Raw genomic sequence first — 115343 nt, forward strand, 5'->3', positions numbered from 1 at the left:
GGTCTTGATTCTGAAAAAAAAGCCACACAATTAATTCAGGATAAAAAGCCAGTATCTTTCTTAGTTTTAGGAACAGATATTGGCACAGAGGGTGGCTTTGGCACGAATCGTAGTCGCGTAGGATTAACTGACTCTATGATGGTTGTAACTGTTAATCCAAAAAATGAAACAACTACTTTAATTTCTATTCCACGAGATATCATGACTTCCATTTCTGGGTTTGAAAGTAGTTTCCCTCAGAAATTAAATGCTGCCTATGCGTTTAAGGCAGCTTCTGATAATAATGTTTCGTTGGGGGACGGTGTAAGCACAACAATAGATACCATACAAAAAATGTTTAACTTTCCAATCAATTATTTCGCTATGGTCAATATGAGTGGACTTGGCGATGTTGTCGAACAACTTGGTGGCGTACAAGTCAAGTCACCCTTAACGTTCACCTTTAGCCAAGAAACTGCCCACGAAAGTGGCAAAGATCTGTATCAATTTACTGAGGGTTCTAGTACATTCAAATACGCTGCTGATGGTGAAACCTTTAAAAGCTATAGTAAAATGAATGGACAAGCAGCCTTAGCGTTTTCTCGAATGCGATATCAAGATCCAAAAGGTGATTATGGTCGAACTGAACGACAACGCTTATTATTGCAACAAATTATTAGTAAAGTTAAGAAAAATCCAGCTCAAGTAGTTAATTTAAAATTCATAAATTCGACGACTAAAAACATTGCTTCTAATCTAAAATCGGAAGATATGTTGAAATTAGGTACTAATTACATTAGTGCCTCAAAGCATATTGTTTCATATACTGTTCAAGGACAAGGTGAGACATTTGAAGGTATCTCATACCAACGTGTTACCACTGCACAGCGACAAGCAATAACAAATAAAGTTAGAAGCAGTTTGAACTTAGAAGCAGCTACAACTGGAAATGAATTTGGTAGTAATATTACAGAAAACAATTTAGCTCAAGTAGGTACCGCAGATCAATTGTATCCAGAAAACAATACTGACGAAAATATGCAGTTGCGTGAAGAGTAAATATAAAATTAGAAAAAGACATGTTAGGTAACATGTCTTTTTTTTATAAATATAATTAAAAAGCAGCCTTGGGAGAGACTGATTTTCTGGGAGAGAAGAGAATATTATCTTATAGGGAGAAAGAAAATATATTCTTATATAAATAGTGGAGTATACCTCTGTTAAGGTATGTACTCATAATACCGCTAAAATGTTAAATGAATATAAAAATTAGGAAGAAATTGTTTTCCATTGAGCCACGAAATAAATTAAAGACAGGTATTGATTTATGTTGATTATAAGTGGTAACATCATTGTTATAATGTTAGTTAGCTAACTAACATTTAATGATAAAGAAGGACTATTTGTAATGACATCTATAGGTAAATTATTCAAAATTGGGCAACGTAATCTTGTAAGAGATCTTGATACATTGGCCGTAACTCACGGGGTGACTGGTGCGCAATTGTCGGCAATTGACTTTATCGCTGACAATAAGTACGTCACACAAAAAGATATTGAACAAGAATTTCATATAAAAGCTTCATCTGTAGCAACTATGATAGACCGAATGGTAGAGAAAAAAATGGTTGCAAGAGTACCAAATGAAAAAGACAAAAGAGTTAATGAAATACACCTCACGGCGTCAGGAGCAAAAATTAATAAAATCGCTAAACAAATTATTAGCTCTCATGATGAAAATATTTTACGGCCTTTTTCAGCAGGTGAACGGAAAACTATAATTAAATTTTTAAAATATGTTGCAGAAGATAACAGCAATCACTCACTAGAAGGAGAAAAAAATGGAAAATAAAGTTTCAACTAAAAATGCAATGGCTATTATAGCAGTAGCGTTGGTTTCTTTTTCTGGCATTATGGCAGAAACGGCTATGAACGTTACATTTCCTGTTTTAACAAGGTATTTTAGCACATCGCTCAATTCGATACAGTGGGTAACGACCGCATACTTACTCTCTGTAACAATTATGATCACAACAAGTGCCTATCTGAATAAAAGGTATAATACCCGTTATTTATGGTTAGCCAGCCTTATTTTCTTTGCTACAGGAACTTTAGTGGGCGGGTTGGCCAGTAATTTACCAGTATTGTTAATTGGCCGTGTGTTAGAGGGTTTAGCAGCGGGTATATCAATGCCCCTAATGTTTAACTTGATCGTTCAACTAGTACCAAGATCGAAGATAGGCGTATGGATGGGTATCGGTTCTATGGTTGTCAGTTTAGCCCCTTCATTTGGTCCTACATACGGTGGTGCTTTGATTGATACTCTTGGTTGGCGATCAATATTTTTCATTCTTTTAATTGTGCCGATTATATCGTTGTTGTTGGGGTGGAGAACTATCGATAACAGTAAAGAAACACAAGCCAATGTTTCTTTTGACGTCCTTGCTTTCGGCTTATTATCTGTGTCATTAATTACGGCTTTGATATTAATTAATCAATTAGAAAATGGGACTGTCAATATATTACTTCTAGGGGTCACCATTGTTAGTTTAACAGGATTTGTAATTAGATCACTAACTTCAAAACAAACTTTTTTGAACATCAGATTACTCAGTAACAGTAAATTTCTATTCCTGCTAATTCCCGTTGTTTTATATATGTTTGCAAATTTGGGTATTAACCTTCTGCTGCCAAATTATTCGCAAAAAATCTTAAATACGTCAAGCTTTTGGGCAGGATTCTCTTTATTGCCTGGAACGTTACTAGGTGGGATCTTAAATCCTTATTTTGGCCATTTATATGATAAGCATGGAGATAAAACGCCACTTTTGGTAGGAAATACGATCTTTGGGATTAGTCTATTGGTCATGGCCTACTTCACTAAAAATCTTGGAATCATAGCGTTCATAATCATGTATATGATTTTCACATTTGGGCGTAATATGGCTTTTAGCATTGGAATGACAGCATCTATTGATGAATTGAGTAGAGATAAAAAGACGGATGCCACTGCTATTTTACAATCAGCGCAAATGTTTATGGGTGCATTAGGCACTACTGTTGCAGCTTTATATGGCGCACAAAAATCAGGCCTAGCTGTTGGGTTCCAACATTTCCTATGGTTGCTTTTCTTTATTTCACTTGTTATTTTCATTATGTTCTTTGCTCGACAAAAAACAGGGAACAAATGAAATCTCTATATTAGACAGTAAAAAAATAGCATGATACAATTGTATTATGAATTAATGTGTTTTCATATTTAACAACCTTGCGGGAGTAGCGGCGCATGTGCGTGGGAAACTGACTTACTAGATTATTTACAGTCTAGCGGCCAACCTTAAACAGCAAGACGCAAAGAATATTTTCTCTTAAAGGAGTGTATCAAAATATGAGCACAAAGTCGAAAGAGGTAGATGACGACGTTCCGTTATCGTCCTCAGCAAAGTTTCACCATCAGGAATGGTCTAAGATAGTTAATGATTTACATGCAGATTATCCTAGCGGACTATCAGACGAACAAGTAAATAATCGCTTACAAAAAAACGGCTATAATGAGGTTAATCCAAAAGTTATCCCGAAGTGGTTGATTTTTTTGCGGCAATTTAATAATGTTATTGTCTATATTTTAGTGGTAGCTGCGCTGTTAACGCTTTTTATGCAACATTATGCAGATTCAGTTGTTATTGCATTAGTTGTATTAATTAACGCGTTAATTGGCTATTTACAAGAAGTGAATGCCAGTAATGCGCTAGATAAAATAAAAAATATGTTGTCTGTTGAAGCCACTGTTATTCGAGATGGTGAACGATTTGATGTTCCAGCTCGAGAATTAGTACCTGGTGATTTAGTCTACCTAGAGGCCGGGGATAATGTCCCTGCTGATTTACGAATTATAGATGCTGATAACTTACGTATTCAAGAGTCGTCTCTAACAGGAGAAGCTGATTCTGTCCTCAAAAATGAAGCTATTTTATCCGAGCGTGTGCCCCTAGCCGAGCGTAGTAACATGGCTTATGCATCAACAGCTGTGACTAACGGTAGTGCCACCGGAATCGTGGTAAACACTGGTGTTCATTCACAGATTGGCCAAATTTCTCAAAGTGTTGCCGATGTTTCAGATAAAAAATCACCACTAACACGAGAATTAGATAGTTTAGGCCATGGTATTTCTTGGTTAATTATCGTTGTGGCTATAGTCATGTTTGCCTTGGGTTGGTTTTTCAAAATATATGACATATCCACCTTGATTATGGCTATTATTGCAATGATTGTCGGTGCAATGCCGGAAGGATTACCAGCAGCTACGTCAATTATATTAGCAACCGGTGTTCAAAAGTTAACCAAAAAGAACGCAATTGTGAAAACATTACCTGCTGCTGAAACCCTAGGTGCAATAGACATTATTGCGTCTGACAAAACAGGGACATTAACAAAAAATGAAATGACCATTCAAGATATTATCGTTGGTGAAAATCATTATACAGTCACTGGGACTGGATATGCACCCGATGGTGGCATTTTTATAGGGAATAAGCTTGTCGATGCAACACAAGACAAAAACCTTGAAATGTTTTTAACAATGGGACATCAAGCAAATGATACTTTTTTGACCGAAGAAGCAGGTATCTGGACCATCAACGGCGAACCGACTGATGCTGCCTTTCTGTCGGCCTATTACAAGGCCTTTGGACAAAAAGTACCTAAATTAAAAGAGTTGGATCGTATTCCGTTTGATTCTGACTACCGATATATGGCACGTTTAGTTGAAAATAAGCATCAACAACGATTTGTCGCCATAAAGGGTGCGCCAGACAGATTATTCACACTAGCCCGGAAAGATTCAAATTTTGACTACGAGTATTGGAAAAAGGTGTCAGCAAAGTTTGCCAAATCTGGAAAACGTGTAATTGCTGTTGGATATGTTGATGTGGATTCAGATACATCAGAAGTCCTTCACGAAACACTTGCAGCTGAAGGCGTGACATTCTTAGGATTAGCCGCTATTATTGATCCACCACGACCCGAGGTTGTTGATGCTATTAGCGACATGCGCGAGGCTGGTATTCGCGTCAAAATGATTACCGGCGATAGTCCAGATACGGCCAAAGCAATCGCTCAACAACTTGGTTTGGCCGACCAAATTGAAGCTGTTACTGGATCAGAAGTTGAAGCAATGACGGATAATCAGTTGGCTAAGGTTGTTACAAATTATGATGTCTTCGCACGAACTACACCACAAGATAAGTTACGTATTATATCTGCCTATCAAGCAAATGGATTAGTAACTGCCATGACTGGTGATGGTGTTAATGATGCGCCAGCATTAAAAAAAGCTGATATTGGTGTAGCAATGGGGATTAAAGGTACTGATGTTGCGAAAGATTCGGCGGATATGGTATTAGCTAACGATGATTTTTCAACAATTAAAGTGGCTATCGAGCAAGGCCGACGTTTATACGATAATATTAGAAAAACAATCTTATATTTGTTACCTACTAGTTTTGCTGAGGGGTTGATTGTTGTCTTTAGTATATTATTGCGCCAGCCAATGCCTTTAACTGCAACGCAATTATTATGGATTAACTTGGTTTCTGCTTTGACGTTGCAATTAGCGTTTATATTTGAGCCAGCTGAACCAGGATTGATGAAACGCCCACCGCGTAAAACAACGGCCAAATTGATGAGTCGATACGATGTTTTCCAAATGGTTTATGTCAGTGTCATTATTGCAGCAGTGGCTCTTGTTGTTTTTGAACATTTAGATGATATCACAGGTTTTGCGGTAGCCAGTACAATGGCTGTTAACATACTTATTTTTGGTAAAATTTTCTATATGTTTAATATCAGAACAGCGGCTCCAGCGCTAAGTAAGACATTCTGGACAAACCCAATGGCATTCGTGGCTATCGGTGCTATGATTATTTTACAGTTACTATTTACGTATGTACCATTTATGCAAGGTGTATTCTCTACAGCTGCGTTATCGCTTTCTGATTGGTCTTTCATCATCTTAACAGGATTGATTGTTCTAATCGTAACAGAATTAGATAAGTATCGTCGTATGATTGTAAAACGATAGTATATAAATAAAGTTATTATTAAAAAAATGGCAATCACAACTTAACTGACCTGTGATTGTTATTTTTTTGTGATGAAAACCTTATAAAAAAATCACATTGAAGGAATGACTCTTTCTGAAAAAACTTTTTAACTTAATTTAACCTGATATCGATATAATCAAGCTAGTAACTAAACTATAAAAGGCAGGATCAAGCTATGGTTAAAAATTCAACTACTGAGTATACTTTTATAAAAGCGCAAATTGATCTGGTTATTCATAATATTGTTAGTAATAAATACAATGAGGAACTGACATACTACGATGTTTTATGGCTCCCTGATTATTTAACCAACCCAGACAGCAAAGAGCTATGGCAATCATTTCAAGATAATTTAGAAAAAATTTCTTTTATAGCTATGAATATTGGTTTGCCGAACCCCAATGCCGATGTCGATTTGGTAATCGTTAAAATGAGTAGTGGTGAAATAAATCCAAATGCGATAAAATATTTTGAAGTAGGTAAGCGAAAAGATTATTTAGCGATGCAATACCCGCATATAATGGACAAAGACAACGACACTTTATTTAATGCTTGGGATGAGGCTAACAACTCGTATAATTCAAAGGAAACATCCGCAACCGTTTGAATTTTAAGTGACTATCTGATCGGAAATACCAGATTCAAATAAAAAAACAACTATCACTGCATAGTTGTTTTTATTTACCAGCTATTTCAATTTCTATTCGAAAAAACTATTGACTTGAAGTCCACTCCAAGGGTTACACTTAATGTATTCACTAGTAAAAAAGGAGATTATCATGGATTACAAGACATTAGCTAGTGGCATTGAGATGCCCTTACTGGGATTTGGTGTTTTTCAAGTTCAAGAAAAAGGGGCTGCCAAACAAGCAGTACTCGATGCCATCAAAACAGGTTATCGATTAATTGATACAGCGGCCAGTTATGGTAATGAGCGAGAAGTTGGCGAAGCGATTTTGGAAGCAATCAATCAAGGCATAGTAAAACGTGAGGAATTATTCGTCACATCAAAGATGTGGGTTCAAGATGTTTCTGCACAGCAGGCAACTGCCGCCATCCAATCTTCATTACAACGTTTAAATTTAGATTACTTAGATTTATACTTGATACACCAACCTTATAATGACGTATTTGGTGCGTGGCGAGCAATGGAATCTGCGTATCGATCCGGCCAGTTAAAAGCTATCGGGGTCTCAAATTTTGATATTGCACAGTTAACTAACTTAGCAGAGTTTTCAGATATAAAACCAATGCTAAACCAAATCGAGGTAAACCCATTTCAGCAAAATAAGAAGGACATTACGTACTTTAGTCAATACGGTGTTCAGGTCGAAGCTTGGGCACCATTTGCAGAAGGTAAAAATGATCTGTTTTCAAATATTCTACTGCGGAAAATTGCTGACAAGCATCATAAATCGATTGCACAAATTGTACTTCGTTGGCTAACACAACGAAATATCATAGTAGTTGCTAAATCTGTTAAGCCGGAAAGAATGGCGCAAAATCTTGACATTTTTGATTTTAAATTAACGCACCAAGAATTAGCAGAAATTGAAACATTAGATACGAATAGTAGCCAGTTTTTTAATCATGCAGATCCGGACATGATTAAATGGATGGCTAACCGTGAAATTAGTTATGATGTTACATTTAACTAACTGAGCTGGAGGTGTTGCTAATGAATATCAAAAAAGTTGCTGAAATAACTAAACTATCAGCAGATACAATTCGGTATTATTGGTCCGGTACCTAGACAAGAAAATGGTATTAGAAATTTTAATGATCGTAGTTTAAATCAGTTAAAATTTGTAAAAATCATGAGAAACGCTGGTATGAGTATTGAGGCATTGAAGCAGTACATCGATTTAATATATGAAGACAATGATGCTACAATACCTGCCCGCAAAGCCATGTTAGTAGAAGCAGCTAATGAGATGACCGAAAAAATTAATAATTTAGTGACTGCTCGTAGTTATCTCACTAATAAGATAGATAACTATTACGGCCATATGCGTACAGTTGAAAACAAACTGTTTCAAGATAAATGATGTTTACTATATATTAGCCAGAATGCGAGATAAAAGGACTTGAAATTCCTGTTTTAATTAAGATATTTTAACACGTGAATATTGAAAAATATATGTAATAATTTGTTGCTTTACATACCGACCAGGCAGTATATACTAAAGATATCAATTATTCAAGGAGTACAAAAAATGTCTGTTGAAAACGTTCGTCAATTTTTCAAAAAATATCATTTAGAGAACCGAATCGTAGAACACGAGAACATTGGTGATACGGTTGAACACGCTGCCGAGTTGTTGAAGTGTGAGATAAAACAAATTGCCAAATCCATGACCTTCATCGTGGCAGAAAATCCAATTTTGATTGTTCTTGCAGGTGACAAAAAAGTAGATAATAGAAAATTCAAATCAACGTACAATTCACGACCAAAAATGATTCCTTTTGATCAGGTTGCGGACAGAATTGGACACATCCCTGGTGCGGTAACACCATTTGCAATCAAATCAGACGTAAAAGTATACTTAGACGTATCTCTAAAGAGATTTGAAACTGTTTTTGCTGCAGGCGGTAGTACAAATAGTACAATCGAATTATCAATAGATGAGCTTGAAAACTATGCTCATCCCCTAGACTGGGTAGATGTAGGGAAAGACTAGTGAATGCACTTGCTAAACAAACCGTTTAGCGACTGCGAACGGGAGGCAATCAATACGAATGACAGTAAATGATTGGATAACCTTTATATTAGCTAGTACCGTTATTATAATTTCCCCAGGTCCTTCTGTAATATATGTAACAACAAACAGTATGACTAATGAGATTAAAACAATGATGCCATTGATTATAGGACTCACTGCAGGATATTTTTGTGGTATGGGCATCTCTTTAATATTTATAAGTAGCTTACTCAAAATTTCATCCTACTCATTGGTCGTGTTAAAAATAATTGGTTCTGGCTATTTAACGTACTTAGCCATCCAAATGTGGACTCGTAAGCAGATTAATCAAGATAGCAGAAAACCAACATTCATACGAGGTGTGCTCATTGCTATCAGTAATCCTAAGGCACTATTATTTTATACAACTTTTTTCCCGCAATTTGGTCATACTCAAGTTGATATGGTATATCTAGCACTATGTTATGGCATATTAAGTTTTATAGTGGATTTTTCGAATATGTTAATTTCTCATTTTGTTAGCAGAGGGATTAGCATGAACTCTTTAATGTGGATTAATCGATCCGGAGCATTATTGCTATGGCTTACTACTTTAAAGATCTGGCTGTGAATAACCAGAAGTTAGTTCCAACTGTTTTTTTTAGCACATTTAACCAATAACGTTTTTGGCTTCTCCTGATAAATATGCATTTAAATTATCTACGGTTATGCGTAATAATCTTTCACGAGTCTCTAATGGTGCCCAAGCGATGTGAGGTGTAATAAAGCAATTTTTAGCTTTTAATAAAGGATTGTCTTTTTCAATTGGCTCTTTTTGGACAACATCTGTAGCTAAGGCATAAACTTTTTCATTATTTAGTGCCTCGGCTATGTCATTTTCACTAATAAGTTTTCCACGGGCTGTATTGATTAAAATCACACCATCTTTCATTTTTGAGATAGTAGTCTTGTTAATTAAATTAATCGTTTCTGGTGTTTGAACAACATGAAGACTAATAATATCCGCTTTTTGGAAAAGCTCATCTAAAGAAACTTGGTTGACCCATTTTTGGGTTGCAACACTAGGTCGATGATTATAAAAAATAACTTTCATTGAAAAAGCATTGGCTAATTCTGCCACTTTTTGAGCAATTCGACCATAACCAATGAGCCCTAATGTTTTACCTTTCAATTCAAATAGCGGTTTATCCCAAAATGTAAAATCATCGACACTAGACCATTTCCCATCATGGACCAATTGGTTATGTAATCCAACCTGACCAGTTATTTCTAGTAATAATGAAAAGGTAAATTGCGCGACAGCATCCGTAGCATAAGTAGGCACATTCGTCACAATAATGTTGTGGTTGTTTGCACTATCAATATCGACAACGTCATAACCTGTTCCCATAATGCCAATATATTTTAACTGTGAAGCACGACTGATTACACTATCATCTAGTGGGGTCTTATGTGTTATCACAACTTCCGCATCATCGATTCTCTGCAAAATTTCAGTGTCATTATCTACTGATGTACGGCTATAAAACTCAAAGTCGCCCAAATTTTTTAACGTTTCCCAATTTAAATCTTGATTGAGATTATAACCATCTAAAAGTACAATTTTCATAACTTATATCTCCGTTTCTTTGAGCCATTTGAATAAATCTTTTACTACAAGGATCTGAAAAGTAATTTAGTCATATTTTATCACTTATGACCTATTAACCATGATTTTTAAACTTTAAGACTAAGAATAGGGGATTGTCGCAAGAATTATTTCGTGAATATCAACACCGCGGGGTTTTGAGTCCTTAACCGTGCTCAATTAAAATAAAGTGGTAAAATGAAACAAATGAACGCTAATTGTTTGTTATCATATGATTTCAGACGGAGTTCCGACGCGGATGCTTATCATATAGGAGGAAACTAAATGTCAAGGAATGAAGAAAAAATTTGGCTTGTAACGGGTGGATCAACTGGATTTGGACGTAAATTAATTGAAGAATTAATTGCAAAAAAGATTCCAGTCGTAGCTACCGCAAGAAATTTATCAGCATTTAATGATTTAGAAACGAATGAGGATGATTTGCTACTTAAAGTACAATTGGATGTCACAAACCAAGAACAAGTCAACAATGCTGTCCAGTCAACGCTCAATAAGTTTGGAAAAATTGATGTTCTGGTTAATAACGCTGGCTACGGATACTCAGGTTCGATCGAAGAATCAGATGAAACTGCAGTCCGCCAAATGTTTGAAGCAAATTTTTGGGGAGCTAGTGCGATGATTCGTGCAGTGTTACCAGCTATGAGAAAAAACAGATCAGGATTAATTATCAATGTCACATCAATAGGTGGTTTACTAGCGTTACCCACCTATGGTTATTACAATGCAACCAAGCACGCCTTAGAGGGATTAGGTAAGGCACTATCATTAGAAGTTGAACCTTTTGGTATTAAGGTAACAAATGTCGAGCCTGGTCCCTTTAGAACTGATTGGGCAGGCAGATCACAATTTTCTGCCAAACATTCAATTAACGATTATGAAAATACGCCAGCAAGAACATCTGAGGAAGCTTCACATGCCAGATCAGGCGAACAAACTGGCTCTCCTGAACTAGCTGCAAAGGCATTTATTAAAATCGCTGCCTCTGACAATCCGCCTTTGCATTTTATTGCCGGTCAAAATGCTTTTAAACGTGAACAAGAAGAAATTTCTAATATTCAACATGATATGCAAAAATGGCAAGAGGATTCAACCCATCTGGACTATGGCGACGAGACATATTGGCAATAGATGGGAAGAGAGTTAACAGACCGTTATTTTTGAAGAAGTTGGGGGTTATTTTGAAATTGTTCGAAAAAATTTTACGTTTGAATCCGATAAATGGATAAACAAAGAAGTTTATCGCTATAACTTACATGAAAATAATTTATAACAACTGTTTAGATTCAAAATCATAAGAGTTACTTAAATGGCCTATCCTGATTATCAGGATTTTTTATTTTACGAACAATTACATTTTTGTTGTTACAATGAATACTTTCTCCCATTCGATGGCCTCTTAGCGTCTGAAATGGTGCTATAATTACACTTAATATTATTTTTATGACATAATCATGGGTTAGAAAGCGTAAAACCGCAATTAATAAACTACTATTGACTGCTTACGGGTTCTCAACAGATAAAATCAAACGTGCTGCACTAGGATTGCTTAATATAGAACATTCTAGTAAAACATGTATTATATCTACTTCTAGACCAGAAGAAAAAGAGAAGCATCCACAAATGCAACAAATCAGAAATGATTTATTAGAATTTAGACTAGATCAGGTTGATTTTCTTGATGTGGAGTTTGAAAGTGCAAAGAAACTATATGGCTATGACTTGATATTTTTGAATGGTGGTTATCCATTTTATCTACTACATTTCTTGAAAAAAAGTGGTGCTGACCACATTTTAAAAGACATTAGTAGGACTGGGGTTCCAATTTTTGGGCTAAGTGCTGGATCGATTGTAATGGGACCTTCCATCGAATATTTGCAATATCTTTATCCAGAGGACAACCAATTTAATGATACAGATTTAACAGGTTTGAACTTAACAAGTACTACAATTTTCCCGCACTTCAAAGAAATGTTAACGCGTGATGCTGATATTGATAAAAAACTAACTTCGTATGAAAATACAACTGGAGTTAAAATCATGAGGCTTAATAATGATCAAGCCTTATCGTGTCATTGCAAAGATAAAGTTCTGATTGATTAAATACCGAATTGGAAACCCTATATATCAAATAACGATTTAATCTCAAAATCCTAACTTTTCGCGTTATACTCAACTTCTTTTAAAGAATAGTGGAACAGGGGTTGTGCTGAAAAAATTACAGATACGCTCAATACAGAACTCGAATCATTAATTGACAATTCACTATCATCCATTTAAACTTTACTTATAAATAATAAGTTGAGGAAAAGAATTTGTTCAATAAAAAATTAAGATCGTATTCTTTTCGTCTTTGTTTGTCTATTGTTGGCACCATTATCATTGCCTTTGGGATTATTTTATTCCGTTTGGCGAACACGGGCATTGATCCAGCAACAGCAGCAGATGTTGGTATATCAGATACCTTCCATTGGAATTTAGGGAACTATCAGCTTGCATTTAATGCGCTATTGTTCCTTGGCATTTTGTTTTTCGATCAAACACAGTTTGGCATCGGAACATTAATCAATATGTCGTTACCAGGATACATTATCGCTTATTTTACACCGAAGTTTGAACCTATAGTTGGGCGTTGGTTTGGAAGCTTTTCTTATCTTGAAAACATATTTTTATTTGTCATTGGTATGTTTTTATTTTCATTAGGAATTGGCATATATACAAGTGTAAATCTTGGTGTTTCCCCGTACGATGCGGTTGCGCCATTGTTCAACAAAAAGAAATGGGCCAGTTATCGTCTGACAAGGTCTGTTCAAGATTTGTTCTTTTTTGTAGTTGCCATTATATTTGGTGGGCCACTGGGTATTGGAACTTTTTTGATTGCCACGTTAACTGGCTATATTGTACAATACTGGCGTCAGCTATTTAAAAAAATAAAACACCACATGCAAAAAACGCACAGCTTTTAGTTGTGCGTTTCGTCATTCAAAAATTAAATACAATTTATCCTCTTGCCAAACAGAACGTTTGTTCGTATAATGAATTATACAGCTTTTGTTTTGGAGACAGCATATGGTAAACAAGCAGAAAATTGAATACAACTACACGCAAGAGGAACGACGTGTGATATTTATGATTGATTCTAAAAGCTTTTATGCCAGTGTTGAGTGTGTGGAACGTAACTACAATCCATTGAAAGCCTTACTTGTTGTGATGTCAGAACAAGAAAATACCAACGGCGGTTTAGTCTTGGCATCTTCACCAATGGCCAAGAAAATACTGGGTATCACTAACGTTACCCGACAACGTGATATTCCTGTTTGTCCGGACTTAGTGATTGCTCATCCGAGAATGAACCTTTATATTCAAGAAAATCTACGTATTAATAACATCTATCGACAATACACTGATGATGCGCACTTATTGCCATATTCTATTGATGAATCTATCCTTGATATGACACATTCTTGGCAGTTATTTGGCAAAACACCAGCAGAAGTTGCTTTCAAAATACAACAACAAGTTCGGGACGAAACAGGCATCTATTTAACTGTTGGTATTGGTGATTCACCAGTCTTAGCTAAATTGGCGCTTGATATTGAAGCTAAACACGCAAAAAATTTAACTGGCATTTGGCATTATGAAGATGTACCAAATAAATTGTGGCCAATCACACAACTAACTGATGTTTGGAGTATTGGTTCACGAACTGCGCGTAAGCTAAATTTGATGGGTATTCACTCAATGTATGACTTATCTCACCAAGATCCATATCTATTTCGTTCGAAACTGGGATTAATGGGTGAACAATTGTTAGCTTTGTCTTGGGGTATTGACCGATCTGATCTGACTGAAACAATCAGGCCCAAAAATAAATCATATAGTAATTCTCAAGTTTTACCACGTGATTACGGCCAACAAGCTGAGATTGAAATCGTGATTCGAGAAATGGCGGATCAAGTTGCCACAAGAATTCGTGCCCACCAAAAGCAAACTTGCTTAGTTAGCTTGTTTATTGGTTATTCTTTTTCTGAAAGTGAGAAACAAGAATCACATGGCTTTAGAAAACAATATCGTATTAGTCCCACTAACGATACCAATGCATTAATGGCTGTTATGATCAACCTCTTCAGAAAGCACTGGCGAGGCGAGATTATTAGACACATCGGGATTGATTACGGTGGACTAGTTGATGATACTGGAGTACAGCTTAATCTTTTTGAACAACCTGAACACATCCTTAAAACAAACAAAATTGATCAAGTTGTCGACGAAATTCGTCAACGTTTTGGTACTACAGCTTTGATGCGGGCTATGTCTAAAGAAGTCGGTGGAACAGCCATTAACCGAGCTAGTTTAGTTGGCGGACACAACGGAGGTAACAGTTATGACTGACAATGATGATTTCACTACGATAATCAATCGCTACTTCCAAAACGATTACCGAGAACGAGGAAAAATTAAATGGAACGGCTACTTTCTGTCCGACCACACTTCTTCTTTAACCAAAGAGGGCATTCAACGAAATGCAATAACTAAGAAATTACCCGCAATATCACTAAATGATGCGCAAGATATTTTACGACACGCTTCTGCTAATTATCATGCCGTAACCGTTCAACAAAATATTAAAGATAACGAAGGAAATCTGATCCCTAATGTGACTGGTTTAATAAATGGTTTTTCCGAATTAGGTGTCTATATTGACCACCAATTCATAGCCTTTGAAGACATTAGAACAGTGGTAAGAAAAAATGAATCCAATTGAAAATATTATCACAGAGATTAATTCTTTATTCACTAAACAACCTAATACTATTTATGAAGTACGATTGGTTAATCAGCGATATGCTAAAAAAGTTAATGTGTTCTTTGAATATTATCGGATTGGACATGCGACTCATTCACAGCAGATTGCTCGTTTAAATGATGAATATCGATCTCAAATACCAGAGTTAGCGACAATGATTCATCAGGCTACTGGCCTGACGGTTAACACCAACTAATTTATTCGTGAATTAATTATCATCTAAAGTTGTTTTTAGATTCAGTATGCTCTATACTATTCGTCTTATAAACACTTCAGCCTCGGTAGATAGGGTGATTACAATAATTAATTGAATAATGTTTGCTCCTTCAAATCCGAGTATTACTGTTAGCTACTTCACTAATTTGATATTCTATCCTAGTTGATATACAATTTAGTTATCATAATGAAAGCGCTTACAACGTTTTTGTTTTTAGGAGGCCAGGTTAGAATGTCAGATAAAAAAATATCAGCTGGGTTAGCAGCTTTGAAGGTCATGGAAGGATGGGGTGTTCATACTATATATGGTATTCCTTCCGGAACATTAAGCGGGTTGATGGATGCTATGGGACATCCTGAAAATAATATTAAGTTTTTGCAAGTTAAACATGAAGAAGTTGCTGCAATGGCCGCCGTGATGCAATGGAAATTCGGTGGAAAATTAGGCGTCGCTGTTGGATCAGGTGGTCCAGGGGCTACTCATTTGATTAATGGCTTATATGATGCAGCTATGGATAATACGCCTGTATTAGCAATTTTGGGGTCAAAGCCAGTTCGTGAATTAAACATGGATTCCTTCCAAGAATTAAATCAAAATCCAATGTATGAAAGTATCGCTGTTTACAATCGTCGCGTAGCTACTGCCGAACAATTGCCTCATTTGGTTGATGATGCAATCCGTACGGCGATTGCCAAGCGTGGTGTGGCTGTTCTTGAAATACCTGCAGATTTTGGATTTTCACAAATTGATGCCAATTCGATTTATTCAACACCACTGTATTCATCAGGCCCAAAGTATAAAGAATACAAATCAGCACCTGTCGATAATGCTGATATTGATGCTGCTGTTGAACTATTAAACCAAGCAAAACAACCAGTTATTTATGCTGGTGTGGGTACCATGGGTCATGGCTCAGCTGTACAAGCATTATCTCGCAAAATAAAGGCGCCCATTATCACGACCGGTAAAAACTTTGAAACTTTTGACTGGGACTTTGAGGCCTTTGCTGGTTCAAATTTCCGAGTAGGGTGGAAGCCAGCCAACGAAGCTGTTCTCGAAGCTGACACTGTCTTATTTGTTGGAACAAACTTCCCATTTTCAGAAGTTGAAGGGACATTCCGTAACGTTGACAAGTTTATCCAAATTGATAACAATCCTGCAATGCTAGGTAAACGCCATCAAAATGATGTTGCCATCCTCGGTGATGCTGGTGAAGCAATTGATGAAATACTTGCCAAGGTTTCCTCGGTTTCAGAATCACCTTGGTGGCAGGCTAACATTAAAAATATACAGAACTGGCGCGATTATATGACCAAACTTGAAAAAAAGACCGAGGGCGACCTACAAGCTTACCAAGTTTATAATGCAATTAATGAGCATGCAGCAGATAACGCTATTTTCTCAATTGATGTTGGTAACGTAACACAGCTATCAGTTCGTCATTTGCACATGACACCTAAAAATATGTGGCGCACGTCACCATTGTTTGCGTCAATGGGTATTGGTCTACCGGGAGGTATTGGTGCCAAGAACACTTATCCAGATCGTCAAGTTTGGAATTTGATAGGTGATGGTGCCTTTTCAATGACGTATCCAGATGTTGTGACAAATGTTCGCTACAACTTACCAGTCATCAATGTTGTCTTTACCAATACGGAATATGGCTTCATCAAAAATAAGTACGAAGATACTAACACCTACAACTTCGGCGTTGACTTTACAGATGTTGATTATGCCAAAATAGCCGAAGCCCAAGGGGCGATTGGATTGACAGTAAGTCGCATTGAAGATATTGATCGCGTCGTTCAGGAAGCGCTTAGCTATTATGGTAAAGGCCGTGTCGTGGTGATTGATGCAAAAATCACTAAGGATCGTCCAATCCCTGTTGAAACATTGAAGTTAGATAAAAGTTTGTATAGTGCAGAAACTGTTAATGCTTATAAAGAAAAATACGAAGCGCAGGAACTCGTCCCATTCCGTGAGTATTTGGAATCAGAGGGACTAACTTCAAAATATATTAAAGACAGTAATGACAATAAGTACAGTTTCTAACAAGATACTTTTTGATGTTTAAATGCATTTTGTTTATACCTTGCCACCACCAATCCAATCTATAATGCTAACTAGTATGTATCATTTGACAAAATTTATAGACGATACTATAACATAGTTGTAGACATAAAAAATTTGATGGAGGTGTAAATATGTCAAACAATTTAATGCAACGTTTTAGTTCTGATGATATTTTTGATTTTATGAATCAGGCTATGCATCCTTGGTCCGATCAACGTTTACTACCAAAGTCGATCAAGACTGATGTGATTGAGAAAGATGATCGTTTCACCGTTACTGCAGAATTAGCTGGGGTAAACAAAGACGACATCAACATTGATTACAAGAATGACCAACTTTTGATTAGTGCTAAACGTGATGAATTCAAGGATCACACTGATCATGACGGTAATATTTTGCAGAGTGAACGGACCTACGGATCTGTGTCCCGTGCTTACTATTTGCCAGGGGTGGACTCAAGCAAGATTACAGCAAAATTCGCAAATGGCGAATTGCGCGTTGAATTGCCTAAGCAAGCAACTGAACAATCAAGTACTAATATTAAGATTGACTGATCTATAACTCGGTGTTTCTATTAATTCGTCCTTTGTATTAGCCGTTGAGGCATTAATTGATACAAGTAAAAAAGCTCGTCCGGATGGATGAGCTTTTTTTGTATTGGGCATATTACATTTTTATGTTGGGCATCCACTTATATCAAAGACTTCATGACTTATTAGATGCTTTCTAAAGCTTCAAATATAGGTGTATCACCATCACTCATTTTTATAACTTGATCTATTGTTGAATTGTGATTCAAAATGTCCGCTAATGTTGCGCCAACATTTTGAATTGAATTCTTCGTTAGCGCCTTATCATTCAAGCTAATTTTATTGGTTCCTGGTATGTCTACGAGTGCAGTTGCTTGTAAAATCGTATAATTAAGTTTCGTTTGTTTCACAAGATAATTATCCGCAAAAAATTTAGCGATATTATAATTCATCAAATCAGCCATTGCTGGATTATGCCATTTATTAGGTTCAAGTGAATATGCTGAGCTCAGCATGATATATCTAGAAACACCATTCGATTCAGCTATATTCATTGACTTGACTGCACCAAAAGCATCTGTTTGTAACAAGTCTTTATTGCGCGATCCGGCTACAAAATAAATTGCGTCAATGTCTTCAACTTTTTGAGATAAGGTTTCAATATCATCATGTAAATCAAAATTGATCGCAGTGATATTTTTGTGTTTCATTGTCCTTTCGGGGTTTCGTGATCCAGCTATAATTTCGTGATGTTGATTAATCAGGTGCTTGATTAACTCTTGACCAACACGACCATTAGCACCAATAACAAATATTTTCATTTTTTATTTCCTCAAATTAGGCTCATTTTTGAACATACCTTACTATATGTGAGTTTAACATAATTTATATTTTTGTGTTGCTAAGCACTTTCATTTAGAAAATGAATAACTGGCTTAAGAATTAAATACGATGTTCACTTTTGAAAGAACGATAAAAAGATTTTGTGAATGATTTTTGAGGACGAGACAATTGTATAATCCTTTGACTTTCCCCTCCAGATAGATGATGATTTTTTCCCTTACATATAAATGGTCACCACTTACATTTACACACTGACCTGTCGTCAAGTATTTTTACCTCTTGTCGTAATTCTTATCTCAACAGTTATATTTTTCAGTATGATATTGAGTGTTGAAAGATATTTCTAATGTAGAAATTTTGTTGATCCGGTTTGTTTGTTGTGTAAATTGTCATTTCATACTAACCAAAATTTATGTAAAGAAGGGAAGTATCATCATGGCTGATATACTAAAATTTATTTTCGAAATCATTAACAACACACCGTTCTGGGTATGGGTTGTTTTAATTATACTAATTAAACGAGGTACGTCATTAATAAATGACAGTCCTGCTTCTATTGGAAGATCAATCATAATGCCTTTTATTTTCGTTATTTGGGGTTTAAATACAGTAGTAAACAAATTTTCTTCTCCAAATACATTGCTGAGTTTTTACTTAGTAGCATTGATTTTAGGATTTTTGTTCAGTTACTTACTTTATATGCGACGATCTTTTTATGTTGAAGATGGCCAATTAATTCAGGAGGGTAGTACCTTACCTTTAGTTATTATGCTAACCAATTTTCTAGTAAAATATATTCTAAACGTTATTCTCGCTATCCATCCAGTACTTTACACTCAGATGAATTTCAACATTTTTTATGGTATTGTTTCTGGGTTCACAGTTGGATTATTCTTTGGCGGCATTTATAAAACGCTTATGGCAAAGAAACAATTTTTGAAGTCATAGTGAAAGGGGCTATTCCAGTCCCCAAGATCATGCTTCATTACACCATCGTAACCGTAAAACATAAACAAAGGTTCATGTAACTAATTACGCGTGTCTTTTGACAGAGGTTGCAAAATAAGATATACTCGGTTAATAATTGAATAGTAAATAACTAGGGGCGCCAATTGGCTGAGAAGAACCCTTTGAACCTGAGATGGATAATGCCAGCGGAGGAAAGTGAATTGTGTGATGCAACAGTAACTGGTTAGCAATACATATTTAAAGCAATTTTTGAGCACTTTTGTCCGCTGGCAAAAGTGCTTTTTTTGTGGAGGTAAAGCATGGATTTAACAAAAGTTACTCAACAAATTGCGTCGCAGCAAGATGATTTATTAGAATTGGTAAAGCAGTTGGTTGCTTTTGAGACCCCAGCGCCACCAGCGCGTAACACACGTGAGGCTCAAAATTTTGTTGCTGACTACTTACGGCCTTTAGGATTTGATATTGATCAATGGGCATTATATGACAACGATGACATTGTGGTTGGAACCAAAAACGGTGATTCGACATATCAGAGCTTGATTATTAATGGACATATTGATGTTGCCTCGTTAAACCCTGATGAGCAATGCTCTGCTACTAAGCAATGTAAAAAAGCGCGACAAAGGCGGCATCACAGACAAAACTAAAATTGCATCTAGCCCTGAGGAAATAAAATTGACCCCCAAGCCGTGGTTCGACAATGTCAACCCAAATATAACAAAGAAGCACATAGGTGATCAGATGCCAGTGCGGGGTGGCTCGTTTAATAAAATTAGTCGTTTGTGGCGGCAGGACATCCGTGCTGAGACAAATGCAGAACGTCAATTCTTAAGAAATCAAAAAAAAGTTGAACAAGAAAAGGCTAACGAAGAATACGAGTCAGAAATATCCAGAAGATTGTAAGGAGAAAAATTTTCTTGTCAAATGGTTTTTTAGCATCTGTGAAAATTACAGATAAAAGCATTATAATAGTTTACCCTCGATAAATAATGTAATGACAATATCTCGCACCCTTTTAAAAATTTTTCATTTTAGATTAATTAATAACAAAATTAAAATAAATAAATAATTTATTCCATATATTAATTAGCTTTTTTATAAGACATTAAAAGTCCGTAGCGATTATTTGAGTACAATTTCGTATTTCAAAAAAATATAAAAAAGGTCAATCTATGTTAGATTATCTAACAGGAAATGTGAATACTATAATAATTTGTGATAAATTCTAATCATATCATAAGGAGGGTTGTATTCGATGAAACTAGAAGATATTAATTACATTGTGAAAATTTTAAATGAAAATAACTTGACCCATATTTCTTTTAGGAATGGTGACTCTAAAATTAGTGTTTCAAAAAATATTCTTAGCAATTTTCAAAGCGGTGTGAATGCTGAGTCAGAGACAGAAAAACAAGTACCTACTAGTGAGTATATTACATCGCCTACGGTCGGAACTTTCTATGTTTCATCTGACCCAGAGTCAACACCGTTTATTTCTGTTGGACAAAAAGTAACAAAGTCAACAGTTGTAGGTATTGTTGAAGCTATGAAAATGATGACTGATGTTTTAGCAAACAAGGATGGTTTAATAGCTGAAATTTTAGTTTCAGACGGTGAATCAATTGAATACGGTCAAAAGTTGTTTAGGTTATCGTAATGGGTGAAAAATTTGTAGACAATTTCAAAGTTTTAATTGCAAATCGAGGAGAAATAGCTGTTAGAATAATTCGTGCTGTCAAAATGTTAGGATTTCAAACCGTTGCGGTATATTCGTCAGCAGACAAAGACTCATTACATGTAGCAATGGCGGATGAATCAGTACAAATCGGTCCGTCTAATGTTGCAGATAGTTATTTGAATCAAAAAGCAATTTTAGCAGCGGCTGAGATCACACATGCAGATGCGATTCATCCAGGATATGGTTTTTTGTCAGAGAATCCTAATTTTGCCAAGCAGGTTGAAGAAATGGGAATCGTCTTTATTGGTCCAACTAGTGAAGTTATCGCACAAATGGGTGATAAAGAAAAAGCCAGGCAATTTATGTCAGAGGCTGGAGTTCCTATTGTTTCAGGTAGTGATAGTTTTTTTGAAGATGTTGATATTGGTTTTAAACAGGCAAAAAAAATTGGATATCCAGTTATGCTAAAGTCAGTAGCTGGTGGTGGCGGAAAAGGTATGCGTCTAGTATCAAATCAAGACAGTTTTAAATCGCTTTTTGAGGTAGCCCAGAGTGAAATCATGGCGTCAGTTGGTGATCCACGGATGTATCTTGAGAAATTTGTTTCTAAACCGCGTCATATTGAAGTACAAATCCTAGGTGACGGTTTAGGCAATGCCATAGTTTTGGGGGAACGAGACTGTACGATTCAAAGTCACCATCAAAAAGTAATCGAAGAAGCTCCTAGTCATTTACTGGATGAAACGACACGAAAAAAAATGTTAGCAGTTTCTCTAAATGCTGTAAAAAGAATGGCTTATCGAAGTGCAGGCACTTTTGAATTTTTATATCAGGGTCCTGGAAAATTTTATTTCATGGAAATGAATACAAGAATTCAAGTTGAGCATGCTATTTCTGAAGAAGTTTCAGGAATCGATATTGTATCAGCTCAAATTCAATTAGCAAGTGGTCGAAATATAAATGACATTTCAATTGGCTCAAAAAACAATTATGCTATTGAGGCACGCGTGTCCGCTCTATCCGCAGGCACAATTACTGGATTACATTTGCCCACCGGATTAGGAATTAGAATTGAAACGGCTGTGTATCAAGGATATAAAGTACCTCCATATTATGACGCGATGATTGTAAAAATTATTGCAACTGGCATGACTCGGCATGAGACATTAAAAAGATTGCAGATAGCGATAGAAGAGACAGTTATATTAGGTGTGGACACAAATTTAGATTTGTTGATGAGAATTATTATTCACCCCGACTACATGTCAGATAAGAATAAAACAGACATTGACTGGTTGGATTTTCAAATGAAAGAATAGGAAATTTTTAAAATGACACCAACAGAATTTAGAAAAAAAGTGAGAAATAACGAATTTCAAAAGCCAACTGCTGGGATGTGCCCAGGATATGCTCAAACAAATTTAATTGTTCTTCCTTGAGAAGATGCATACGACTTTCTATTATTTGCTCAGCGTAATCCTAAACCTATTCCCATCCTGGAAGTCACAGAAGTAGGAAGCAGAGAGTTGCAAACATTAGGGAATGACATTGATGTTGCTACAGATTTTCCAAAATATCGTATTTATCGAAATGGCAAAATGGTTGACGAATATTTGTCCGTTGTAGACTTTTGGCGTGAAGATTTGGTTAGTTTTTTGATAGGATGTAGTTTTTCCTTTGAGGATTTACTAGTCGATGCAGGCATCGAAATTCGTCACATTACTGAAAAAGCAAATGTGCCAATGTTCAATACAAATATTCCCTTAAAGCAAGCGGGTAAATTTTCGGGGAATATGGTTGTAAGCATGAGGCCTATAAAAAGTAGTCAAATAGCTACAGCGGTTAATGTAACGAATCGGTTACCAGGCGTTCATGGTGCTCCAATTCAGATTGGAAATCCAGCAGAAATTGGTATATATGATCTTGCCCATCCAGATTATGGTGACGCGGTTACCATTAATGAAAATGAAATACCTGTGTTTTGGGCATGTGGTGTAACGCCACAAGCAGCAGTAATGGCTTCGAAACCAAAATTTGCCATTACACATTCACCAGGACACATGTTGATTACTAATATATCAAATAAGGACCTTAGCGTGTGAATAAAATGATAAAAGTGGATTTTAACTCAGATTTAGGAGAAAGTTTTGGAAATTATAAAATTGGCCTAGACAGTGAAATTTTACATCAAGTTACTTCTGCAAATGTTGCTTGTGGATTTCACGCTGGTGATGCGTCAATTATGGCTCAGACTGTTCAACTAGCACTTGACAAAGGTGTTGCAATTGGAGCTCATCCAGGCTTTCCAGATTTACAGGGTTTTGGTCGACGTAAAATTGAGATGAATACATCAGACATCACGGATATAGTGGCTTACCAAGTTGGCGCTCTGTCTGCTTTCACCCCTGATCACAAATTGCATCACGTTAAAGCTCATGGTGCTTTATACAATATGGCAGCGAAAGATCGACTAATAGCTGATGCTGTAATAACTGGAATTAAGTTAGTTGATCCGCAAACAATTGTATATGGATTGGCCAACAGTGAATTAATTAAAGCAGCACAAAATGCCAATATGAAGTTCGCTCAAGAAGTATTTGCTGATAGAAATTACCAATCTGATGGGTCTCTTGTTCCACGGTCACAGCCAAACGCCGTTATTTCAAATCCAGCGGAAGCTGCTCAGCGAGCCCTTGAAATGGTGGAAAAAAAATCCGTCGTGTCTGTTACCGGGGAGGTTGTGCCTCTAGCGGTGGATTCTATTTGTGTTCATGGTGACAACCACTCTGCTGTGGACTTGGCCATAGAGATTAAAAAACTGCTTCTTGAGAATCAAGTTACAGTGACCAATAAAATCTGTTAAGAGGATAAAAATATGGATCAAAACAAAATAAAAAGCAACTCAGAGTTGTCAATTAATAAAAGAAGCGCACGTTCTGTTGCGATGGGAGCAGCATTTGTCATGGCAATGGCTGCTGTTGGCCCAGGATTTTTAACACAAACAGCGACCTTTACAAGTCAATTAGGACCGAGCTTTGGGTTCGCAATTTTAATAACAATTTTGATTGACATTGTTGTGCAAATGAATATTTGGAGAATTATTACTGTATCTGGAAAACATGCGCAACAAATTGCTAATGATATTTTCCCTGGATTAGGCTACTTTTTAACTTTTTTAATTGTGGTCGGTGGTTTCTTTTTTAATATTGGAAATGTTGCTGGAGCAGGACTTGGTTTAAATGTTTTGTTTGGTATATCAGCCGAAAACGGAGCTGTCATTGCTGCCGTTTTGGCAATAATTGTATTTGTTGTCAGAAATGCATTGCTAGTAATGGATCGCACAGTACAAGTGCTAGCTGTCGTAAAAATTGCAGTTTTAATTTATATTTTGTCTGTTACTACTGTCCCTGTTAGTTCAGCAATCAAACATACCTTTTTACCAAGTAATATAGATTTTTATTCGATAGTAACTATTGTTGGTGGTACAGTAGGGGGCTACATTTCTTTCGCAGGTGGTCACCGTTTGTTAGAGGGTGGAGTGCATGGACAAAAAGGATTGAAATACGTAAATGAGGGCGCGCTTTCAGGAATTGGAATTGCATCAGTAATTCGTGTCATGTTATTTTTAGCCGGGCTGGCAGTCGTAATGGCTGGTCATAAGTTAGATCCCTTGAATCCAGCAGCTGATATTTTTAAAATTGCAGCTGGAAACTTTGGTTATAAGTTCTTTGGTTTACTGTTGTTCGCTGCTGGCATGACTTCCATTCTCGGATCGACATTCACATCAGTGTCATTTATGAATTATTCACACTCTCCTGAGGGTGCCGTAAAATTTCAAAAGTACCGTCCATACCTTGTCATTGGTTTCATTGCTGTTTCAACCTTAGTATTTTACATTGTAGGTAAGCCCGCTCAAATTTTAGTTGTAGTTGGTGCGATTAATGGGCTAATTTTACCTATTGCTTTGGCCATTTTATTGATTGGGGCATATAAAAACAAAATTATGGGTACTGATTATAAGCATCCCATACTACTAAGCATTTTTGGCTGGATTGTGGTCCTATTCATGGCATTTGCTGGCATCGAAACGCTCATTCATACATTATAAAAGGGGTCTAAATGAATTCAAAAGTTATTTTTTCTGGTGACACAAGTATTAACGTTGTATTTGAAAATGTTGTTTCAGAAAAAATTAGCAATCAAGTACTATCGATAGCTAAATTAGTAGAGAGGCAACATATAAATGGGTTGGTGGATATTATACCCGCTTATCGAGAAGTTACATTTGTTTTTGATCCACTTGTTCTAGATATTGCATCATTTAAGCATTTTTTAGAAAAGCAATTAAACAAAATGGATGGTGAAATAGTTGATAAAAACGGAAGACACTATGATATACCTGTACTTTATAATGATGAAGTGGGATTAGATTTGCTAGAGGTTGCTAAATATCATGGGTTATCTCTAGAAGAAGTAATTCATCTTCATACGGCACAAGCATATAGAATTTATATGTTAGGATTTTTACCCGGTTTTGCATATCTTGGTGGCTTAGATGCAAAGCTTCATACACCTCGTAAAAATACACCAAGACTAAGAATTCCTGCTGGTTCTATTGCTATTGGTGGGGAACAAACAGGATATTATCCTGTTGACTCTCCGGGCGGTTGGCAGATTATTGGTCAAACACCATTAGTTATGTTTGATTCGAATCGACCTGAAATAAAACTTCATGCTGGAGACAGGATGAAGTTTTATGCAATAGATAAGCTTGAATTCCAAAAATTGAAAGGTACGCATTTTGATGATTTTGTTTCTAAGGAGAAAACGCTATGAATACTATAAAAATCATAACACCTGGAATGCTAGCGACGGTTCAAGATGATGGTAGAATAGGTCACCAGGGTGAAGGGTTTTTGAATTCTGGCGTTATGGACATTTTTTCTTATCAGATTGGTAACGCACTTGTGGGTAATAAATCGACAGATAAACCTGCTAGTATTGAGTTTGGCGTAACTGGGGGTAAGGTAAAATTTTCGAGTAGCACTATTGTAGCTATAACTGGTGCACGTGTAAATGCAAAGCTAAATGATGCTAGGGTGAGTCAGGATATTCCAATTTTAGTCAATGAAAATGACGTATTGGACTTTACGCAAATTATAGAAGGACGATTTGTATATTTGAGTGTTGCTGGTGGTATTCAGGTGCCAAAAGTTATGGGATCGCATGCGACTACTTTGGCCGTTAATTTGGGTGGTTTTAATGGAAAAAGATTAAAAAGTGGTGATGTATTGAATATTTTAGACGCGTCTCAGGCTTTTAATTACAATACTGTGAAGCTATTACCAAAAATGCCATTAAACCTAATTAGTTTAATTAAGACAAAGAAAATTCGAATTGTGCCCGGTCCTGAATATGACTGGTTTTCGGAGGATGAATGGCAAAAACTATTAAATAAACCATTTCACTTAGGCAAGCATATTGACCGTATGGGATACCGCATAGAAGGGCCAATGATTATTTTTAAACCAGAAAATTTATTGTCAGAAGCCAATATGAATGGCGCAATTCAAATATCTCGCGACGGGCAACCAATTGTTTTATTAGCGGATCGCGCTACTCATGGAGGATATCCTGTCATTGCTAAGGTTATCATTAGTGATTTAGGTACACTTGCGCAATGGCCACAACATAAACCAATACATTTTGAAAAGGTGTCATTAAATGATGCTTGGTTGGCTTCAGCGGAGAGAGCTGAGGTAGTACAAGGTATCTATAAATCGAAGCCATGGGAAATTTTATTACATACTCGAACCATGGCGAATAAAATCAAACGTTTTTTTTAGAAAGGACACGAAAGAATGTTAGCAAAACGAGTCGACAGTTTAGAAGCGTCTCCAACGTTGGCAATGGGAAAAAAAGCTAAGGACATGATTGCTGATGGCATTGATGTCGTTAATTTAAGTCAAGGTGAGCCAGATTTTAATACACCTGACAATATTGGCAGAGCGGCACGGATTGCTATCAAAGATCACCTGACTGATTCCTATACAGCTACAAATGGATTAGTTGAACTCAAAAATGCTGTGGTCGCTGCAGCAAAAAGAGATTACAATGTTTCCTTATTAACCGATCAAGTTGTGATTACGACTGGCGCAAAACTTGCCCTGTATGCATTGATGCAAATATTAGTTGATCCCGGAGACCTAGTTATAACTTCTGCCCCTTTTTGGGTTAGCTATTCAGAACAGGTCAAATTAGCCGGGGGATCTTTTAAAGCTATTGTTTCTTCTGATCCACAATTCAAGTTAACAATAGATGTTCTTAACAAATTAGAAGAAAAGCCTAAAGTAGTTATACTAAATACACCCAACAACCCAAGTGGCGCTGTTTACTCAAAGAATGAATTAGAATCAATTATTTCGTGGACAAAGACTAATGACGTATATCTAATTCTAGATGAAATTTATGGCAAATTAGTTTATGGCGACACAGTATTTCATTCTGGATTGTCACTAGAATCTCTTGTAAACAGTAAAATGATTATTATTAATGGCGTTTCTAAAGCATATGCGATGACTGGATGGCGTATTGGTTGGGCAATTGCTGATGTTTCTATAACGCATGCAATGACTAAAATATTAGGACACTTGACCTCAAATCCAACTGTAGTAGCACAGTATGCAGCAATTGAAGCATTGAACGGGCAACAAAAAAGTGTCGAAACAATGAGAAAATCGTTTGAAAGTAGACTAAATTTTTTGTATCGGGATTTGTCTGAAATTGATAATATCAGCATACCTTTTAAACCATCTGGATCATTTTATATTTTTTTCAAAATTGATAGTAAATTTATGAAAAAGAATAATTTTAAAAATACCAACGAAATCTCAATGGCACTGCTATCTGAGGAAAAACTAGCTATTCCTTCGGGTGAGGGATTTGGAATGCCCGGTTACCTTCGATTAAGTTATGCCAAATCAGAAGCCGAATTAATTGAAGCGGTTAAACGATTAAAACACTTTTTTAGCTAAAGATAAATTATTAAAACCATCAAGGTTTATAAATTGAGTGGAAGAAAAAATGAAAAAAGTTTTAGTGGCTTCACAAGTAGATGAAATAGCCAAAACCTTTTTAATACAACAAGGACTTCAAGTGCTTGAAAATAATCAAGAAACTGATAATTGTTTTGATGAGAATCCTGAGGTTGAAGCAGTATTATTAATGCCAATTAAATTTGATGATAATACAATGAATAAAATGCCAAATTTGAAAATTATAGCGAGGCATGGAGTTGGTTATGATAATGTCAGTCTTAGTGCTGCAACTCAGCGTGGAATCGTTGTCACAAACACACCTGGTGCAAATGCTAGCTCAGTGGCCGAGACTGCTTTGATGTTTTTATTAATGTCCGGACGTCAATTTGCCTCAAAACTAATCAATTCTAATACCAAAAGTTTAGCTCTTTCAACAGGTAATAGTTTTGGATACGAACTATCTCACAAAATTGTTGGCATTATTGGGTATGGGAACATTGGGCGGAAAATTGCTCGTCTTTTAAGCGGTTTCAATGTAAAAATTCTCGTAAATGCGAGACATAAATACGTAATAGGCAATGGTGAAATGGCTTCATTAGTTGAAATATACGAAAAAGCAGATTATATTGTTTTAGCATTACCTGCAACACATGAAACAACACACATGATTAACTCTGCTACGCTAAAACTAATGAAAAAAATGCCGTCTTGATCAATGTCGGGCGTGGTCAGCTTATTGATGAAGATGCATTATATAGTGCGTTAATAAATAATCAAATTTTTGGAGCAGGCTTGGACGTTACTGAAAATGAGCCTGTGAGTGCACAAAATCCATTGTACAGTCTGCCTAATGTATTTCTTACCCCACATGTTGCAGGACAATCGCGAGAAGCAAAAGAAAACGTTGCCCTCGAAGCAGCTAAAAAAATTACACGGGTATTAAATGGAAGTCAACCAAAACATCAAGTAAATAATTAGTCCTAGTTTAGATGCAAAAAACATATTATAAAATTAAAACGAAATACTTAATTAAAAAATCTGCAGTACCTGTGAAAAAGAATCGTTCATGTTTTTAGTTCAAGAGTGAAAAGTAAGGATTCAACTTTTTGTATAATTTTCAAGGACATTGAAGTCGAATGAAAATCAAATTATCAACTCAACAATTCATGATCAAAATCCTGATTATTTATTTTTATTTGAAACTAAAACAGTAAAATTCAGATACTCTACTCCATATTAAGTATAATACCAATATTTCACTAACTATAATTTAAGTTCTATATTGTCAGAAAATCGTTTCTCTTGGGAATTGATTACAAATCATGAAAAGCTGTTAACTAAAAAACGTCTAGCAAAAAATGTTAGACGTTTTAAATTAACCATAATTAAGTAATATATGATTACTCAAAATTAACTTTCACACTTGTTTCTTTGTCAGTCGACTTGAACAATGTGGTGTAATAATCCTGCTCTTATGCTAGATTTACGGACAGATTTTCTTCTGCCCTGTAAACTAATAGCATAGGAGCATTTTTTAATATGATTCGATACAAAAAAGAATTTAAGCAGTCTCTTGTTGAGATGCACAATCAAGGCCGTTCATATACTGATCTATCCGCTGAATACGGACCTTCGGTCGACTCAATCCGTAACTAGGTCAAGTTGTACGCGGTCCACGAAGTGGACGGCGAAAAATGGACGCAAGCTGATGTAAACGCATTACAAAAGGAAAACAACAAACTTCGCGAAGAACTTGAGATTTTAAAACGAGCCGCGGTGTTACTTTCGAAGTACAACTAACGCAAAATCGCGAGTTAGGACTGGAAATCATTGACCGTTCGCTCGCAATGGGACACCGCATAACAAGCGTTTTATCAGCTTTGAATATAGCTCGAAGCACTATTATCAATGGAAAAATTGGCATCCCAGCCAACAAGAGACGCGTCGCAACGCTCTAAAAACGGCAATCAAAGCCGTCTACAACACCAATCGTGGGATCTATGGCTACCGACGCATCGCCGTATTTTTACGGTTCATTTTGAACACTGAAGTTGGTGATCGTTTGGTTTGGGGGCTCATGAATGAGATGAGCCTTAAATCTCGCATGGTCAGGAAGTCATATAAGAAGCCGACGACGACCACTGACACACCACAAAAGCCCAATCTCATGAAGAATTTGGATGATTTGAGTGGCGTTCTAACGACTGACATCACGTACATCCAGCTGATGAATAGAAACTGGGTTTACCTGGCGACGGTCTATGACCCAGAAAAACGCCGTGTTGTCTCATATGGACTGAGTTCAGAGATGACCAAAGAATTCGCAACATCTGTTGTCGTGAAAGCTCTAAGAGCCAACGGTAAACCAAAGATGATTCACAGCGACATGGGAAGCCAGTACACTTCAAGTCTGTTCGAAGGAACGTTGCAAAACGCTGGGATAGATCAGTCGCGTAAGGGGCATCCTTACGACAACGCACGTATCGAGAGCTTTCATTCGCTCATCAAGCGTGAGCTGATTTATCACGAAGAATACAGAACCATTGATGATGTCAGGTCATCTGTCGAATGGTATGTGAACTGGTACAACAACGAACGTATTAATTCACGCACTGAATGGCTTCAAGCCGCCTAGACCAATGTTTGGTTTCCTTAATCTCGGTTATCGGCACTAGCCGGTACGACGCCGTTTATAAGCCGTCACTTGTGAATTTCAAAAATTCGCCTTGTGAAGGCTTATTTGTTGCACGATACAACTTGTGAAATCCGGCCGGTTCACAATCTATACCACCCGTTTTCTCTCACCGGCAGGGCTAAGCCCTGTTCCACCTACAAAAACACCCAGAACTCACGCCGTTTTAAGCTGAAATCCGGGTTTTGAAAAATTTTCGGAGTCCGGCACCTCTCGGTGCCGAAAAAATCTGTCCATAATCTTGACATCAGCGCCCAAGCTCATTTACCCACACATCCAAAATTTCCAACGATAGCTTTTAATCGTTCTGAATATGCACGACTTGGTGGTAAGGATTTCTATTCAGTTGATGTGTTGCCACGTAGTTTGGGCAGTGAAGCGGTTCGATTATTGTTTAACGATCAGCGCTCTGTCCTGGAGCAAACTAAGGCAACAAGCGTGATTGTGCCGTACCGTTTACCTGAATTTTGTGATGAGACGTGGTGAATTAAAATAATATTGCACGAAAGGCGCATGTCTCAAAAATGACACTTAGCCATGTAATTAATCATCCAGATCAAGTATCACCTGAACTGATGGTGCGAGTACAACATGCAATAAAAAAAAGACCGTTGACTATCTGCCAAATCAAGTCGTACGGTCATTAGCCAACCAACGCCATTATGTCATTCGTTTCTTACTTTTAGAAGATGTTACAACAGTTGAACCGAATTATTGATTCGATTAGCTATAATTTACAACAAAAAGGTTAGACACTGAAAATTAGCTTAGATATTACGGCAGAGACACAATCTATTGACGTGAATAATCGAGCAGGCATTGAATAAACGACTGAATATATGTGCCGGCAGGGATATCGTGATATTTATTATATTGTTTTATCGTTAGATTAGTATTGAACTTAATGCACAATTTCTAATTGCCGACTACGATTATCCGTGCGAGCGATTAGGTTGCACTTGTTGTGCTAAGTGCGGTTCAGCCGAAATTAGACACCCATAAGGCAAGCGTTTGCCTTAATTATTGAAAAAATTGTTGCACAAATTATTTCTTAAATTGAATCAAAAAACGATAGAATTAGGAAATACCAGCATTTCAGCAGCTATAGCTGTTCGATAAACAATAAATTTGCATAATGTTATCGTTAACATTGTGCAAACGCTTCCATTAATTATCCAAATGTTCTATGCTATAAAATATAAACGGTTACATATATTGGTGTTCAGAACATGTTCCTGATTTCTAAAAAAACAGTTTCATCACGAATTGTTCATATAAATGGTGCATGATTAGAGCAAATCAGTTATGTTTCAAAAAAATTTTGGAGGAAGTAATTATGGTAGATAAGAAAAAAGGGCAGGGTTTGCCAAACCTGCCGCTAAGCACCATTTGGATGCTGAGTTTTGGATTTTTGGGCGTGCAGATGGCATTTTCATTGCAGAGTTCCCAAATGGGACGTATTTTTCAGACCTTGGGTGCTGATCCCACTAAGTTAGGATTTTTCTTCATCCTACCACCATTGGCAGGGTTGTTTGTTCAACCACTAGTTGGTTATTTTTCAGATCGCACTTGGACAAAACGCTTTGGTCGTCGAATGCCTTACCTATTGGTTGGCGCTCTTGTGTCAGTTATTGTGATGTTCTTGTTGCCTAATTCAGGTAGTTTTGGTTTTTCAACTACTGCTGGTTTGTGGTTTGGAGCAATCACAATTTTGTTCATGGATTTGAGTTCTAATGTTGCAATGCAACCCTTCAAGATGGTTGTGGGTGACATGGTTAATGAAGACCAAAAGTCATACGCATACTCAATTCAAAGTTTCTTATCTAATACAGGATCTGTGTTGGCAACCATTTTCCCATTCTTGCTGACAGCGATTGGTGTTGCTAACACAGCGCCTAAAGGTCAAGTGCCAGCATCTGTAATTATTTCATTCTATGTTGGTGCGTTAGTCTTAGTTGTCTTTTCACTGATTGCAGTCTTTAACGTGAAAGAATACGATGATGCCACTTATGAGCTATATCATGGCTATGCTTTGAATACACCAAATGATGGTGAAGGTGGCTTCTTGACTTTGTTAAAGCGCGCGCCAAAAACATTTTGGATGGTTACTTTGACTCAGTTCTTCTGCTGGATGGCATTCCAATATTTGTGGACCTACGGTACTGGTGCTGTGGCAGACAATATTTTCCATGCAACTGATCCAACAACGGCTGGTTACCAAAATGGTGGAAACTGGTTTGGTATCATGTCAGCGGTTTATGCTATTGCAGCCGTTGTGTGGTCGTTAGTATTATCAAAGATTCCAGCAAACAAAAACAAAACAGGTTATGCTTTGTCACTATTTTTGGGGGCAATTGGGTTCACATCAGTGTTCTTTATTCATTCACAGTATTTGTTGATTGGCTCATTTATTTTAATCGGTATTTCATGGGCAGGTATGATGGCATACCCATTCATTATGGTAACCAACGCATTACCCGGTGATCACATGGGGACTTATCTAGGATTGTTTAACGGTTCAATTTGCTTGCCACAAATTGTAGCCTCAGTTGCTAGTTTTGCACTATTCCCAGCACTTGGTTCACATTTCCCATCAATGATCTTAGTATCCGGAATCTTAATGTTAATTGGTGCTGTTAGTGTTGGGTTTATCAATGAAATTCACAGTAATCCAGTAGATGCACAATAATGGCTAACGCTTCGGCGTTAATATGTGCGATCGATCGTCGTAGATATTAGCGCTGAAGCTAAGCATTAGAAAAATTGAAGAGGTAGAAAGTCTTATGAAACGAATTTTTGAAGTTGATCCTTGGACAGTTACATCACATGATTTGAATCCCAAAGATAAACGTCTCCAAGAATCTATGACGAGTTTGGGCAACGAATACATGGGCATGCGTGGCATGTTCGAAGAAGTCTATTCCGGTGACACACATCAAGGAATTTACGTTGGTGGTGTTTGGTTCCCAGATAAAACACGTGTCGGTTGGTGGAAAAATGGTTATCCACTTTACTTTGGAAAAGCTATCAATGCGCTAAACTATGTCAAGGCAGACATTTACGTTGATGGCAATCAAGTTGATTTAGCTAAGAATGATGTGACTGATTTTGAAGTATCATTGGATATGAAAAATGGTGTTTTGAATCGAACATTTACTGTGTTTGGCGTGACGTTTAAAATCACGCGCTTAGTTTCAGCAGCATTGAATGAACTGGCAGATATTCACTATGAGTTGTCATCTGCTGATGGTCAAGCGCACAAAATTCGTTTTGATGCTAGTATTGATGCTGACGTTGTCAATGAAGATTCAAATTATGATGAAAAGTTTTGGCAAGTTTTGGACGCAGGTAATGACACTAATTCATCATTTATCGCTACGCAAACAATTGAAAATCCGTTTGGTGTGCCACAATTTACAGTTGTTGCCCGTCAGAGCTTTGTTGGCGGTGAAAAGCATGGTGTGAACCGCTCTGAAAAAGAAGTGACTGATAACTTTGACATTGAAGTACCAGCTAAAGGTTCAGTTAGTTTTGAAAAGCGCGTGATTGTGACAACTTCGCGTGATTATGATAGCCTAGCTCAAGTGATTAAAGCAGGTGAAACACTAACTGCGGATCTTGCCGCACAAACATACGACGACATATACACAGCACATGCACAAGAATGGGCTAATCGTTGGGAAAAAGCTGATGTTCAAATTGAAGGAGATGATGCGGCGCAGCAAGGTATTCGCTTCAACCTATTCCAGTTATTCTCAACTTACTATGGTAATGATCCACGCTTGAATATCGGACCAAAAGGTTTCACTGGCGAGAAGTACGGTGGTGCCACGTATTGGGACACCGAAGCATTTGCCATTCCTGTTTACCTTGGTGTTGCTGATCCGTCTGTGACCCGTTCATTGCTACAATATCGTTTTGATCAGTTGGATGGTGCATTCCACAATGCCAAAGAACAAGGCTTAAAAGGTGCTTTGTACCCAATGGTGACCTTTGATGGTATTGAGTCACACAACGAGTGGGAAATTACTTTTGAAGAAATTCACCGTAATTCGACAATTGCTTATGCGATTTATAATTATACCAACATCACGGGAGATCACTCATGGCTTGACGGTGATGGCGCACAAGTTTTGTATAATATCGCCCGCTTCTGGGCAGATCGTGTCCACTATTCTGCCCGAAACGATAAGTACATGATTCATGGTGTCACGGGTCCCAACGAGTACGAAAACAATGTTAATAACAATTTCTATACAAATTGGATGGCTAAGTGGGTTTTGCAATACTCACTTGAACACTACGATGAAATTAATGCTGATGAAAAAGCTAAGTTGGCTTTGACAGATGAAGAATTAGCAAAGTGGCAAGAAATTGTTGATAAAATGTATTTGCCAGAGGCTGATGTTGAAACCAAGACAGGTAAAAAGCATATCTTTGTTCAACACGATACATTCTTGGATAAAGATTTGACTCCAATCGCTGATATGCCACAAGATATTCGTCCAATTAACCAAAACTGGTCATGGGATCGCATTTTGCGCTCACCATATATTAAGCAATCTGATACATTACATGCCATGTTCTATTTCCCAGACGCGTTTACAGAAGAAGAAAAGCGTAACAACTTTGAATTCTATGAACCATTGACAGTGCATGAGTCATCATTGTCGCCATCTGTTCACTCAATTTTGGCTGCTGACTTACAAATGGAAGATAAAGCAGTTGAAATGTACGAACGTGCGGCCCGTTTGGACTTAGATAATTATAATAATGATACGTCAGATGGTTTGCATATAACCGCTATGACAGGTTCATGGTTAGCGATTGTGCAAGGATTTGCCGGCATGCGTGTGCGTGATGGTAAACTCCACTTGAAGCCATTCTTGCCAAAGAATTGGACAAAATATGCTTTCCGTTTGGTATTCCGAGGTCATGTTTTGGAAGTGTCAGTTGATGGTCAAGGTGCACATGTTGACTTGATTTCAGGTGAACCATTAGTTATTGACCTATTAGGACAAGATGTCGAATTGACAAAGTAATAAGCCTGATGATGAGCGAGAAATCGCTCATTTGCTGTATAGCAGGAAAGGATATCATGAAAGTAGTAGAGAAGGATTTTGGACAATTACCTGACGGAAAAATCGTGACGGCGTTTACCCTAGAAAATATTAAACACACACAGATTACTGCGATTTCGTACGGAGCAACTTGGCAGTCATTTTCCGTTGAACATGATGGTGTCAAACAAGAATTATTAGTACAATTTAATGATTTAGCCACGTATTTAGATAATCCATTCCATTTTGGAAACACAATTGGTCGCGTTGGTGGCCGATTATCAAAAACTGACTATGATATTAATGGGGCACATTTTACATTAACACCAAATGATCATGACAATGTTTTACATTCTGGCATCAATGGCTTTGATGCGGTTAATTGGCACGGTGAAGCAAGAAATTTGGGTACAGCAGCGGAAATTAATTTCACACGTACTTTTGATGATGAATTCGCCGGACAATTAGCTGCCCAAGTAACCTATCGATTGGACGATGAGGATCGTCTAGATATTATATTTAGTGGCGTTTCAACTGAAAATACATTATTCAACCCAATGACGCACGTCTACTTTAATTTAGTTGGTAAGGATCAAGATATCAGTCAGCATAAATTACAAATTGCGTCACATCAACATCTTGAAGTTGATAATCACGCGATTCCAACCGGTAACGTGCTTGATAATCAAAATACAAAATTTGATTTTGCGCATTTGCACGCCTTGGGACAAGAGCATTATGATGATGCTTGGGTATTAGATCCAAGCCGTCAAGGGGAAGGTGTAGGACTAACTTCACCCGATGAAAGTTTGACCTTGACAGTGGATTCAGATCGCAATGGTGTTGTTGTATTCACTGCCAATCCTGACGATAGCAGTGACATTAAAACAGCGCTTGCTATTGAGATGCAGACTTTACCTGATGCGGTTAATCATGAAGGTTTTGGTGATATTGTTTTGCCAGCAAACGAAACAAAAACTTATACCGTAACTTACCAAATTAAAAAAAATGAGGATAAATAAAAATGACTAAATTTTCAGATATTAAAGGTTTTGCCTTTGATTTAGATGGGGTTATTGCTGATACGGCGCGTTTCCATGGCGAAGCTTGGCATCAAACAGCTGATGAGGTTGGCACAACTTGGACACCAGAATTGGCTGAAGGTTTGAAGGGCATCAGTCGCATGGCTTCCTTGCAAATGATTTTGGATGCTGGGGATCATGCCGATGATTTTTCTCAAGCAGATAAAGAAGCATTAGCAGAAAAGAAAAATCATCATTACCAACAACTCATTTCAACATTGACTGAAGATGATATTTTACCTGGCATGAAAGATCTCATTCAATCAGCTAAGGCAGCCGGCTATACAATGTCGGTGGCATCAGCTTCTAAAAACGCACCAATGATTCTAGATCATTTGGGATTGACCAAGTATTTTGTTGGCATTGTTGATCCCGCCACTTTGACAAAGGGAAAACCTGATCCTGAAATCTTCGTTCGTGCTGCGGAAGTCTTACATTTAAATCCAGAAAATGTTATTGGATTGGAAGATTCAGCTGCTGGTATTGTCTCAATCAATGGCGCAGGTGAGACATCACTAGCCATTGGTAACGCAGATGTTTTGTCAGGAGCGGACTTGAATTTTGAGTCTACTTCAGAAGTGACCTTAGCAAATATTGAAGCTAAAATGCAATAGATAACTAAAAAGAGTGTCAGTACATAAAAACACTGACACTCTTTTGTTGTTTTAATTAACATTTGCCACCGTATTGCCCTGCTTGAGTGTGATATCGGTAAAAGTTACGGTATGCGGTGTTGTATGTGATCAACGAGAGCCGTAATAGCTAATTCATCCATCTGTGTAAATTTTTACTGCACAGGTGCTAAAATAGGACGTGCTAATTGGGTTAATTCTGTCCAATCGATGATCACAATTGATAGATTCTCAGAGACAGAAATGCCAACACCTTTTGCACCATTTAGTAATCGAATACTGCTGAGCCAATTGCAGTCGTGAAAGGTTGGGGATTCCCATATATTTTGGAAGCATACAAAACATGAACTGAAGTCCAAGCAGCCATTGCATGGTATATCAATTTTTAAAACCAAAATTCCATCTCAAATGACGTTGACAAGTTGGGAACACATAACTAATTGGTAGAAATGCAAGATGGTAAAAGCTAATCAGTTAGCCAATGCTTTACTGGATGACGTGTTCAAAAGCGATTTGAAAGAAGAATTTATTAGTTTCAAATTATTAGCACAGGAATTTGATGCCTTTAATACCGATGATTAGGGCGTCATGAATAAAAGTCAGCGAAAATGTTCTGACAACAAAGAGGATGAGTTCCGCAAGCGTTTAGCTAATCAGCTTTACAAACATTTGGAACAAATTGAAGATACTTCTTTAAGAGATATTGATAAAAATCTAGTTGAATTGCGAAGGCAATTTAATAAGCAAAATCAACAAAGTAAAGTAAATCAGTCTAAACAAGCGCCTAGCCCCAAGGAAAAAAATTTTGACACATATTCATCAAATAGTAATATGTTGACAAAATCAAAAGATTGATGGCGCAATGCCAATACTTGGGAAAGTTGAACAAGAAAAGGATCAAGTAGATGATGATCACCAAAAATACAGACAATTGTAAATACTCAATGAAATATCAGTATTTCGATAAAAATTATTGATATTTCGGTGTGAATAGAGACAAAAATAAAAGTATGCTTAGGTAGTCAAATAATGGCTGATGTAGAAGAAATTGTTAAATATATGAAAACAGGTGGATTAATCATTCTGGTGGATGATGAAGATAGAGAAAATGAAGGTGATTTAGTTGGCATTGGAGCAAAAATGAGTCCAGAAAATGTAAATTTTATGGTTACACATGCTAGAGGATTACTATGCACTCCTGTTGGAGAGAGTATTACACGCCGTTTAGGTCTTACTCAGATGGTGGCAAATAATACAGAGAGCAATGGAACAAGGTTCACTTTTTCGGTTGATGCTGAGACAGTACATGGCGTTACAACAGGAGTGTCAGCGTTTGATCGTTCAGCAACTATCAGAGTTTTGGCAGATCCATCAAGCACAGAGAAAGATTTTGTTCACTCTGGACATACATTCCCTCTCAAAGCACTTGATGGTGGGTTTGCAGTTCGGAATGGTCATACTGAGGCTGCAGTAGATCTGGCTAAATTAGCAAATGAGGAGCCAGTAGGCGCTATTTGTGAGATTCTAAATGAAGATGGAACAATGGCACGACTACCTCAGTTGCTTACTATGTCCAAAAGGTTTAACTTACCACTACTAAGTATCAAAGAGTTAACCAACTATATGGAAAAAATATAGATGTAGGAGTGTACGTAAATGAGTTTAACAAATACGATTCTTACACAGTTAACAACAAAAACTGTAAGTTTTTTTGTTGGCAACGTAAAAGGTTTAGAGAATCTAAAGTTTAATGGGCCGCGTATAATCATCGCTAATCATAGTAGTTACATGGATCATTTTGTGATTTTATATCTTCTAAAAAAACAAAATCCAAATCAAGCTATTTATTTTTTAACCAAGAAAGAGGCTTTTGAAAAACCATTTTCAAGATGGTGGCATTTATCTTTAAATAGTATATCTGTTGACAGGAGGAAAAACGCCATGTCTTCTATGATGGTTCTAAAAGATAAGCTGATCACTGAAAAGGCAGTCGTTGTCATTTATCCTGAGGGAACTAGAACCCCAACTGGGAATATGTATTTTGGAAAAAATGGCGCAGAAAGTTTATCCTACGTCACGGGAGTTAAAATGATACCAATTGGTATGCATGAAAATTTTGATGTTTTACCTAAGTTTTCAATATTTCCGAATTTTAAAAAGATTAGTGTAGCCGTTGGAAATTCAATCCAAATACCAAAAACCTCCAGAAAATGCTTAGAAGTCAATAAATTGGATTATTTTTATTCAGTTAATTAGGCGACATTTGAAATGCGATTCCGATTATAAAAATTAATATACGACAGCTTTCGGGAATTAACCGGATAAATTTAAATTATGGCAGATTGATAAATATGAAATATTGAATAAGTCATCAAATTTTACAGAAATTCAGTACTATTTTGGCACTTTACAGTCAAAACACTTAAACAGTTAACTTCATTTATAGATATTTGTATTAAAAAGTGATATATACCAATTTAAGTTAACATAAGACTGACTATACAAAGTAACGCAGGGACAGGCTTTCAAGGGCCTGTTTTTTGTTTGTGAAATTGCAAAATTCACAAACTAATTTAAGTACGCATTTTTCTATTTCACAAGCACACATTTTTGACATACTTCACAAGCGACTATGTTTTAGACCAATTGCTGATATTGGAAGCCAAACTAACAATCAAAAAATCATCTACCTGGCTGTCCTTGGGACAGTGTTCGTACGGAAACGTTCCATTCAATTCAATTTAAAATCGTGAAGAGATTTATTTGAAGGCGTACAAAACATAGCCTGACACAAGCAAAAAGTGTTCTCCAATGAAAAAATAAATTTAGCAATCCTAAATTTGCCAATTAAATTATAATTAGGAATTGATAACAACTTAGTTTATAATTATAAAAAAAGCGGGAGTAATTTTGGGAAATATGAAATCACAACGGTAAATGAACTTCTTAAATAAGAGGTGCAGGAAATACCTAAAGGGTAACTGTTTGTCATCGCTTTGATTTGCTCTTATACTAAAAAATAGGATATTTTTATTCAGTCAGTAAAATGAAAGTATAGAAGTATTTTTTATGTCAATTCGTTATTCACAGGATTTTAAAGATTCACTGGTTAATCTTCACAAAAAAACGTTCACTTAAATCAATAGCCGAGGAATTTAGACGTTCAAAGTACTCTATTGCTATTTGTGTCAAACAAGCGACCCTTGTCATGATTAAGGGTCAGTCAAAGACGTTGAAGGATGTCAAAACAATTAGAGAAACGACTTGTTATTTTGGCAAGAAGAAAATTAGATTTTAAAACGAGCGGCCATCTTACTAGACAAAGAATAATCCTTGATGTGAGATAAAAAACAATAAGACAGTATTGGTAGAGGATTCATGAACAAAATGATTCAGGTGAGCTAGAGGGGATATAAAAATGATGATGATTTTACAAAAGTATAGAGTTTTAGTGCGTATTATTGTCTTTATTATTAATATATTAATTTTAGTGATGGCGCTCGTATCTTTTCTGTGGGTCGAAATTAAATTAGATAGCACCTTAACCGATTTAGATATATCATACTTGATTAGCGGATTGACTTTGTTGTTTATTAGTATGAGTTTCAATATTAATTTATATTATCTAACTAAAGAAAAAAGATTTATTTTCGATTGGTTTTTAATATCTTTTGTAATTATTGTTGTTCCGATGCTGTATGTGCTTTTATTTTTGATTATTTAAGGCATTTTGTTTTGACAATGAAATTATTACAGCTAAAAGTTATGTATTTTTAATATGAATAATATGGGAGCCTAATAAGTGAAAAAGATAAATAAAAAGCAAAAATTAATTTTAATTAATAATCAACTAGGAATTAGAGTTATAATGCGCATTATTAATGGGCCGTTACTGTTTTCTATTTCCTTGTATTTAGTTGGAAATGCATTGGCTGTTATTTCATTATCATCATTGTACAAGATAAATCTACCTTTGTTTGCTGGTATTTTGGTTATATTTTTAATGATTGCAGGAATACCGTACATTTTACAATACATTACTAAAAGTGCCATATGGATTCATGATTGGTCAGCAACTTTTATGTATTTTTTTCAGATTCCTAGTATTATCTTTATCATTGTGTTTCAGTTTTCACCTACAGTCATTGGTGAAAGTCTGTTGCAATACTACTTTGGCAAATAACTTCTAATTCTGTATCAAAATTAGAAGTTTTTTGCTTTTGGGGTCTACTTTTTTATAGTTAAAATGGAGTTTCTTAGCAAATACATTGCTAGATTATATTTTTGACAATTACACCGAAAATCATTTTAGTACTTCAAAATTTGATGCATATATTTTCGTTTAATATATTGTAATCATGTAACATTGGGTTATAATTACTGAATAAAAATAGTCCAATTTATTGACTTCTGAACAATATTAGATGGCCTTAATTAACGAATTTGTTTTCAGTATCTATCATGTATATAAATAATTAATTCTTGGAATCTACCATTAACATAATTTCAGAAGAAAAAAGTCAAATATCTTGAAATACTGAACTTTAATTTTATGAGCTAAATAAAAATAGTGCATTTTTCTAGTATAAGAGCACACATCTGTCCGTATTTTAAGTACGCTTACTTGGCACTGTTCTGGTTGACGCCGTTCGCGAGCATGTCAGAATTATGTAAGTGAATATTTGGAAAGAATAGTAAGTAGCATCCTTTCTTCTGAGGTCAGTAGATGATTTTTTCTAAACGCTATGCTACCAACAAATTTAGGTTGATGATCATCCTTTATTGATAATGTAATTATGTCTGGCATTGTTGGTTTAACGATATCAGCTAACAAAGCAATACCAAGATTTTCCGAAATCATATTCATTAAAAAATTAATATCGGACGTTTTCATAAAAAATTTTGGTCTGATATTACCTGTACTAGCAAAATAGGCCATAGCTCGATTATGAATAAAACTAGAATCGAGACCAACAAAGTGTTCGGATTTTAAATCAGAAAAAGATAAACTCTCCTTCTGAGAAAGTGGGTTTTTACTAGAGACGTATATTTTAAAATTGGCTTGAACGAAAGGTTCCTGCAATAACTCATTAGTAACGTCACTATCCAATGAGCCTAATAATGCAATGTCAACATCGCCATCTATTAGTGATTTTTTTAATACATTAGATCCAGCTTCAAAAATGTGCATATTTTGGATATTAAATTGCTTATCAAATTCTTTACTAGCCACTGCAATTTTAGCAAAATAGGCACTCTTTAGCATTGGTGGCAAACCAATTGTTGTACTATGTGACTTTAAGTGATTCAGTTCATGCATGGCAGTTTCTATTTCCGTCGTAATCGAATGGGTGTGTCTATATAATTGTTCACCTGCTGGGGTGAATTTTAGTTCATTTTGTGAGTTTCCTCTTATAACTAACTTACTTTGGAAGTGAGATTCTAAGCGCTTTAAAGCAGTGCTAATAGATGGCTGGCTAACATTAAATGTTTGGGCGACTTTGGTAAAACTTTTTTTTGTATATAATTCATTAAAGTATTTGAAATCTTCTGTTTTCATTAGAAACCCCTTTATATCAATGACAATCATGATGTATATAAAATAAATTTATAGTAAATAGCTAGTTTGACTATAAAACAATTGACCATGTATAGTCAAATATGTTGTTAATTAAAATACAAAATTTTTTGGAGGAAATAACATGACTACAACAGGGTATAGCATTTTGCGTAATCCATTTTTAAATAAGGGAACGGCATTTTCTGCAGCTGAGCGTGAGCAATTGGGCTTAACTGGCACATTACCAAGTCAAGTACAAATGATTGAAGAACAAGCAGAACAAGCTTACAAACAATTTCAGGCGAAAAGTCCTTTACTTGAAAAAAGAACATTTCTTATGAATTTGTTTAATGAAAACGTGACATTGTTCTATCACTTGATGGATCAACATGTTTCAGAATTTATGCCAATTGTTTATGATCCTATTGTTGCAGAGTCTATTGAACAATATAATGAAATTTACACTAATCCTCAAAATGCAGCATTTTTGTCAATCGATCATCCAGAAAATATTGAGAGCTCATTGAAGAGTGTCGCTGATGGCAGAGATATAAAGCTAGTTGTTGTGACTGATGCTGAAGGTATATTAGGCATGGGCGATTGGGGTGTCAATGGTGTTGATATTGCCGTTGGTAAATTGATGGTTTACACAGCAGCAGCTGGAATAGACCCGGCAACAGTATTACCAGTAAGCATTGATGCAGGTACGAATAACAAAATATTATTAGAAAATCCTTTGTATTTAGGGAACAAACATGAACGTATTGCTGGTGAAAAGTATCTTGAATTCATAGATAAGTTTGTAACTGCTGAACAAAAATTGTTCCCAGCATCATTATTGCATTGGGAAGATTTTGGACGTTCAAATGCACAAGTAATTTTGGATAAATATAAAGACAGCATTGCCACATTTAACGATGATATTCAAGGAACCGGAATGATTGTTTTGGCAGGAATATTCGGAGCTCTAAATATATCGAAAGAAAAACTAGTTGATCAAAGATTCCTAACGTTCGGTGCCGGTACAGCTGGTATGGGTATTGTTAATCAGATTTTTTCAGAATTAAAACAAGCTGGGTTATCCGATGCAGAGGCTCGCAGCCATTTCTATCTTGTGGATAAGCAAGGATTATTATTTGATGATACTGAAGATTTAACTGAAGCGCAAAAGGCGTTCACACGTTCAAGAAAGGAACTTGTTAACTCTGAACAATTAGACAATTTGGAAGCAGTGGTCAATGAGATACGTCCAACAGTTTTGATTGGTACTTCAACACAGCCAGGTACATTTACGGAAGCAATTGTAAAATCGATGGCACAAAATACAGAACGCCCAATTATTTTTCCTTTGTCAAATCCAACAAAATTAGCTGAAGCAACTGCAGAAAACTTAATTAAATGGACTGATGGAAAAGCTTTGATAGCAACTGGTATTCCTGCAGCGAATGTTACCTACAAAGGAGTGACATATAAAATAGGACAGGGCAATAACGCGTTGATTTATCCTGGTTTAGGCTTTGGTCTTGTTGCCTCAACTGCTAAGCTGTTAACACAAGAAACAATCTCAGCTGCTATTCATGCATTGGGTGGTCTAGTGGATGCTGATGAACCAGGAGCAGCAGTACTGCCACCAGTTTCAAATCTTACTGAGTTTTCACAAAAGATTGCTGAAATTACAGCACAAAGTGTTCTAAAGCAGGGACTTAATCGTGAAAAAATTGCCGATCCAAAGCAAGCCGTACAAGATGCTAAATGGTCTGCGGAGTACTAATTAGGACTTAAATAATATGACAAAAATAAAAATCAGTGGTGTCAGCTTGCCGTTGTATATTTTGATGCTGGTCATACTTGGTGTCACAATTTCACTCAACAAGCTGCCACTTAATATGCTTGGTTTAACCTTGTTATTGGTTCTACTTGGTCATCTATTCTACTACATTGGCAATATTTTACCAGTTTTCAAATCATATCTTGGTGGTGGATCCGTTTTCACCATTTTCGCTTCAGCTGCTCTAGCAACAAGTGGCATCATACCTTCAAACGTTGTGAATGCTACTAAGACATTTTTAAATAACCAAGGATTACTAGACTTTTATATCGCCGCCTTAATCGTTGGTGCGATTCTAGGAATGAATCGTAACTTATTGCTTAAAGCGGCTGTCAGATTTATCCCAGTATCATTAGCAGCCATGGTTATAGGATTCTTTGCTGTTGGTCTCGTTGGTATGTTACTGGGACTTGGATTCGGGCATTCCGTAATGTTTGTTTCTATGCCAATGATGGCAGGTGGTATAGGTGCTGGAGCGGTGCCACTTTCGCACATTTATGCTCAAGGTTTAGGTGTCAGTTCCGCCTCAATGTTTTCTCAACTAATACCTGCCGTTACCTTAGGGAATGTTCTTGCCGTTATTGGTGCAGCATTAATTGCAAAAGTTGGAGCAAACACAAAACACGATGGCCATGGTGTTTTATTACCAATCAATGAGGACGAGAAAAGTAAACCAATAAAGAATCTAGACGTTACTCGTATCGGAGTTGGCATGATGCTAGCATTTTCGTTCTTCTTGGTTGGCACAATTTTAAATAGTTTTGTTCCAAAAATTCACGCCTATGCTTTTATTATTATCTTAGTTATTATCGCTAAGGCATTTAATTTGATTCCGGATCAGCTTGAAGAGTCAGTAGTCATGTTTAACAAAATTATAATGGGTAACTTGACACACGCAGTATTGGCTGGCATAGGTTTGGCGTTAATTGACTTGAATGTATTGGAACAATCATTGACTTGGAAATTTGTTCTTCTCACGCTTACGAGTGTCGTTGTAATGGGTGTTGCGAGTGCCGTGATTGGAAAGCTATTTGGGCTTTATCCTGTTGAGTCTGCGATTGCTGCAGGAATGGCGGACAATAGTATGGGCGGCACAGGTAATGTGGCGGTATTATCCGCTTCAAATCGAATGGATATGATTGCTTTCGCTCAAATGGGAAATCGAATGGGGGGCGCAATCGTTCTAATTTTGGGAGGAGTATTAATTCATTTTTTGCACTGAAATACCATAATTAAAAATCATATATAAAATAGCCTCTTCAGCAAGAGGCTATACTCTGAATCGTAATGAAAATTACGATTTTTTTATATATTTAATGTTGTGTTCGAAGGATTAAATCAACATTTAGATATCTAAGAACAAAAAAAATTGGTAGCTTCTTTAAAGAGTTAGACGACACTATTGGACTTCGTTATTTTATGTTAGATTTGCTCAAAGAACAGAAAAAGGTTTCAAAGCGGTTAAAAATAAGGTTGCCAAAAAAACTTTCACAAAGTCTTTGGAAGCCTTATTTTAATACCTGTTTTTTAAAATTTCACAAGTGTTTGAGTTTTAGACCAATTGCTATTTTAGGGTGTGTTATATTAGTTAAAGCAATCAAGTTAAGACGGTGGCTATCCTGAATGGAGGTGGCGCTTATGGTGTAAACACTATAAACACACATTCTAGGAAAGGAGAGGCCTTGTGTCCATATCGGACGCGCTACTGGTCATGTTTGCCTTTGGTGGATTCATCATAAGCTTCTGACTTTTGTAGTTTTGTTAATCGAAAAAATTAGCAAAAAAAAATAACCGTCTTATCTTTGGCTGATAACGGTTATTTTTCAAGTAACTAAGATTTAGTCACCGTCGAAACGGGATTGCTAGGAGTCGTAGTTAGCGCTACGGCTCTTTTCTATGTCTTCATTATAGCATAGCTTTTGATTTTGTCACAAATTTAATGTTTTGTTCGCTTGCTTAATCGAACATTTGTTCGTACAATGGATTATACACATTTGTTTTTGGAGGTTGCTGATGGAAAACGTAATCACAACTGAATATGATTATAGCAAAGAAAAGCGTGGCGTGTTCTTTTTAATTGATTCAAAAAGTTTCTACGCCAGTGTTGAGAATGTTGAGCGGGGCTTTAATCCATTAAAGGGCGATTTAGTCGTGATGTCTGAACAAGCGAACACGAATGGTGGTCTAGTCCTAGCGGCGTCGCCTGCTCTTATACTAAAAAAATGGACTATTTTTATTCAGTCCGTAAAATGAAAGTATAGGAGTATTTTTATGTCAATTCGTTATTCACAAGATTTTAAAGATTCACTGGTTAAACTTCACCAAGAAGGACGTTCACTTAAATCATTGGCAGAGGAATTTGGACCTTCAAAAGATTCTATTGCTATTTGGGTCAAGCAAGCTACCCCAGTCATGATTCAGGGTCGGTCAAAGACGTTAAAGGATGTCAAGCAATTAGAAAAGCGTCTCGCTATTTTGGAGGAAGAAAACGAAATTTTATCACGCATAGCCTGACAGGCATTGAGCGGCCATCTTACTAGCCAAAAAATAGTCCGTAATGTGGGATTGCCGCTAGTTAACCAATTTTTAGCACAAGGCTACGCGCTTGTGCGTATTTTAAGTGCACTTAAAATCAAACCTAGTACCTATTACAACTGGCGCCATTGGCAACCCAGTCGACAAGAAAAGCGTAGAGAATCCCTGAAACCTTATATTTTAGACGTTTGGAAAACCTTTAAATTTTATGGTTATCGTCGTATTGCTGCTTATAGTCAACAAACCGACGGTCCGAAAGTATCTGAGTATATGACACTCAAATTGATGCGTGAATTAGGGATTAAATCCCGCATGCAAAAACGTTATCGCAAACCCAAAACTGTTGTGACGGTTGATCAAAAACCCAATCTGATTAGACACTTGCATGATTTGAGCGGTGTTTGGCAAACAGATATCACTTATATTCAGTTGACTAATCACAGATGGGTCTATTTAGCGACCGTTTTGGATCCTGAGAAGAGAAAAGTATTGGGCTATAAAATTGGCGATACAATGACAGCCGAGCTAGCCACAAGTGCCTTACAGATGGCGTTAGATAAGCATCGAAAGCCATTAATTATTCATTCAGATATGGGGTCACAATACACGAGTGCTGAGTTTAATATTAAATGCCAAAATTATGGCTTGAAACATTCATATTCACTCAAAGGCCATCCGTACGATAATGGCCGTATGGAAGCGTTTCATTCAATATTGAAGCGTGAAGAGGTGTATCTGAAGGCATACCAAACATTAACTGAAGTCCAAGCAGCCATTGGTTGGTATATCAATTTTTATAATCGCAATCGTATCTCAAATGTTGCCTAAGTAACTGAATAAAAATAGTCCAATTTATTGACTTCTGAGCAATAGGTACTAGGTTTGATTTTAAGTGCACTTAAAATACGCACAAGCGCGTAGCCTTGTGCTAAAAATTGGTTAACGAGCGGCAATCCCACATTACGGACTATTTTTTGGCTAGTAAGATGGCCGCTCAATGCCTGTCAGGCTATGTGTGATAAAATTTCGTTTTCTTCCTCCAAAATAGCGAGGCGCTTCTCTAGTTGCTTGACGTCTTTTAAAGTCTTTGACTGACCCTTGATCATGATTGGGGTAGCTTGTTTAAGCCAAATAGCAATAGAATCTTTCGACGGACCAAATTCTTCTGCTAATGATTTAAGTGAACGGCCTTCTTGGTGAAGTTTAACCAATGAATCTTTGAAATCTTGTGAATAACGAATTGACATAAAAATACTCCTATACTTTCATTTTACGGACTGAATAAAAATAGTCCATTTTTTTAGTATAAGAGCAAAAAAAATGCGAAGTTGTTTTGGTAACAAGTTAATTTACATTAAATAAATTAATAATAGAAAAATGATGCAATATTTTTTGTATTGTGCAATAATACTGGTTGAGTTAAAAATAAACAGTATTGGAAGTTATAAAAATGTTAAAAGAAAATCAGTCAAAGTGGTCTTCGGCTGGTGCACTAATTGCAATAGGCATAGTATTTGGTGATATTGGAACTTCGCCATTATATACAATGAATTCTATCTTGAATAGTGCAAAAAGCGCCCATAATCTTGACACTTTTGTTATTGGTTCTGTTTCATTAGTATTTTGGACTTTAATGTTAATTACTACTATTAAGTACGTTATCATAGCTTTGCAAGCTGACAACCATGGTGAGGGTGGTATCTTTGCTCTATACAGCAGAGTTAAAAAACCTAATAAAAAATGGCTATTATTACCAGCTTTAATTGGTGGGGCAGCTTTGTTAGCCGACGGAACATTGACTCCAGCAGTTACAGTTACTACAGCTATAGAGGGCTTAAAGGGGCAAGGGATAGGCGAATTTATTTTTCCAAATAATCAAACCATAGTTTTGTTTGTAGTGACTGTGATTTTATTAATTGTTTTTACATTCCAAAAAGCTGGTACAAAAAAAATCGGAAAAATTTTTGGACCCGTCATGCTTACTTGGTTCTTGTTTATTGGTTTTTTTGGTCTAGTTAACATCTTTAGTGATCTATCAATCCTTAAAGCTCTGTCACCAACATATGCCATTGCTGTTCTATTTAGTCCTGAGAACAAGACTGGAATTTTTATTTTAGGAAGCGTTTTTTTAGCTACTACTGGTGCTGAAGCGCTATATTCTGACATGGGTCATGTTGGTAAGCATAACATTTATGTTAGTTGGATTTTTGTCTACACCATGCTAATCCTGAATTATATGGGACAGGGTGCCTGGATTATGTCTCATGCTAATCAAGAAAATCTGTTGATGCAATCGTCTAATCCATTTTTCGAGATTTTACCAAGTGGGTGGCGGATTTTTGGAGTGGTAATGGCCGCTTTAGCAGCAATCATTGCTTCTCAAGCTCTCATTTCTGGGGCATACACTTTAGTCAGTGAAGCCATTAATTTAAAGGTCATTCCTCGTTTGCGTACTTTTTACCCTAGTGAAGCAAGAGGGCAAATGTACATTGGTACTGTGAACTGGCTACTATGCATTATAGGTTTGATTATTGTATGGGCATTCCAAACTTCTCATAACATGGAAGCTGCTTATGGACTTTCAATCACAATAACAATGCTGATGACAACGTTGTTACTGTATCAATTTATTAAGCAAGAAATGAAAAATAAAATTTTGGCTTTCTTTTTTGTGGTCATCTTTGGAATGATTGAAACCGTATTTTTGATAGCAAGTCTTGGTAAATTTTTACATGGTGGTTATGCAACATTGATTATAATGGTTGCTATTTTAAGCGTTATGATGATTTGGTTTTATGGTAATAAACGTCGTGAGGCCATATCTCAACAAAATGATTATCTTTCTTTAAAAGATTACAGAAAACAACTTATTAATTTGTCGAAAGATAATGAAGAGCCAATCTTTGCTTCGAATTTAGTTTATATTGTAAATATTCATCAAAACTACATGCTAAAAAGAAACATCATATACTCTATTCTAGGCTCAAAACCTAAAAGAGCTGAAACATACTGGTTTGTTACTATACGCTCATCAAACGATCCGTATGAAAAAAGCTATTCAGTCGATATGTTGGGTACTAACAATATCGTACATGTTACGTTAAACATTGGATTTAAAGTTGAACCACAAGTCAACATGTACATGAAGCAAATTGCCAATAATCTTGTTAAACAAAATATTATAAAACCACAGTTTCCTAAATATACGCTTAATAAGCGAGGAACTGTTGGAGAATTTAAGTATATTATGGCGAATCAAAATTATGAAGATTTACTTAATCTACCAGACATTCATACTTGGGACCGCTTTATTATATCTGGTAGATTATGGCTGCAATCACATACTGTTAAACCAAGTAGTTTTTATGGGCTAGAAGTGAGTGATGTACTGGAAGAAACAGTGCCATTATTTATTAAAGATTCAAACAAAAGTAAAATTAAACTTATTCAAAATGAGGTTAAAAATGTCATCAAGCCTGAATAAAATTAAAATCAAATTTTATTAATTTGAGTTAGTGGCTGGGCTGACAGGATTGCTGTTCAGTAAATTTAATAGAAAGGTTAAAAGGCTGATTAAATAATCAGTCTTTTTTAGTTGTTACAATGACACAAAAAATGATTTATTTTAGCTTTATGTTTGGGGTTTGGCTCGTCTATATTGGGTCTATGCTCCCTATATTTTTACTCTTTATGAGTTTGGGTCAATCACTACATGTCGCTATGATAGTTGCCAGTGTTTTGACTTTTTTATTTATTATCGTTCAACGAACCTTTAGAGGTTTACATTTAATCAATCAAGTACAAAAGAATATTTGAGAGAAAGGGTAGGCTACTAAATTAGTAGCCTTTTTTATTTAAAAATTATGCAAAATTCAAAAACGTATAAATTATACAAATCTGGTAAGCTCTGGGTTGTTGGGGCGGTTGCAGTAGCTGGTGTTGCTGTGAGTGCTAACACTACACAAGTCAGTGCCGATACGGTTTCAAATGCTGATGCACAAGCTGTTAAAACTACTGATGCCACGCAAAATGACAAGCAAGCTCAATTAACTGCTTCATCAACTGATACAGCTACGGACAAAGCGACAACTGATGATCCCACTAAATCTGCGACCGTTTCTTCAACTGCTGAAAAAAGCACAGTGCCAACAACTGCTGGTACAAGTGTCACGCAAGACCAAGCATCTGATGCAGTTGATAAGGCACAAGATACAGTAAAAGATGATGCTAAAACTGCATCTAATGCTGGTGTTGATGTCACAACTGGTAAAACAACTGATGTCACAATCAGTGATGACGACGCTTCATCAAAAACAGATGAGGTTTTATCTGATTTGAATAAGCAAGACCAAGCTGTTAAAGATGCCACGGCAAAACAACAAGCAAACGATCAGGCTTATCAAACGGCAACTACTGAAAAAACTGATGCCACTAAGCAAGGTCAAGCAGATTTGGACAATGCCACATCAGACCTTGATAAACAAGTTGATACTACTGAAAAAGCTGGTATTAAGGTAAACGTTGAAGTCGCACAATCTTCACCTGAATATAAGGACTTGTCTGGATTAGAGGGTCAAGATTTGTTAGACGCAATGGCCTTAAAGTATAAACTTATAAGCATAAGGTGTGAAACAGGAGTTGAAATACTTCTGTAACATTCCTTGTGCTTATTCTTTTTGTCAAATACAAATAATTAATAAGAAAGTATTAACATTGAAAATAAGCACAAAAAACACAACTAGATTTACTAGCTGTGTTTCAGTACATTGAAAACTAAATATACTCTTGATTGATAAAATAATGCCTTCGACAACGTTATTAATGAGAATCAAAATTTAAAGTTATTTTCAATAACCTAATTTTATATGATTATCAACGATCAATCAAGCGCAGGTACAGAGAGAAAAGTCTGGTACTGTGTTGAAGAAAATCATAAGACCGATGAGATGAGCACTTATAGTGGCATATAAGTTGCGCCTAAGGCTTATGTCGTGGAATATCATAGGTGAGTGAAAAACTAAAAAATAAAAAGTGAGTTAATTAATAAAAAGAATGATATGAAACGTGCTATTTATTTGAATGTCTCTATTATTACAAAACATATTGTTCTACAATATTCATAAAGTATATTATGGGGAAAATAGATGACAATACGTGACATATTAGAGAAAATTCTAAATAACTATTTACAAGAAAAAGACAAGTCTTTCAAAAATAACGAATTTGCTAGACTTTTGAGAAGTGGATTAAAAGAGGCAGTAAGTGATGATTTTCTAGCTGGAAATATCAGAACAAAGGGATCAGCAGGGAAAGGGAATTGGGCTACAGTTCCATGGATTGGTTTATTTGATGCAGCTATATCTACTTCTGCAACAAAAGGATTTGATATTGTTTACTTGTTTTCACCAGATATGAGTAGTGTTTATTTATCACTGAATCAAGGGTGGACCTTCTTTAATGATACGTACGGTAGAAATGAAAAAAACAACATTAGCAAAGTTTCAAGATATTGGCAAAGTACACTAGCTAATAGAACAGATCGTATGACAACTGAACCTATTGATCTAACTAGTTCTTTACAAAATAAAAATAACTTAGTATCAGGTTATGAATTAGGAAATATTTTTAGTATCAAATATGATAGTGATAATTTACCCGATAACGATCAACTATTAATTGACTTAAAAGATATGTTGTTTTGTTTAAATGAAATTAAAGCTGATTTAATTAATGAAAAAAATCTTCAGCAAAATATTGACTATATACTATCATTAGATTTGAACTTGAATCCATTGTTGAATAACAATAACATTAAAAAAATAGCTAAAAAAATACCAAAAATCGAGCTGACAGAAACTGACTCAAAAGTAAAAGAACCAGATAAAAAAGGCCGTACAATTGATTACGATGCACTCCAGAAACAGAACTCAATGATTGGATTTTTGGGCGAGGAAATTGTTTTGAAGTACGAAAAGAATATATTAAGTAATGTTCCTGATTTATCCCAAAGAATTGAACACGTTTCCCAAACTAAAGGAGACGGCTTAGGGTATGATATTCTTTCTTTTGATAGCCAAGGAAATGAAATTTTTATTGAAGTAAAGACCACTACTCAAGGCAAAAACACACCATTTTATATGACTAGCAACGAAGTGAATTTTGCAAACAAGCATCCTGATAATTATTTCCTATATAGAGTATATAATTTCGGTAATTTAGTAGAAATGAATAATATTGAATTCTTTAAAATAGCTGGCAGCCAAATGAAGAATATTGATTTGCAACCAGTAAGCTTTATGGCAAGTGCCAATTATATTGGTAGTTAATTTACGCAATATTGATATAACAAAATACATTTAATGTTAGATGAGGAAAAAATGTTCAATCCTGATGTTCCAATTAAATCATCCAATGATGATCTACTCGACAGAAAACAATTTGCTAAGCAGCTAGCTCGATCAATTTTAGATTATAAGCAGAGTGATAGTTTTAACATTGGCCTGTACGGCAAATGGGGATCTGGTAAAACTTCTGTGTTAAACATGACAGTGGAATACTTATTAGATTTAAGTAAAAATGATGTAAACAAACCGGAAATTATTAGGTTCAATCCTTGGATGTTTACGGACGAAAGCCAATTAATTAATCAATTTTTCAAGCAACTTTCAAGCAATTTTATAGGAAAAAAAGATAAAAAGAAATTAGGAGATCAATTACAAATATTAGGTGATGTTTTGGGATTAACAACGTTTGTCCCAGGAGTAGGGATTCTAGGTACAGCTGCCTCTAAATTACTAAATATTTTCGGAAAAACATTATCAAATAGTGCGCTAAATAAAAATATACAGAAAATTAAAGATGATTTAGTTTCTGAAATTAAAAAAAACAATATAAAATTTATTATTTTAATTGATGATATTGATCGGTTGTCAACTATCGATATCCAAAGTGTTTTTAAATTAGTCCAGTCTATTGCCGATTTTCCTAATACCATTTACTTATTAGCTTTTGATTATGATATTGTAACTCGTGCTCTTGAAGAAGTTCAAAAAGATAATGGAGAAAGTTATTTAGAAAAAATAATACAAACACCTTTTAATCTACCTGTAATTAGTGAAGTAAAAATAACGCAAATTTTTATTAGTGAATTGAATAAGATATTTAAAAACATACCAGAAGATAAGTTTGATACTAATGCTTGGGCAGAACTTCTACATGGGAGCATAAGTTATTATCTTCAATCATTAAGAGATTTAGCGAGATTAAATAACACTATCGGATCTGGTGCAAACAGTGTGAGAGATGACCATCTAACCAGCTATTGATCAGTGACTAATCGATCAGGCCGACCATTGGTCGTCAAGAGACGCTTCAAAAAGTGATAGGATGCGGTATAATCGCGGTGTTTTCGTAGCTCAAAATCCATGGTCAAACCGTTACTGTCAATAGCGCGATACAAATAGGCCCAACGGCCTTTAACTCGAATATAGGTCTCATCGATTCGCCAACTTTTAGCGTGAGCTGTTTGATGCCGACGCCATAGAGCCTTAAAGATGGGGCCATAGTGATGAACCCAACGCATGACCGTGGTGTGATGAACAGTGATACCCCGATCCCGAAGCAATTCAACGATGTCACGATAGCTGAGACTGAATCTGAAATAGTAGCCAACGGCTACTAAGATGATGTCCTTTTGAAAGTGGCGTCCCTTAAAGTGATTCATGCGCGCAATCCCTCGTTTCTTGGCACCCAGTATACTAAAATCAAGTCAGCGAGGAAAATTTGCACCAGAACCGAAATAAGCTATATGTAGAATTTGTTGCGATATCGTAACAGTAGTTATGAAGAAATTAATTCAACTAAATAAGCCGACCGTCAAGTATACGATCGGCTTATTTATGTCCAAAATGACTGAGAGGAAATGAGTTCGATTTTATAGCTTCGTCATCACCGCCGTTAGCGTAGTCGTTGCGGTGGTCATCGCGGGATCGTCCACGGGGTGGTAGGTGATGGTGAGGTTGGGAAATTCTTCGATAATGGGAATCAGCGTTTGCCATTGGGGTAGGTCTGGTTGGTCGGCTTCGGGAACGTCCCAGTTGTTTTGCTGCCAGCTTAAATAACGTTGTTCGCTAATAACCGCCGCCACTTGTTCAGTTGTGGTGTGAATATGAACGGGTAAATCATGACGTTTCAACGTGGCGAGTGCGGTGGTCAGAGCACTCAAGGCCAGTGAAGTTTCGGTATGTCCGTAGCCACCGTCGTTTAGCGCTTTTTGATGGTCAGCATATCTCAGAATGACGACCCAGGCAGCGGGGGTTGTTGCGGTGATGTTGGTCGATTGGTGGTTGGTACTTGCAAGGTAAAGATGAATCGTAGCCATTGTTGGGGCCTCCTTAGTGGTAATGATAATCCATTGAGTGGTTCATCTAATAGCTTTGTAAAAACTAGCCAGCTTCATTTTAAATTAATGAATAATTTTAATGTGAAACTACAATAGTTACAAAATTTAGTGAATTGCCGGTGCGTATTACTATGATTTTTGGCGGATTATGCTACGATTAAATACATGGATAATTAAGAAGTTATTAAGCAATAAAGGTGAGCACTGGAGGTTAGCATGCAGACATTAATACAGACGTTTATAGATCGACGCGGGGATTTGCTGACTGCGCTATGGCAACACTTGGGGATTTCATTAGCATCATTAGTCATCGCAATGGTAATTGCGATTCCGTTGGCTATTTGGGTCGTTCGACGACCACGGTGTGCCGAGGGATTATTACAGCTCACGAGTGTCTTACAGACGATTCCGTCTTTGGCACTGTTAGGGTTATTGATTCCGTTAGTTGGGATTGGAACGGTGCCAGCAGTAATTGCGCTGGTGATCTATGCTTTACTGCCAATTTTTCAAAATACTTATTTGGGTATCTCAGAAATTGACGCCTCAATTGAAGAGACCGCCGATGCCTTTGGGATGTCACGAATGCGTAAGTTGTTTAAAGTTGAACTACCCATTGCCCTACCACAGATCATTTCTGGGATTCGGACCGCGCTCGTCTTAATTATTGGGACGGCTACTTTGGCCGCTTTGATTGGTGCTGGGGGTCTCGGGACCTTTATCATGCTCGGTATTGACCGTAATGATACCTCGTTATTATTGATTGGGGCTATCTCATCAGCATTGTTAGCAATTCTGCTGAGTGCGCTCGTTCGGTGGTTTCAAACGGCTAAACCACGCCACGCCTTAATTGTCTTTGTCGGTATTTTAGCTTTACTAGGTGGTGGCGGGGCTTATAGTGTTTATGCCAATCGAGTTGAAACAATTACGATTGCAGGTAAACTCGGTTCTGAACCAGAAATCTTGATTAATATGTATAAGCAGCTGATTGAAGCTGAAGATGAGCATGTTCATGTGACGCTCAAGCCTAACTTTGGCAAGACCACGTTCTTATTCAGCGCGTTAAAGAATAATCAGGTTGATATTTATCCTGAATTTACTGGCTCGGTGCTGGAGACCTTAGGTAAGGGGAATAACCCAGCTGGTCAAACAGCTAACCAGACCTATCAGCTCGCCAAACAGCGCCTCGCTAAACAGGAACAAATGACTTACTTGAAGCCGATGCAGTATAACAATACGTACGCATTGGCAGTGACTAAGAAATTTCAACAAGAACATCATTTGAAGACAATCAGCGACTTAACGCAAGTTGAATCGATTCTGAAACCCGGAATGACCCTAGAGTTTATTGATCGTAATGATGGCTTAAAAGGAATCAAGAAGACTTATGGGTTAGACGTGACTGCAAAGTCGATGGAGCCGGCGCTACGCTATGAAGCTATCAGTAAGGGGAAAATCAACTTGGTAGATGCCTATGCGACGGATAGTGAATTACGGCAGTATCACTTGGCCTTATTGAAGGATAACAAGCACTTCTTCCCAACGTATCAAGGGGCACCGTTGATGAAGACGAGCTTTGCCAACAAACATCCTAAGGTCGTTAAAGCGTTGAATAAGTTAGCAGGAAAGATTTCAGAAACTGATATGCAAGAAATGAACTATGAAGTCAATGTTAAGAAGCAGTCCGCTTCGACGGTTGCACATCGCTATCTTGTGAAGCACGGTTTATTGAAGGAGGGACGTTAAATGACAACGGCAATTGAATTTCAACACGTCCAGAAAGACTTTAATGGGCAGACCGTGATTCCCGACCTTAATTTAACGATTGACCAGGGTGAGCTATTTATTTTGGTAGGGACTTCTGGGAGTGGCAAAACGACGTCACTTAAAATGATCAACTGCTTAGAGCCATTGACGGCTGGTAAAATCCTAGTTAATGGTACTGATACAACCACGATACCAGTCCGAAGTCTACGGTGGCAAATGGGGTATGTCTTACAGCAAATTGCCTTGTTCCCAACGATGACGGTGGCGCAAAATATCGCCGTGATTCCAGAAATGAAAGGGACAGCTAAGAAGGAAATTAATCAAACGATTGATGAGCTATTGGCGGAAGTTGGCCTCGATCCAAAGGAATACCGTGACCGGATGCCGTCAGAATTATCCGGTGGTGAGCAGCAACGCATCGGTATCTTACGGGCGATTGCGGCGCAACCAGATATTGTTTTGATGGATGAACCATTTAGTGCGTTAGACCCCATCTCGCGGCAACAATTGCAAGACTTGGTCTTACGGCTACACGCCCGCTATCACAACACGATCGTCTTCGTGACGCATGATATGAATGAGGCGTTGAAGTTGGGTGACCGGATCGGTGTCATGCAACACGGTCAGTTAATACAAGTCGATACGCCGGCTGCTCTGGCTCAGCATCCAGTGAACGACTTTGTGCGGAACTTCTTTGGCGCGAGCCGAGCTAAAAATGTCTATGATGTCTACGTTGGGCGTGTAGGGCTTATTCAGGGTTATCTCACAGAAAAACCCAGTGTTGCGAGTGGTCGGATTCAATCGTTAGACGTTCAAGCCACGTTACGCACCGCCTTTACGGCATTGACAGATCACGATTATGTGGCGGTCACGGAAGAAAATCGGGTTGTTGGCTATTTGGATAGCCAACGAATCGTGGCTTACTTGAGTCAACATGAAGAAGTATCTTAATCGTCAATTAAGGATGAATCAGTTACACTAGGTTGTGATAATTGATGGTCGCTAATGAATTTAAGGAGGAATTTCGAATGGCGGAACAGTACGATGTTGTTGTGATTGGTGGTGGACCAGCCGGCAATGCCATGGCTAGCGGATTAAAGGCTCAGGGCAAGACAGTGTTGATCGTTGAAGCGGATCTGTGGGGCGGCACTTGTCCTAACCGCGGTTGTGACCCTAAGAAAATCCTATTAAGCGCCGTCGAAGCGCGACAAGCAGCGCAACATTTACAAGGGCAGGGCCTGATTGGTGCGCCCAAAATTGATTGGCCAGCACTGATGGCGCTTAAACGAGGCTATACGGATGGCATCAACGATGGGACGTTGAACGGACTAAAGGGGCAAGATATTGCGACGTTACATGGTCAAGCGCACTTTCAATCCGACAATCAGTTAGCGGTCGGGGATCGAGTAGTCAGTGCGACTGATTACGTGATTGCCACTGGTCAGCGTCCGGCGATTCTACCGATTACCGGGCACGAATACTTTAAGACGAGCACTGACTTCTTAGATTTGGACCAGATGCCTAAACGCGTGACATTCGTAGGTGGTGGCTACGTAGGCTTTGAATTGGCGACGATTGCGAATGCCGCTGGCGCTGATGTGCACGTGATTCATCATAATGACCGCCCGTTAAAAGCTTTTGATGCAGATTTGGTTAAGGATTTGATGGCCGCAATGACGGCTGATGGAATCACGTTTGACTTGAATACGGATGTCCAAGCAATTACTAAAACGGCGACCGGTCTACAATTGACAGCTGATAATTTCGAGCTGACAACGGATCTGGTCATCAGCTCAGCGGGACGGATTCCGAACGCGGACCAGTTAGGTCTAGCCAACGTGGGCGTTACCTTTGATCGGCATGGGATTCAAGTCAACGATCATTTGCAGACGGCCAACCCGCACATTTATGCCATTGGGGATGTCAGCGATACACCGGTACCGAAGTTAACGCCAGTTGCAGGTTTTGAAGCGCGTTATCTGGTCGGTGAGTTGACGCATCCCGGCGCAGCCATAAAGTATCCCGTTGTGCCAACGCAGGTTTTTGCAGCGCCCAAGTTAGCGCAAGTCGGGATCAGCGCGGCCGCGGCGACTGAGCATCCAGATGAGTATCGTGTCAATACACTTGATATGACGAAGTGGTTCACTTATTACCGCTTTGGCGCACAACAAGCCCAAGCTAAAGTAGTGGTTGCTAAAGCGAGTGGGCAGGTTGTGGGTGCTACCCTTCTAAGTGATGTTGCCGACGAGATGATTAACTACTTCACGTTGTTAATTGAAAAACACGTGACTTTACCAGATTTACAACGGTTGGTATTGGCTTACCCAACGCCGGCTAGTGACTTACAATATTTGTATTAATGTGTGGTTGAATTAAATCAACGTCCTCGCAAAGTGTTAAACTATGAAACCCCATATGAAGTATTTTTTGACAAACCGTTGCACTTAGTTTGACAATTCGCCGGAAGTAAAAAGCCTTTGACAAATTAGCAATGCCAGATGATCTGGACGACAGTGTTAGAGAGCAAGCTATTGAAAAATTAAAAAATTCAAATAGTGAAATTTCAGCAACGGAGGAGTTGAATGATAACTATCACATTGGCCCATATTATTTGATGGTAAATGTCTTTGGGAAAAATACATCAATAAGTTGATAAGGGAAATTTTCTATCATCTAAAAAATAAGTCAGGTATCGATGCGCAGCAATTATTTTCAAAAAGCAACAATTTTTCCAAAATTGGACGAATTTATCCTGATTTTATTAGTAAAAATAGTAACAAAAGAATAATAGCAGACGCTAAATATAAACCCATTAAGAACATTGCAAATAAAGACTATTTACAAGTTTTGGCATATATGTTTCGATTTAATGCCAAAATGGGGTTTTACATTTATCCAGCAAACAACAACGAATCAGAATCAGATCCTGAATCCAAAATGTATTTGAACGAAGGAACCACTTTTGAAAATAATGTGAAGCATCAAGAAGATATTATTATCACAAAATTGGGTTTGATAATACCGGACAATAAGGGTTTAACATATTATGAGTTTTCTCAAGAAATGAAATTGAACGAAACCCAACTTGTAAAATCGATAATTAATGATCAAGATGTTGGCTACTAATTACTTTTATTCTGATCTAAAGTAAAGTATAGATATCCTACTACGCACTTGGTAAAATATCAGTATTTCACTAACTACAGATCGCATACTTTTTGGTACGTGAACATTAGATTATTTGTTACTTTGGGGGTTGACCGGAGTCTGTAGAATAATAAGCATAAGGTTTGATATGGGAGCTGAAATGCTTCTGTAACATACCTTGTGCTTATATTTTTGTCAAAAAGGCTTATTTTATTAAGAAAACCTAAAAAATGCAAAAAAGCACAAAAAAAGACCAGCCAGTGGCTAGTCGATTATGTACTTTGAAAACTAGATATAAAAATTGATTACTATAAAAATAATGTCCCCACGACCTTATTAAAAAAATCAAATTTGCTTAACTAATCTTCAATAAGATAATTGTAAAGTATTTTGTGAATTATAGCAATCATGGTTGGCTATGTATTAGCTAACTCGGAGCCTCTAAAAGAGTGAAGAGAGAACAGTCTAGTATGGTTACGACAATCAACGTAATTTGTTACTCCGTTAGAAAAAATCACAGTACCGATGCGATGTGTAATATTTATTAGCGGATTTATTACACCAAAGGCTCTGTGTCAATGTAAAACAAGACCTGTGAAAATTAATAAATTTATTCAGAGAATTAATTATTATATTTTGTTTAACATTGTGCTTGATTAAATAGCAGTAAATAGTGTCCCCAAATATGTTGAAGTATCATAATAATTAATTCATTAATACTTTTCAATTCATATCTACAAGAGTATAATCTTTGTAAAATAATGGTGGTCCTATAAGTATGCAACGTGAAGAACAATTAATTATTATTGGAAATGGCTTTGATTTAAATAACGGTCTAAACAGTTCATTTAAAGATTTTTTTGAATGGGTAAATACTGGTTTAGATGAAACATCGCAACGTGTTTGGAATTCTAATTTTTGGAATGAAGTATTTCAAGTAGTTAAGCTATCTGATCCAACTTGGTTCGATGTAGAAAAGCAAATTGGTGGAGTTATCAAATATTTGCAGCAAGAATTTGCAAGAGAAGAATATTTAAAACCTACTTTTAAAGATGACTTTGGCCATGTCAAATCAGGACTTTTTCGTCACATAATAGAAAAATCGGAGAAAATTTATTTTTCAGCTGAATATGATACAAATCTAACACTTAATCAAAGTATTCTTCACTTGATTGCTACAAATGCTAACTTTATAGGTGATGTTAGAAGGCTGCCTACATCGGTTGATGAAATTATGAAATCTCTGTTTTCTCAACTAACTTATCTTGAAAAATTACTTAATATGTATTTATTACAAGAAATTGATAAAAATCCAGAGTACTCAAAAATAACTCAGCAAAAGATTTTTACTCTATCCAAATTAGCAATTGATAAATCTGATTATAGGGTTAAAGTTTTATCTTTTAACTATACTCCTATTAAATTTGATCCTGATACACATACTTTACCAATTATTGTAAAAAATGTTCATGGTGAATTAACACCTGCTGTTAGGGGCGACTCTAATATTATATTGGGTATTGATCAATCTTTGTTGTTTAGTGATGGAAATGTACAGTTTTCAATCGTTGAGTTCACTAAAACGTATAGAACTTTATTCCTTCAAAAACATGTTACTGTTACTGAAAGTTCGTTCATAAACAAGCACATTAAAGTTGTCAAGTTTTACGGCCACTCGCTTGGTTCTGCTGATTATTCTTACTTTCAGTCAATTTTTGATGAATTGGATATTTATAATCGAGAAGTCTACTTGTTTTTTTATTATTCTAATTATGATGAAGTTGACAGAGGACCCGAACAATATGAAAGAGTTTATCAACTTATGTCTGACTATGGTATGTCTATGCAGAATGTTTCTCAAGGTAAAAATCTTCTGCATAAAATGCAGTTAGAAAACAGAATTTCAATAACGCCATTAACGTAGATAAGTGAAATAAATTAATTACCGGAAAAATTCAAATTGCAAGGAATATTAAGTGAAAACGACGACGTTTTTGCTTTTTTATTTGGAATTAAGAAAAAATAGGATTTCACATCATGGTTAATAAGTTTGGTAAGTTTATCACTACAAGTAAAAGTACCGGAAAGCTCACATTTGCTGAGTGTAATTTAGTTGGTGCTAATGCAGTTATTGCCAAAAAAGAATGTACTTTGTGTGAATTTTTTGATTTAAATACTGAAACATAACCAGATTAGCAAAGTCAAAATGACCCTTATGTGTTCGGAATACGGAAGCGATGTGCACATACTTTAGATTATACGTTGCACAAAAATTAAAGCACGTCTGTGTCAATTGGATGCGCTAAGCCTAAAATTAAAATTCAGTGATATACTTTATATTGTTAATGGTTTTTATTTAATTCAAGTGATTCAAGAATAATATAAAAATCAAACATATAATATAATCGTGAATACTTTCAATCAACTTAATTATCTAGTAGGGTGACTAATATGAAGTTATTAAAACACAATGTTTTTTTGTTAATAAATCTTTTCAGACAATACTGGAAAGATACTGTAGTTATCTTTCTAGGCTTATTATTTTCAGCATCTGCAATCATATCTTTTTGTTTAATACTAGGTGTTAATATTCCAATAGTTCATACACCTCAAATTTCTTCATTGAAAGATAAAATAACTGTCTCTTTGTCATTTACAACAGCATTATTTGCAATTACTTCTTTTGCGATTAACTCTAACAATACCTTCAAAAAAAATAAACTTGATGCAGACTTCATGCGTTCTAAATACTTCAATTTAAAATTTGAAAAGTTTGTTAATGATAATGAATTTAAGAAACAGTATGATTATCTAGTCTACGTTGTTCAAGATATGACAAGTATGTATGATGAAAAGCATGAAACGAAAGTCCCCATTTTAGGAATGCATGAACGAATTGAGAGTAAAGACGAAGAATACTTTTCTTTTCTGAATGAAAGAATATCATTCACAGATATTGAAAAATACGAAAAGACTCATGCTGGAAAACTTTTACATATTAAAAACAATATTAGTAAAGTTTTTAATCAAGTTCATCAAGATAGTTTGTTATTTGAAGCGCTGATCAAAAGTTATAATCTGAAAATGGATACCAAATCTCAAGAATTACTTTATACAAGTAAATACAAAAGTGAAATATTTATGGATTCTTATGCGAAAGATGATGATTATGCAACAATTAATTATCAAATTATTCTTGAGATGTGGCAAGTGTTGCTGATTATCCAAAAATTTGGAGAATTGGCCTATGAAATAGTTCAATCAACGGCCATGTTAATTCAATATTCTAGAAATTTTTCAATTGACTCAATTGAATTAGATGATGTAAATTACATTTTCAAACAAATTGAAAGAAATAAGGAAATAATGAACTTTATGCTGAGATCAGATAATCAAAAGCTGTCAAAATTAAATTAGTATGATAATATTTAATTTATTAGTGCCAATATTTTAGAGTATTTATGCTCTGTTTTATAACAAGACAAAATGATTAATTGAGAAATGAGAAACCGTCATGGGTGAGAGTCAATTCAATAAAAATTTTTTTGAAGATGAAATTGATACCAATCAATCAGCAAAAAATTTCACTAAACTATTAGAAGGAAACCAAACGATCTTCCTTAATGGAGAATGGGGCACGGGAAAGTCAACATTTCTAAAAAATGTAGAAAAGCATTCTATTAAATTTCAAAAAAAAGCGTTCGTTTATATGGATTTATGGAGAACTGATAACAGCCAGTCTTTAATAACATTTGCATTTAGAAAACTTATTCCGTCTTACTACTGGCTTACTCGCTTATTCATTGTTTTCAGTATTGTTATATCAATTTTGATGACCGGTGTTATAAAAATACCTTTTAATTTTATGGTATTTAATGATTTGTGGAACTTTATATTTAATCTTTTTTCTTATTTTAACATTGTTCCAATTCTTAATTTCATATCTATAGCGGTAACATATTTGTTTCTTCCTATAAATTTTTTAGGCATTCTTCTAGTTCTTTTCGTGTCAGTAAGTCAGTTATTAAAAATTAATTACTTTGGTTTTGATGCATTATTTTTCGGGAAAAAAGTGCCAAAAAATAAGGTGTTAGTGATAGATGATTTTGACCGGCTCCCTGAGCCAAAACAGAAAGACGCATATAAACTTTTAAGCCTACTGAATGGCAAATTGCCTATAATTTTTGTAGGAAGTTACGATAGAATAACAAAAGATCCGGAAAATGAAATTTTTTTAAGCAAAATTATCGATAGACGTGTTGAGTTACCAATTGTCACATGGCCAAGTGAAATATGGGCTACTGTTTTCCATTTTGTTAATACAAAATTTGGTATTATTCTTTCAGAGGAATTTAAAGAAATATTCATTAAGGAGCAAAAGAACCTCAGAGACCGTGCACATTTTCTTGATTATATGCACCAAGAACTATTTGTTCGAAATAAATTGAATCATGTTCAAATTGAGGAGCAATTAGCTATCATTTATTCGTACTTGTTTCATTCTCGAGTTTATAATAGATTGTTGATAAACAAAGACCATATTTCAGTAATAATGACGGAATTGCAAGGATCAAAGGACCCTTTTGAAGTAATGTTGTCTTCGCTTCTAACTAAAAATAATAACCAATATCCTGTTGGGTTTATAAGAAATCCAAGTATTTATTATTTGTTTGAAATCCCCACAAACTTAACTACATCAGAAATCGAATTGCAACTTGAGGATCCTAATAAATTAAATCAACTGTTGATGTCAAAGTCCAATTCTGATTTTTATAATTATATTATTTCCTATTTTCACAACTTGAATAAGATTAGTCAAAGCAAACTTTTCGACACCGCTTTAAATTTGTTTAATAATCAGAATAATAGTGACGTAATAAAATACCTTGTGTCTGAGAAAAATCAAGAAATTCTTCCATATAACAAACCAATTAGTGTTGGTAATGGCAGTTTTGCATATTCTGTTCCAGATGAATTGGTCAATAAGTCTGACACAGAAATATGGTTAATTCGTTACGAAAACGGGAGAAAAATACTGGAAAGTGCCAACTTCGATATTTCTCAACAATTAAAATTTTTTGTTACATTTAGCTTGTCTGGCTTTAAGCGCCTTAGTATTTACTATAAAGATGTTTCCTCCATAGTTCAATCTTCTATAGTGAATGACTATGTCTCACCAGAATTCATTTTGTTGGAATATATCTCGCAGCTTGACCAATGGTATTTGTTTTCACAATGGGAAGACGCAATTTGGCAGTATATTGATAAATTACCTGATAATTCATTATTAAAGTTTTTAGAGATGCAAGATGTTATTAAAAATACCGGGAATTTAAGTTCAAAAAATTATGAATTAATGAAATCATCACTCGATTTTGATACTGACTTATGGAGGGACAATACTCTAGTAATCGAAAAGATTAAGAATAAATTAGAAAGGTTAGCAAATGAAGATTATAACTTTACAGAAATCAATAACAGATAAAAAACAATAGAAAATCATTACAAGCAAAGATAGAAAGTTATTTCTAACTTTGCTTTTTATTTATAAAATAGGAGAATTTACATTATGGTTAATAAGTTTGGTAGTTTATCACTACAAGGAAAAAGTATCGGAAAGCTCACATTTGCTGGGCGCAATTTAGTTGGTGCAAATGCTGATGTGGCAGTGGCAATGTTGAATGTGAATAATACATTGAATACTGAAAATGTCACACCACAGGCTGGTTTTGATTTTAGTATGGCTTTTGGCACACCACTAAAACTGATCGATGCAAAAATTATTGCTGGTACTGCTCGCAGTAACCAAAGAAATGGCGCTCGTGTTGCCACTAAGACAGGTACTTTGTTACCTATGTCTGATGCTAAAACAGACACTTTGCCAGAAGAAGAATACGATGCCGTATTCGTATCAGGTAAAGACAAGACACCACATGGACGTGTGCGAAGTGCTGATGCGTTTGATAGTCATGATTTAGTTTTGTTTAGGGTTACACCTAATTATAAAACCGACAATCGTGGCGAAGTTGCTCGTGATGATTATGATGAGCCAATTATTTCAAATTATCAGTTCAACTTTATTCAACAAAGCAAATCAGGCGATGTTGGCAATGATGATAACATTGTCCGTATTTTGGTTGACCCAGCAGAAAGTGAACGCTTGCAAGCTGGTTTGAAGCCGGGGGACAAGTTAGTGCCACAAGGTTTGAAGTTTGCATTTGCTGGTAATGATGCCACTGATTGGACGGTGTATGCTGACACGTTAGTTGCACTTGATGAAAAGGCAACCGAAAAGCCAGCATCAAATCAAAACAAGGCAACTACTACTCAAGCCGACAAAGCAAAAGGTTAATAGCTTAATAATATAGTAGAAAGGTTAAAGGCTGATTAAACAATCGGTCTTTTTTAGTTGTTACAATGGCACAGAAAATGATTTATTTTAGCTTTATGTTTGGGGTTTGGCTCGTCCATGTTGGGTCTGTGTTCCCTATATTTTTACTCTTTATGAGTTTGGGTCAATCACTACATGTCGCTATGATAGTTGCCAGTGTTTTGACTTTTTTATTTATTATCGTTCAAAGAACCTTTAGAGGTTTACATTTAATCAATCAATTACAAAAGAATATTTGAGAGAAAGGGTAGGTTACTAGATTAGTAGCCTTTTTTATTTAAACATTATGCAAAATTCAAAAAAGTATAAATTATACAAATCTGGTAAGCTCTGGGCGGTTGGGGCGGTTGCAGTAGCTGGTGTTGCTGTGAGTGCTAACACTACACAAGTTAGTGCTGATACTGTACCAACCACAACTGATGCTAGTACAGCACAATCAGTACAAGCAACAACTAAGGCGTTGCCACAAGTTAAGGCAGTTGTACTAAGTGCATCAGCTGATGTTGTGAGTGATGCCAGTTCAACCGTAGATGACGGTACGACCGTTGACAATGGTGGCACATCAAACAATGACGGTACCACAGTAGATAATGGTGGCAGTTCTTCATCATCTGATAATGGCGGTTCCGGTTCATTAAGTGACAACAACGGTGGCGGTTCTTCGTCTGACAATGGCGGTTCTGGTTCATCAAGTGACAACAACGGTAGTGGTTATTCGTCTGACAATGGCGGTTCTGGTTCATCAAGTGACAATAACGGTAGCGGTTCTTCATCAACAGATGACGGGACAACCGTAGATAATGGTGGTAGTTCTTCATCATCTGGTAATGGCGGTTCAAACTCATCAAGTGATAACGGTAGTAGTTCTTCATCTGATAATGGTGGTTCAGGTTCTTCATCAAACAACAATGGTTCATCACCAAATGGTGGCGGTACGGATAGTTCAAAGACTGGTGGCAATGGGTCATCAAGCGATAATAACACTGTTCCACTAACACCAACAACGCCTGATACAAACAATCAAGGCGATGTCAACCATGATAAGCCAGTTGAAGTAACACCTGATAATTCAGGAAACGTTGTTGATTTACCAACACAAGTCGCAAGTGTACCTAGTGTTGCTCGTGCAGTTGAAGCCTATAATCAAGAACTAATAGCTAACGACAAAGATGCGACAAAAGCACCAGTTGTTGAAGCAAAGCAAAAACTTGATGATGCCGTAGCTAAAGCATTGCCATCAACACATGCCACAGAAAAGTCATCTATGGGTGGCAGTGGTATCTTAGCATTGGCAACGTCTGGTTTAGTTGCTTTAGGTGGTTTGATTTACAAGCGTAAGCATCTGTAATAATGTGATGTAAAAATAGCGAAAGGGGGTGTGAAATGCGTGGTCTCCCGAAACTCAAAGTGAATTTTGAGTATGAAAAGAAACAAAAAGATAAAGCGGTAAAAATTCCAAAAGCACATGTTTATAATTTGAGTAAAGTACGTAAAATTGTTGTTGGTCTGTTGATTATCTTAGTGCTTTATTTTGCCTATGTTTTAGTCTTAGCCAATAGTGTTGCGATTAAAAACCGTGAATTAAGGCATAACATTACTTATCTTACAACTAGACTGGATAAAGCCAGTGCTGGGACAACCAGTTATAACCCAATTGTGGGACAATACTTGGCAAACTTTGTGACAAGCTTATTATACGTTTGATAAGACAAAAAGTGATGCTTGGTTAGATAAGGTTACGCCTTATTTTGCTAAGAATGTCACGTTATCATCATCGACTAATACCGAAGATATGAAGCTGTTACAAGCTAAATTGAACGGTATTTTTACTGTGGATAGTATCAAAACGGCACAATATAATCTCACAATTGATAATGAAGGTAAGCAGAACGCTATGATCGTTAATGTACCTTATACACAAGATAATGATAAATTGACTGTGATTGGTTTACCTTATGTGGCTAATGAGATTGATAGTGTTGGTCAAGTGGGTAAAGCTAGATTTGATAAGACTGGTAAAACAATCAATGACGAAGCGATCACGGCAAAGGTTCAAAAGTTTACCAAGCAATTCGTACAAAAATATGTTTCTAGTTCAACTAAGGATATGTCATTATTCATGAATAACCCTGTGGGCTTAGATAATGCAGTAGATTTGGTTAACCTTGATGAGAGTGATATTAAAGTCACTGGTTCAGCAGATAAGCCAATTGTCACTACTAAAATCACAGTTAAAGTACATGGTTCAGATATTACGCAAGTGCAGACAATTTACTTAGAACTTAAAAAACAAAATTCTACGTATTTTGTCACAAAGTTTTTACAGGCTTAGAAAGGAGGTATCAGATTGGACTTTTATAATTCAATTAAATCTTTATTGTTAGTTGGTACGGTTGTTATTGCTGGTGGACGTGCGTTAATGCATTATGGCAAAAATGAATCTAAAGATATGTGGGTGTCAATTTTTATTGGTGCATTAGTTTATTTCTTCGTCAATGGACCGCAAGATAGTTTACAGGCGTTTAGTGGTATTTTGAATGCTTTGTTAAATTGGGTCAAGGGTATTGGTGGTTAAGATGTTTAATTATCGACGAGTTTATATCAATTCAGCTAAGTTTAGTAAAATTGGTAAGGGTATGCGTTTGCCAATAATGGTTGATACCAGATTTCTGTATCTGTTTTCAATCACGTTAATCATCACGGCTTTCATTAGCTATGTCTTAGGTTGGTTTCACATGCAGTATCTTAGTTTAGGGTTTGGGTTAATCATAGTCAGTGAAGTAGCTGTTTACTATTTAGACCGTCAACTTAAAAGAGATAATCTACCATTTGAAACAACGATCAGATATTTAGTGACTTATGTTTGGCAGTTTTGGTTTCGGAAAAATCAATTGTATCAGGGAAAGCGTGTTAATAGTAATTCAAAGCAGTACATGATACTGTAAGTAAAAAATTTTAAAGAGCATGGTCAAACATGCTTTTATTAAGGCATCGTCAACCAAACGATAGGGCAAGTTGGGGCAGTACCAGCAGATGCGTAAGAAATTCAAAAAGACAATGAGAAAGGTGGTGTGTTAAAATGGACTTAACAAAACGAGATGTGAGAGAAATTGCAATGTCAAAAAAGCCAAATAAAGAAAAATTACTTGACAAAGTAAACGATGAAAAACCTGTTAAGTCCAAAATACTAACATTACCAATTCTTATTATCGGTTTTTTAGTTGTTGTTTTTGGAGCATACATGCTTTATGCAATGACACATATGCACGTTACAAGCAAAACAGAAACATCGACTGTTAAAACATCAAGTAATTCAGAAAAAGCATCATCAAGTAACAAAAAATATGTTGCTGGTAAAGATTACAAAATCACTTATAATAACACAGATTTAATTGATAAGTCTACGATAACTAAAGCATTAGATGCTAATGGCTTGAATGATATTAACGATTTGATGGATACTTCCGAAGACGGTGGCGATATGGCAAAGGTTGAAGTCTACTACAACAAAGATAAAAATTTGTTGGTTGAGCGTTTGTTTAAGAACGGGTATAAAGATAATCAACCAACACAAACAGTTGGGTATGATTTACAAAAGCACGCTATGAATTTGGATAAAACATTTGGAAATGATTATCTCAATCAACCACTCGTTTATACATGGGAAAAACTAACTAAATAAGTGATACAACAAACATTTACAAAAATTGTAAGTGTTTTTTTATTGCACTAAGAAAGGGAAATGATGAAAAAGTCAATTATATTATTACTTGTGATTGGTGCAATGCTTAGTTCACTGTTTGTCAGTAGCTTTGTGATTGCGCCACAACCTGTTTATGCCTTAACCGTTGATACACCAGCTTTAAGAAAAGCAAAACGTGAGTCGGATAAAGAAGCATTGGCAAAGGATAAGGCAAACGGCAAGTCAGTTTATGAAGGGACAACGCAACCTAGCTACGATGAAAAGAAAATCAAGGACAAATTAGGTAGAAACGATATTGATTGGATAAATAAAAATATTTCAAAAAATTTCACAGTTTATTATCAATCAGGCTCATTGACTGATTTAGGGTTAAGTTCAGCGCATCTTGTAGCGAGTTTGTTTATGTCACTTAATCTCTATATCATCTATCCATTGTTTGATACAGCTTTATCAAAAATGTTTGATTTAACTAACATCACGCAAGGGATCAATGATATTTTTTCAAACGTCCAACAATTTACCAAACAAACATGGGCTGGCGAAGTCTTTAAACAATTATTGTATACTGCTTTTGGTTTAGGGCTTGTTTGGGTCTTTATTCAAAGTGTTAAAAGTGGTGCTGGTTTGAAAGCTATTTTATCAGTTTTGTTAGTGGCTATTATTGGTAGTGCTTGGATAAGCGCTGGTGGTACAGTTTTGACGAAAGTTAATGAGTTCACGTCTACCGCACAAACGGCTATGTTTGCTGAAACTGCAAGTACCGGCGACACTTATTCCAATACAGATGATTTCCAAAGTAAAATTCGTGGTGTGTTTTTTGATAAAGCGGTAATTCGTCCCTATACATTAGCGAACTTTGGAACAACCAATTTAGATGCGAGCGAAAAAGACGGCTCTTATCGTTTAATCGGTGGTAAAGCTGATAGTGATGTGATTGATGCCTTAGCCAAATCAAATGATTATCTTTCTAAGGACGGTGGCGAAGAATGGTATCAAGCATCTGTCGGTCTTATGGCGCCAATTATGTCACTAGCTTATGGTATACCATTGCTGATGATTGGGGTATTTAATTTGATATTGCAGTTAGGGGCTATTTTGCTTTATTACTTGTCACCATTCACAGTTTTACTTTCTCTGCTACCACGATTTTCAAACAGTGCTTTAAAAACTGGTTTAAGTGCGTTAGGTTTGTTATTCGCAAAAATCGGACTACTATTTGGCATCATGTTTGTCTCATGGGTTGGTACAGTAACTGATACGATTGTACCAGTTACAGGCAGTGCGAGTGCATTGCTTAATTCAATTGTGTATATCGTTTTAATGGTTTTGCTTTGGAAAAATAAATCATTCCTAGTGCAAACAGTAACTGGTTCATCAATGGCAAATCAGGCTTTGAATAAAATTCAACTCACACAGGCAGGACAACGTGCAATGTCAGCTGGTAGTGAAATGGTCAACTCAACTAAACATGGCTTAGAAAATGTCAAAGGCTTTAGTGGTCGTCATGCTAAAGACAAATCAGAAGACAAGTCAAAAGGTAAAGATGATGAAGATTATGATGAAAACCGTGATAGACGTGGCAATGCACCTGATGAGCAAGAAATGCGTGAATTAGAAGAACAGCGCAGACAAGAACGTGCAGAACGTTTGGCTGATGAAGCAGAACGTCAACGTCAAAAAGATACTGATGAACAAGTTCTTAACTATGTTCCTGATAACTCTGCTGATGAAGATTATACGGATAGAAGTGGTTATGGCGATGATGATGATTTGCCAACTTATAAACGCACACCTTATCTTATTCGTGACAGAGCCACAGAAGATAATCATGGAAACGGTTCTAATGAGCCTGACAGATCGTTTAACCTTGGTCGAGTATTAGATGATGAAAGTAGTGAAAAACTAGCTGAAAAGAGACGTGAAGCACGTTCACAAGTTTTGAAACCTAGTGCTAAACCAGCTACACCAAAATCAATGTCAGTAGATGACGATAAATTGCAACATCGCAACTTTGATGAAGCGGTTCATCATCAAGAACAAATTACACAAGATGAGGAAAAAGAATTAGATAAGGAGCTGTGATGCAAAAACAATTAGTGTCTCATTTCAAACATAAAATTTTGCTTTTCTTAGCGCCTTATTTAGCTTTCTTCTTAGTGCTGTTACTTATCGTAATGGCACTTTTTTATCAGAATAATAACAATGACTGTCAAAGTACAGATACCACAGTAACTGTCACAACCAGTGCCGATAAAGAGGTGGTTGCCAAATCAATTCATGATAATTTGAAGAAAATATCTGGTGTGACCGAAGCTGGTATTGCCGGGTATTTAGGGAACACTGAAAATGAAAGTGGTTTTAACGCTAGTATCGTGCAATCAAATGCGACATTCAATGAAAGTACCGCTATGAATGCTAGTATCAGTGGTTATGCTTTGGGTCTTAATCAATGGGACAATTCAAGACGTGTTGAGTTGCTAAACTATGCGAAATCACAAGATAAAAAATGGTCTGATGCAGGTTTGCAGTTAGATTTTGCGCTTAATCATGACGGCACAAATGCCGATTTGTTAAAGCAAGGTTTGAAAATGACCAACGTTAATGATGCGACTGAATTTTTAAGAGCAAAGTGGGAACGTGGTAGTGCTGGGACAACAGCTACTAGACAAAGTTATGCTCGTGCTTGGTACGCTAAATTTGCTAGTAGTTCATCAAATACAGCCGTTGATACGGCAACCAATGGGACTGAAACCACACAAAATACTGATAACACAACCAACAATTCAAATGGTTGTGCCACTAATGTTGCGCAAGGTATGGGTACTAGTGGTGCGCCAGTTAAAGAAATTCCTAGCGCCTATAAAAGTAAAATCAAAGATACTAATTTCACAGCTACGTCATCATCAAATACTTATCCATTCGGACAGTGTACTTGGTATACCTATAATCGTATGCAAGAATTAGGTACACCAGTAGAAAATGCTTTAGGCAATGGGGCTGATTGGGGCGCTAATGCAAAAGCTAAAGGATATAAAACTGATAGTCAGCCACATGTTGGTTGGGCGGTCAGTTTCTCACAAGGGGCAGACGGTGCCGACCCGACTTATGGACACGTAGCTGTTGTTGAAGCGATCAGTGATGATAAAACACATTTTCTAGTCAGTGAATGTAATGTAGTGGCATCTGAAACAGGTACAGTAAGTTTCCGTGAATTAACGGCAGGCCAAGGCGTAACCTTTATTCAAGGTAAATAATCGAAAGGAGAAAGTATGAAAAATAGCCGTTTAATCATCTTTGCTAGTCTGGTGTTGGCTGGCATTTTATTAGTCCAATTCAATCAAATGCCTAACTTGGATAAACAATTAGGACAAGCTAGGGCAGATTTAAAACAGGCAAAAGTTAATCAAGTCAAATCACAAACGATTGTATCAAGTCCAAAATCACGACAAGAAACGGTTAGTAATAGTACAAGTCGGGTCAATAAATTTGTACAAACATTTAGTAATCAACCGACATCAAGTTATCCTGACAGCTTAAAGGGGTTGGCTTCACAAAAAGTGATTAACGAACTCACTCAAACTTTTGCGCCTAGTGTGACTTTTAGTGACAAGGCGCATTATGATGTGCCACTCGTTGGGCTAAAAAATGCTTGGGGGTCTGATTTAGAATATTTGGTCATTGCTAAAAGTGATGCACAAAGTGTGGCTTATACAATTACTTATGATACTGATGAAAAACAAGTGACTGATATGTCACGACTAACCTTGAAAGGGGCATTCGATAATGAAAAATAAGGTTTTACTTAGCATTATGGGTTTGCTTTTAGTTGGTCTTGGCATCACAATGTCAATCACAAATCATAAACGGTCACAGATAGCAGATGTTAGAGAGGAAGTGTCGCAAGTGGCTAAAACACAAAAGCATGTCACGACACAAATTGATAACTTACAAACCACGTACAATGCCAATGATGCCAAAGTTAAGAGCAAGTTACTTAAATTTGCAAAGGCTTATTATACTTTTAGTAGTCAATCTGATTATGAAAAGCGATTTAATCAAGTATCAGATATTTTAGATTTATCAAATGAGCAAAAGAACCAATTATTTGATAATGGATTAGATGCTACAGGTGGGTCACGAATTGATAATTTAGTTCTAACAAGTCAATATCAAACCGCCACAGGTTATACAAGTGATTTAGATAATCAAACAATCGAAAGCCTAGCAACTGTGGTTGTCAAAACTAGTGGTACAGCGCAAAAAGCAATCAATCAAACCGTGCTATTACATGGCTGGTTTGATATAAAAACTCAAAAATTAACGTCAGTTAAAATCAATCAAATACAGTAAGGAGTATGAATGATGAAACATTATATTAAAGGGGGCAATGAGACTAAGAAAGGGACAAAAAAGCAGTTACCCAAACCAATTATAATTATTGTCAATAAAGTATTACCAGTCATTGTGTTGCTAGTGGCTGGTTTTTTCTTTATTCCATACGTATCAATGAATTTTCAAAATAATGATGTTAAAGGGCTGAATACAAAAGCGGAAGCTGTGATGTTTTACAATTCAATTTGTTCGCATTGTCAAAAGGTCTATCCTAAAATCTTTTGGCACAATATTTTGAACTTTAACAATGATGACAAGCAAATTCAAACAATCAATGTGCAAAATCCTAATAACAAGCATTACATTAGTGATTTTGCTGTTCAAGAAACACCAACGTTTATGAAGCCAAATAACCCAGATATGAAATTAGTTTCAACTGATGTGAAACAAATTAACAATTTTGCAGAGACCGGGGCAAGTGATCAATGAAAAATTTAGAAAGGTAGGACACTAGACTATGGCAAAAAAAGCGACAGTTAAATATGAAAACCCTGTCGTGCAGTATCGGGATAACCTGTTACTCACAACAATTGGCGACGTGTGGGCTTATTACAAGATTAAGCCTTTTCAAATCAATGTCGCCAATGTAGAAGATAAACGCAAATATAAAAATAGTTTTATTGATGTGTTTGAACGTTTACAAAAATATGATGATGTCGATTTAAAATTGATTCCAAAAGATATGGACTTAGCGGGTCGTATTCAAGGCACGAGTGATGATTGGGCTGATGATTTAAGGGAAGTCGCCGAGTATTATATTGGTCAAGAAGAAGTCAATCTCTTGGAGAGTGAGTTCAACCCAGCAATCATTGATGAATTTTATATTGGAGTTAAGCTCAAAAATATCAATGTTGGTGATGACTTGAAAGAGAAAGTTAGTTTTGTGACTGATTTAGTGATGAAGCGCATTGCAGAGACATTTAGGTATCAGGTCAAGTTTGATGATAGTTTTTTTGAACGTTTTAATACCATGAATGAAGATGTGTTGAGCATCTTGAAATCAATTGATGCCGAGAAAATGGACGAAGATAGATTAGTCGCCATGCTTGGTTTGCCTTATCATCACGAAAAAGAAAAATCACTGATGGCAATGCGTGATACGGTTTTTGATTTATCACATACAGGTGTGATTAAGCGTATCACTGATGATAAAGAAGATTATTTTACGCATCTCATTTTGAATATGCCAGACAAAATGCAATTTTTATCTGTGTTACCAGAAATACAATCATATAAATTTCCAGTTGAAGTGCATATCAAAATCAATTTTCCCCAAAGAGACGGCTGGCGTGGTTTAAAACAACAAACCAAATCATCAAAAGGAAAGTATCGTGATGAATTACGTGATGCCTTTAATACTGATGAAGACAGTTCCAAACGTAGTGAATTGAATTACAAACTAGCCAAAAATTTAGTCAATGTGTTAGATGATAAAAATGGCTTTTTGCAATGGTCTGTTATTTTAGTGGTTCGAGATGAAAATGTGAAAGAGTTAAAAAAGAAAGTTAATAAACTCAAAACACGTTTAAAGACTTTTGAGCGGGATATTGAGTTGTATCAACCAAGCTTCAATCAAGAACAGCTATTGTATCAAACATTGCCAGCGGTTAATTTAGGGGTCTTCAAACAATGGCGACAATACACAACTGTGCTAGCCTTAGCCGAGTTGATGTTTGGCACTAGTCAAGCTTTAGGGTCACACACAGGTTTCTATGTTGGGCGTGTTTTGAGCCTAGATAAGTTTGAGACTATCCAACAAGCCGTGGCATCTTCCAGACTATTATTACTACTTAATTTAGTGATTACCAACAAAGGTATTAAAGGTGCTAAAACAGATAGTCCGCACCTTGCATTATCAGGCGATACCGGACAGGGGAAGTCATTTTTGTTTAAACTATTGCTTTTACACATGGCAATGTTTAACGTCAAGATTTTATATATTGATCCTAAGCAAGAAATTCATAGGTGGTTTATGCGAGCATTGGAAACTGAAAAAAACCCTTATTTCCGTAAGTTGATTAGTTCGTTTCATTTTGTCACTTTAAATGCCAACGATAGACAAAACTTAGGTGTTCTTGACCCAATTTTAACTTTGAATGAGCAGAGTACGGAAGACGATATACCTGATGTTCTGACTTTGGTTAAGGAAATGTTAGTTCAAATCAGACCAATCTCACAAGATATTCAATTAGAGACAGCCCTTAATCGTTCGATTAGTAAAGTATGTGCGATGCGTATTCAAGGCGAAAAGGTTGGCACTTTAACCGTCTTTGATGAACTAGCTAAAGGTTCGCAAGCAGAAAAAGATTTATCTGATTTCTACCAAAGTATTGTTCCAAAGACAATGTTACGTTTAGCCTTTAGTGACGGTTCAACGGACAGCTTGCAGTTTAATGACCAACGGACAATTTTAGAAGTTACTGGTTTGCAATTACCTAGTGCTAAACAAGATAGCCGTACTTATACTGAAACGCAAAAGTATTCAATGGCTTTGATGTTAGCGTTGGGTAAATATTTAGAAAAGTTTGGTCGAGCCAACCCAGATGAGTTTAGTTTGGAAATGATTGATGAAGCATGGATATTTACGACTTCACAGGCAGGTAAGAATGTGTTTGATAGCATCAAGCGGTTGGGTCGTTCTGAAAACAATGCTGTTTTCTATGCCACACAACGTGTCAAAGATAGTGATGATGAAGAAAGTATCGGACAATATGGTCAATTGTTTGCCTTTGATAGTTCTGATGACCGTGAAAATATTTTAAAACAGTTCAATTTGCCAGTAACCAAAGCAAATATTGAAATGTTAGCTAACCTGAAAAAGGGACAATGTTTGTTTAGAGATATTTATGGTCGAGTTGGTAAGGTGGTTATTCATTCACTCTTTGATGAATGGACGGCAGCCTTAAAGACAGTTAACTCAAATGAGAGTGCCAAGTTAGAAGAAAAATATGCTTAGAAAGTAGGAGAGCATGGGAAACTTTATTTTGTTTTTAATCTTTGGTTTTGGCATCGCCTTTTTGTATGTACGCCACAATCGAGATTTTGAAATTACCAGCATGTCAACAATTTTTGTCAAAATATATTTTTTTAATATAACCGGCTATTCAAACTAAGACATTTGCAGTACCTTTTATTTTGTTGTAAACTTTACGTAAATTAAAATGTGGAAAGAGTATTCTAAATGTCTTTGATTAAAACCGTTGATTTCGATACTATTGTCTGTGTAAATAATTCAGGATCTGATAGCGAACTAATGAATTCCTTTCTAAGAATATATAATCCTAACTATAACGTAATTAAAGAGGAAATTTCACTTTCGCCCGAAGAAATAAGTGATTTTGTTGTGTTAGTAAACAAGTTGGCAGAAACAAAACAATTAACAATGAATAAAAAAAATGGTTATATCTTAGGATACCAAGCCAATTCTGGAATCCGTGAACAATTTGATATTTTAAGATACAGTGAAAAATCTATTCTAAATATCGAATTAAAATCAAAACTTCCGAAAAATGGGCTACCTGAGATAAAAAATCAACTAATTAGGCACAAATTACTCTTGGGTCTCACCGAAAAAAAAGTTGATTTGGTCACCTTTGTCAGAGAAGAAATGAAAATATATAAACTATCAAATACTCAGGACATTGAAGAAATTACGCCACTTGATTTAATATCAATGATTACTGATACTTATTTAGCAACAGATATTCTTGCTGAAGTCGATTTATCTACAATGATTGTCTCTCCCTATGTGAATCCAGAAAAATTCGTTAATCATGAATACTTTTTAACTGATGAACAAATACAAGTCAGGGGACGTATTTTAAAATGTAAAAATAATAAAATGGCTTTGATTGATGGAGCTGGAACAGGGAAAACACTACTGTTGCTTGATTTGGCAAAAAATTATCTTAAAAGGAATAAACAAGTAATTCTGGTTTTTGCTGGAAGTTTAGAAAACAATTCAGAACTAGAAAGCTTATTTAAATTTACTGTACGTCAAGTTAATCAAGTAAGTGAACAAGAATTGTCTACTTTTGACGTTATTTTGGTTGACGAATCTCAAAGTCTTTATGAGGAAGCTTTTGATAAACTCTATAACATTTCTGAGCAAACTATACTATTCTCAGTGGACCAACAACAAACTCTGCATCCAATACAGAAAAAATTGAATATTCAGAAAAAATTAACTGAAGACGTTAACGTCACAGAATTCAAATTACGGAATAAGGTTCGTACTGACCCCGTAATGTCATCTTTTATCTCAAAGTTTTTGGATTTAAAGGATCGCACTGCTCAACCTTTCAACTTTCAAAATGTAAAAGCAGTTTATTTTGATTCAAAAGAGTTGGCTAGAGACTATTTAGATAACTTGGTAAACAGCGATGATTTTAAGTCGATTGAGCTGACCCCGTATACTACAAAGTCAACATATAATATTGAAAGAGCAAAGACATACATTGGTTCTAAAACTGTTCACCATGTAATTGGACGAGAGTATGACAATGTCGTAGTCCCACTTGATGAGCACTATTTTTATAATGAAGACGCGAAGCTAGATTCAAATTATCCTGATTACTATCCATTTTTACAAGATAATTCTATTTTTGAAGCCATATCAAGAGTTAAAAAGCATTTAGTAATTGTTGTAATTAATAATCCGTCTTTATTTATCAAAATACAGGAAATTTTGACTTGGCAAATTGATAAGGTAATAGGAGAGAAAAGCAATGGGAAGGATTAAGCCACACGTAATTAAATATAATGATCAGTATTTGGCAAAGACTTTATTTAAAAGGGCTTTGCTTTTTTTTTGGTTTTTAGTAACGAATTGTTTTGGCTTTTGGTATGTGAATATTTTTCAAGCGTTGATGCAGGGGCAATATAGTTGGTGGTATCTGTCTCCACTTGTCTTAAGTATTTTGTTGACTGGTTTTGTTGGTTGGGGTGTGTTTTGGTTTTACAAGAGCTATGCACCAGAACATTCGGACTTTATTTCAAGATATTTGAAGACTGTTGAATTACGTCAAATGATAAGCCTATTGATTGTCTCAAAAGGGTTCTTTGATATTGCTAATGATGATAATGGGACATTTATAGCTTATTTTCCAAAATTGAAGTTAAAGGTATTGCACAAAACAGGTCAATTGATTTTACAAGAGCCAGTAGACGGCCAGAAATACATGGAAAGTTTTTCTAAAAATGAGTTTGATAATGTGGTTGAAATAGCGTTACTCGCTGATAGACAAACGACTGAATTTAGTAAAAATAAGATGATTAGTACCTTTGCTTTTGACCCAATTAAGTTTAGGCGACAGTTAAAAGAATTGAAACCTAAAAAAGGGCTATTGCAGATTTCAAAAGGTATTGATTGGAAATATGATACTTTCTACAATGTTTTAATATCAGGTAACGTTGGTACTGGTAAGTCGTACACTATGTTTGCGATTATCGGACAGTTGTTACAGGTCACTAAATTTGTTTATATCATTGACCCAAAGCGTTCTGATTTAGCAGGGTTAAAACATGTACCTGAATTGAAAAATAATGTTTTTAGTGTGGCATCTGAAATCAATCAAGCTGTGATAGATTTTTATACTAAAATGATGGCTCGTGCTGAAAAAATTGAAGCAATTAAAGTATCGGGTCAAGTTGGGACTTATAAAGATTTTGGGTTTACACCTTATTTTTTGGTGTTTGATGAGTTTGGCGCTTACTACGAAATGAACGATAGATTGGCTTATGATGACCCGACAAAAGCTAGTTATGAGACGGCAATGTCAAATCTTAGAGAGATTGCTATGCTGGGACGTGAACTAGGTTTTTATATTTTGATTGGTATGCAAAGACCTGATGCAGGCACGTTACCTATGGCAATACGTAACCAATTAAATATGCGTATTAACATGGGTGTGCCAACACCTGAAATTGAAAAAATGGTATTTCCTGATAATGAAAAGCAGTTGCGCCCTTTGTCATCACATTTAAAAGGGTGGGGCTTTATTAAAATTGGGGACAGTCAAGTCAGGTCATTTTTTGCACCGGAAGTACCAAAAGATTTTAATTTACATGAATACATGCGTGAGAATATCGCAATAAGAGAAAGTCAGGGAAAATAATGGCAGATGATATTATGGCAATTGAGCGAACTAGATTAAGTTTAGTTAATGGTTCAAGAAATATGTCGTTGATGTTGGATAAGTTACGTTCGATTGATGCCAACGAAATGGCTAACATTAGAAATATCGTTAAGAATATTGATGTTGAAAGTGGCGCAATTGAAAATGAAAAAGCATTACGGCTTATTGAAGAAATAAGAGATGTTGATGTTTTTAATTTTATACAGGATATTGTCGATTTGATGAAGCATATTGAAAGTTCGCAGGAACAGTTAGATGTGTATATAAAAGAGTTTAGAAAATTGGTCTAAATTGATGCTATATGTGAAATTTGCTGAAATGACTAGTTTGTGAAATGTAAAAATAGTGTTATCTGGTGTTTGTGAATTTTAAGATTTCACAAGCATTTTTTAGTACCTATAAACGTTGATATACCGTTACTTTATATAGCAGGAATTATGTTAACTTTAATTGGTATAACTCAAAAAGGCTTTTATTTTTCTAATTTAAGCGCTTTGTTAATGTTTCGGATGTAGTATCTTTCTCTTTTTCAATAAGAGAAAATTTTAGAGAGAAGATTAATGGTATTAAGGGAGAATAAATTAACATAAAAAATTGTAATAGAGAATATTGTAAATTGTGATGAGAAAAACCAATTACTGTGCCAATGAGAGAACTAACTGTGAGTAGCGGAAGTCCGGCCTCAAACAAAACTAGGGCTTTGTTGAAAAAATATTTTGTTTCTATTGAAGTATTTTTTTTTCTAAACTCCGATAATCTAAAAGAAGTATTTATGCTATTTAAAATCACGAAAACTACCAGCATAAATGGCAAATAAGACACATCCAAATCAAAAGGAAATTGAATTTTTTTATAAGTAGCTAAATAAATTAAACACCAACTCGCTTCAGCTTGTAAATATATGTTTGTAAAAAAGAAAATCATTTTGATACTTTTGGGAATCCTTTGGTATTTTTTTATAATTTTTTTCTTGATTGGTAGAAAAAAATTTAGTTTATTTATGAAAATAAAAAAATTTGCCACAACCATATATGCATATTTTTTTATTCCAGTAAGAGGTACTTTATATTCTTTTGACTCTTCTTCTCTGCTTTGGATCCACATATCTAAAATTTTTTGTTCAGCATCAATTTTTTTCCCTTTCTGCAATTTCTTTTCAATTTTTGTTTTAGTTTCCTCAATCTCTCTTGTCAACCAAAAGTAATCAAGATGCATTGACCACCTGAAAGATAATCTGTCTAGTAAAAGATAGATAGCTTCAAAAATAATAACAACTATTTGTATTATCGTATTTACATAAATAAATATTTGCACAATAAATAAGTATAAATTCATTAATTCAATCCTTGTCTGTTGTTTATTTTGAATAAGTTAAAACATATAACATACTACCGTTTAATAATACATCATTATGATGAACCTGAGGACATTATGTATGAAATACCACGTAAGAAGTCCAACACTTAGTATCTGTGTTGGGCTTTGCTGTTAATTAAATATTTGTAGTTTAAAAAGAAAAAGTAGGTAAAAAATATGGCTTTAGAAGTTAAAAAAATTCAATCTTTGTCCGCTCAATCAATTGAAGATTTGAAGGCAATTGAAAAGATAGGTGGACTTGAACACCTTGCTCAACTAAGTGATGAACTTAAAAAAGCAATGGCAGATGAAGAACAGTTACGTGCTGTTAGTCCAATGTTGCCACCTTATTTTGCTGAACTACGCAAGAACTTAGGTTTTTTGCTTGGTACGGCTAAGTCATTGCAAACACACGGTGTCAATCGTACAAAGGACATTGAGGGTCTTTTGGATCAATTGTCGCATATCAAGTAAGTAACCATTGTTAAAGCTCTAGTCTTTTATAGCAAATGTCCTGTGAGAGACCGGGGCTTTATGTACATAGTGACTTTATTTTAGGCGTGGCTCGACCAAAGGAAGAGACAGTGCCACGCCCTGCCCTAGCGTAGCGTTGGGGCTGGGTGCGTGGTCGCTGTTAAGCAAATGCAAAGCATTTGTAAGCGACTGGCACATGCGCCAAAAATAAAGTCACCAAAAAGGCTTTAACCCCCAGTTACTAACAGGGGGGTTAAACCGGTAAAAACGCTGAAAGCGTCAACCCAATATGGGGAACAAACGCCGATATGAAGCCGTTTAGATTGAAAAACAAAAATGTCCCTTTGAAAGTACCAAATGGGACATTTTGAGAAAGGAAAGCCGACATGATAACGATAAACAATGAGCCAACAGCTTATACACCTATATTTCTAGGCACAACACAACATAGTTTACGGTTATCGCTGGAAATACTTATCATGGTTGGTATGAAATTGAATGATGAAATTGTTGAGACTTATAACGTAACTGTATCAGCCATTGAATTGGGACAATTACCTAATATTGGTAGTGAAATTGCGATTGATGAAATTACTGGTAGTGAGTTATCGGGTTTCAAAGCAAAAATTAGGCAGTCTGATGCACAAATACAAAATACGGCATCAACTGAATTAGAAAAATTAGTCGATTTAAAAAACGTTGGTCGATACCAACTATTGAAAGGGAAAAATATTATGACACAAGATTTAAATGCACCAGAACTAACAAATGATAATTTAATATTGATGCGACAACTGCTTGGGATAACACAACAAGAATTAGCTACTGCACTGGATATTAGTAGAAAAACAGTTACTCGTTTTGAAAATGGAGAACAAAAAATATCTGATAAATTTGTGAACAAGCTGATTTCGGTTTACCCACAACTGTCTGAAGCTATCGAAGTGCAATTTGATTGGGTCTCATTGACATTCCCAGACTTAACCTCAAAGCAAGTGATTGCTGATGTGTTGCGTTTGCAGGAAAACCTGTTTTTGGAACGTCCTACGTCTCAAAACTTCTATACTCGTGAAATGGCATTTGCTGGCGAAAAGAATATTTACATACAAGATTTTGCACCAGTTAAGGACCCAGAAACACAAGCTGTGGATCAAAAATTTGGGACAACGCTTTATTTAACTGGTAAAGGCACACGACTGTTTGAAAAAGCTTTGTTAGAGCAGAGTATGAATTGGCATGACTTTTTTGCAAAGGCACGATTATATCGGGGACATCTAACACGATTAGATATTGCAATTAACGACAAATGGGGCTTATTGGATATGAACGAATTGGTTAAAGCCGTACAAGAAAAACGTTTTTGGAGTAAATCAAAGTCTTATGCAGTGCATGGCAACGTTGATGACGGCTGGACGGTTGACTTTGGTAAGTCACCATTTGTTATCCGTGCTTATGACAAACATAAAGAACAAGCGAATAAAGGCTATGACACTGATGTTAAAAATCGTGTCGAATTAGAATTGCATCAGGACAAAGCAGCGTATGTCCTTGATGAGTGGCTTAACAATGATGAAAAGTTGGTTAATATAACTTTTGATATTTTATACACCTACCTTTGGTTTACTAATGGCAAAATTGAAGACCAACAATTGAAATCAGATACAGTGCGTGATGAGATTGAAACAACGGTTGAGCCTATGCCTGCTTGGTCGTTACTAACTGCTTTAGGACAGAAAATGAAGTTTGTTAGAGAGCCAAAAAAGCAAAGCGTTGAACGTATTGAAAAATGGGTCTTACAGTCGGTTGTGCCTAGTCTAGCAGTGTTAAAGAAAACAGGACACTGGCATGAAATCATTGAAGCAATCAACACAGCGGAATTATCGGCTGAACACGAAAAACTGGTTATGGCAACTACTAAGAATGCGATTACACAGGCAAGCAAGCAGTTAAATATCAACTTTGAAAAGCCGACTAAAAAATACAACGAAGATGATGAACAAGGAAAGGGGGCATGACAATGTATAAAGCAGTTGGTTGGCATTCACAAAATGAGTATATGGCTGGTAATAGTCTTGCTGATGTGATGCGTAAGTTACAAAAGGAGTACCCAGCACCCAGACGTACTTCTAGGAGTTCGTCCACGCTACATATCTACTCAGAACCGTTAAAAATTATTAGTGTAGCGAGTGAGATTGTAAATTAAATCATATACAATAGGATTAACGGCGACAAAATATAACCAATACTCTACAATAGACAGAGGAGAATAAAAAATGAAAACAATCTCAATAATTGGAGCAGGTGTTGGTGGTCTAACTTCTGCAATTTACTTACAGAACCATGGGTATCAGGTCACTATTTATGAAAAAAACAGTCGACCTGGTGGGAAAATGGACATTATAGAGGAATCCGGCTTTAAATTTGACACCGGTCCAACAATCGTTATGATGCCCGACATTTATAAAAAGCCGTTTATAGATAGCGGAGTTGATTACAAAAATTATTTTAAAATGAAACGTATTAATCCGTTCATGGATGTTGTAACACACAACAAAAAAATTGCATTATCTTCTGATCTTGTGGATTTAGCAAAAGAATTTGAATCTTATGATGAGTCAGAGATGCTTGGATTTTTAAAATATTTAACAGATATATATAGTAAATATATAAATGCCAAAAATAATTTTATTTATAAAAGTTTTAGAGGTCCCGGTGACTTTTATAATATCAAAACACTTTGGAACGCTTACAAGTTAAAAACATTTTCGTCCTCGTTTGAAGCTATTCAAAAAAATATCAAAAATACAGATTTGCAATACTTAATGTCATTTCAAACGCTATATATTGGTATTTCACCATTTAGTGGTCCTTCTATATATAATATTATTCCAATGATTGAACTAATCTATGGCGTTTGGTTTATAAAAGATGGCATGTTTCAATATGCAAAAGCATTAGAAAAACGCTTTATAGAGTTAGGTGGAAAAATAGTTTACAATTCAACAGTAGAAAAGATTATTGTTGAAAACAATAAACATGTCAGTGGCTTGCTCATCAATAACACCTTAAAAGATTGTGATGCCGTAGTTGCGAACGCTGATTTTCCTTACACAATGACAAATTTGTTGGATATGGACGATAACAAGAAAGGAAAATATCAAAAGAAAAATATTGAAAAAATGGATTATTCCATGTCATGCTTCTTATTGTACCTAGGCTTAGATAACAATTATGATCAACTGAATCTTCATACAATAAAAATGGCTAATAATTTTGAAACTAACGTTTACGACATTGATAACGGTATTTTACCTGATGATCCATCATTTTATATTTACAATCCTAGTGCAATTGATAATAGTTTTGCACCAAGTGGACAATCTGCTTTATACGTCTTAGTGCCAGTTTCTAATTTAAAGGAAAATAGCAGCTGGTCGGAAAATGATATTGATAACTTTACACATAAAATAATTCATAAAGTAGAAACGGAACTTAATTTAGATAATTTAAATGAACATATCGTTTTTAAAAAGGTTCATACGCCTAAGACATTTGAGACACATTATAACAGTTTCTACGGCGCAACTTTCGGACTAAAACCAACTTTAAAACAAAGTAATTATTTCCGCCCGCATAATAAGCATGCTAAAATAGATAACCTTTATTTTGCAGGTGCCAGTGTGCATCCTGGTGCTGGGGTACCTATCGTTATTACTAGTGGAGAATTGACCGCGAAAGAAGTAATGAGGGACTTTTAAATGGTAACTATTCAAAAAATACCAAATAGAGTTCTTGAAATTTTTTCGAGTAGTAAAGCAGCAATTAAACAAAATTCATCATCATTTTATTTTGCTTTTTCAAAATTAGACAAAGATCAAGCTTATAGCATCTTTGTCATCTATGATTATTTACGTCAAATTGATGATGCTGCTGACAACCATGACAGAATAACATTTAATAAATTAATTTTTTGGTGGGAGACGGCTTGTAATACCAATAATATTGTAATTAACAAAACATCAAACATTGCTGATAGAGTAGCCTATATTTTTAATCATTTTTCTATAGATACCAAGCTGATGACTGACATGATTCAAGGACAACTTCGTGATCTCAATAATATTGAAATTAACACACTATCAGAATTAGAAAATTACTGTTATCAAGTAGCAGGAACCGTGGGGTGCATGATTTTTTGTATACTCTCTAGAAACTCTATTGAAAACAATCGTAAGGCAGTAATAAACGTGGGAATAGCTCTTCAGTTAACCAATATTTTAAGAGATGTACATGAAGATGCTATGGCGGATAGATATTTCATTCCCAAGCAACTGCTATTAAAATATGATATCCAAAAACAAGTTTTGTTAGAAAGTAAACCTGATATTCAAACACAATCTTTGTTGCAATATTTAGCAAGATTAGCACTTTCTAAGTACGCCGAAACTGATGTGATTACTAATCAGATTTTAGATAGAAAAGGCAAAGTAGCATTAGAACTATCCATTAATGTCTACAAAAAGATCCTAACAAAATTAATGAAAAATAACTTCGTTGATTTATCAAAAAGAGTATATGTGACACCCCAAGAAAAATTACTATTACTATTAAAAACCTTTTCAAAACACATTAAGTGATATATTAATAATAAATAGAATTAATAACAGGAGATCATTATGTTTTTAGCTATTAAAGAGATGCTACATGAAAAATTGCGTTATAGCCTAATAGTGGTACTTATATTTTTAGTAAGTTATCTTTTGATTATTCTTACTGGTTTAGCCACTGGTTTAGCTAACCTAAACAAAGCGGCAATTAACGAGTGGGATGCTTCAAGTATTGTCTTAAATAGTGATTCTGAAGGACGTTTACAACAATCTTTTCTTTCACAGGATGAGGTTGCTAGTTTACCCAGTAATGGAACCAGAATTTCACAGTATAGTACACTTGTAAAATCAGAAAATGGATTAAAAGAGAATGCTCAATTAGTAGCTCTTGATTCCAAATCGTTCATATTTAAAAAATTGAAAATAACAAGTGGTAGTAAAAATATCCGAAACAATGCCGGCGTCGTATCGGATAAATTCAAAAGTGATGGATTCAAAATCGGTGACCACTTGTTAGTTGCTAATTCATCATTGAGGATTAAAATTACAGGTTTTACACCCAGGGCAACTTTAAGTGCTCTTCCCGTGGTTTATATTTCACCAGACACTATTCAATCACTGAATAAAGGTGTAATAAATGCTGTGGTATTCAAGAATACGTTAAATAATTCAAAAATACCAAAAGGCACTAATCAGTTGAGCATTGGCTCATTTATTAATAAATTACCTGGATATAGTGCACAACAACTCACATTCAACTTCATGATTGGTTTTTTGTATATTATTATTCTAATTGTTATTTCAATTTTCTTGTATATTCTGACCGTTCAAAAATTACCCAACTTAGGTGTCTTGAAGGCGCAAGGAGTCTCAACGCAATATCTTGTTTTAAGTACGTTATTTCAATCATTTATTATGTCGGTTATTGGCGTTATTATAGCCATTATATTAGGTGAAATAACAGCTATTACGTTACCCAGCGAGGTACCCATTGTCATCGATAAAAGTAATATTATTGTAACTGGAATCGGTATTATTATTATGTCCTTGTTGGGTGCATTGATACCAATTCGCCAAATTGCCAAAGTTGATCCTTACAAAATTATTGGAGGCTAATTCCATGTCAAATCTAATTTTCGACTCAGTCACAAAAATTTTTGGTGAAGGGAGTAGTAAGTACGTAGCACTAGAAAATATTAATTTCGAAGCAGAAAGTGGTCAGCTTATTTTAGTTGTAGGGCCATCAGGATCAGGAAAAACTACATTTTTGACTATAGCAGGCGGACTACAGACACCAACTAATGGTGACGTAAAAATAAATGACAGTACAATTAACAGTTTGTCCAAAAAACAACAAACAAAATTAAGATTGGAAAAAATAGGATTTGTTTTACAATCTTATAACTTAGTCCCATTTTTAACGGTCGAAGAACAGTTTAAATTCGTAGATAAAATAAAAAACCAAAATTTGACTAAACAAAAAATGCATGAGCTTCTTTCTGATTTAGGACTTTTAGAACTGCTAAAAAAATATCCTAATCAACTTTCTGGTGGACAAAAGCAGCGTGTGGCAATTGCTAGAGCATTATACACTGATCCTGACTATATTTTAGCAGATGAACCCACAGCCGCATTAGATACAGATAGATCCATGAAAGTAATCGAGTTACTCAGAGATTTAGCGCACAAAAGAAATAAAATTATTATTGTAGTTACTCATGACTTAAGGTTAAAAGATATGGCAGACAAAGTTTATAAGATAATTGACGGTAAAATGACAATCCTGGAGAAGTAATTTAATTTATGACTAAAAATCAGCAAAAATATAATTATGACTAAGGAATATTTTATTAACTAAATGTTGAGATAGCACAAGGAAATATTTGTGCTATCTTTTTTATTTATTAGGAAAAGAGAAAAAATTATGACAACGAAAATATGGTTAAAACCAGAACAATTAGATCTGTATATTAAACATTTAGAACGATTTAGAGACTTATATAGTCAACTAGACCAGACTTTAGAAAGTGATAGAAAAGACTTTCAATTTAAGGCAGGTGCACCCAACTTTCAAACAACGTTGAGCGTATCAATGCAATTACAAGCTAAAATTAGACAAGCACAATCTCAAACATACGGAGATGTGCTTTTTTTTAACAAAGAATTAGCATCTAGGGTACAAGATTTGGTTTCAAAATCAATTGAGTTAACCTTTGCGTATCGTGATTTAGACTTGCTAATTAAGGGAAATGATCGCAATACTGAAAGTGGTTTAAACAAAATTGAAGAACAGTTGTATCAGGCTAAACGTCAGTTGAGAGAGAGGGCAATGTGATGATGGTAGGAAAGTAACATTTCTGTAGAATTTTGCACAATTTGTTAATGTCGACAAATGATTTTGAATAGGGTATATTTAGTAGTTATACCTAATAAAATCTCTAGAGGAATAGGTGTCACTACTGAAGAAGTTGGGAACACGGCTGCTTTTTTATTGAGTCCTATTGCAAGTGGGGTAGTTGGAGATATAATTTACGTTGATAAAGGTACTCACCTTATCTAAGCCTATTTAATAGAATAATAGGTCTTCATACCAGATTTAAAATTATATGGAAAAGAACGCAAAGCATACTTGAGTGCAATGCGTTTTTTGTGAATTGGCTGACGTTAAAAGTGTGCTTGATGATTTCAATGTTGTGTCATTAAGGTATGTCTAATATATTGCTCTTAAATACGTGAAAAAATAAAATAATAGGCAATATTGTGAAATGGTAAACTTGTTATAAGGGATTAATGCCCAACTTTACTAATCAAAACAAAGGAGAATATATGTTTTATGAGTGATGAAACACCAAAAAAACGAAAGCGCCAACCACATATAAATGAGAACCAACGTCACATGATTGAATACCTGTGGAATATTGAAAAAATGACACAGGCTGATATAGCTAGACGTTTAGGATATACACCGTCATCAATACTACGTGAATTGCACCGTGGCAACACGCTTGATTTTTCACATGTAGATAGACGAACACTGTTGAATATGGAGGATATACACGCACGTATCAAGTATTCGGCACAACGTGGTCAATATCTAGCCTTAAAGAAACGTAGTAAAATGGGTACTGGTTCAAGATTGACTCCTGAATTAAAAGAAATTATTGAGACTTGGGTTAATGTTGAGCATTGGACACCTGAACAAATAGCTGGCAATGTGCAAGATGTTGATGTTTCCGCGTCAGTCATTAGGTTATGGGCTAGAAAAGGTTTGATTGATATTCGCAAACATAAGTATCATCGACAAAACGGCACGCCAAAGGAACGTGCAGTAGCCCAGACAAGACGTGCTAAAGAACGTGAAATTGCTAGACTACGTGAGCAACTGAAAAATGACGGAGAACTAGTCCGCCATTCAATATTTGATCGTTCACAAGTGGTTGAAAGTCGTAAACAGTTCGGTCATTGGGAAATTGATTTAGTGTTGCCTGCTAAAATGAATAATCAACGTTATCAAGATACTACTGCGATTATGACATTTACTGAACGCAAAACTCGGTTTACTGCCTTAGTATTAGTTCGTAGTAAGAAATCTAGTGATATGGTTGATGCGTTTAAGTTGTTTTATGAGCGTTATGGCAAAGCTGTGCGTACTATAACAGCAGACAATGGTTCTGAATTTATCTCATGGGACTTTTTAGAATATGTTCAAAAAGAGCTTAAAATTAAGCTGTACTATGCTACACCGTCATCACCACAACAACGTGGTTCAAATGAAAACAGAAACCGTAAGCTACGTGATTGGTATCCTAAAGGCACGTCATTTAAAGATGTGAAACAGCGACAATTAGATGAAGTCGCTTCAAAAATGAATGCTATGCCATTAAGACAGGCACTTGACGGTAAACGACCTATGGTAGTGTTTGAACAAGAATATAAAGCCATGCAACGTTACCGTAGAGCTTATGAAAAACGTAAACAGCGCATGCTTGAAGAACGCCAAAATGATGAAAAATAAGCCGTAAAAGCTGGTAATAAAAATAATGAACTTTAGACACTACATGTGTCTTTTTTTGTTGTGCTTAAAATATAAATATTTGAAAACGGTTTAATTGGTTGAAATATTTGATATAATAGTGAGTAATTAGATTGCTAAAAGCCTTTGTATAGACGTTCCAAAAGCGTGGACGTGCAGTTTACTTTTAAACCAAATCATGATATTCTGGAAGAAGTAGTGCTCTGATTTAAAAATAATCTTCGTTAGTTTTACATACATGTTACTGGTATTTTACCAAAATATTAAACATGTGGTTTTCAGCTTGACATCCGCCGTTCGTCTTTTAGTGTACCGTGCATAATCTAACGTAACAGAGGCTTGTTGATACGTTGGCGCACAAGGGATTACACAGTTTACTAAAAATCCAAAGTCAATAAATTGAAATGAAGTAACGTATTTGTAACATTAGTTATTTTAAAAGCTCATAAGTCCTGTGTGGGCTTATTTTTTTTGCTTAAAAACAGCCTAAATATTAAGAAGTTGCTAAGAAACCGTCTTCATGACGGTTAATTATTGGTAATAAAATCAATGAAAATTGACAACTAAAACAAGGGAGAAAGAAACAAAATGAGACATTCTTTTGGGTCAATTGTAAAAGCCTATCGGGAAAGAAAAAGACTAACACAATTGGAATTAGCTGTGAAATCAAAAGGGGAATTATCAACGGCGACGATTTCAAAAGCTGAAACCGATCCAAGTTATAATCCGAAACTGACGACGTTCATCAAATTTTACAAAATTATGGATGTGCCATTTAAAGATATTGTTGCGACATTAGAGGGGACTGCTGATGATAAATGATCAAGATACACCCAGGAAAATGGAACGTGTTAGTAGAAATCAAGTTGAAACTAATGAACGATTCTACAAAATTCCAAAAGCACTGTTTGAAAATGAATTCTACGCCAACATGAAACTTGAAACGAAAATGGCTTATGCAATTCTGCGTGATCGTTTCTTGTTGTCAATTAAAAATAATTGGATTGATAAAAATGGTGATGTTTACTTGATTTACAAAAACAGTGACCTGCAAACAATTCTTAGTGTTGGCGAGAAAAAAGTCATTAGTTTGAAAAAAGAACTAGCAGATTTTGGGCTCCTTGAAGAAGAACGACAAGGGTTAAATAAACCAAACAGACTTTACGTTGGCAACATAAACACTGATTTCGAAGTTATCCACAGGGCCAACCCCTTGGGGGACAAGGAACTGTCAAAACGACAGGTCCGGAACTGTCAAAATGACAAGTCAAGAACTTCCAAAACGACAGCTCAAGAACTGTCAAAACGACAGTCAAGTGAGACTGAGAATAGTGAGACTATTTTGAGTGAAACTGAAACCAATTCTTTTGATAAGGATGAAATAAATACTAATAATAATTCAAAAAAACCTCAACAATCATTTATCGCAATTGGCAAAATTATTCAAAACAATCCTGAATTAAGAAGTGTAGTCCAAGGTTTAATTCCTGATTTACTTTTGAATGAACCCCAACAAGCAGAAATTGTCGTCCGTGCTCTTGATTGTGGCTATCATTTTTTGACGGCCGAACTTGAGAAAGGTAATTCTGCTTTAACTTTGCAAAAGCAATTACAAGGTGAAGTTGCTATCAAACAGTTACTTTTGAACACTGGCTTCAACCAAGTAGATTACATGCGCGACCACCTGATTGATATCAGCCAATATGGGAAATATTTTGCTAGTGGCTTTAAGAGTCGTTTGAAGATTGCAATTACAACAAGTCAATCGGCCTCAGGCTTTTAACTTTAAATTGGAGAGAGGAGAGATATAATGGCAAACCAATACAACGTATTTATTGCAGTAGACTTTTTCAACGCAGACATACTTTTTGTGGCTAACTCATCAGGTGAACTTAGCCGAAAAGTGATCAAAGCAATTGAAAATCATAAATTAGAAAGCGATGGCGCAGTGAGGTTATACCGTACCTCTTATCAATCAATTAAGGCTATCGAAAATTTGATGGTACGTTACCATTTACCATTTCATGAAGCTGCAAGACCAAAAGGGAGAGATTATGAAAATCAGACAATTAACGCTGTTGGATGAGCAAAGTTTACAAGAACTGCAACAAACCAAATACGTCGTTATTCTCGTTAGGGAATTGAAAAATAATCTCGTTCAACCCACAAAAAAACAAGCCTTGGTCTGTTTAAAACCAAATGAAATGAAAGTCAAAGGTGAGCTGTTTGACGATTGCTTAGGGAATCATTACGTCGGTTGTACAGTCCTGAAAGGCATTCATTATTCTGAAGCTGGCAACCAAATCCCAGTGTTTAAACTACCAAATAATATCCAAGACTATTTAACTAACCAATTAGCCCCAATTATTAGTTTACTGGATCAAAAAAGGAGAAATTATTATGCAAAATAATCACCACGTAGGACGTTTAGTTCGCGATGTTAACTTCACTGTAAGAGGTGAAAATAAAACAAAGATTGCCTACTTCAAATTAGCCATTAATGATTTAAAAGATGGCAAAGCAACTTACATTGATTATGTTGCTTTTAACAAAACGGCAGAATTGATTCATGATTATGTGACTGATATTGGCCAAGTAGTTGAGGTTGAATTTGTGATGCGTAATCACAACTACACTGATAAACACACTGGTCAAAAAGTTTACGCTATGCAAAACCAAGTCACACAATTCCGTATCTACAAATCTAGTTCGTCATCCAAAAATCAGGTTGAAAAACAAGATGTCACGGATAAAGATTTGCCACCATACCCTGACTTTAACAGCAATGCATTTGAGTATGTAGAGGGGTAGGACAATGACTGCAATAATCACAATAGCTGATAAATTTAGAAATATCTTTCAAAGATTTAGTCGCTTCGGTACTTGGTTTTTGGAACATCAGCGGCGCAATTTAATTGCCACATTTAGCATATTTATCCTGATAGCTTTTAGTACAACCGTGATGGTTAATATTACACCACGCCCCTCAAATTTGCCAAGTACGGAGTTAAATACACCAGTTTCATTTGGCACTTTGAACAAAACCGCTAGTCTAACAAAAAGTGTTTTTAATAAAAATAATGGTGTTTTGGAACTGCATTATACAATCTCTGACGGAGCTGTTTCTGATCAAGATTTGGTTGATATTAGCAAAATTAAATTCACTGCTATGACTGATCATGGTGGTAGTCAAGTGACAGGTCGTGTCGTACCAACTTCGAATAGTACAGTCGTGGTTCAATTTAAAAACCTGAGTCATAACTTCAATGCTGTAACACTAACAGCTCATGATAAAAGCATCAATACTGCCACAGTCGAAGCGCCAAGTAGCGTAGTTGCTGATAGTTCAAGTGCAAAGAAAACGGCTGCAAATAGTAATACAGTCAGCGGTAAATTCATTATCAATCATGACAAAGTTTCTAAGTCAAATAGGCTAACATTTGCCACTCAAAGGGAACTTGAAGTTAGCGAAAGTGAAGCTAAAATAGCGGCACAACAAAAATTGATTTCCAAGAATACAAACGCGATTGTTGAATATCAAAAAGCCATTGATCAACAGCAATCGTCCATCAAAAAGTACCAAAAAATACTCGCCCAGTCTGATGAATCAGATACACAAACTAGCATTGATAATGCGCGTGATGCCATTACACAAATACGAACACAAATCAGTGATGCACAAAAAAATATTCAACGTGCTAAGACAAATATTAGTCAATATCAAAAGACTAAAAAGCAGGTTCAGGAAGGCAAATCATTGTTGCCAAAACCAACCGATTTGTAATTCTATATAGTCCAAGAATTTGCCTAACGGGCTATTTTTTATAGCAAAACCTGGGTACAGAAAGGGTACAGACAAAGTACAGAAAGGGTACAGACAGTTTTGTGATTGGTAATCCCTTGAAAGGCCCGCACGGCGGGATTAAAACCACAAGGTTTTCCTTTCCCCTTAACCTGTTCCCAATTCATTAAATATTTTATGGAGGTTGTATGAAAGGTATAACAAAAACAATTAAAAACATTGATGAACATGCTTTGAAAACCATTGAAGCACAGGCATCAAAAGAAAATGTCTCGTCAAGTCAATTGATTCGTGAACAAATTGAACACTATGCCAAGCGGCTTGAAGAAGATAGCGCAACCAAAGTATTGCATACGTATCTCGACGATTTAATCATGGCTAACAATAACGTTGTGCACGGATTAAATGACAATACAATTGCGATAGGTGAAATGTTTAAAACAATTCTAGCGCGACTTGAAATGTATTTTCCAGACTTAAATGATGAGGTAGAACGAATTCAAAAAAACGCTCGCCCTAAGGAAAAAAATTTGCCAAAGTCGATTGACTTTGATGAGTTTGAATAATTGGAAGGAGTACAAATGAAAAATTATAAACGTGGTCGTTTGGCGAGAAGAATTTTATTAAGTATTGTCATATTGATAGGTGTTGTGTATTTAAACCGTGTCTCGATTTTGCAAAAAATTGTAGCAATAGGTTCCCAATCACAACTGATTAATATTGAAAAACAAAGTAATTCACCGACACAAAATGATGAGCTAGCCAACTTAAAATATACTGGTCAAACAGTTGTTGAAGTTAATCATAATCAACCGACATTTAGTCAAGATGACTTGAAAATTAAACAGGGAGTTTGGCAAAAGCTATCGCCATTAGATTGGTTAGGCAGACCACAAGTTGCTAATGCGTTGCTTAACCTAAAATTAATGCCCCCCTCTCAAAAGTATCAAGCCCGTGAACGATTAACAATCAAAACGCCAGGTTACCATGCCATTAAAACAGGAACGAATACTACAGACTGGTTATACAACCGTAGTCATCTGATTGGGTATCAATTTACTGGTCTAAACAATGAAGCCAAAAATTTGATCACGGGGACACGACAGTTGAACGCAGACAGTCGTGTCAATGCTAAAAGTATGGTGACTTACGAAACAGAAATTGCGGATTATTTGCATCAGTCAAAAAATAATTATGTGCGTTATCAAGTCACACCCGTATACAAAAATGTTGAGTTAGTTCCCCGTGGTGTTCATATGATAGCACAGTCAAATGACAATACTTTGAAATTTAATATCTATGTTTTTAACGTTCAAGATGGCTGGACAATCAACTACTTAAACGGTAATGCTGAAAGGAGCGAATAAGTGAAAGATGCGATAGAATTTAAAACAAGTCAAATGAAGGCACTCATCAAAAGAAGAAATGTTTTGAATAAAAAGTATGATACAACTTTACCCGAAGATATTCCTTTGGATGTTAAATCAGAACTAAAGTTTATCGACAAAATTTTACAAGAATTCGACATTGATGAGGAAATTTTTGCAAAACAAGGTAAGACAATTAATATCAAAAATTCGCGGAACGAAGAATGGTACTTTCAACAAATGAAGCACTGGGCTGAAAGAAATCCAAGGTCTACAAATGGACAGTTTGGTAAAAGTACACTGTATAGATTTGCTTTGCATTTCTTCGTAGAAAATATTGCCCTTAATGCTAACAATGCACGTCTCAATTATTCAGAACTAGCCCAGAAGGTAAATGATGCTAACTCCACAAAAAGTGATTCAAAATTGACTGCGCAATTAGCAAATGTAGAGAATTTATTAGGCTTTCTATTAACTATGCAACAATGTCAACTTGAATACATTCCAGAAGGCATTAATTTAGAAAATGGTTTTGTTAAATATGCCATCAACCCAATTAATCCAACAGAGTTCCAACAATTTGGTACACCAACAGAACTCAATCCAAGCAATGAATTGGCACAATCTTATGAAGAATATAAAAAAATTCGGAGTCGCGATAAGCAGCTGATCAAAAAATATCACCAAACAGGAGGACAACTCGATGACGACTAAAAGGCATAGTAAAAGAAAAGCACAACTTAAAAAGTATTTAGAACAACTTGATGAATTCAATTGGCACCATCCTACTCAAGTTAGTGAGATGGCTGACAGTCAACATGAACGCGATAATCGCACGTACTATTTGGCTCAGCTAAGTTTAATTCTGTTCAATAACTATCAACAATCCTACATGCAAATTGCTCAAATGCTGAACATGTCCTCCAGAACAGCCCGCCGTTTGACAATTGATTACGAACAAGATTTTGACAGTTTAGAAGATATTATGGAGGAATTGCAAAATGGCGAAGACTGGTGAAATTGCTGCATTTGCCCTGGGTGAAAAAAAGACGGCAATGGTCAATTTACCAGCGCAGTTTGTCACTTCTAGTACAGCAGATATGAAGGGTCAAAAATACTCAGACCTCGTTGATTATGCGGATAATTCTGAGAAAACGAATGATCTCAATAATGAATCCATAACTGATCTCATCGATTTAAAGGAACAATTTAGCAAGCGAGGCTATGCAAATAGAAATTCGGCAGTGACAGAAACGCATCCCATATTTGGTAACGACAAACTAAATTATGATAATCATGATATTTCTGTATTGAGAAAAAACTTGGATGAGGCTCAAGAAAATGGTAATAACATTCATGAACTCGCGTTCTCAATCAGAGGCGATTGGTTAGTTAAAAACAATCTCTATGAACCCGAAACTCGTATGATAGACCAAAATAAATTGAAGCATGCAGAACAAGAGGTTTCTAAGACGCTAATTAACAAAGGATTTAATTTACCTTTGGGAGAAGATGAAAATGACGTTGTTTGGTTTGGTGTGATTCATCAGGATACTGATCACCTAAACATGCATCTGTGGTTTGCTAAAAAAAGCCAAGAAACGCGGCCTGAGATGCTAAAACAAGAAGGTGAGTATAAAGGGCAGCCAATCGGCGTTATACCTCTGGAAGTGATTGAACAAGCCAAGCGACAGTTTAGAAAACAATTAATGTCATCACAGGAACTAAGACGGCATCAGGAAATATTAAAAGGTGTTGGTGGCTTTAAAAAAGAAATTGTTGAGACAGCGCCAGACAACCTATTAAATGATCGTCATGCTAAAGCCATCAAACAAATTTATGATGCTTTACCTCAAGACATGAAAGGGCGTTGGCAGGTTGGCAGCGCCTATTTAACAGCTGGAAAAGGCAAGATGGCAAAAGCAGATCAATTGACCAATCAACTTTTAGATGATTTGTTTGACAAAGAGCTTAAACCTGAATATGAGGGATTTAAATCGATGGCACAAGAATACGACGCCATTAATATTGAAGACCAGGGCGTGATGCATAAGGGACAACTCAAATGGTCTGAGAATAAGGACGAGGAATTAAGGCAACGCTTAGCGAATCAACTCTACAAACATTTAGCACAAATCGAAGATACATCACTAAATGATATTGACCAACAAATGTCTGAGCTACTAAGCAATGTAAAAAAGCGCGACAAAGGCGGCATCACAGACAAAACTAAAATTGCATCTAGCCCTGAGGAAATAAAATTGACCCCCAATCCGTGGCTCGACAATGTCAACCCAAATATAACAAAGAAGCACATAGGTGATCAGTTGCCAGTGCGGGGTGGCTCGTTTAATAAAATTAGTCGTTTGTGGCGGCAGGACATCCGTGCTGAGACAAATGCAGAACGTCGATTCTTAACACACCAAAAGATAGTTGAACAGTATAAGGCAGAAGAAGAGTTCACGACACAAGAAAAAAATAGATTGTAAAAAGGGGAGTACATACCGATAAATTTATTTACCATCAAAAAGAACTGAATCTATTTTTTGATCAGGTCAAATAGGTATTGTTATCGAAAAAATCTTGTTTCTATATGGGATAATTAGTAAAAGAAATTTTTTATCAATGTCAAGCGTTAAAAATCAAATACAAATATTATCGATTGTCAATTTTTCTTGGAAACGTTTCTCTATAGATTAATTCAGGTGATTTAAGTACCACTTCAGGGCTTGTTGTTTTTGGATTGATTATTCTCTGGTGCAGCAGATTTAGCGCTTCGTTTATCATATCATCTATATTAATTTTAAAAGTAGTAAGCGATGGTGAAGAAAATTTAGCGACTTCTATATCATTAATACTTATGAAAGCTGTAGTATAAGGAACAGAAATATTTTCTTCATTAAACGCTCTGAGTACTCCTATTGCCAGCGAGTCTGATCCAATCAAGAAAGCCTGTGGGAGTTCATTCTCAGAATACGCATTAAGAATTTTTTTACCAATTCTATAACCAGAGGAAGTTGAAAAATCAGATCCTATAAATACGAATTCTTTGCTATATATCGATATTTCTTTTGCATAGCTTTCAAAATATCTTCTTCTTAAATCATCAAACTGAAAAGCGTTGTCGCCTTTGTTCCACAATTTACCTCCAATAAACCCAACTTTTGTAAAATTGCGAGATCGAAATTCATTCAACGCCCTTGTGATGGTAAATTCCAAGTTGGGCTGTACAGAAGTAAAAATACCAGGATTAGGATTTGAGTCAACAAACACGCAGATAATCTCCTTCTTTATGATCTCATTTAAAGCATCTTGATTAAACTTTCCAATTAACAAAACACCTCTAACATTTTCAGATAATTCCATCACATTTTTATAAAAAATTATTTTTAGTCCACTTTTTTTGGCTGTTGCTTCAATAATCTCTCTCATTTTAACATAATAAACATCTTCAAGCTCTTCATCAGGATTAATTGAAAAGATTACCGCGAGATTAATATCTAAGAATTGATTAGATCCAACGGATATATACTCAAGTTGTCGTGCAACAGTTTGCACGGTTTCTCGGGTACTATCAGTAACTGAAAAAGTTTGGTCATTATTTAGTATTCTGGAGACAGTTGCTGAAGAATATCCGGTTTTTAGGGCTATTTCCTTGATAGTAGTCATTTTTAACCTCTTCATTAATTATGTAGAAAGTACTGTGTCTATAATTCATCATAAAACAAACGGCAACATTTGACTAATGTAAATTTAGTAATGAAAGTAAACATCATTTACTAATTTTTACCATTATTACCTCTGTAAGCGCTTCCATTTACTATGATAACGAGTTATTATTTAGAAGTCAATTGATATAGAATTAAGAAAGGATACGCTTTATGACTGACACATTACAAATTTCAAAGTTTCTACATGGGGGCGACTATAATCCCGAACAATGGATTGATAATTCAGAAATCATTAATCGCGATTTTACATTGTTTAAGCAATCCAAAATCAACACGTTCACAATAGGAATTTTTTCTTGGGCAAAAATTGAACCAAAAGAAGGAGTTTACGATTTTGAATGGTTAGATAATATTTTTGATAGGGTTGAACAACAAAACGGGAATATTATTTTAGCTACTCCAAGTGGCGCCAGACCTAGATGGATGTCTGAAAAATATCCGGAAGTTCTACGAACGAATGAACAAGGACAAAAACTTTTATTCGGGGAACGTCATAATCATTGTTTATCATCGCCTGTTTACCGCGCAAAGACGAAGTCAATCAATTACCAGCTTGCAAAGAGATATGGTCATCGCAAAAGTTTAATTCTTTGGCATATTTCTAATGAGTTGGGAGGTGATTGCCACTGTGAATTGTGCCAAGAAAAATTTCGTGAGTGGATGAAAAATAAATATAAGACGATTGATAACTTAAATAGGCTATATTGGTCATCATTTTGGAGTCATCAATATAATAATTGGGATGACATTCATTCACCTTCGACACTGGGTGATACTACTTCTCTAATTCTGAATTTGGACTGGAAACGTTTTGTGACGGACCAAACAATTGATGTCTTTGAAAATGAAGTCAAACCATTACGAGAAGTGACTCCAAATATTCCTGTTACAACAAATTTTATGGGGGGAAATCCCCCAGAATCAAGCATTTTTATGGATTTAGATTACCAAAAATTTTCTAAACATGTGGATGTGATTAGTTGGGATTCATATCCTAATTGGTCCAATGATTATGAAACTACGGAAACTTTAGCTATGAAAACGGCTCTAATGAATGATGTTATGAGGGGGTTGAAGCACGATTCTTACCTTATAATGGAAAGTACTCCTTCTCAGGTTAATTGGCACCCTTTCAATAAATCAAAGCGGCCAGGAATGCATGAGATGGGCAGTCTGCAACAGATAGCACATGGAGCAAACTCAGTACTTTATTTTCAGTTACACCAATCACGGGGATCTTCAGAAATGTTTCACGGCGCTGTTGTGACACATAGTTTGAGCAATCGTACACGAGTTTTCAAAGATGTAAGTTTAGTAGGAAAAGATCTAGAAAAATTGCAACCGTTACTCAAATCTAAATACACACACACCAAAATTGCAATTGTATTCGATTATGACAATGTATGGGCATTAGATGATGCAAGAAATTATTCGGATCAAACAAAGAAATATTGGCATACTATTCAGAGTCACTATAGTGTTTTTTGGCAGAATAATATACCCGTTGATATTATTTCTGCTCAAGATGATTTATCCCCTTATACACTTGTGATAGATCCGATGCACTTCATGATGGACATCGAGTATATGGAAAAAATTGAAAAATATGTGAGTTCGGGAGGCAATCTTGTTGGTACTTATATGACAGGCGTGGTTGATAAAAATTATTTAGCATATTTAGGTGGGTGGCCAGAAAGACTGCAAAGAATTTATGGTTTGTCTTATGTTGAAACTGATACCCTTTACCCAAAACAAACTAATACCATCATATGGGAAGACAACGAATATAAAGTAATCGACTATGCTGATGTTTTTGAACAGAAAGGCGCTACCTCACTCGCTTATTATGAAGATGATTTTTATGCTCAAAGCCCAGCCTTAACAAAAAATGATTTGGGTTCTGGCACCGCTATGATGATTGCTGGCAGAACGGAAAAAGCTTTTTTAAATAAATTTTACAGTAAATTAATTGATAAATACTCACTTCGTGATTCACAAATTCCTTTTGAAAATGCTGATGCACATCTAAGTGTACAAGTTCGGCAGGATGAGCGTCAAAAATATTATTTCATTACAAATTATACCGATAATAAACAAATTGCCTTGTTTAAGGATAGCTATACGGAGATGTTGTCAGGGAATAGTTTAAATGGAAGCACTACATTGGAACCATATCAGGTTATCGTAGCAACAAAGGACTGATTTAGGAGAAAGAATATGAAAGACATAACTAAACAGAAGTTTTCTCGAAATAAGCTAGTAGAAATGATTTCTTTTGCACTTGGTAATCTAGGGCACTCTGCATTCTATGGTGCATTAAGCACTTACTTCATCGTTTATGTCACGAGTGGTATGTTTGATGGGTTACCGCAATCGGTAGCAAACAAGTTAATTGGTTTAATTACGGCTCTTGTAGTAATTATTCGTTTGGCCGAAGTAGTTATTGATCCGATTCTTGGAAATATTGTAGATAATACAAAAACGCGATGGGGAAAATTTAAACCTTGGCAAGTAATTGGCGCGGTTGTTAGTTCAGTGTTATTAGTTGTAATATTTACTGGAATTTTTGGGTTGGCTCATATTAATTGGATTGCTTTTGCGATCGTTTTCACAGTTTTATTTATTTTACTAGATATTTTTTATTCATTTGCAGATGTTGCCTATTGGGGCATGGTGCCGGCTATATCTGAAGACAGTAAAGAGAGAGGAATTTTTACTTCCTTAGGGAGTTTTACTGGTTCTATTGGTTGGAATGGTCTTACGATGATTGTTGTTCCGGTCACCACATACTTCACTTTTATCGCAACTGGAAAACATGAACAAGGGCCTTCAGGGTGGTTTGGATTTTCAATAGTTGTTTCCATTGTAGCCGTTTTATCAGCTTTGGCAGTAGCCTTTGGAACTAAAGAAAAAGATAACTTGATTCGAAATGCTGCAACAAAAAAAACAAGCATTAAAGATGTATTTTCAGGTATTATTCATAATGACCAAATTTTATGGATCAGCTTAGCATATCTAATGTATTCACTAGCGTATGTTGTGACCAATGGTGTTTTATTTTACTTCTTTAAGTTTGTACTAGGAAAACCAAACGAATTTTGGATTGCTGGTGCTATTGCAACAGTAATAGGGTTCTCTACTGCTCCGTTGTATCCCGTTCTAAATAAGTTTATCACCAGGAAAGTGTTATTTAGTATTGGGCAAATGGCAATGATCCTATCATATCTGCTTTTTATATTCGGAAAAACAAATATGATGATGGTTACAATAGGACTTATTTTGTTTAATTTTACTTTTGCGCAACTGGTTGTTGTCTTATCACTAACTGACTCTATTGAATACGGACAATTAAAAAATGGTAATCGCAACGAAGCTGTTGTCTTGGCGGTTCGACCTATGTTAGACAAGATAACTGGTGCTTTTTCAAACGGAATCGTCGGAACAATTGCAATTGCGGCGGGCATGACTGGATCAGCTACCGCAGGAGATATTAGTGCATCAAAAATTAATACCTTTGAAATTTATGCTTTTTACACACCACTTCTTTTTTCTATTCTAGCCTTAGTTATATTCTTGTGGAAAGTTAAAATTACCGAGAAAAAACATGCCGAAATCGTTATTGAACTGGAAAAAAATTTATCAAGTGGCGCTAGAAAAGCTAATACTTCTGAAGTGAATGTTGAACTTGAAGAAATATTTGCACCTGCCTCAGGACAAAAAAAGCTACTTAATGAGGTCAATGGCAACACAATTACTGGTATTGGTTTTGCTATTGATCCGGAAGAAGGTAATTTACTTGCACCATTTGATGGCAAAGTCGACTTTACTTTTTCTACAAAACATGTTTTGGGTGTTGTATCTAACAACGGATTAAAAGCAATTATTCATGTAGGAATAGGCACTATCAATATGCGAGGTGCGGGGTTTGTGTCACATTATGTGGACGGCCAATTATTCAAAAAGGGAGATCTTTTGATGAGCTTTGATAAGAAATTAATTACGAAAAACGGGTATCAAGATGACGTTATTATGTACTTTACCCAACCAGAAAACATTATAGATGTTCAACAAATTGATAATCGTGTCGTCAAACAAGGGGAGCAGATAGCAAAATTAACATTCAGGAGTGAAAGATAACTTAAAGGTGGGCCGGAAAGTATGAACTTAAAAAGAGATTGGTGGGTAGTAATCACTACAATCGCAATAACTAGTTTTCTTTCAGTTTCAGTATCGGCTTCGGATGTTACTGTTAAAAAAATTAATAATTTGAATGGTAATACTATAAAAGGTGTCGATATTTCGTCTGTAATTAGTGAAGAGAAAAGTGGTGTACGTTATTTCAATGAAGAAGGAAAACAAGAAAATATTTTTCAAATATTAAAATCAAATGGTGTTAATTATATCAGAGTTAGAGTCTGGAATAACCCATATACAGAGTCTGGTAATGGGTATGGTGGTGGCAATTCAGATCTAGCGAAAGCAATTTTAATTGGCAAACAGGCAAGTAAATATGGAATGAAGTTGTTGGTGGACTTTCATTATTCCGACTTTTGGGCTGATCCATCTAAACAGAAGGCACCCAAATCGTGGCAGAATTTATCTTATGATCAGAAACAAAAGGCAGTATACGCTTACACTCTGGATAGTTTACAAAAAATAAAACAGGCTGGAATAGATGTAGGAATGGTGCAAATTGGGAATGAAACTAATAATGGAATTGCGGGTACTAGCAAATGGCCAGAAATGGCTGGTATATTTAATTCTGGGTCAGCAGCGGTTCGTAACGTAGATAAAAATATTTTAGTCGCCGTTCATTTCACAGATATACAAAAACAAGGCAATGATAAATGGATTTCAAAGCAGTTGCATGATCATAACGTAGACTATGATGTTTTCGCTACTTCATATTATCCTTATTGGCATGGTAGCTTAAGTAATCTGACACAATCGCTAAGTGATGTTTCTCGTACCTATGACAAAAAAGTTATGGTCGCAGAAACTTCGTACCCATACACCTATCAAGATGGAGACGGGTTCAGGAATACAATTACTAAAGATTCTAATATTGTATTCGATTATCCCGTATCTGTCCAAGGTCAAGCGACGGCTTTGCGTGATGTTTTTCAGGCTGTCGCAAACGTCGGAAGCACAGGCTTAGGTGTTTTCTATTGGGAGCCCGCATGGGTCCCTGTGGGACCAAAGTCAAATTTAGAAAGCAATAGGCTATTATGGGAGAAATTTGGGTCCGGATGGGCAACGAAAAGTGCTAGCGAATTTGACAAAGATGCTGAGGGAAATGCAGGGGGATCATCTTGGGATAATCAGGCTTTGTTCAATTTTAAAGGTAAAGCCCTACCTTCGCTAAAGACGTTTAAATATATAGACACTGGTCATTAATTAAATAAGTTGGTTGAAATAATGTTTGGTTCATTCTGAATTGTATACAGTGATTGACATCATTATAATCTCAAATTTTAATTTTTGGTGCAATAATTTTTACTTATAAAGATTTAAAGGAGAAGCATAATGGCGGAAATTGATTTATTCACAGCATTCGCAAAAAAAATCATTGAAGAATCTGATTATACAATTGATGACGAAATTTATTTGGTCAATCAAATTATGGGATTAGTTGGTGAAACAAATCATAATACGACACCTCGCTTGGTAGATGATGACAGTGTAACGACCCTAGCTTTACTAGATCAGCTGACAGCTGTTGCCGAAAAAAATGGGACATTAGCGTTGCGTCAAATGAACACTGATATGCTAGGTGCGCAACTCATGAATTTTATTGTACCAAGGCCATCACAGGTTCGAAAAATGTTTTGGGAGCATTATCAGCAATCTCCGCGACAAGCAACTGATTATTTCTTTGATTTATCCCAACGCAGTAATTACATTAAAACACGTGAAATCAGTCAAAATATTTCTTATCCGGTAGACACACAATATGGTACACTGCAAATTACCATTAACCTATCCAAACCAGAAAAGGATCCTAAAGCGATTGCGGCTGCTTTAAAAAATAAAAACCAACAGCAATCGCAATATCCTGTTTCACAATTGGCAAAAGAGAATGAAGGATATTGGGGACGACTGGATTATGCAGCACGCACCAATCATCGGGTTATTCCGATAACATTGGGACATGAAAAATGGTATTTTCAATATTCACCTTATGCTTATTTCAATGAACATGCTATTGTGCTCTCTGAAAATCTTCGCCCGATGCATGTTGATCGTGAAAACTTATCACGATTGTTAGAGTTTGTGTCTAAATTTCCAGAGTATTTCATTGGATCGAATGCAGATTTGCCAATTGTTGGCGGATCGATTTTATCACATGACCATTTTCAAGCTGGTCGTTATGAACTACCTATGGCAAAAGCAGTCATGAAAGAAAAGATGACCATTGCAGGTTGTGATTTACATGAAGCGGGTATTTTAAATTGGCCAATGACAACTATCCGCTTAATCGACGATGATCGTGAAAAGTTACTAAATGCCGCTGATAGAATTATGATGGCTTGGCAAAATTATGATGATGCCTCTCTTTCAATTCGTGCGTATGGTGATGATGGTGAACGGCACCACACGGTAACGCCGATTGTTAGATTTCGAAGTGGTCATTACGAAGTGGATCTTGTGTTACGTGATAACAACACATCTGACGCTTTCCCAGATGGCATTTTTCACCCGCATCCAGATGTTCAGCATATTAAACAAGAAAATATTGGTTTGATTGAGGTGATGGGATTAGCAATTTTACCGCCACGTTTGAAAGCAGAATTAGCTGAAGTTGCGCAATATTTATTAGGCAATGATAATAACATTGCATTAAAACACCGAACATGGGCAGATGCTTTGAAGCAATCTGAAGTGATTAACGCGAATAATGTGACCCATATCGTGCAACAAAGCGTGGGACAGATTTTCAGTCGCGTACTTGAGGATGCAGGTGTCTTCAAAAATGATCAATCTGGACAAGATGGTCTGGAAAAGTTTATTAAGCAAATCGAAGTAGGGGAATAAATCAAAATGGCAGTATTAGTACTTGGTGGTGCAGGATATATTGGCTCACACATGGTGAAACGGTTGGTTGAAGCAGGACGCGACGTGGTGGTTGTGGACGCCTTGTTCACTGGACACCGCGCAGCAGTTAATCCAGCAGCGACATTTTATCAAGTTGACATTCGTGATAAGGCAGAATTGTCGGCAGTGTTTGATAAAGAAAACATTGAACAAGTGGTTCATTTTGCAGCCTTTTCAATTGTGCCAGAGTCAGTGGCAAACCCGCTGAAATATTTTGACAACAATACTAGTGGCATGATTACGTTGTTGGAAGTGATGAAAGCACATGACGTCAAACAAATCGTCTTTTCATCAACCGCCGCAACTTATGGTAATCCGGTGCATATTCCGATTAAGGAAACTGATCCGCAAAATCCGATTAACCCCTATGGTGAATCAAAGTTGATGATGGAAAAAATCATGAACTGGTCCGACCAAGCTGACGGGGTTAAATGGGTCGCGTTGCGCTATTTCAATGTGGCTGGTGCAGCAGAAGATGGCACGATTGGTGAAGACCACAATCCAGAAACACACTTGGTACCAATTATTTTGCAAGCTGGTTTGGGACAACGTGATTATATTGAAATGTTTGGCGATGACTATAATACACCAGACGGCTTTAATGTACGAGATTATGTGCATGTCTTAGACTTGGCAGACGCGCATATCTTGGCATTGCAGTATTTAGCTGATGGTCATGAGTCAAATCAGTTTAACTTAGGATCAGCGACTGGATTTTCAGTGAAAGAGATGGTTGAGGCGGCACGGGAAGCAACAGGGGTTGATATTCCAGCTAAAATTGGGCCACGTCGAGCGGGTGATCCTGATATTTTGATTGCCAATTCAGATAAGGCACGAGAGGTGCTGGGCTGGGCACCAAAGTATGATAATGTGCAAGACATTATCAAGACAGCTTGGCAGTGGCATCAGAGTCATCCTAAGGGTTATGATGAACGACATGAGGATCAATAACAATAATAGTGGAGATAACAATATGGAATCCAAAATATATAGAGAATTAGAGCGAGAATTTCAATCAAAATTTGACTCTCAACCCAGTGATTTTTTCTTTTCACCTGGTCGAATCAATTTAATTGGTGAACATACAGATTATAACGGAGGACATGTTCTACCTGCGGCTATAACGATTGGCACCTATGGTGCTGCAAAGTCTCGCCATGATAGATTTGTTAAACTATACTCCAAAAATTTTTCAAATGAGGGCGTTATTACTTTTGATATTAATGATGAAAATCATTTGCAGAAAGGCTCATGGGGAAATTTTGTAAAAGGTGTGCTTCAATCATTGAGATTGTATGGTAATAAATTCGACCATGGATTTGAGCTAGCTATTGTCGGTAATATTCCCAATGGATCAGGATTATCTTCATCCTCGTCCTTAGAATTACTTGCTGGAATTGTAGTAAAAAAGTTGTATGATCTAAAAATTCCTCGTCTACAATTAGTTGCTAGCGGTCAGAAAGCGGAGAATGACTATATTGGTGTTAATACTGGTATTATGGATCAATTTGCAATCGGATATGGTGAAAAAAATCAAGCAATTTATCTCGATACCAATACGATGATTTACGAACTTGTTCCCGTGGAAATGCGTGACAACGTTGTAGTAATTATGAACACCAACAAGAAAAGAGAGCTATCCGATTCTAAATATAATGAGCGTGTTAGAGAAACCCAAGAAGCGGTCTTTGACTTACAAAAAGAATTGAGAATCAATTTTTTGGGGGAAATTGACAGTAAAACATTTGAAAAAAGCAAACATTTAATTAATAGAGAAGTTGTGGCGCGTCGAGCGAAACATGCAGTTAGTGAAAATGAAAGAACTAAAATAGCCGTTAAACTTTTAAAAGATAATCATATGATGGAATTTGGCAGGTTGCTAAATGAGTCTCATGAATCATTAAAGACTGACTATGAAGTGACAGGAATTGAACTTGACACCTTAGTAGAGACTGCTCAAAAAGTCCCAGGCGTTCTAGGCGCAAGAATGACCGGAGCAGGGTTTGGGGGCTGTGCTATTGCTTTAGTTAATAAACGAAATGTTGCTGAATTAAAACAAATAGTTGGAAAAGCATACAAAGATAAAGTTGGATATGAAGCTTCATTCTACGTCGCCGAAATTGGACAAGGAGTTCATTCAATAAGTTTAAATGCTGAGAAATAGTATACTTATAGTTATTAACCAGCAGTTGAGTAAATGCTCTTATACTAAAAAAATTACTAACATTAAAGGTGAAGATTACTCTCGACGGAGATGATCTTCACCTTTTTTGGATTTATTCTAAAATTGGTAGTGAAACTTAGGTCTTTGGTCCTTTTGACACCAGATGTCGTAGAAAAAATGGCCATTTCACTGGCTTTACCACACAATTTGATCTTAGTAAGTTAGGCGCTAGACGTCGAGTATAGAAAAATAAATGGTCGTGAGGTTTCAGTGGTTGTTTCAAATATTTTTTAAGGAGATGCTATTATGCACTACGTTATTGGTATTGATGTCTCTAAAGCTACTAGTCAAGTTGCGGTGGCGATTGATGGTAAGGTAACTCAACATTTCAAGATAACCCATGATGCTCTGGAATTCAATCAACTCAATACAATTATCATGCAATTTAATAAATTTCCTGATATTGTTTTTGAGGCGACCGGTATTTATTCGCGACGATTGAAATCATTTTTGGATTGGCATAATTATCCCTATACTTATCTCAATCCCTTAGCAGTGCTCAGAAGTCAAGAAAATGGTAATAATATTCATGAACTCGCCTTCTCAATCAGAGGCGATTGGTTAGTTAAAAACAATCTCTATGATCCCGAAATCCGTATGATAGACCAAAATAAGTTGAAGCATGCAGAACAAGAGGTTGCTAAGACGCTAATTAACAAAGGATTTAATTTACCTTTGGGAGAAGATGAAAATGACGTTGTTTGGTTTGGTGTGATTCATCAGGATACTGACCACCTAAACATGCATCTGTGGTTTGCTAAAAAAAGCCAAGAAACGCGGTCTGAGATGGTCAAGCAAGAAGGTAAGTACAAAGGGCAGCCAATCGGCGTTATACCTCTGGAAGTGATTGAACAAGCCAAGCGACAGTTTAGAAAACAATTAATGTCGTCACAGGAACTAAGACGGCATCAGGAAATATTAAAAGGTGTTGGTGGCTTTAAAAAAGAAATTGTTGAGACAGCGCCAGAGAACCTTTTAAATGATCGGCATGCTAAAGCCATCAAACAAATTTATGATGCTTTACCTCAAGACATGAAAGGGCGGTGGCAAGTTGGTAACGCCCATTTAACAGCAGGAAAAGGCAAGATGGCAAAAGCAAATCAATTAACCAATCAGCTTTTAGATGATTTGTTTGACAAAGAGCTAAAACCCGAATATGAAGGATTTAAGTCGTTAGCTCAAGAATATGATGCCATTAATATTGAAGATCAGGGTTTGATGCATAAAGGACAACGTAAATGGTCTGAAAATAAGGAAGATGAATTAAGAAAGCGCTTAGCGAATCAACTCTACAAACATTTAGCACAAATTGAAGATACCTCATTAAATGATATTGACCAACAGATGTCTGAGTTACTAAGCCATGTTAAACAGAAGAACAAGGGCAATAACGTAGATAAAACTAAACTAATAGCTAGCCCTCAGGAAAAAAATTTGGCCCCAAAATCGTTGATCAACACTGTAAATTCAAATTCAAAGCCCGTCGGTGAGCAGATGCCTGTGCGGGGTAGTTCATTTAATAAAATTAGTCGCTTGTGGCAGCAGGACATTCGTGCTGAAACAAACGCAGAACTTCAATTCCTAAGAAATCAAAATAAGGTCGAACACGAAAAGGCTCAAGAACAATATGAATCACAAGTTTTTAGAGGACTATAAAGTCCGACAACGAAATCATTAGAACGCCAAATATTAAGTTCTATTCATAATGAAGTAGAAATTGTAAATATCAATTGAAATAAATACATAATTCATACTTTTCTTTGATTTCAGAACGTTTAGTTGATAAAATTAAGATTATATTAATATAAGCTTAAAACAAAAGGGACAAATTAAATGGCGTTTTCAGTTGAAAAAAGTAAAATGAGCAATTTTCTTAACAAGGAAATAATATATGAAGTACCTGGTTATCAACGCCACTATGCTTGGAAAAATGTTCAACAAACTCAGTTTTTAGATGACTTCGAAAAACAGGTAACAATAGGACATGAGAGTGATTATTACTTGGGACAAATACTGACTTCTGGAGAGGGACATCGCGAAGCTATAGTGGATGGACAACAGAGAATTATTACTACAATAATAGTTTTAAGAGTTGTAATTGACTTATTAAACACTTACAAGAAAAAATTAAAACAGGATAAGCTAGAAGTTTTATCAAAAAGAATAGAATCCCAAATAAGTAGGTACAATAGGTGTCTTTATGTAACTAAAGAAAGCGAGCCTGAACGGAAAATAATTACTGGCGATAACTCTATAATACTGAACTCTATTACAGATGGAACTTATTCAGAAAGTTTAATTTCTAATAAATCCTCTCATCAAGATAAAGTATTGTCGGAATCATACATTAGTATTTCAAAAGATATCAAGTCCCGTACTCTAAAGAGAAGAGCTTTAAAAGATAGAGCTGAATATATTATGGATTTAATGCATTCTATTCTTTCATCACAGTTAGTGATTATTCACGATTCTAATCAAGATACAGGCTTCAAAATATTTAAAGACATAAATTCGAAAGGTATACCACTTACACAATTGGATTTGCTAAAAAGCTCAATTTTCGAGGAACAAAACAATAAATCAGCTACTGCAATGCAACAAATAGAGGCACATTGGAAAAACTTAGAGTCATTAGCCTATGAAAAATTAAATATGGATTTTTTTGATTTTATTGTATTATCATGGTCTGTTCTTTATCCAAAAACAATAACTGAAATTGACAGTGGCGCATCTCTATATGATTTATATAATGAGTTGACAGATACAGACGATAACCTTTCTACAACCCTCATTGACAACTTTATTGAAGTCGGAATAGATGCTGAAAATATCATTTCAAGTAACGTATATAAGTCAAACGCTGCATATACTCAATTTAACAACGAAAATTCGGCAATAAAAAATTTACTTTTACAAAATGACTATAAATCGTTCCAAAAGATGGAATTTATCTTCATTGGATTGGCCTTTAAAAGTAAACATAGCAGTGAGAATAACGCCAAAAAATATAGTCGTGCTCTCAGAGAAAGTAGTAGCCTATTTTTGTTGTTGTCAACTTTATTATTGGTTTTTAAATTAAATGCTGACGAAAATGAAAGAAGAATTTACATTGAAATTCAAAAACTAATTAAAGAATGCCATACAGTATTATTGAATAGCGAACCCAATGAACTTACTGGTAATATCAAACTATTGCATGAGAAATTACAAGACATATTCTCGCAAGACGATCTTGATGTAGCTTTTAAAAAAGTTACATTTGTTAAAAAAATAGCCCACAGTGGGACGGTGTTGGTAAATCAATAATGTATCAATTAGCAAACAATTACAATTCATTTAGTACCAATGGGCAAGATTACTCAATCGAACACATAATTGATAAAGAATTTAAAAGTGAACCAAATCGCTATATGCTGGGCAACTTACTAGTTTTAAATAAAAATTACAATGCTGAATGTAACGATATGAAATCATCTTTTGAACAAAATCAATTGAGCATATACTTAGAAAAAAAATTTCAGATATATAAAAAAAGCAACTACACCAGCGTACAAATGTTTCTAGAGGATAATAATTTTATAGACTTTAATTCAAAAAAAATTACAGACCGAACATATGAAATATCTTATAACTACTACCATTCTTTAATTCTGAAGGATAAGTAAGGTACAGCAAAATTTAAAACAAATTAAATACAAATGAATAGATATTTTTATACTCCTATTATTCTTCGTGGGTTCACCCAATCAACGGTATAATTAATTTTTCAGATTAATTTTTTTAAAAAAATCCCTTGTCCAGAGAGGAGCTGTAATAATTTATGAAAAACAAATAAAAGCTACTGACATAAATTTTTTACGTATTTACATTGTTACATTTTTGTAGAAGAAATGGATGAACGTAAAATTAATCGAATTTTTGATATTGGAATAAACTTGTCAAATTAAAAAATCAACACACAAGACAAGTTTAAAGTTGTTAAAAACAACAAGATGTGAGAAGTTTCTGCATGCGTGTAGATTTTTGTTTACTCTGTAGACCAAACTATTTTTATGCCAATTAGACCATGAAGATAATAATTGATATTTTGTGCAATTCGATCATTTTAGAATTCAATAGAAAGGTTCACAGACGTTTCAACATCGAAGAAAGGGAGTTACTTTCAGTAAAAAATTTTTAATTGTACAGCCATCCTTCTATGTACATTTTCTTTAAAATAATTAACGGACTAAGTACGAAAAATTTTGAATCAGTCTAAATAATAAAAGAAGGAGTAAATCGAATTACAAAAAACCTAATGAAACTTAACCAAAAATCACAGGTTTGAGTGTATCAATTCTTGGAGATATGACTACTGATGAGTAACAATATAAACGATATAAATGAAATAAAAGATCAAATGTTGAAACGTCAAACTGTTGGAAAAATTTTTACCGAAATACAAAAACTTAAACACGTAGATTCCAATAGAAAAGAGAAATTTCGAAAAAGGTGGCTATGGGAGTTAATTCAAAATGCAAACGATTGTTGTAAAAAAAATACAAAGTTAGATATTCAGATTTTATTTGACGAAAATACTAAGAATTTAAAATTTATCCATAATGGTCGGGGGTTTCAATTGTCTGAGTTGTGGGCATTAATAACACAAGCATCAAGTAAGCAATCAAGCGAAGAATCAACAGGCCAATTTGGAACTGGGTTTATTACAACAACAATTTTGTCACCAAAAATTAAAATTTCGAGTTTCTT

The 115343-nt window shown here is 35.8% G+C and carries 107 protein-coding genes, 8 pseudogenes and 1 riboswitch (2 of these 116 only partly in view); of the genes and pseudogenes, 107 read left to right on the forward strand and 8 right to left on the reverse strand.

Going from position 1 to position 115343, the window contains the following annotated elements:
* The 9 genes from LEUM_RS04690 to LEUM_RS04730 all read left to right on the forward strand — a co-directional run.
* Positions 1–1038 carry the 3' portion of an LCP family protein gene (locus LEUM_RS04690; protein WP_011679719.1) on the forward strand. Its footprint begins 195 nt before the window's first position, so 1038 of the gene's 1233 nt are visible here — the last part of the coding sequence; its start codon lies off the left edge, out of view; its stop codon occupies positions 1036–1038.
* Between the two features lie 349 nt (positions 1039–1387).
* Positions 1388–1831: a MarR family winged helix-turn-helix transcriptional regulator gene (locus tag LEUM_RS04695; protein WP_011679720.1), complete on the forward strand. Its 444-nt coding sequence runs from the start codon at positions 1388–1390 to the stop codon at positions 1829–1831.
* Complete coding sequence (locus LEUM_RS04700) at positions 1821–3170, forward strand: MFS transporter (RefSeq protein ID WP_011679721.1); 1350 nt, start codon at positions 1821–1823, stop codon at positions 3168–3170. The genes LEUM_RS04695 and LEUM_RS04700 overlap by 11 nt, the downstream gene beginning before the upstream one ends.
* Positions 3171–3367: 197 nt before the next feature.
* Complete coding sequence (locus LEUM_RS04705; RefSeq protein ID WP_011679722.1) at positions 3368–6058, forward strand: HAD-IC family P-type ATPase; 2691 nt, start codon at positions 3368–3370, stop codon at positions 6056–6058.
* Positions 6059–6255: 197 nt separating this feature from the next.
* The gene (locus LEUM_RS04710) at positions 6256–6687 is read left to right on the forward strand and encodes a hypothetical protein (RefSeq protein WP_011679723.1); all 432 of its coding nucleotides are present in this window, start codon (positions 6256–6258) and stop codon (positions 6685–6687) included.
* Between the two features lie 172 nt (positions 6688–6859).
* Positions 6860–7738: an aldo/keto reductase gene (locus LEUM_RS04715; RefSeq protein ID WP_011679724.1), complete on the forward strand. Its 879-nt coding sequence runs from the start codon at positions 6860–6862 to the stop codon at positions 7736–7738.
* 159 nt (positions 7739–7897) lie between these two features.
* Positions 7898–8128 (forward strand): MerR family transcriptional regulator, encoded by a 231-nt coding sequence (locus tag LEUM_RS10845; protein WP_242824529.1) that lies wholly within the window; start codon positions 7898–7900, stop codon positions 8126–8128.
* Between the two features lie 168 nt (positions 8129–8296).
* The gene (locus tag LEUM_RS04725) at positions 8297–8761 is read left to right on the forward strand and encodes a YbaK/EbsC family protein (protein ID WP_011679725.1); all 465 of its coding nucleotides are present in this window, start codon (positions 8297–8299) and stop codon (positions 8759–8761) included.
* 58 nt (positions 8762–8819) lie between these two features.
* Positions 8820–9392 (forward strand): LysE family translocator, encoded by a 573-nt coding sequence (locus tag LEUM_RS04730; protein WP_011679726.1) that lies wholly within the window; start codon positions 8820–8822, stop codon positions 9390–9392.
* A gap of 39 nt (positions 9393–9431) precedes the next feature.
* Here the strand turns inward: LEUM_RS04730 and LEUM_RS04735 are convergent, their stop codons facing one another.
* The gene (locus LEUM_RS04735) at positions 9432–10391 is read right to left on the reverse strand and encodes a D-2-hydroxyacid dehydrogenase (RefSeq protein WP_011679727.1); all 960 of its coding nucleotides are present in this window, start codon (positions 10389–10391) and stop codon (positions 9432–9434) included.
* A 303-nt stretch (positions 10392–10694) separates the two neighbouring features.
* Between LEUM_RS04735 and LEUM_RS04740 the strand changes: the two genes are divergently transcribed.
* The 8 genes from LEUM_RS04740 (at position 10695) to LEUM_RS04775 (ending at position 18078) form a co-directional block, all read left to right on the forward strand.
* Positions 10695–11558, forward strand: a complete 864-nt coding sequence (locus tag LEUM_RS04740; RefSeq protein WP_011679728.1) for an oxidoreductase — start codon at positions 10695–10697, stop codon at positions 11556–11558.
* A gap of 492 nt (positions 11559–12050) precedes the next feature.
* Positions 12051–12530 carry a Type 1 glutamine amidotransferase-like domain-containing protein gene (locus LEUM_RS04745; RefSeq protein ID WP_011679729.1) on the forward strand — a complete coding sequence of 160 codons (480 nt, stop codon included), beginning with the start codon at positions 12051–12053 and terminating at the stop codon, positions 12528–12530.
* A 212-nt stretch (positions 12531–12742) separates the two neighbouring features.
* Positions 12743–13393, forward strand: a complete 651-nt coding sequence (locus LEUM_RS04750; protein WP_011679730.1) for a YczE/YyaS/YitT family protein — start codon at positions 12743–12745, stop codon at positions 13391–13393.
* 103 nt (positions 13394–13496) lie between these two features.
* The gene (locus LEUM_RS04755; protein WP_011679731.1) at positions 13497–14819 is read left to right on the forward strand and encodes a Y-family DNA polymerase; all 1323 of its coding nucleotides are present in this window, start codon (positions 13497–13499) and stop codon (positions 14817–14819) included.
* Positions 14812–15192 carry a hypothetical protein gene (locus tag LEUM_RS04760; RefSeq protein WP_011679732.1) on the forward strand — a complete coding sequence of 127 codons (381 nt, stop codon included), beginning with the start codon at positions 14812–14814 and terminating at the stop codon, positions 15190–15192. The genes LEUM_RS04755 and LEUM_RS04760 overlap by 8 nt, the downstream gene beginning before the upstream one ends.
* On the forward strand, positions 15179–15430 hold the full coding sequence (locus LEUM_RS04765) for a hypothetical protein (RefSeq protein ID WP_011679733.1): 252 nt from the start codon (positions 15179–15181) through the stop codon (positions 15428–15430). The genes LEUM_RS04760 and LEUM_RS04765 overlap by 14 nt, the downstream gene beginning before the upstream one ends.
* 252 nt (positions 15431–15682) lie before the next feature.
* Positions 15683–17503: a pyruvate oxidase gene (spxB, locus tag LEUM_RS04770; protein ID WP_011679734.1), complete on the forward strand. Its 1821-nt coding sequence runs from the start codon at positions 15683–15685 to the stop codon at positions 17501–17503.
* Positions 17504–17655: 152 nt separating this feature from the next.
* Positions 17656–18078: an Hsp20/alpha crystallin family protein gene (locus tag LEUM_RS04775; RefSeq protein ID WP_010285809.1), complete on the forward strand. Its 423-nt coding sequence runs from the start codon at positions 17656–17658 to the stop codon at positions 18076–18078.
* 161 nt (positions 18079–18239) lie between these two features.
* Here the strand turns inward: LEUM_RS04775 and LEUM_RS04780 are convergent, their stop codons facing one another.
* Positions 18240–18875, reverse strand: a complete 636-nt coding sequence (locus tag LEUM_RS04780; RefSeq protein ID WP_011679735.1) for an SDR family oxidoreductase — start codon at positions 18873–18875, stop codon at positions 18240–18242.
* A gap of 457 nt (positions 18876–19332) precedes the next feature.
* Here LEUM_RS04780 and LEUM_RS04785 point away from each other — a divergent pair, with 457 nt between their 5' ends.
* From LEUM_RS04785 to LEUM_RS04895, 24 genes and pseudogenes are all read left to right on the forward strand, one after another.
* Positions 19333–19845, forward strand: coding sequence for a DUF6622 family protein (locus tag LEUM_RS04785; RefSeq protein WP_011679736.1), 513 nt, complete (start codon positions 19333–19335; stop codon positions 19843–19845).
* Positions 19846–19988: 143 nt separating this feature from the next.
* Positions 19989–20077: riboswitch (TPP riboswitch) on the forward strand.
* Positions 20078–20165: 88 nt separating this feature from the next.
* Positions 20166–20513, forward strand: a complete 348-nt coding sequence (locus tag LEUM_RS04790) for a zinc-binding metallopeptidase family protein (RefSeq protein ID WP_011679737.1) — start codon at positions 20166–20168, stop codon at positions 20511–20513.
* 28 nt (positions 20514–20541) lie between these two features.
* Positions 20542–20769 (forward strand): hypothetical protein, encoded by a 228-nt coding sequence (locus LEUM_RS04795; protein WP_011679738.1) that lies wholly within the window; start codon positions 20542–20544, stop codon positions 20767–20769.
* A gap of 352 nt (positions 20770–21121) precedes the next feature.
* Positions 21122–21523, forward strand: a complete 402-nt coding sequence (locus LEUM_RS04800) for an acetyl-CoA carboxylase biotin carboxyl carrier protein (protein WP_011679739.1) — start codon at positions 21122–21124, stop codon at positions 21521–21523.
* Positions 21523–22863 (forward strand): acetyl-CoA carboxylase biotin carboxylase subunit, encoded by a 1341-nt coding sequence (locus LEUM_RS04805; protein ID WP_011679740.1) that lies wholly within the window; start codon positions 21523–21525, stop codon positions 22861–22863. The genes LEUM_RS04800 and LEUM_RS04805 overlap by 1 nt, the downstream gene beginning before the upstream one ends.
* 135 nt (positions 22864–22998) lie before the next feature.
* A pseudogene (locus LEUM_RS04810) lies at positions 22999–23646 on the forward strand (putative hydro-lyase); the annotation flags it as partial.
* Between the two features lie 5 nt (positions 23647–23651).
* Entirely contained in the window at positions 23652–24407 is a 756-nt protein-coding gene (locus LEUM_RS04815) for a LamB/YcsF family protein (RefSeq protein WP_041775267.1), read from the forward strand.
* 12 nt (positions 24408–24419) lie between these two features.
* Positions 24420–25652, forward strand: coding sequence for an NRAMP family divalent metal transporter (locus LEUM_RS04820; RefSeq protein ID WP_011679742.1), 1233 nt, complete (start codon positions 24420–24422; stop codon positions 25650–25652).
* An 11-nt stretch (positions 25653–25663) separates the two neighbouring features.
* The gene (gene pxpB / locus LEUM_RS04825; RefSeq protein ID WP_011679743.1) at positions 25664–26380 is read left to right on the forward strand and encodes a 5-oxoprolinase subunit PxpB; all 717 of its coding nucleotides are present in this window, start codon (positions 25664–25666) and stop codon (positions 26378–26380) included.
* Entirely contained in the window at positions 26377–27390 is a 1014-nt protein-coding gene (locus LEUM_RS04830; RefSeq protein ID WP_011679744.1) for a 5-oxoprolinase subunit C family protein, read from the forward strand. The genes pxpB and LEUM_RS04830 overlap by 4 nt, the downstream gene beginning before the upstream one ends.
* 15 nt (positions 27391–27405) lie before the next feature.
* Positions 27406–28578: a pyridoxal phosphate-dependent aminotransferase gene (locus tag LEUM_RS04835; RefSeq protein ID WP_011679745.1), complete on the forward strand. Its 1173-nt coding sequence runs from the start codon at positions 27406–27408 to the stop codon at positions 28576–28578.
* A gap of 49 nt (positions 28579–28627) precedes the next feature.
* Positions 28628–29559, forward strand: a pseudogene (locus tag LEUM_RS04840) (phosphoglycerate dehydrogenase).
* An 895-nt stretch (positions 29560–30454) separates the two neighbouring features.
* The gene (locus LEUM_RS04845) at positions 30455–31216 is read left to right on the forward strand and encodes an IS3 family transposase (protein ID WP_115314909.1); all 762 of its coding nucleotides are present in this window, start codon (positions 30455–30457) and stop codon (positions 31214–31216) included.
* A gap of 309 nt (positions 31217–31525) precedes the next feature.
* A pseudogene (locus LEUM_RS04850) lies at positions 31526–31759 on the forward strand (transcriptional regulator); the annotation flags it as partial.
* Between the two features lie 38 nt (positions 31760–31797).
* Positions 31798–31920: a helix-turn-helix domain-containing protein gene (locus tag LEUM_RS10850; protein ID WP_235589935.1), complete on the forward strand. Its 123-nt coding sequence runs from the start codon at positions 31798–31800 to the stop codon at positions 31918–31920.
* 689 nt (positions 31921–32609) lie between these two features.
* Positions 32610–33962, forward strand: coding sequence for an SLC45 family MFS transporter (locus LEUM_RS04855; RefSeq protein WP_011679747.1), 1353 nt, complete (start codon positions 32610–32612; stop codon positions 33960–33962).
* A 94-nt stretch (positions 33963–34056) separates the two neighbouring features.
* Complete coding sequence (locus tag LEUM_RS04860) at positions 34057–36315, forward strand: glycoside hydrolase family 65 protein (protein WP_011679748.1); 2259 nt, start codon at positions 34057–34059, stop codon at positions 36313–36315.
* A 56-nt stretch (positions 36316–36371) separates the two neighbouring features.
* A complete protein-coding gene (locus LEUM_RS04865) occupies positions 36372–37355 on the forward strand; it encodes an aldose epimerase family protein (RefSeq protein ID WP_011679749.1) in 984 nt (327 codons plus the stop codon).
* A gap of 2 nt (positions 37356–37357) precedes the next feature.
* Entirely contained in the window at positions 37358–38029 is a 672-nt protein-coding gene (gene pgmB, locus LEUM_RS04870) for a beta-phosphoglucomutase (RefSeq protein ID WP_011679750.1), read from the forward strand.
* A 474-nt stretch (positions 38030–38503) separates the two neighbouring features.
* A complete protein-coding gene (locus tag LEUM_RS10915) occupies positions 38504–38629 on the forward strand; it encodes a hypothetical protein (protein ID WP_011679751.1) in 126 nt (41 codons plus the stop codon).
* A gap of 6 nt (positions 38630–38635) precedes the next feature.
* On the forward strand, positions 38636–38902 hold the full coding sequence (locus LEUM_RS04875) for a hypothetical protein (RefSeq protein WP_011679752.1): 267 nt from the start codon (positions 38636–38638) through the stop codon (positions 38900–38902).
* A 174-nt stretch (positions 38903–39076) separates the two neighbouring features.
* Positions 39077–39685 (forward strand): 3,4-dihydroxy-2-butanone-4-phosphate synthase, encoded by a 609-nt coding sequence (gene ribB / locus LEUM_RS04880; protein ID WP_049752807.1) that lies wholly within the window; start codon positions 39077–39079, stop codon positions 39683–39685.
* A gap of 18 nt (positions 39686–39703) precedes the next feature.
* On the forward strand, positions 39704–40303 hold the full coding sequence (locus LEUM_RS04885) for a lysophospholipid acyltransferase family protein (RefSeq protein ID WP_011679753.1): 600 nt from the start codon (positions 39704–39706) through the stop codon (positions 40301–40303).
* A gap of 1546 nt (positions 40304–41849) precedes the next feature.
* Positions 41850–42230, forward strand: a complete 381-nt coding sequence (locus LEUM_RS04895) for a hypothetical protein (protein ID WP_011679755.1) — start codon at positions 41850–41852, stop codon at positions 42228–42230.
* A gap of 483 nt (positions 42231–42713) precedes the next feature.
* Here LEUM_RS04895 and LEUM_RS04900 read toward each other — a convergent pair whose 3' ends face one another.
* On the reverse strand, positions 42714–43607 hold the full coding sequence (locus LEUM_RS04900; RefSeq protein WP_011679756.1) for a LysR family transcriptional regulator: 894 nt from the start codon (positions 43605–43607) through the stop codon (positions 42714–42716).
* Between the two features lie 142 nt (positions 43608–43749).
* Between LEUM_RS04900 and LEUM_RS04905 the strand changes: the two genes are divergently transcribed.
* The 5 genes and pseudogenes from LEUM_RS04905 to LEUM_RS04925 all read left to right on the forward strand — a co-directional run bounded on the left by LEUM_RS04905 (position 43750) and on the right by LEUM_RS04925 (position 48798).
* Positions 43750–45378: a malolactic enzyme gene (locus LEUM_RS04905; RefSeq protein ID WP_011679757.1), complete on the forward strand. Its 1629-nt coding sequence runs from the start codon at positions 43750–43752 to the stop codon at positions 45376–45378.
* Between the two features lie 16 nt (positions 45379–45394).
* The gene (locus tag LEUM_RS04910) at positions 45395–46657 is read left to right on the forward strand and encodes a 2-hydroxycarboxylate transporter family protein (protein ID WP_011679758.1); all 1263 of its coding nucleotides are present in this window, start codon (positions 45395–45397) and stop codon (positions 46655–46657) included.
* A 791-nt stretch (positions 46658–47448) separates the two neighbouring features.
* Positions 47449–47640, forward strand: a pseudogene (locus LEUM_RS04915) (excinuclease ABC subunit A); the annotation flags it as partial.
* A gap of 66 nt (positions 47641–47706) precedes the next feature.
* Positions 47707–47949 carry a transposase gene (locus tag LEUM_RS04920; protein WP_011679759.1) on the forward strand — a complete coding sequence of 81 codons (243 nt, stop codon included), beginning with the start codon at positions 47707–47709 and terminating at the stop codon, positions 47947–47949.
* Positions 47950–47994: 45 nt separating this feature from the next.
* Positions 47995–48798 carry an IS3 family transposase gene (locus LEUM_RS04925; RefSeq protein WP_011679760.1) on the forward strand — a complete coding sequence of 268 codons (804 nt, stop codon included), beginning with the start codon at positions 47995–47997 and terminating at the stop codon, positions 48796–48798.
* 176 nt (positions 48799–48974) lie between these two features.
* Here the strand turns inward: LEUM_RS04925 and LEUM_RS04930 are convergent, their stop codons facing one another.
* Positions 48975–49217 carry a transposase gene (locus tag LEUM_RS04930; protein WP_011666812.1) on the reverse strand — a complete coding sequence of 81 codons (243 nt, stop codon included), beginning with the start codon at positions 49215–49217 and terminating at the stop codon, positions 48975–48977.
* A 203-nt stretch (positions 49218–49420) separates the two neighbouring features.
* Between LEUM_RS04930 and LEUM_RS04935 the strand changes: the two genes are divergently transcribed.
* The 5 genes from LEUM_RS04935 (at position 49421) to LEUM_RS04955 (ending at position 55295) form a co-directional block, all read left to right on the forward strand.
* Positions 49421–51454, forward strand: a complete 2034-nt coding sequence (locus tag LEUM_RS04935) for a KUP/HAK/KT family potassium transporter (protein ID WP_011679761.1) — start codon at positions 49421–49423, stop codon at positions 51452–51454.
* 119 nt (positions 51455–51573) lie between these two features.
* Entirely contained in the window at positions 51574–51786 is a 213-nt protein-coding gene (locus LEUM_RS10945) for a hypothetical protein (protein ID WP_041775239.1), read from the forward strand.
* 47 nt (positions 51787–51833) lie between these two features.
* The gene (locus tag LEUM_RS10860; RefSeq protein WP_011679762.1) at positions 51834–52625 is read left to right on the forward strand and encodes a KxYKxGKxW signal peptide domain-containing protein; all 792 of its coding nucleotides are present in this window, start codon (positions 51834–51836) and stop codon (positions 52623–52625) included.
* Positions 52626–53114: 489 nt separating this feature from the next.
* Entirely contained in the window at positions 53115–54296 is a 1182-nt protein-coding gene (locus LEUM_RS04950) for an MrcB family domain-containing protein (protein ID WP_011679763.1), read from the forward strand.
* Between the two features lie 51 nt (positions 54297–54347).
* The gene (locus tag LEUM_RS04955; RefSeq protein ID WP_011679764.1) at positions 54348–55295 is read left to right on the forward strand and encodes a KAP family P-loop NTPase fold protein; all 948 of its coding nucleotides are present in this window, start codon (positions 54348–54350) and stop codon (positions 55293–55295) included.
* Here LEUM_RS04955 and LEUM_RS04960 read toward each other — a convergent pair.
* A pseudogene (locus tag LEUM_RS04960) lies at positions 55292–55693 on the reverse strand (IS6 family transposase); the annotation flags it as partial. The gene LEUM_RS04955 and the pseudogene LEUM_RS04960 sit on opposite strands and share 4 nt — an antisense overlap.
* 210 nt (positions 55694–55903) lie before the next feature.
* Positions 55904–56350, reverse strand: a complete 447-nt coding sequence (locus tag LEUM_RS04965) for a ribonuclease H (protein ID WP_011679766.1) — start codon at positions 56348–56350, stop codon at positions 55904–55906.
* Positions 56351–56587: 237 nt separating this feature from the next.
* Here LEUM_RS04965 and LEUM_RS04970 point away from each other — a divergent pair, with 237 nt between their 5' ends.
* From LEUM_RS04970 to LEUM_RS05075, 25 genes and pseudogenes are all read left to right on the forward strand, one after another.
* The gene (locus tag LEUM_RS04970; RefSeq protein WP_011679767.1) at positions 56588–58114 is read left to right on the forward strand and encodes an ABC transporter permease/substrate-binding protein; all 1527 of its coding nucleotides are present in this window, start codon (positions 56588–56590) and stop codon (positions 58112–58114) included.
* Entirely contained in the window at positions 58115–59086 is a 972-nt protein-coding gene (locus LEUM_RS04975; RefSeq protein ID WP_011679768.1) for an ABC transporter ATP-binding protein, read from the forward strand.
* A gap of 77 nt (positions 59087–59163) precedes the next feature.
* Complete coding sequence (locus LEUM_RS04980) at positions 59164–60495, forward strand: dihydrolipoyl dehydrogenase family protein (RefSeq protein WP_011679769.1); 1332 nt, start codon at positions 59164–59166, stop codon at positions 60493–60495.
* A gap of 131 nt (positions 60496–60626) precedes the next feature.
* Positions 60627–60788 (forward strand): hypothetical protein, encoded by a 162-nt coding sequence (locus LEUM_RS10695; protein ID WP_011679770.1) that lies wholly within the window; start codon positions 60627–60629, stop codon positions 60786–60788.
* Entirely contained in the window at positions 60785–61261 is a 477-nt protein-coding gene (locus LEUM_RS04985) for a 5-methylcytosine restriction system specificity protein McrC (RefSeq protein ID WP_011679771.1), read from the forward strand. Before LEUM_RS10695 ends, LEUM_RS04985 begins: the two co-directional genes overlap by 4 nt.
* A gap of 799 nt (positions 61262–62060) precedes the next feature.
* The gene (locus LEUM_RS10340; RefSeq protein ID WP_011679772.1) at positions 62061–63206 is read left to right on the forward strand and encodes an AbiH family protein; all 1146 of its coding nucleotides are present in this window, start codon (positions 62061–62063) and stop codon (positions 63204–63206) included.
* Between the two features lie 113 nt (positions 63207–63319).
* A complete protein-coding gene (locus tag LEUM_RS10700; RefSeq protein WP_010289718.1) occupies positions 63320–63469 on the forward strand; it encodes a hypothetical protein in 150 nt (49 codons plus the stop codon).
* A 264-nt stretch (positions 63470–63733) separates the two neighbouring features.
* A complete protein-coding gene (locus LEUM_RS04995; RefSeq protein ID WP_041775240.1) occupies positions 63734–64699 on the forward strand; it encodes a hypothetical protein in 966 nt (321 codons plus the stop codon).
* A gap of 97 nt (positions 64700–64796) precedes the next feature.
* Positions 64797–66767 (forward strand): P-loop NTPase fold protein, encoded by a 1971-nt coding sequence (locus LEUM_RS05000; protein ID WP_011679773.1) that lies wholly within the window; start codon positions 64797–64799, stop codon positions 66765–66767.
* Positions 66768–66851: 84 nt separating this feature from the next.
* A complete protein-coding gene (locus tag LEUM_RS05005; protein WP_011679774.1) occupies positions 66852–67634 on the forward strand; it encodes a hypothetical protein in 783 nt (260 codons plus the stop codon).
* 65 nt (positions 67635–67699) lie between these two features.
* On the forward strand, positions 67700–67912 hold the full coding sequence (locus tag LEUM_RS10950; RefSeq protein ID WP_080506300.1) for a hypothetical protein: 213 nt from the start codon (positions 67700–67702) through the stop codon (positions 67910–67912).
* 47 nt (positions 67913–67959) lie between these two features.
* Positions 67960–69021, forward strand: a complete 1062-nt coding sequence (gene uasX, locus LEUM_RS05010) for a serine-rich aggregation substance UasX (protein WP_011679775.1) — start codon at positions 67960–67962, stop codon at positions 69019–69021.
* A 35-nt stretch (positions 69022–69056) separates the two neighbouring features.
* Positions 69057–70005: pseudogene (locus LEUM_RS10955) on the forward strand (conjugal transfer protein).
* A 15-nt stretch (positions 70006–70020) separates the two neighbouring features.
* Complete coding sequence (locus tag LEUM_RS05020) at positions 70021–70248, forward strand: TcpD family membrane protein (protein ID WP_010291175.1); 228 nt, start codon at positions 70021–70023, stop codon at positions 70246–70248.
* Between the two features lies 1 nt (position 70249).
* Positions 70250–70618, forward strand: a complete 369-nt coding sequence (locus LEUM_RS05025) for a hypothetical protein (protein WP_004902669.1) — start codon at positions 70250–70252, stop codon at positions 70616–70618.
* Between the two features lie 134 nt (positions 70619–70752).
* The gene (locus LEUM_RS05030; protein ID WP_011679777.1) at positions 70753–71355 is read left to right on the forward strand and encodes a hypothetical protein; all 603 of its coding nucleotides are present in this window, start codon (positions 70753–70755) and stop codon (positions 71353–71355) included.
* A gap of 63 nt (positions 71356–71418) precedes the next feature.
* Positions 71419–73458, forward strand: a complete 2040-nt coding sequence (locus LEUM_RS05035; protein ID WP_011679778.1) for a CD3337/EF1877 family mobilome membrane protein — start codon at positions 71419–71421, stop codon at positions 73456–73458.
* The gene (locus LEUM_RS05040) at positions 73458–74630 is read left to right on the forward strand and encodes a phage tail tip lysozyme (protein ID WP_011679779.1); all 1173 of its coding nucleotides are present in this window, start codon (positions 73458–73460) and stop codon (positions 74628–74630) included. Before LEUM_RS05035 ends, LEUM_RS05040 begins: the two co-directional genes overlap by 1 nt.
* 15 nt (positions 74631–74645) lie before the next feature.
* Positions 74646–75170, forward strand: coding sequence for a hypothetical protein (locus LEUM_RS05045; protein ID WP_011679780.1), 525 nt, complete (start codon positions 74646–74648; stop codon positions 75168–75170).
* Complete coding sequence (locus LEUM_RS05050) at positions 75160–75726, forward strand: hypothetical protein (protein WP_011679781.1); 567 nt, start codon at positions 75160–75162, stop codon at positions 75724–75726. Before LEUM_RS05045 ends, LEUM_RS05050 begins: the two co-directional genes overlap by 11 nt.
* Positions 75727–75738: 12 nt before the next feature.
* Positions 75739–76197: a thioredoxin domain-containing protein gene (locus LEUM_RS05055; protein ID WP_011679782.1), complete on the forward strand. Its 459-nt coding sequence runs from the start codon at positions 75739–75741 to the stop codon at positions 76195–76197.
* Positions 76198–76225: 28 nt separating this feature from the next.
* The gene (locus LEUM_RS05060) at positions 76226–78724 is read left to right on the forward strand and encodes an ATP-binding protein (protein ID WP_011679783.1); all 2499 of its coding nucleotides are present in this window, start codon (positions 76226–76228) and stop codon (positions 78722–78724) included.
* Between the two features lie 225 nt (positions 78725–78949).
* The gene (locus LEUM_RS05065) at positions 78950–80509 is read left to right on the forward strand and encodes a DNA/RNA helicase domain-containing protein (RefSeq protein WP_011679784.1); all 1560 of its coding nucleotides are present in this window, start codon (positions 78950–78952) and stop codon (positions 80507–80509) included.
* Positions 80496–81884, forward strand: a complete 1389-nt coding sequence (locus tag LEUM_RS05070; RefSeq protein WP_011679785.1) for an ATP-binding protein — start codon at positions 80496–80498, stop codon at positions 81882–81884. Before LEUM_RS05065 ends, LEUM_RS05070 begins: the two co-directional genes overlap by 14 nt.
* On the forward strand, positions 81884–82195 hold the full coding sequence (locus LEUM_RS05075) for a hypothetical protein (protein ID WP_011679786.1): 312 nt from the start codon (positions 81884–81886) through the stop codon (positions 82193–82195). Before LEUM_RS05070 ends, LEUM_RS05075 begins: the two co-directional genes overlap by 1 nt.
* Positions 82196–82385: 190 nt before the next feature.
* On the opposite strand, the gene LEUM_RS05080 is transcribed toward LEUM_RS05075, so the two are convergent.
* Positions 82386–83240 carry a hypothetical protein gene (locus LEUM_RS05080; RefSeq protein ID WP_011679787.1) on the reverse strand — a complete coding sequence of 285 codons (855 nt, stop codon included), beginning with the start codon at positions 83238–83240 and terminating at the stop codon, positions 82386–82388.
* Positions 83241–83438: 198 nt separating this feature from the next.
* Between LEUM_RS05080 and LEUM_RS05085 the strand changes: the two genes are divergently transcribed.
* From LEUM_RS05085 to mobP2, 21 genes and pseudogenes are all read left to right on the forward strand, one after another.
* On the forward strand, positions 83439–83735 hold the full coding sequence (locus LEUM_RS05085) for a hypothetical protein (RefSeq protein ID WP_011679788.1): 297 nt from the start codon (positions 83439–83441) through the stop codon (positions 83733–83735).
* 386 nt (positions 83736–84121) lie between these two features.
* Positions 84122–85750: a replication initiation factor domain-containing protein gene (locus tag LEUM_RS05090; RefSeq protein ID WP_011679789.1), complete on the forward strand. Its 1629-nt coding sequence runs from the start codon at positions 84122–84124 to the stop codon at positions 85748–85750.
* Between the two features lie 2 nt (positions 85751–85752).
* The gene (locus LEUM_RS05095; RefSeq protein ID WP_041775273.1) at positions 85753–85938 is read left to right on the forward strand and encodes a hypothetical protein; all 186 of its coding nucleotides are present in this window, start codon (positions 85753–85755) and stop codon (positions 85936–85938) included.
* A 70-nt stretch (positions 85939–86008) separates the two neighbouring features.
* Positions 86009–87493 (forward strand): phytoene desaturase family protein, encoded by a 1485-nt coding sequence (locus tag LEUM_RS05100; RefSeq protein ID WP_011679791.1) that lies wholly within the window; start codon positions 86009–86011, stop codon positions 87491–87493.
* Positions 87494–88372, forward strand: coding sequence for a phytoene/squalene synthase family protein (locus tag LEUM_RS05105; RefSeq protein WP_011679792.1), 879 nt, complete (start codon positions 87494–87496; stop codon positions 88370–88372).
* A 39-nt stretch (positions 88373–88411) separates the two neighbouring features.
* Positions 88412–89458, forward strand: coding sequence for an FtsX-like permease family protein (locus LEUM_RS05110; RefSeq protein WP_011679793.1), 1047 nt, complete (start codon positions 88412–88414; stop codon positions 89456–89458).
* Between the two features lie 4 nt (positions 89459–89462).
* Entirely contained in the window at positions 89463–90137 is a 675-nt protein-coding gene (locus tag LEUM_RS05115) for an ABC transporter ATP-binding protein (protein WP_011679794.1), read from the forward strand.
* Between the two features lie 129 nt (positions 90138–90266).
* The gene (locus LEUM_RS05120) at positions 90267–90677 is read left to right on the forward strand and encodes a hypothetical protein (protein WP_011679795.1); all 411 of its coding nucleotides are present in this window, start codon (positions 90267–90269) and stop codon (positions 90675–90677) included.
* Positions 90678–90791: 114 nt separating this feature from the next.
* A pseudogene (locus LEUM_RS10500) lies at positions 90792–90902 on the forward strand (SDR family oxidoreductase); the annotation flags it as partial.
* Between the two features lie 273 nt (positions 90903–91175).
* On the forward strand, positions 91176–92357 hold the full coding sequence (locus LEUM_RS05125) for an IS30 family transposase (protein ID WP_011679796.1): 1182 nt from the start codon (positions 91176–91178) through the stop codon (positions 92355–92357).
* A gap of 606 nt (positions 92358–92963) precedes the next feature.
* Complete coding sequence (locus tag LEUM_RS05130) at positions 92964–93197, forward strand: helix-turn-helix transcriptional regulator (protein WP_011679797.1); 234 nt, start codon at positions 92964–92966, stop codon at positions 93195–93197.
* Positions 93187–94158 carry a replication initiator protein A gene (locus LEUM_RS05135; protein WP_011679798.1) on the forward strand — a complete coding sequence of 324 codons (972 nt, stop codon included), beginning with the start codon at positions 93187–93189 and terminating at the stop codon, positions 94156–94158. Before LEUM_RS05130 ends, LEUM_RS05135 begins: the two co-directional genes overlap by 11 nt.
* A 27-nt stretch (positions 94159–94185) precedes the next feature.
* Positions 94186–94461, forward strand: a complete 276-nt coding sequence (locus LEUM_RS05140; protein WP_011679799.1) for a hypothetical protein — start codon at positions 94186–94188, stop codon at positions 94459–94461.
* Positions 94430–94786: a hypothetical protein gene (locus tag LEUM_RS05145; RefSeq protein ID WP_011679800.1), complete on the forward strand. Its 357-nt coding sequence runs from the start codon at positions 94430–94432 to the stop codon at positions 94784–94786. The genes LEUM_RS05140 and LEUM_RS05145 overlap by 32 nt, the downstream gene beginning before the upstream one ends.
* Positions 94776–95186 (forward strand): single-stranded DNA-binding protein, encoded by a 411-nt coding sequence (locus LEUM_RS05150; RefSeq protein WP_011679801.1) that lies wholly within the window; start codon positions 94776–94778, stop codon positions 95184–95186. Before LEUM_RS05145 ends, LEUM_RS05150 begins: the two co-directional genes overlap by 11 nt.
* A gap of 4 nt (positions 95187–95190) precedes the next feature.
* On the forward strand, positions 95191–96159 hold the full coding sequence (locus LEUM_RS05155; RefSeq protein WP_011679802.1) for a hypothetical protein: 969 nt from the start codon (positions 95191–95193) through the stop codon (positions 96157–96159).
* A 206-nt stretch (positions 96160–96365) separates the two neighbouring features.
* Positions 96366–96743: a hypothetical protein gene (locus LEUM_RS05160; protein ID WP_011679803.1), complete on the forward strand. Its 378-nt coding sequence runs from the start codon at positions 96366–96368 to the stop codon at positions 96741–96743.
* A gap of 15 nt (positions 96744–96758) precedes the next feature.
* Positions 96759–97544 carry a DNA/RNA non-specific endonuclease gene (locus tag LEUM_RS05165; protein WP_011679804.1) on the forward strand — a complete coding sequence of 262 codons (786 nt, stop codon included), beginning with the start codon at positions 96759–96761 and terminating at the stop codon, positions 97542–97544.
* The gene (locus LEUM_RS05170) at positions 97545–98258 is read left to right on the forward strand and encodes a hypothetical protein (RefSeq protein ID WP_011679805.1); all 714 of its coding nucleotides are present in this window, start codon (positions 97545–97547) and stop codon (positions 98256–98258) included.
* Positions 98248–98562, forward strand: coding sequence for a hypothetical protein (locus tag LEUM_RS05175; protein ID WP_011679806.1), 315 nt, complete (start codon positions 98248–98250; stop codon positions 98560–98562). The genes LEUM_RS05170 and LEUM_RS05175 overlap by 11 nt, the downstream gene beginning before the upstream one ends.
* Positions 98546–100033 (forward strand): MobP2 family relaxase, encoded by a 1488-nt coding sequence (mobP2, locus tag LEUM_RS05180; RefSeq protein WP_011679807.1) that lies wholly within the window; start codon positions 98546–98548, stop codon positions 100031–100033. Before LEUM_RS05175 ends, mobP2 begins: the two co-directional genes overlap by 17 nt.
* Positions 100034–100199: 166 nt before the next feature.
* On the opposite strand, the gene LEUM_RS05185 is transcribed toward mobP2, so the two are convergent.
* Positions 100200–101213 (reverse strand): LacI family DNA-binding transcriptional regulator, encoded by a 1014-nt coding sequence (locus tag LEUM_RS05185; protein WP_011679808.1) that lies wholly within the window; start codon positions 101211–101213, stop codon positions 100200–100202.
* Positions 101214–101425: 212 nt separating this feature from the next.
* Here LEUM_RS05185 and LEUM_RS05190 point away from each other — a divergent pair, with 212 nt between their 5' ends.
* The 10 genes and pseudogenes from LEUM_RS05190 to LEUM_RS05235 all read left to right on the forward strand — a co-directional run.
* Positions 101426–103477 (forward strand): beta-galactosidase, encoded by a 2052-nt coding sequence (locus LEUM_RS05190; protein WP_011679809.1) that lies wholly within the window; start codon positions 101426–101428, stop codon positions 103475–103477.
* A 15-nt stretch (positions 103478–103492) separates the two neighbouring features.
* A complete protein-coding gene (locus LEUM_RS05195; protein WP_011679810.1) occupies positions 103493–105412 on the forward strand; it encodes a glycoside-pentoside-hexuronide (GPH):cation symporter in 1920 nt (639 codons plus the stop codon).
* A gap of 21 nt (positions 105413–105433) precedes the next feature.
* Positions 105434–106672 (forward strand): arabinogalactan endo-1,4-beta-galactosidase, encoded by a 1239-nt coding sequence (locus tag LEUM_RS05200; protein WP_011679811.1) that lies wholly within the window; start codon positions 105434–105436, stop codon positions 106670–106672.
* 129 nt (positions 106673–106801) lie between these two features.
* Positions 106802–108310, forward strand: a complete 1509-nt coding sequence (gene galT, locus LEUM_RS05205; protein ID WP_011679812.1) for a UDP-glucose--hexose-1-phosphate uridylyltransferase — start codon at positions 106802–106804, stop codon at positions 108308–108310.
* A gap of 6 nt (positions 108311–108316) precedes the next feature.
* Positions 108317–109321 (forward strand): UDP-glucose 4-epimerase GalE, encoded by a 1005-nt coding sequence (gene galE, locus LEUM_RS05210; protein ID WP_011679813.1) that lies wholly within the window; start codon positions 108317–108319, stop codon positions 109319–109321.
* A 22-nt stretch (positions 109322–109343) separates the two neighbouring features.
* A complete protein-coding gene (locus LEUM_RS05215; protein ID WP_011679814.1) occupies positions 109344–110534 on the forward strand; it encodes a galactokinase in 1191 nt (396 codons plus the stop codon).
* 306 nt (positions 110535–110840) lie between these two features.
* A pseudogene (locus LEUM_RS10965) lies at positions 110841–111086 on the forward strand (IS110 family transposase); the annotation flags it as partial.
* A gap of 3 nt (positions 111087–111089) precedes the next feature.
* Positions 111090–112250, forward strand: coding sequence for a relaxase MobL (gene mobL, locus LEUM_RS10345; protein ID WP_423751983.1), 1161 nt, complete (start codon positions 111090–111092; stop codon positions 112248–112250).
* Between the two features lie 177 nt (positions 112251–112427).
* A complete protein-coding gene (locus tag LEUM_RS05225; RefSeq protein WP_011679816.1) occupies positions 112428–113900 on the forward strand; it encodes a DUF262 domain-containing protein in 1473 nt (490 codons plus the stop codon).
* Between the two features lie 1051 nt (positions 113901–114951).
* Positions 114952–115343: the 5' portion of a sacsin N-terminal ATP-binding-like domain-containing protein gene (locus LEUM_RS05235; protein WP_011679818.1), read on the forward strand. The gene runs 2032 nt beyond the window's last position; only the first 392 of its 2424 coding nucleotides appear in the window; its start codon is at positions 114952–114954; the stop codon falls past the right edge of the window.

Source organism: Leuconostoc mesenteroides subsp. mesenteroides ATCC 8293 (genome assembly GCF_000014445.1).
Classification (GTDB): Bacteria; Bacillota; Bacilli; order Lactobacillales; family Lactobacillaceae; genus Leuconostoc; species Leuconostoc mesenteroides.

Coding starts and splice junctions, on each gene's coding strand:
- LEUM_RS04695 (WP_011679720.1), top strand. CDS start 1,388: ATGACATCTATAGGTAAATTATTCAAAATTGGGCAACGTAATCTTGTA.
- LEUM_RS04700 (WP_011679721.1), top strand. CDS start 1,821: ATGGAAAATAAAGTTTCAACTAAAAATGCAATGGCTATTATAGCAGTA.
- LEUM_RS04705 (WP_011679722.1), top strand. CDS start 3,368: ATGAGCACAAAGTCGAAAGAGGTAGATGACGACGTTCCGTTATCGTCC.
- LEUM_RS04710 (WP_011679723.1), top strand. CDS start 6,256: ATGGTTAAAAATTCAACTACTGAGTATACTTTTATAAAAGCGCAAATT.
- LEUM_RS04715 (WP_011679724.1), top strand. CDS start 6,860: ATGGATTACAAGACATTAGCTAGTGGCATTGAGATGCCCTTACTGGGA.
- LEUM_RS10845 (WP_242824529.1), top strand. CDS start 7,898: ATGAGAAACGCTGGTATGAGTATTGAGGCATTGAAGCAGTACATCGAT.
- LEUM_RS04725 (WP_011679725.1), top strand. CDS start 8,297: ATGTCTGTTGAAAACGTTCGTCAATTTTTCAAAAAATATCATTTAGAG.
- LEUM_RS04730 (WP_011679726.1), top strand. CDS start 8,820: ATGACAGTAAATGATTGGATAACCTTTATATTAGCTAGTACCGTTATT.
- LEUM_RS04735 (WP_011679727.1), bottom strand. CDS start 10,391: ATGAAAATTGTACTTTTAGATGGTTATAATCTCAATCAAGATTTAAAT.
- LEUM_RS04740 (WP_011679728.1), top strand. CDS start 10,695: ATGTCAAGGAATGAAGAAAAAATTTGGCTTGTAACGGGTGGATCAACT.
- LEUM_RS04745 (WP_011679729.1), top strand. CDS start 12,051: ATGCAACAAATCAGAAATGATTTATTAGAATTTAGACTAGATCAGGTT.
- LEUM_RS04755 (WP_011679731.1), top strand. CDS start 13,497: ATGGTAAACAAGCAGAAAATTGAATACAACTACACGCAAGAGGAACGA.
- LEUM_RS04760 (WP_011679732.1), top strand. CDS start 14,812: ATGACTGACAATGATGATTTCACTACGATAATCAATCGCTACTTCCAA.
- LEUM_RS04765 (WP_011679733.1), top strand. CDS start 15,179: ATGAATCCAATTGAAAATATTATCACAGAGATTAATTCTTTATTCACT.
- spxB (WP_011679734.1), top strand. CDS start 15,683: ATGTCAGATAAAAAAATATCAGCTGGGTTAGCAGCTTTGAAGGTCATG.
- LEUM_RS04775 (WP_010285809.1), top strand. CDS start 17,656: ATGTCAAACAATTTAATGCAACGTTTTAGTTCTGATGATATTTTTGAT.
- LEUM_RS04780 (WP_011679735.1), bottom strand. CDS start 18,875: ATGAAAATATTTGTTATTGGTGCTAATGGTCGTGTTGGTCAAGAGTTA.
- LEUM_RS04785 (WP_011679736.1), top strand. CDS start 19,333: ATGGCTGATATACTAAAATTTATTTTCGAAATCATTAACAACACACCG.
- LEUM_RS04790 (WP_011679737.1), top strand. CDS start 20,166: ATGGATTTAACAAAAGTTACTCAACAAATTGCGTCGCAGCAAGATGAT.
- LEUM_RS04800 (WP_011679739.1), top strand. CDS start 21,122: ATGAAACTAGAAGATATTAATTACATTGTGAAAATTTTAAATGAAAAT.
- LEUM_RS04805 (WP_011679740.1), top strand. CDS start 21,523: ATGGGTGAAAAATTTGTAGACAATTTCAAAGTTTTAATTGCAAATCGA.
- LEUM_RS04815 (WP_041775267.1), top strand. CDS start 23,652: ATGATAAAAGTGGATTTTAACTCAGATTTAGGAGAAAGTTTTGGAAAT.
- LEUM_RS04820 (WP_011679742.1), top strand. CDS start 24,420: ATGGATCAAAACAAAATAAAAAGCAACTCAGAGTTGTCAATTAATAAA.
- pxpB (WP_011679743.1), top strand. CDS start 25,664: ATGAATTCAAAAGTTATTTTTTCTGGTGACACAAGTATTAACGTTGTA.
- LEUM_RS04830 (WP_011679744.1), top strand. CDS start 26,377: ATGAATACTATAAAAATCATAACACCTGGAATGCTAGCGACGGTTCAA.
- LEUM_RS04835 (WP_011679745.1), top strand. CDS start 27,406: ATGTTAGCAAAACGAGTCGACAGTTTAGAAGCGTCTCCAACGTTGGCA.
- LEUM_RS10850 (WP_235589935.1), top strand. CDS start 31,798: ATGACACTTAGCCATGTAATTAATCATCCAGATCAAGTATCACCTGAA.
- LEUM_RS04855 (WP_011679747.1), top strand. CDS start 32,610: ATGGTAGATAAGAAAAAAGGGCAGGGTTTGCCAAACCTGCCGCTAAGC.
- LEUM_RS04860 (WP_011679748.1), top strand. CDS start 34,057: ATGAAACGAATTTTTGAAGTTGATCCTTGGACAGTTACATCACATGAT.
- LEUM_RS04865 (WP_011679749.1), top strand. CDS start 36,372: ATGAAAGTAGTAGAGAAGGATTTTGGACAATTACCTGACGGAAAAATC.
- pgmB (WP_011679750.1), top strand. CDS start 37,358: ATGACTAAATTTTCAGATATTAAAGGTTTTGCCTTTGATTTAGATGGG.
- LEUM_RS10915 (WP_011679751.1), top strand. CDS start 38,504: ATGGTAAAAGCTAATCAGTTAGCCAATGCTTTACTGGATGACGTGTTC.
- LEUM_RS04875 (WP_011679752.1), top strand. CDS start 38,636: ATGAATAAAAGTCAGCGAAAATGTTCTGACAACAAAGAGGATGAGTTC.
- ribB (WP_049752807.1), top strand. CDS start 39,077: ATGGCTGATGTAGAAGAAATTGTTAAATATATGAAAACAGGTGGATTA.
- LEUM_RS04885 (WP_011679753.1), top strand. CDS start 39,704: ATGAGTTTAACAAATACGATTCTTACACAGTTAACAACAAAAACTGTA.
- LEUM_RS04900 (WP_011679756.1), bottom strand. CDS start 43,607: ATGAAAACAGAAGATTTCAAATACTTTAATGAATTATATACAAAAAAA.
- LEUM_RS04905 (WP_011679757.1), top strand. CDS start 43,750: ATGACTACAACAGGGTATAGCATTTTGCGTAATCCATTTTTAAATAAG.
- LEUM_RS04910 (WP_011679758.1), top strand. CDS start 45,395: ATGACAAAAATAAAAATCAGTGGTGTCAGCTTGCCGTTGTATATTTTG.
- LEUM_RS04920 (WP_011679759.1), top strand. CDS start 47,707: ATGTCAATTCGTTATTCACAAGATTTTAAAGATTCACTGGTTAAACTT.
- LEUM_RS04930 (WP_011666812.1), bottom strand. CDS start 49,217: ATGTCAATTCGTTATTCACAAGATTTCAAAGATTCATTGGTTAAACTT.
- LEUM_RS04935 (WP_011679761.1), top strand. CDS start 49,421: ATGTTAAAAGAAAATCAGTCAAAGTGGTCTTCGGCTGGTGCACTAATT.
- LEUM_RS10945 (WP_041775239.1), top strand. CDS start 51,574: ATGACACAAAAAATGATTTATTTTAGCTTTATGTTTGGGGTTTGGCTC.
- LEUM_RS10860 (WP_011679762.1), top strand. CDS start 51,834: ATGCAAAATTCAAAAACGTATAAATTATACAAATCTGGTAAGCTCTGG.
- LEUM_RS04950 (WP_011679763.1), top strand. CDS start 53,115: ATGACAATACGTGACATATTAGAGAAAATTCTAAATAACTATTTACAA.
- LEUM_RS04955 (WP_011679764.1), top strand. CDS start 54,348: ATGTTCAATCCTGATGTTCCAATTAAATCATCCAATGATGATCTACTC.
- LEUM_RS04965 (WP_011679766.1), bottom strand. CDS start 56,350: ATGGCTACGATTCATCTTTACCTTGCAAGTACCAACCACCAATCGACC.
- LEUM_RS04970 (WP_011679767.1), top strand. CDS start 56,588: ATGCAGACATTAATACAGACGTTTATAGATCGACGCGGGGATTTGCTG.
- LEUM_RS04975 (WP_011679768.1), top strand. CDS start 58,115: ATGACAACGGCAATTGAATTTCAACACGTCCAGAAAGACTTTAATGGG.
- LEUM_RS04980 (WP_011679769.1), top strand. CDS start 59,164: ATGGCGGAACAGTACGATGTTGTTGTGATTGGTGGTGGACCAGCCGGC.
- LEUM_RS10695 (WP_011679770.1), top strand. CDS start 60,627: ATGCCAGATGATCTGGACGACAGTGTTAGAGAGCAAGCTATTGAAAAA.
- LEUM_RS10340 (WP_011679772.1), top strand. CDS start 62,061: ATGCAACGTGAAGAACAATTAATTATTATTGGAAATGGCTTTGATTTA.
- LEUM_RS10700 (WP_010289718.1), top strand. CDS start 63,320: ATGGTTAATAAGTTTGGTAAGTTTATCACTACAAGTAAAAGTACCGGA.
- LEUM_RS04995 (WP_041775240.1), top strand. CDS start 63,734: ATGAAGTTATTAAAACACAATGTTTTTTTGTTAATAAATCTTTTCAGA.
- LEUM_RS05000 (WP_011679773.1), top strand. CDS start 64,797: ATGGGTGAGAGTCAATTCAATAAAAATTTTTTTGAAGATGAAATTGAT.
- LEUM_RS05005 (WP_011679774.1), top strand. CDS start 66,852: ATGGTTAATAAGTTTGGTAGTTTATCACTACAAGGAAAAAGTATCGGA.
- LEUM_RS10950 (WP_080506300.1), top strand. CDS start 67,700: ATGGCACAGAAAATGATTTATTTTAGCTTTATGTTTGGGGTTTGGCTC.
- uasX (WP_011679775.1), top strand. CDS start 67,960: ATGCAAAATTCAAAAAAGTATAAATTATACAAATCTGGTAAGCTCTGG.
- LEUM_RS05025 (WP_004902669.1), top strand. CDS start 70,250: ATGTTTAATTATCGACGAGTTTATATCAATTCAGCTAAGTTTAGTAAA.
- LEUM_RS05030 (WP_011679777.1), top strand. CDS start 70,753: ATGGACTTAACAAAACGAGATGTGAGAGAAATTGCAATGTCAAAAAAG.
- LEUM_RS05035 (WP_011679778.1), top strand. CDS start 71,419: ATGAAAAAGTCAATTATATTATTACTTGTGATTGGTGCAATGCTTAGT.
- LEUM_RS05040 (WP_011679779.1), top strand. CDS start 73,458: ATGCAAAAACAATTAGTGTCTCATTTCAAACATAAAATTTTGCTTTTC.
- LEUM_RS05045 (WP_011679780.1), top strand. CDS start 74,646: ATGAAAAATAGCCGTTTAATCATCTTTGCTAGTCTGGTGTTGGCTGGC.
- LEUM_RS05050 (WP_011679781.1), top strand. CDS start 75,160: ATGAAAAATAAGGTTTTACTTAGCATTATGGGTTTGCTTTTAGTTGGT.
- LEUM_RS05055 (WP_011679782.1), top strand. CDS start 75,739: ATGAAACATTATATTAAAGGGGGCAATGAGACTAAGAAAGGGACAAAA.
- LEUM_RS05060 (WP_011679783.1), top strand. CDS start 76,226: ATGGCAAAAAAAGCGACAGTTAAATATGAAAACCCTGTCGTGCAGTAT.
- LEUM_RS05065 (WP_011679784.1), top strand. CDS start 78,950: ATGTCTTTGATTAAAACCGTTGATTTCGATACTATTGTCTGTGTAAAT.
- LEUM_RS05070 (WP_011679785.1), top strand. CDS start 80,496: ATGGGAAGGATTAAGCCACACGTAATTAAATATAATGATCAGTATTTG.
- LEUM_RS05075 (WP_011679786.1), top strand. CDS start 81,884: ATGGCAGATGATATTATGGCAATTGAGCGAACTAGATTAAGTTTAGTT.
- LEUM_RS05080 (WP_011679787.1), bottom strand. CDS start 83,240: ATGAATTTATACTTATTTATTGTGCAAATATTTATTTATGTAAATACG.
- LEUM_RS05085 (WP_011679788.1), top strand. CDS start 83,439: ATGGCTTTAGAAGTTAAAAAAATTCAATCTTTGTCCGCTCAATCAATT.
- LEUM_RS05090 (WP_011679789.1), top strand. CDS start 84,122: ATGATAACGATAAACAATGAGCCAACAGCTTATACACCTATATTTCTA.
- LEUM_RS05095 (WP_041775273.1), top strand. CDS start 85,753: ATGTATAAAGCAGTTGGTTGGCATTCACAAAATGAGTATATGGCTGGT.
- LEUM_RS05100 (WP_011679791.1), top strand. CDS start 86,009: ATGAAAACAATCTCAATAATTGGAGCAGGTGTTGGTGGTCTAACTTCT.
- LEUM_RS05105 (WP_011679792.1), top strand. CDS start 87,494: ATGGTAACTATTCAAAAAATACCAAATAGAGTTCTTGAAATTTTTTCG.
- LEUM_RS05110 (WP_011679793.1), top strand. CDS start 88,412: ATGTTTTTAGCTATTAAAGAGATGCTACATGAAAAATTGCGTTATAGC.
- LEUM_RS05115 (WP_011679794.1), top strand. CDS start 89,463: ATGTCAAATCTAATTTTCGACTCAGTCACAAAAATTTTTGGTGAAGGG.
- LEUM_RS05120 (WP_011679795.1), top strand. CDS start 90,267: ATGACAACGAAAATATGGTTAAAACCAGAACAATTAGATCTGTATATT.
- LEUM_RS05125 (WP_011679796.1), top strand. CDS start 91,176: ATGAGTGATGAAACACCAAAAAAACGAAAGCGCCAACCACATATAAAT.
- LEUM_RS05130 (WP_011679797.1), top strand. CDS start 92,964: ATGAGACATTCTTTTGGGTCAATTGTAAAAGCCTATCGGGAAAGAAAA.
- LEUM_RS05135 (WP_011679798.1), top strand. CDS start 93,187: ATGATAAATGATCAAGATACACCCAGGAAAATGGAACGTGTTAGTAGA.
- LEUM_RS05140 (WP_011679799.1), top strand. CDS start 94,186: ATGGCAAACCAATACAACGTATTTATTGCAGTAGACTTTTTCAACGCA.
- LEUM_RS05145 (WP_011679800.1), top strand. CDS start 94,430: ATGAAAATCAGACAATTAACGCTGTTGGATGAGCAAAGTTTACAAGAA.
- LEUM_RS05150 (WP_011679801.1), top strand. CDS start 94,776: ATGCAAAATAATCACCACGTAGGACGTTTAGTTCGCGATGTTAACTTC.
- LEUM_RS05155 (WP_011679802.1), top strand. CDS start 95,191: ATGACTGCAATAATCACAATAGCTGATAAATTTAGAAATATCTTTCAA.
- LEUM_RS05160 (WP_011679803.1), top strand. CDS start 96,366: ATGAAAGGTATAACAAAAACAATTAAAAACATTGATGAACATGCTTTG.
- LEUM_RS05165 (WP_011679804.1), top strand. CDS start 96,759: ATGAAAAATTATAAACGTGGTCGTTTGGCGAGAAGAATTTTATTAAGT.
- LEUM_RS05175 (WP_011679806.1), top strand. CDS start 98,248: ATGACGACTAAAAGGCATAGTAAAAGAAAAGCACAACTTAAAAAGTAT.
- mobP2 (WP_011679807.1), top strand. CDS start 98,546: ATGGCGAAGACTGGTGAAATTGCTGCATTTGCCCTGGGTGAAAAAAAG.
- LEUM_RS05185 (WP_011679808.1), bottom strand. CDS start 101,213: ATGACTACTATCAAGGAAATAGCCCTAAAAACCGGATATTCTTCAGCA.
- LEUM_RS05190 (WP_011679809.1), top strand. CDS start 101,426: ATGACTGACACATTACAAATTTCAAAGTTTCTACATGGGGGCGACTAT.
- LEUM_RS05195 (WP_011679810.1), top strand. CDS start 103,493: ATGAAAGACATAACTAAACAGAAGTTTTCTCGAAATAAGCTAGTAGAA.
- LEUM_RS05200 (WP_011679811.1), top strand. CDS start 105,434: ATGAACTTAAAAAGAGATTGGTGGGTAGTAATCACTACAATCGCAATA.
- galT (WP_011679812.1), top strand. CDS start 106,802: ATGGCGGAAATTGATTTATTCACAGCATTCGCAAAAAAAATCATTGAA.
- galE (WP_011679813.1), top strand. CDS start 108,317: ATGGCAGTATTAGTACTTGGTGGTGCAGGATATATTGGCTCACACATG.
- LEUM_RS05215 (WP_011679814.1), top strand. CDS start 109,344: ATGGAATCCAAAATATATAGAGAATTAGAGCGAGAATTTCAATCAAAA.
- LEUM_RS05225 (WP_011679816.1), top strand. CDS start 112,428: ATGGCGTTTTCAGTTGAAAAAAGTAAAATGAGCAATTTTCTTAACAAG.